Annotated in this window: 104 protein-coding genes, 2 tRNA genes, 1 pseudogene and 1 riboswitch (1 of these 108 only partly in view); of the genes and pseudogenes, 56 read left to right on the top strand and 51 right to left on the bottom strand. The window is 57.8% G+C overall.

What is annotated here, in order from left to right:
• On the bottom strand, nt 1-259 hold the 5' portion of the coding sequence (locus tag ACM6IR_RS18580; RefSeq protein WP_414909042.1) for a hypothetical protein. Its footprint begins 17 nt before the window's first position; the window shows 259 of its 276 coding nt (coding positions 1-259); the start codon lies at nt 257-259; its stop codon lies beyond the left edge, outside the window.
• 643 nt (nt 260-902) lie between these two features.
• On the opposite strand from ACM6IR_RS18580, the gene ACM6IR_RS18575 reads away from it, so the two are divergent.
• The 3 genes from ACM6IR_RS18575 (at nt 903) to ACM6IR_RS18565 (ending at nt 4880) form a co-directional block, all read left to right on the top strand.
• A complete protein-coding gene (locus ACM6IR_RS18575; protein WP_414909041.1) occupies nt 903-2855 on the top strand; it encodes an ATP-dependent DNA helicase RecQ in 1953 nt (650 codons plus the stop codon).
• A 204-nt stretch (nt 2856-3059) separates the two neighbouring features.
• Entirely contained in the window at nt 3060-4286 is a 1227-nt protein-coding gene (locus ACM6IR_RS18570; protein WP_414909040.1) for a 3-hydroxyacyl-CoA dehydrogenase NAD-binding domain-containing protein, read from the top strand.
• 162 nt (nt 4287-4448) lie between these two features.
• Nucleotides 4449-4880: an acyl-CoA thioesterase gene (locus tag ACM6IR_RS18565; protein ID WP_414909039.1), complete on the top strand. Its 432-nt coding sequence runs from the start codon at nt 4449-4451 to the stop codon at nt 4878-4880.
• A gap of 67 nt (nt 4881-4947) precedes the next feature.
• Here ACM6IR_RS18565 and ACM6IR_RS18560 read toward each other — a convergent pair whose 3' ends face one another.
• The 4 genes from ACM6IR_RS18560 to ACM6IR_RS18545 form a co-directional block, all read right to left on the bottom strand.
• Complete coding sequence (locus tag ACM6IR_RS18560; protein WP_414909038.1) at nt 4948-5439, bottom strand: glycine zipper domain-containing protein; 492 nt, start codon at nt 5437-5439, stop codon at nt 4948-4950.
• A 361-nt stretch (nt 5440-5800) separates the two neighbouring features.
• A complete protein-coding gene (locus tag ACM6IR_RS18555) occupies nt 5801-8149 on the bottom strand; it encodes an FdhF/YdeP family oxidoreductase (RefSeq protein ID WP_414909037.1) in 2349 nt (782 codons plus the stop codon).
• Nucleotides 8146-8985, bottom strand: a complete 840-nt coding sequence (gene fdhD / locus ACM6IR_RS18550) for a formate dehydrogenase accessory sulfurtransferase FdhD (protein ID WP_414909036.1) — start codon at nt 8983-8985, stop codon at nt 8146-8148. Before fdhD ends, ACM6IR_RS18555 begins: the two co-directional genes overlap by 4 nt.
• A gap of 94 nt (nt 8986-9079) precedes the next feature.
• On the bottom strand, nt 9080-9967 hold the full coding sequence (locus tag ACM6IR_RS18545) for a LysR family transcriptional regulator (protein WP_414909035.1): 888 nt from the start codon (nt 9965-9967) through the stop codon (nt 9080-9082).
• 60 nt (nt 9968-10027) lie between these two features.
• Between ACM6IR_RS18545 and lysM the strand changes: the two are divergent.
• Nucleotides 10028-10305: pseudogene (gene lysM, locus ACM6IR_RS18540) on the top strand (peptidoglycan-binding protein LysM); the annotation flags it as partial.
• A gap of 35 nt (nt 10306-10340) precedes the next feature.
• Here lysM and yrfG read toward each other — a convergent pair.
• Nucleotides 10341-11003: a GMP/IMP nucleotidase gene (yrfG, locus tag ACM6IR_RS18535; protein WP_414909034.1), complete on the bottom strand. Its 663-nt coding sequence runs from the start codon at nt 11001-11003 to the stop codon at nt 10341-10343.
• Nucleotides 11004-11091: 88 nt separating this feature from the next.
• Between yrfG and nudE the strand changes: the two genes are divergently transcribed.
• Nucleotides 11092-11658, top strand: coding sequence for an ADP compounds hydrolase NudE (gene nudE / locus ACM6IR_RS18530; RefSeq protein WP_414909033.1), 567 nt, complete (start codon nt 11092-11094; stop codon nt 11656-11658).
• Nucleotides 11655-12482, top strand: coding sequence for a 3'(2'),5'-bisphosphate nucleotidase CysQ (gene cysQ, locus ACM6IR_RS18525; RefSeq protein ID WP_414909032.1), 828 nt, complete (start codon nt 11655-11657; stop codon nt 12480-12482). Before nudE ends, cysQ begins: the two co-directional genes overlap by 4 nt.
• A 183-nt stretch (nt 12483-12665) precedes the next feature.
• Here the strand turns inward: cysQ and ACM6IR_RS18520 are convergent, their stop codons facing one another.
• The 4 genes from ACM6IR_RS18520 to rfbC all read right to left on the bottom strand — a co-directional run bounded on the left by ACM6IR_RS18520 (nt 12666) and on the right by rfbC (nt 16976).
• A complete protein-coding gene (locus tag ACM6IR_RS18520; protein WP_414909031.1) occupies nt 12666-13121 on the bottom strand; it encodes a YiiD C-terminal domain-containing protein in 456 nt (151 codons plus the stop codon).
• Between the two features lie 40 nt (nt 13122-13161).
• Nucleotides 13162-14556 carry a sigma-54-dependent transcriptional regulator gene (locus ACM6IR_RS18515; RefSeq protein WP_414909030.1) on the bottom strand — a complete coding sequence of 465 codons (1395 nt, stop codon included), beginning with the start codon at nt 14554-14556 and terminating at the stop codon, nt 13162-13164.
• Nucleotides 14553-16361, bottom strand: coding sequence for a sensor histidine kinase (locus tag ACM6IR_RS18510; RefSeq protein ID WP_414909029.1), 1809 nt, complete (start codon nt 16359-16361; stop codon nt 14553-14555). The genes ACM6IR_RS18515 and ACM6IR_RS18510 overlap by 4 nt, the downstream gene beginning before the upstream one ends.
• A gap of 69 nt (nt 16362-16430) precedes the next feature.
• The gene (rfbC, locus tag ACM6IR_RS18505) at nt 16431-16976 is read right to left on the bottom strand and encodes a dTDP-4-dehydrorhamnose 3,5-epimerase (protein WP_414909028.1); all 546 of its coding nucleotides are present in this window, start codon (nt 16974-16976) and stop codon (nt 16431-16433) included.
• Between the two features lie 179 nt (nt 16977-17155).
• Between rfbC and ACM6IR_RS18500 the strand changes: the two genes are divergently transcribed.
• The 11 genes from ACM6IR_RS18500 to fic all read left to right on the top strand — a co-directional run bounded on the left by ACM6IR_RS18500 (nt 17156) and on the right by fic (nt 29585).
• Nucleotides 17156-20068: an aminotransferase gene (locus tag ACM6IR_RS18500; protein WP_414909027.1), complete on the top strand. Its 2913-nt coding sequence runs from the start codon at nt 17156-17158 to the stop codon at nt 20066-20068.
• 302 nt (nt 20069-20370) lie between these two features.
• Nucleotides 20371-21249, top strand: coding sequence for an N-carbamoylputrescine amidase (gene aguB / locus ACM6IR_RS18495; RefSeq protein ID WP_414909026.1), 879 nt, complete (start codon nt 20371-20373; stop codon nt 21247-21249).
• Between the two features lie 5 nt (nt 21250-21254).
• Nucleotides 21255-22361 (top strand): agmatine deiminase, encoded by a 1107-nt coding sequence (gene aguA / locus ACM6IR_RS18490; RefSeq protein ID WP_414909025.1) that lies wholly within the window; start codon nt 21255-21257, stop codon nt 22359-22361.
• A 246-nt stretch (nt 22362-22607) separates the two neighbouring features.
• Nucleotides 22608-22820, top strand: coding sequence for a hypothetical protein (locus ACM6IR_RS18485; protein WP_414909024.1), 213 nt, complete (start codon nt 22608-22610; stop codon nt 22818-22820).
• 366 nt (nt 22821-23186) lie between these two features.
• Nucleotides 23187-23477, top strand: a complete 291-nt coding sequence (locus ACM6IR_RS18480; RefSeq protein ID WP_414909023.1) for a type II toxin-antitoxin system RelB/DinJ family antitoxin — start codon at nt 23187-23189, stop codon at nt 23475-23477.
• Nucleotides 23443-23757: a type II toxin-antitoxin system YafQ family toxin gene (locus ACM6IR_RS18475; protein ID WP_414909022.1), complete on the top strand. Its 315-nt coding sequence runs from the start codon at nt 23443-23445 to the stop codon at nt 23755-23757. Before ACM6IR_RS18480 ends, ACM6IR_RS18475 begins: the two co-directional genes overlap by 35 nt.
• Before the next feature lie 263 nt (nt 23758-24020).
• Nucleotides 24021-25034: a 2-keto-3-deoxygluconate permease gene (locus ACM6IR_RS18470; protein WP_414909021.1), complete on the top strand. Its 1014-nt coding sequence runs from the start codon at nt 24021-24023 to the stop codon at nt 25032-25034.
• The gene (locus ACM6IR_RS18465; RefSeq protein WP_414909020.1) at nt 25031-26311 is read left to right on the top strand and encodes a four-carbon acid sugar kinase family protein; all 1281 of its coding nucleotides are present in this window, start codon (nt 25031-25033) and stop codon (nt 26309-26311) included. The genes ACM6IR_RS18470 and ACM6IR_RS18465 overlap by 4 nt, the downstream gene beginning before the upstream one ends.
• Nucleotides 26312-26316: 5 nt before the next feature.
• Nucleotides 26317-27318 carry a 4-hydroxythreonine-4-phosphate dehydrogenase PdxA gene (pdxA, locus tag ACM6IR_RS18460; RefSeq protein ID WP_414909120.1) on the top strand — a complete coding sequence of 334 codons (1002 nt, stop codon included), beginning with the start codon at nt 26317-26319 and terminating at the stop codon, nt 27316-27318.
• 55 nt (nt 27319-27373) lie between these two features.
• The gene (locus tag ACM6IR_RS18455; protein WP_414909019.1) at nt 27374-28147 is read left to right on the top strand and encodes a DeoR/GlpR family DNA-binding transcription regulator; all 774 of its coding nucleotides are present in this window, start codon (nt 27374-27376) and stop codon (nt 28145-28147) included.
• A 313-nt stretch (nt 28148-28460) separates the two neighbouring features.
• On the top strand, nt 28461-29585 hold the full coding sequence (gene fic / locus ACM6IR_RS18450) for a protein adenylyltransferase Fic (RefSeq protein WP_414909018.1): 1125 nt from the start codon (nt 28461-28463) through the stop codon (nt 29583-29585).
• Nucleotides 29586-29816: 231 nt separating this feature from the next.
• On the opposite strand, the gene ACM6IR_RS18445 is transcribed toward fic, so the two are convergent.
• Together ACM6IR_RS18445 and ACM6IR_RS18440 are read right to left on the bottom strand one after the other, a co-directional pair.
• Nucleotides 29817-30110 (bottom strand): DUF3077 domain-containing protein, encoded by a 294-nt coding sequence (locus ACM6IR_RS18445; protein ID WP_414909017.1) that lies wholly within the window; start codon nt 30108-30110, stop codon nt 29817-29819.
• Between the two features lie 258 nt (nt 30111-30368).
• The gene (locus ACM6IR_RS18440; protein ID WP_414909016.1) at nt 30369-31526 is read right to left on the bottom strand and encodes an AAA family ATPase; all 1158 of its coding nucleotides are present in this window, start codon (nt 31524-31526) and stop codon (nt 30369-30371) included.
• 288 nt (nt 31527-31814) lie between these two features.
• Here ACM6IR_RS18440 and ACM6IR_RS18435 point away from each other — a divergent pair, with 288 nt between their 5' ends.
• The 7 genes from ACM6IR_RS18435 (at nt 31815) to ACM6IR_RS18405 (ending at nt 39562) form a co-directional block, all read left to right on the top strand.
• Nucleotides 31815-32036 (top strand): tautomerase family protein, encoded by a 222-nt coding sequence (locus ACM6IR_RS18435; RefSeq protein ID WP_008149366.1) that lies wholly within the window; start codon nt 31815-31817, stop codon nt 32034-32036.
• A complete protein-coding gene (locus ACM6IR_RS18430; RefSeq protein WP_414909015.1) occupies nt 32033-32689 on the top strand; it encodes a DsbA family oxidoreductase in 657 nt (218 codons plus the stop codon). Before ACM6IR_RS18435 ends, ACM6IR_RS18430 begins: the two co-directional genes overlap by 4 nt.
• Nucleotides 32690-32732: 43 nt before the next feature.
• On the top strand, nt 32733-33443 hold the full coding sequence (locus ACM6IR_RS18425) for an SDR family NAD(P)-dependent oxidoreductase (RefSeq protein WP_414909014.1): 711 nt from the start codon (nt 32733-32735) through the stop codon (nt 33441-33443).
• 67 nt (nt 33444-33510) lie between these two features.
• Nucleotides 33511-34353 (top strand): oxidoreductase, encoded by an 843-nt coding sequence (locus tag ACM6IR_RS18420; protein ID WP_414909013.1) that lies wholly within the window; start codon nt 33511-33513, stop codon nt 34351-34353.
• Between the two features lie 910 nt (nt 34354-35263).
• Nucleotides 35264-36544 carry an ABC-three component system protein gene (locus tag ACM6IR_RS18415; RefSeq protein WP_414909012.1) on the top strand — a complete coding sequence of 427 codons (1281 nt, stop codon included), beginning with the start codon at nt 35264-35266 and terminating at the stop codon, nt 36542-36544.
• Nucleotides 36541-37236 (top strand): ABC-three component system middle component 1, encoded by a 696-nt coding sequence (locus ACM6IR_RS18410; RefSeq protein WP_414909011.1) that lies wholly within the window; start codon nt 36541-36543, stop codon nt 37234-37236. The genes ACM6IR_RS18415 and ACM6IR_RS18410 overlap by 4 nt, the downstream gene beginning before the upstream one ends.
• Nucleotides 37220-39562, top strand: coding sequence for an AAA family ATPase (locus tag ACM6IR_RS18405; protein WP_414909010.1), 2343 nt, complete (start codon nt 37220-37222; stop codon nt 39560-39562). The genes ACM6IR_RS18410 and ACM6IR_RS18405 overlap by 17 nt, the downstream gene beginning before the upstream one ends.
• 129 nt (nt 39563-39691) lie before the next feature.
• Here ACM6IR_RS18405 and ACM6IR_RS18400 read toward each other — a convergent pair whose 3' ends face one another.
• From ACM6IR_RS18400 to ACM6IR_RS18355, 10 genes are all read right to left on the bottom strand, one after another.
• Complete coding sequence (locus tag ACM6IR_RS18400) at nt 39692-39961, bottom strand: hypothetical protein (protein WP_414909009.1); 270 nt, start codon at nt 39959-39961, stop codon at nt 39692-39694.
• A complete protein-coding gene (locus tag ACM6IR_RS18395; RefSeq protein ID WP_414909008.1) occupies nt 39958-40938 on the bottom strand; it encodes an integrase domain-containing protein in 981 nt (326 codons plus the stop codon). The genes ACM6IR_RS18400 and ACM6IR_RS18395 overlap by 4 nt, the downstream gene beginning before the upstream one ends.
• A gap of 910 nt (nt 40939-41848) precedes the next feature.
• Nucleotides 41849-43171 (bottom strand): tyrosine-type recombinase/integrase, encoded by a 1323-nt coding sequence (locus tag ACM6IR_RS18390; RefSeq protein ID WP_414909007.1) that lies wholly within the window; start codon nt 43169-43171, stop codon nt 41849-41851.
• A 172-nt stretch (nt 43172-43343) separates the two neighbouring features.
• Nucleotides 43344-43419: transfer RNA gene (locus ACM6IR_RS18385), tRNA-Thr, on the bottom strand.
• A gap of 128 nt (nt 43420-43547) precedes the next feature.
• Nucleotides 43548-44789, bottom strand: coding sequence for a nucleoside deaminase (locus tag ACM6IR_RS18380; RefSeq protein ID WP_414909006.1), 1242 nt, complete (start codon nt 44787-44789; stop codon nt 43548-43550).
• A 299-nt stretch (nt 44790-45088) separates the two neighbouring features.
• The gene (locus ACM6IR_RS18375) at nt 45089-46318 is read right to left on the bottom strand and encodes a methyltransferase (protein WP_414909005.1); all 1230 of its coding nucleotides are present in this window, start codon (nt 46316-46318) and stop codon (nt 45089-45091) included.
• Complete coding sequence (locus ACM6IR_RS18370) at nt 46299-46988, bottom strand: ABC transporter permease (RefSeq protein WP_414909004.1); 690 nt, start codon at nt 46986-46988, stop codon at nt 46299-46301. Before ACM6IR_RS18370 ends, ACM6IR_RS18375 begins: the two co-directional genes overlap by 20 nt.
• Nucleotides 46985-47680, bottom strand: coding sequence for an ABC transporter permease (locus ACM6IR_RS18365; RefSeq protein ID WP_414909003.1), 696 nt, complete (start codon nt 47678-47680; stop codon nt 46985-46987). The genes ACM6IR_RS18370 and ACM6IR_RS18365 overlap by 4 nt, the downstream gene beginning before the upstream one ends.
• Before the next feature lie 78 nt (nt 47681-47758).
• Nucleotides 47759-48505 carry an ABC transporter substrate-binding protein gene (locus ACM6IR_RS18360; protein ID WP_414909002.1) on the bottom strand — a complete coding sequence of 249 codons (747 nt, stop codon included), beginning with the start codon at nt 48503-48505 and terminating at the stop codon, nt 47759-47761.
• 13 nt (nt 48506-48518) lie between these two features.
• Complete coding sequence (locus ACM6IR_RS18355) at nt 48519-49292, bottom strand: ABC transporter ATP-binding protein (protein WP_201115358.1); 774 nt, start codon at nt 49290-49292, stop codon at nt 48519-48521.
• Nucleotides 49293-49858: 566 nt separating this feature from the next.
• Between ACM6IR_RS18355 and gabP the strand changes: the two genes are divergently transcribed.
• Complete coding sequence (gene gabP / locus ACM6IR_RS18350; RefSeq protein WP_414909001.1) at nt 49859-51250, top strand: GABA permease; 1392 nt, start codon at nt 49859-49861, stop codon at nt 51248-51250.
• Nucleotides 51251-51389: 139 nt separating this feature from the next.
• Here gabP and ACM6IR_RS18345 read toward each other — a convergent pair whose 3' ends face one another.
• From ACM6IR_RS18345 to ACM6IR_RS18335, 3 genes are read right to left on the bottom strand one after another with little or no spacing between them, the layout of a single operon-like run.
• Entirely contained in the window at nt 51390-51842 is a 453-nt protein-coding gene (locus tag ACM6IR_RS18345; RefSeq protein WP_414909000.1) for a hypothetical protein, read from the bottom strand.
• A 6-nt stretch (nt 51843-51848) separates the two neighbouring features.
• Nucleotides 51849-52265, bottom strand: a complete 417-nt coding sequence (locus ACM6IR_RS18340) for a hypothetical protein (protein ID WP_414908999.1) — start codon at nt 52263-52265, stop codon at nt 51849-51851.
• A gap of 37 nt (nt 52266-52302) precedes the next feature.
• Complete coding sequence (locus ACM6IR_RS18335) at nt 52303-53271, bottom strand: alpha/beta fold hydrolase (RefSeq protein ID WP_414908998.1); 969 nt, start codon at nt 53269-53271, stop codon at nt 52303-52305.
• Between the two features lie 186 nt (nt 53272-53457).
• Between ACM6IR_RS18335 and ACM6IR_RS18330 the strand changes: the two genes are divergently transcribed.
• Together ACM6IR_RS18330 and ACM6IR_RS18325 are read left to right on the top strand one after the other, a co-directional pair.
• The gene (locus ACM6IR_RS18330) at nt 53458-53922 is read left to right on the top strand and encodes a carboxypeptidase regulatory-like domain-containing protein (protein ID WP_414908997.1); all 465 of its coding nucleotides are present in this window, start codon (nt 53458-53460) and stop codon (nt 53920-53922) included.
• Between the two features lie 209 nt (nt 53923-54131).
• The gene (locus ACM6IR_RS18325) at nt 54132-54581 is read left to right on the top strand and encodes a carboxypeptidase regulatory-like domain-containing protein (protein ID WP_414908996.1); all 450 of its coding nucleotides are present in this window, start codon (nt 54132-54134) and stop codon (nt 54579-54581) included.
• 33 nt (nt 54582-54614) lie between these two features.
• On the opposite strand, the gene ACM6IR_RS18320 is transcribed toward ACM6IR_RS18325, so the two are convergent.
• From ACM6IR_RS18320 to ACM6IR_RS18310, 3 genes are all read right to left on the bottom strand, one after another.
• On the bottom strand, nt 54615-55406 hold the full coding sequence (locus ACM6IR_RS18320) for a TSUP family transporter (protein WP_414908995.1): 792 nt from the start codon (nt 55404-55406) through the stop codon (nt 54615-54617).
• 76 nt (nt 55407-55482) lie between these two features.
• Complete coding sequence (locus tag ACM6IR_RS18315) at nt 55483-56562, bottom strand: hypothetical protein (RefSeq protein ID WP_414908994.1); 1080 nt, start codon at nt 56560-56562, stop codon at nt 55483-55485.
• Nucleotides 56563-57329: 767 nt separating this feature from the next.
• Complete coding sequence (locus tag ACM6IR_RS18310) at nt 57330-57530, bottom strand: hypothetical protein (RefSeq protein WP_414908993.1); 201 nt, start codon at nt 57528-57530, stop codon at nt 57330-57332.
• A gap of 230 nt (nt 57531-57760) precedes the next feature.
• On the opposite strand from ACM6IR_RS18310, the gene ACM6IR_RS18305 reads away from it, so the two are divergent.
• Complete coding sequence (locus ACM6IR_RS18305; protein WP_414908992.1) at nt 57761-58126, top strand: HdeA/HdeB family chaperone; 366 nt, start codon at nt 57761-57763, stop codon at nt 58124-58126.
• 432 nt (nt 58127-58558) lie between these two features.
• Here ACM6IR_RS18305 and ACM6IR_RS18300 read toward each other — a convergent pair whose 3' ends face one another.
• Nucleotides 58559-59281 carry a hypothetical protein gene (locus ACM6IR_RS18300; RefSeq protein ID WP_414908991.1) on the bottom strand — a complete coding sequence of 241 codons (723 nt, stop codon included), beginning with the start codon at nt 59279-59281 and terminating at the stop codon, nt 58559-58561.
• Between the two features lie 601 nt (nt 59282-59882).
• On the opposite strand from ACM6IR_RS18300, the gene ACM6IR_RS18295 reads away from it, so the two are divergent.
• Nucleotides 59883-60344 (top strand): hypothetical protein, encoded by a 462-nt coding sequence (locus ACM6IR_RS18295; protein ID WP_414908990.1) that lies wholly within the window; start codon nt 59883-59885, stop codon nt 60342-60344.
• Nucleotides 60345-60732: 388 nt separating this feature from the next.
• Here the strand turns inward: ACM6IR_RS18295 and ACM6IR_RS18290 are convergent.
• The 5 genes from ACM6IR_RS18290 to ACM6IR_RS18270 all read right to left on the bottom strand — a co-directional run bounded on the left by ACM6IR_RS18290 (nt 60733) and on the right by ACM6IR_RS18270 (nt 64953).
• Nucleotides 60733-60808 (bottom strand) — tRNA-Phe (locus ACM6IR_RS18290).
• A gap of 103 nt (nt 60809-60911) precedes the next feature.
• On the bottom strand, nt 60912-61184 hold the full coding sequence (locus tag ACM6IR_RS18285; RefSeq protein WP_008149405.1) for an oxidative damage protection protein: 273 nt from the start codon (nt 61182-61184) through the stop codon (nt 60912-60914).
• Nucleotides 61181-62248 (bottom strand): A/G-specific adenine glycosylase, encoded by a 1068-nt coding sequence (gene mutY / locus ACM6IR_RS18280; protein WP_414908989.1) that lies wholly within the window; start codon nt 62246-62248, stop codon nt 61181-61183. The genes ACM6IR_RS18285 and mutY overlap by 4 nt, the downstream gene beginning before the upstream one ends.
• Nucleotides 62245-64470, bottom strand: a complete 2226-nt coding sequence (locus tag ACM6IR_RS18275) for an AsmA family protein (protein ID WP_414908988.1) — start codon at nt 64468-64470, stop codon at nt 62245-62247. The genes mutY and ACM6IR_RS18275 overlap by 4 nt, the downstream gene beginning before the upstream one ends.
• A 78-nt stretch (nt 64471-64548) precedes the next feature.
• Complete coding sequence (locus ACM6IR_RS18270; protein WP_414908987.1) at nt 64549-64953, bottom strand: acetyl-CoA sensor PanZ family protein; 405 nt, start codon at nt 64951-64953, stop codon at nt 64549-64551.
• Nucleotides 64954-65174: 221 nt separating this feature from the next.
• On the opposite strand from ACM6IR_RS18270, the gene ACM6IR_RS18265 reads away from it, so the two are divergent.
• From ACM6IR_RS18265 to ACM6IR_RS18235, 7 genes are all read left to right on the top strand, one after another.
• Nucleotides 65175-66839 carry an OFA family MFS transporter gene (locus tag ACM6IR_RS18265; RefSeq protein ID WP_414908986.1) on the top strand — a complete coding sequence of 555 codons (1665 nt, stop codon included), beginning with the start codon at nt 65175-65177 and terminating at the stop codon, nt 66837-66839.
• Nucleotides 66840-67108: 269 nt separating this feature from the next.
• A complete protein-coding gene (gene hisB, locus ACM6IR_RS18260) occupies nt 67109-67702 on the top strand; it encodes an imidazoleglycerol-phosphate dehydratase HisB (RefSeq protein ID WP_003218037.1) in 594 nt (197 codons plus the stop codon).
• Complete coding sequence (gene hisH, locus ACM6IR_RS18255; RefSeq protein ID WP_090176778.1) at nt 67702-68340, top strand: imidazole glycerol phosphate synthase subunit HisH; 639 nt, start codon at nt 67702-67704, stop codon at nt 68338-68340. The genes hisB and hisH overlap by 1 nt, the downstream gene beginning before the upstream one ends.
• Nucleotides 68341-68598 carry a DUF2164 domain-containing protein gene (locus ACM6IR_RS18250; RefSeq protein ID WP_008024930.1) on the top strand — a complete coding sequence of 86 codons (258 nt, stop codon included), beginning with the start codon at nt 68341-68343 and terminating at the stop codon, nt 68596-68598.
• Between the two features lie 42 nt (nt 68599-68640).
• Nucleotides 68641-69378, top strand: a complete 738-nt coding sequence (gene hisA, locus ACM6IR_RS18245) for a 1-(5-phosphoribosyl)-5-[(5-phosphoribosylamino)methylideneamino]imidazole-4-carboxamide isomerase (RefSeq protein WP_008149420.1) — start codon at nt 68641-68643, stop codon at nt 69376-69378.
• A 9-nt stretch (nt 69379-69387) separates the two neighbouring features.
• Nucleotides 69388-70158, top strand: coding sequence for an imidazole glycerol phosphate synthase subunit HisF (hisF, locus tag ACM6IR_RS18240; protein WP_007949037.1), 771 nt, complete (start codon nt 69388-69390; stop codon nt 70156-70158).
• Nucleotides 70159-70303: 145 nt separating this feature from the next.
• Entirely contained in the window at nt 70304-71056 is a 753-nt protein-coding gene (locus tag ACM6IR_RS18235; protein WP_414908985.1) for a substrate-binding periplasmic protein, read from the top strand.
• Between the two features lie 120 nt (nt 71057-71176).
• On the opposite strand, the gene ACM6IR_RS18230 is transcribed toward ACM6IR_RS18235, so the two are convergent.
• From ACM6IR_RS18230 to gpmI, 4 genes are all read right to left on the bottom strand, one after another.
• Complete coding sequence (locus ACM6IR_RS18230) at nt 71177-71953, bottom strand: divergent polysaccharide deacetylase family protein (protein ID WP_414908984.1); 777 nt, start codon at nt 71951-71953, stop codon at nt 71177-71179.
• A gap of 1 nt (nt 71954) precedes the next feature.
• Nucleotides 71955-73274 carry a S41 family peptidase gene (locus ACM6IR_RS18225; protein WP_414908983.1) on the bottom strand — a complete coding sequence of 440 codons (1320 nt, stop codon included), beginning with the start codon at nt 73272-73274 and terminating at the stop codon, nt 71955-71957.
• A 34-nt stretch (nt 73275-73308) separates the two neighbouring features.
• A complete protein-coding gene (locus tag ACM6IR_RS18220) occupies nt 73309-74604 on the bottom strand; it encodes a murein hydrolase activator EnvC family protein (RefSeq protein WP_414908982.1) in 1296 nt (431 codons plus the stop codon).
• 216 nt (nt 74605-74820) lie between these two features.
• Nucleotides 74821-76350, bottom strand: coding sequence for a 2,3-bisphosphoglycerate-independent phosphoglycerate mutase (gene gpmI, locus ACM6IR_RS18215; RefSeq protein WP_414908981.1), 1530 nt, complete (start codon nt 76348-76350; stop codon nt 74821-74823).
• 153 nt (nt 76351-76503) lie between these two features.
• On the opposite strand from gpmI, the gene ACM6IR_RS18210 reads away from it, so the two are divergent.
• Genes ACM6IR_RS18210 through secB form a run of 3 tightly spaced genes read left to right on the top strand, consistent with a single transcriptional unit; the run spans nt 76504 to nt 77700 of the window.
• Entirely contained in the window at nt 76504-76917 is a 414-nt protein-coding gene (locus tag ACM6IR_RS18210) for a rhodanese-like domain-containing protein (RefSeq protein ID WP_414908980.1), read from the top strand.
• Nucleotide 76918: 1 nt separating this feature from the next.
• Nucleotides 76919-77173, top strand: coding sequence for a glutaredoxin 3 (grxC, locus tag ACM6IR_RS18205; protein ID WP_414908979.1), 255 nt, complete (start codon nt 76919-76921; stop codon nt 77171-77173).
• Nucleotides 77174-77214: 41 nt separating this feature from the next.
• A complete protein-coding gene (gene secB / locus ACM6IR_RS18200) occupies nt 77215-77700 on the top strand; it encodes a protein-export chaperone SecB (protein ID WP_007949026.1) in 486 nt (161 codons plus the stop codon).
• 114 nt (nt 77701-77814) lie between these two features.
• Here secB and ACM6IR_RS18195 read toward each other — a convergent pair whose 3' ends face one another.
• Nucleotides 77815-78270 (bottom strand): tRNA (cytidine(34)-2'-O)-methyltransferase, encoded by a 456-nt coding sequence (locus ACM6IR_RS18195; RefSeq protein WP_007949025.1) that lies wholly within the window; start codon nt 78268-78270, stop codon nt 77815-77817.
• On the opposite strand from ACM6IR_RS18195, the gene ACM6IR_RS18190 reads away from it, so the two are divergent.
• On the top strand, nt 78269-78709 hold the full coding sequence (locus tag ACM6IR_RS18190; RefSeq protein WP_414908978.1) for a hypothetical protein: 441 nt from the start codon (nt 78269-78271) through the stop codon (nt 78707-78709). The two genes, ACM6IR_RS18195 and ACM6IR_RS18190, sit on opposite strands and share 2 nt — an antisense overlap.
• Nucleotides 78710-79266: 557 nt before the next feature.
• On the opposite strand, the gene ntrC is transcribed toward ACM6IR_RS18190, so the two are convergent.
• The 5 genes from ntrC to glnA form a co-directional block, all read right to left on the bottom strand.
• Complete coding sequence (ntrC, locus tag ACM6IR_RS18185; protein ID WP_414908977.1) at nt 79267-80703, bottom strand: nitrogen regulation protein NR(I); 1437 nt, start codon at nt 80701-80703, stop codon at nt 79267-79269.
• Complete coding sequence (gene glnL / locus ACM6IR_RS18180; protein WP_414908976.1) at nt 80700-81785, bottom strand: nitrogen regulation protein NR(II); 1086 nt, start codon at nt 81783-81785, stop codon at nt 80700-80702. Before glnL ends, ntrC begins: the two co-directional genes overlap by 4 nt.
• Nucleotides 81786-82038: 253 nt before the next feature.
• Entirely contained in the window at nt 82039-82632 is a 594-nt protein-coding gene (locus ACM6IR_RS18175) for a DUF4124 domain-containing protein (RefSeq protein WP_414908975.1), read from the bottom strand.
• Nucleotides 82629-83138: a DUF4124 domain-containing protein gene (locus ACM6IR_RS18170; protein ID WP_414908974.1), complete on the bottom strand. Its 510-nt coding sequence runs from the start codon at nt 83136-83138 to the stop codon at nt 82629-82631. The genes ACM6IR_RS18175 and ACM6IR_RS18170 overlap by 4 nt, the downstream gene beginning before the upstream one ends.
• 291 nt (nt 83139-83429) lie before the next feature.
• Nucleotides 83430-84836, bottom strand: coding sequence for a glutamate--ammonia ligase (gene glnA, locus ACM6IR_RS18165; RefSeq protein WP_414908973.1), 1407 nt, complete (start codon nt 84834-84836; stop codon nt 83430-83432).
• Nucleotides 84837-85166: 330 nt separating this feature from the next.
• Between glnA and thiI the strand changes: the two genes are divergently transcribed.
• Nucleotides 85167-86621, top strand: coding sequence for a tRNA uracil 4-sulfurtransferase ThiI (gene thiI, locus ACM6IR_RS18160; RefSeq protein WP_414908972.1), 1455 nt, complete (start codon nt 85167-85169; stop codon nt 86619-86621).
• A gap of 139 nt (nt 86622-86760) precedes the next feature.
• The gene (gene typA, locus ACM6IR_RS18155) at nt 86761-88581 is read left to right on the top strand and encodes a translational GTPase TypA (protein WP_162436958.1); all 1821 of its coding nucleotides are present in this window, start codon (nt 86761-86763) and stop codon (nt 88579-88581) included.
• Nucleotides 88582-88809: 228 nt separating this feature from the next.
• On the opposite strand, the gene ACM6IR_RS18150 is transcribed toward typA, so the two are convergent.
• The 4 genes from ACM6IR_RS18150 to ACM6IR_RS18135 all read right to left on the bottom strand — a co-directional run bounded on the left by ACM6IR_RS18150 (nt 88810) and on the right by ACM6IR_RS18135 (nt 92317).
• Complete coding sequence (locus tag ACM6IR_RS18150) at nt 88810-89778, bottom strand: metal ABC transporter ATPase (RefSeq protein WP_414908971.1); 969 nt, start codon at nt 89776-89778, stop codon at nt 88810-88812.
• Between the two features lie 32 nt (nt 89779-89810).
• A complete protein-coding gene (locus ACM6IR_RS18145) occupies nt 89811-90623 on the bottom strand; it encodes an aldo/keto reductase (RefSeq protein ID WP_414908970.1) in 813 nt (270 codons plus the stop codon).
• Complete coding sequence (locus tag ACM6IR_RS18140) at nt 90620-91795, bottom strand: NAD(P)/FAD-dependent oxidoreductase (protein WP_414908969.1); 1176 nt, start codon at nt 91793-91795, stop codon at nt 90620-90622. The genes ACM6IR_RS18145 and ACM6IR_RS18140 overlap by 4 nt, the downstream gene beginning before the upstream one ends.
• Before the next feature lie 189 nt (nt 91796-91984).
• A complete protein-coding gene (locus tag ACM6IR_RS18135; protein WP_414908968.1) occupies nt 91985-92317 on the bottom strand; it encodes a DMT family transporter in 333 nt (110 codons plus the stop codon).
• A gap of 103 nt (nt 92318-92420) precedes the next feature.
• Between ACM6IR_RS18135 and ACM6IR_RS18130 the strand changes: the two genes are divergently transcribed.
• Nucleotides 92421-93341 carry a LysR family transcriptional regulator gene (locus ACM6IR_RS18130; protein ID WP_414908967.1) on the top strand — a complete coding sequence of 307 codons (921 nt, stop codon included), beginning with the start codon at nt 92421-92423 and terminating at the stop codon, nt 93339-93341.
• Nucleotides 93334-94611 (top strand): lipid IV(A) 3-deoxy-D-manno-octulosonic acid transferase, encoded by a 1278-nt coding sequence (gene waaA / locus ACM6IR_RS18125; RefSeq protein WP_414908966.1) that lies wholly within the window; start codon nt 93334-93336, stop codon nt 94609-94611. The genes ACM6IR_RS18130 and waaA overlap by 8 nt, the downstream gene beginning before the upstream one ends.
• Nucleotides 94612-94710: 99 nt before the next feature.
• Here waaA and ACM6IR_RS18120 read toward each other — a convergent pair whose 3' ends face one another.
• On the bottom strand, nt 94711-96150 hold the full coding sequence (locus tag ACM6IR_RS18120; protein WP_414908965.1) for a TolC family outer membrane protein: 1440 nt from the start codon (nt 96148-96150) through the stop codon (nt 94711-94713).
• A 203-nt stretch (nt 96151-96353) separates the two neighbouring features.
• Nucleotides 96354-96459, top strand: a riboswitch (TPP riboswitch).
• A 164-nt stretch (nt 96460-96623) separates the two neighbouring features.
• On the opposite strand from ACM6IR_RS18120, the gene thiC reads away from it, so the two are divergent.
• The gene (thiC, locus tag ACM6IR_RS18115) at nt 96624-98513 is read left to right on the top strand and encodes a phosphomethylpyrimidine synthase ThiC (protein ID WP_414908964.1); all 1890 of its coding nucleotides are present in this window, start codon (nt 96624-96626) and stop codon (nt 98511-98513) included.
• Nucleotides 98514-98680: 167 nt separating this feature from the next.
• Entirely contained in the window at nt 98681-99973 is a 1293-nt protein-coding gene (gene cytX, locus ACM6IR_RS18110; protein WP_414908963.1) for a putative hydroxymethylpyrimidine transporter CytX, read from the top strand.
• Here cytX and ACM6IR_RS18105 read toward each other — a convergent pair.
• Complete coding sequence (locus ACM6IR_RS18105) at nt 99942-100688, bottom strand: RsiV family protein (RefSeq protein WP_414908962.1); 747 nt, start codon at nt 100686-100688, stop codon at nt 99942-99944. The two genes, cytX and ACM6IR_RS18105, sit on opposite strands and share 32 nt — an antisense overlap.
• Nucleotides 100689-100894: 206 nt before the next feature.
• On the opposite strand from ACM6IR_RS18105, the gene ACM6IR_RS18100 reads away from it, so the two are divergent.
• From ACM6IR_RS18100 to ACM6IR_RS18060, 9 genes are all read left to right on the top strand, one after another.
• On the top strand, nt 100895-101512 hold the full coding sequence (locus tag ACM6IR_RS18100) for an NUDIX domain-containing protein (RefSeq protein ID WP_414908961.1): 618 nt from the start codon (nt 100895-100897) through the stop codon (nt 101510-101512).
• Nucleotides 101503-101955 carry a DUF1249 domain-containing protein gene (locus ACM6IR_RS18095; RefSeq protein ID WP_046819863.1) on the top strand — a complete coding sequence of 151 codons (453 nt, stop codon included), beginning with the start codon at nt 101503-101505 and terminating at the stop codon, nt 101953-101955. Before ACM6IR_RS18100 ends, ACM6IR_RS18095 begins: the two co-directional genes overlap by 10 nt.
• 219 nt (nt 101956-102174) lie before the next feature.
• Nucleotides 102175-102990, top strand: a complete 816-nt coding sequence (cpdA, locus tag ACM6IR_RS18090; RefSeq protein WP_414908960.1) for a 3',5'-cyclic-AMP phosphodiesterase — start codon at nt 102175-102177, stop codon at nt 102988-102990.
• A gap of 185 nt (nt 102991-103175) precedes the next feature.
• Nucleotides 103176-103784: a YqiA/YcfP family alpha/beta fold hydrolase gene (locus ACM6IR_RS18085; RefSeq protein ID WP_414908959.1), complete on the top strand. Its 609-nt coding sequence runs from the start codon at nt 103176-103178 to the stop codon at nt 103782-103784.
• Between the two features lie 59 nt (nt 103785-103843).
• Nucleotides 103844-105748, top strand: a complete 1905-nt coding sequence (parE, locus tag ACM6IR_RS18080; protein WP_414908958.1) for a DNA topoisomerase IV subunit B — start codon at nt 103844-103846, stop codon at nt 105746-105748.
• A complete protein-coding gene (locus tag ACM6IR_RS18075) occupies nt 105748-106737 on the top strand; it encodes an esterase-like activity of phytase family protein (protein WP_414908957.1) in 990 nt (329 codons plus the stop codon). Before parE ends, ACM6IR_RS18075 begins: the two co-directional genes overlap by 1 nt.
• Entirely contained in the window at nt 106734-107258 is a 525-nt protein-coding gene (locus ACM6IR_RS18070; protein ID WP_414908956.1) for a TIGR02281 family clan AA aspartic protease, read from the top strand. Before ACM6IR_RS18075 ends, ACM6IR_RS18070 begins: the two co-directional genes overlap by 4 nt.
• Nucleotides 107259-107265: 7 nt before the next feature.
• A complete protein-coding gene (gene parC / locus ACM6IR_RS18065) occupies nt 107266-109533 on the top strand; it encodes a DNA topoisomerase IV subunit A (RefSeq protein ID WP_414908955.1) in 2268 nt (755 codons plus the stop codon).
• Between the two features lie 176 nt (nt 109534-109709).
• Complete coding sequence (locus ACM6IR_RS18060; protein WP_414908954.1) at nt 109710-110423, top strand: membrane integrity-associated transporter subunit PqiC; 714 nt, start codon at nt 109710-109712, stop codon at nt 110421-110423.
• 223 nt (nt 110424-110646) lie between these two features.
• Here the strand turns inward: ACM6IR_RS18060 and ACM6IR_RS18055 are convergent, their stop codons facing one another.
• Nucleotides 110647-112182, bottom strand: coding sequence for an AhpA/YtjB family protein (locus ACM6IR_RS18055; RefSeq protein ID WP_414908953.1), 1536 nt, complete (start codon nt 112180-112182; stop codon nt 110647-110649).
• A 135-nt stretch (nt 112183-112317) separates the two neighbouring features.
• Between ACM6IR_RS18055 and serB the strand changes: the two genes are divergently transcribed.
• Nucleotides 112318-113532: a phosphoserine phosphatase SerB gene (serB, locus tag ACM6IR_RS18050; RefSeq protein WP_414908952.1), complete on the top strand. Its 1215-nt coding sequence runs from the start codon at nt 112318-112320 to the stop codon at nt 113530-113532.
• The last annotated feature ends 132 nt before the right edge of the window (nt 113533-113664 follow it).

Below are 113664 nucleotides of genomic sequence, written 5' to 3'. Positions count from 1 at the left end.
TTGGTAGGCGTTGTCGGGCGATTTCGAGGAGTTCGTTGCCGTCCTGGGTCAGCAGGTAGAGCGCATTGACGATGTTGGGGATGTCGCTGGCGTCGGCTTGTTTGAAACACAGGCAGTAAAGCGTTTCGAGCAGGTCGCTGGCGGCGCGGATGCGTTGTCGGGCGGCGTCGAGGATTTCGTGAGGGTCTGCTTCGGTGTCGATGACCAATACCGGGGTGTCGCTGTAGCTGCTTTTGAGTGGGCGATAGCGGTCTTGCATCTAGGTCAGTCCTTTGGGAAGTCGGGCAGTCTCGCCTGGCAGGCCGACACACTGTTTCGGCCGCGCCGAAAACTATAGAAGGGCGAGAGGCTGCGCGGCAATACGGCTGCAATGGACGGGGTTCGTAGGGGGATTACCGGGCTTTGAGGAAGGGGCCTACGTATTTTCGAGGGTTTTGCCAGCGAAACTGCTGCAGGTGAAGTTTCCTACGGGATGGTCAGGCGTTGCGCAGCAAATCCCAGTATGGAGTGCGCCAGAAGTTGTAGGGCATTTCGAAAATGCTGGGTTAAGCACTAAAAGGGAATTAGGTCTGTAGTGGCTGCCGCGAGCGAGAGCCAGGCGCTGAGCCGCTGCGGGTGGCGGTGTTGGTGTCTGAGTAGGGTTATGATTTTTGTGGTGACTTGGCTGGCCTCTTCGCGAGCAGGCTCGCTCCCACAAGGGTATGTGCATCACCACAAATCCACTGTGGGAGCGAGCCTGCTCGCGAAGAGGCCAGCCAAGTCACCTCATCGCTCAAGCCTTACCGTGCCCTCGCGCCATCCGCTGTATCATCCCGTATCGTTTTTGCCCCCGACCTTTTCTCGACTCGCTGCGATCACCGGCTAGGCTTTGGGCTTCGCAGCGGTCAACGGAGTGACAGCTTATGCACAACACCCTGGAACAGGTTTTCGGTTATCCACAGTTTCGGCCCGGCCAGGAAGCGGCGATCAGCGCGGTGTTGGCGGGGCGCTCGGCGGCGGCGATTTTCCCCACGGGTTCGGGCAAGTCCCTTTGTTATCAATTATCGGCCTTATTGCTGCCGCACCTGACGCTGGTGGTCTCGCCGCTGTTGGCGTTGATGCAGGATCAGTTGGCGTTTTTGCAGCGCCACGGCATTGCGGCGGGCAGTATCGATTCGGCCCAGAACCGCGATGACGCCAACGAGGTGATGGCTCGCGCCAAGTCCGGCGAATTGAAGATTTTGATGATTTCCGTGGAGCGTTTGAAGAACGAGCGTTTTCGCAATTTCTTGCAGCAGGTACCAATCTCATTGCTGGTGGTGGACGAGGCGCACTGCATCTCGGAGTGGGGCCATAACTTCCGCCCCGACTACCTCAAGCTCCCCGACTATCAGCGCCAGTTCAACATCCCTCAGGCGCTGCTGCTGACCGCCACCGCGACGCCCAAAGTGATCGCCGACATGGAGGCCAAGTTCGCCATCGCACACGAAGACGTCGTGACCACCGGTTTCTACCGGCCGAACCTGCACTTGCTGGTGGAGCCGGTGCGCGGTCAGGATAAACGCCGACGCCTTGTCGAATGGATGAGCCTGCGTCCCAACCAGCCCAGCATCGTCTACGTCACCCTGCAGAAAACCGCCGAGCACATCGCCGAGCATCTGGTCCGCAACGGCATCCAGGCCGAGGCCTATCACGCCGGCCTGCCCCACGAACAACGCGAAGCGATCCAGAAACGGTTCATGGGCGGGCAGTCCAATTGCATCGTCGCCACCATCGCGTTCGGCATGGGCATCGACAAAAGTGACATCCGCAACGTGGTGCATTTCGACCTGCCCAAATCCATCGAAAACTACAGCCAGGAAATCGGCCGTGCCGGACGAGACGGGCAGCCGTCGGACTGCCTGGTCCTGGCCAACCGCGACAGCCTCAATGTGCTGGAAAACTTCGTCTACGGCGACACGCCGGAACTGGACGGCATCCGCTACGTGCTCGACGAGCTGCAAGCTGCCGCGCCCGAAGGGCAGTGGGAGTTTATGCTGGGGCCACTGGCGGACCAGAGCAACATCCGTCAGCTACCGCTCAAGACGCTGCTGGTGCAGTTGGAACTGCGCGGGATCATCGCGCCGCGTTACGCCTATTACGCGGAATATCGCTTCAAGTATGTGCAGGAACCGGAAGTATTGTTGGCCCGTTTCGAAGGTGAGCGCAGGGACTTTGTCGCGGCGATCATCCAGACCTCTAGCCGCGCGCGAACCTGGGCCACGGTAAATTTCGACGCGCTGTACGAGCAACACCAGGCCGGGCGCGATCGAGTGGTCAAGGCACTGGATTATTTTCAGGAGAAGGGCTGGGTCGAGCTGGAAAGCAAGCAGATGACCGAGGTCTACAGCCTGCTGCAAACGGACGTCGACAGTCAGGCGCTGAGTGCAGAACTGCATGCCTGTTTCACTCAGCATGAGCGCACGGAGATCGCCCGGATTCACGCCATGCTGAACCTGTTCGCCACTGATCGCTGCCTGGGGTATCGCCTGGCCGAGTATTTCGGCGACGACAATGCGCCGCAACAATGCGGGCATTGTTCGGTGTGTCACGGGGCGGTGGCGAGACTGCCAGCGCCACCTGTGTTGCCGGCGCTTGTGGATAAAAATTTCGAAGCGTTGTGCGGTGATTTTATCCACAGGCACGAACAGCACACCGGCCATGTTCCTTCGACTGAGCGCGTGACGCGATTCCTGTGCGGGATCAGCGTGCCGCTATTTACCAAGCTCAAAGCGCGGTCGATCCCGGGGTTTGCGGTGCTGGAGGATTATCCCTATGGCGAAGTCCGGGCGTGGGCCGAAACTCATCTGTCAGGCCGAACCGTGTCCCTTGTGTAGGAGCGAGCTTGCTCGCGAAAGAGTGTCAGCTGCAGAGATGTCGACTGAAACACCATCGCGAGCAAGCTCGCTCCTACAGGGGTTTCAGTGTTTTCGAGGCGCATCCATCCGCTGAATGTTGCTCATCACAGGAATAAATTTCAAAAGTGTGCGGTGGCTGACTATGGTGAGGACTGTCTTTGGATCGCCAACAAGAGAACAACCATGAGCCAGACACCGTTCAACATTCAGCGCGCTGCCGTCATCGGCGCGGGAACCATGGGCCGCGGCATTGTAATGTGCCTGGCCAACGCCGGCGTGCCGGTGCAATGGGTCGATAACAATCCGCAGATGCTTGAGCAAGCGCTCGCTGCCGTGGCTGAGACCTATGCCCACAACGTGCGACAGGGGCGTATCGATCAGGCTGAGGCAGACGCTCGCATTGCACGGGTCACGACGGCTGCCGATTATGCGGCGATCCGTGAGGTTGATCTGGTGATCGAAGCTGTTTATGAAAACCTCAAGCTCAAGCAGAAAATCTTCCGCGAACTGGATGGGCTGCTCAAACCCGAAGCGATTCTGGCCAGCAATACCTCGGCGCTGGACATCGACGCCATTGCTGCGGCGACTCGCCGCCCGCGCCAGGTGCTGGGCCTGCACTTCTTCAGCCCGGCGCACATCATGAAACTGCTGGAAATCGTTCGCGGCGCTCAAACCGCGCCGGCGGTGCTCGATGCGGCCCAGGCGCTGGGTAAGCGCATGGGCAAGGTCAGCGTGGTGGCGGGCAACTGCGACGGTTTCATCGGCAACCGCATGCTCAATACCTACGTGCTTGAAGCGCGCAAGATGCTGCTGGAGGGCGCCTACCCCTACCAGGTGGATGCGGCGCTGCAAGGTTTCGGTTTCGCCATGGGGCCGTTCCGCATGTTCGATGTGGTCGGCATCGACCTGCAGTGGCGCGCTCGGGAACTGGCAGGCAAAGGTCAGGATGCGGCAGAGGTTCAAGTGGATAACCGACTGTGCGAACGGGGGCGTTTTGGCCAGAAGAGTGGCAACGGCTATTACCACTATGAACCGGGCAGTCGTCAGGCTGAGCACGACGTAGCGGTCGATGCACTGGTATTGGAGGTCAGCGAAGAGTTGGGCTTCCAGCGTCGCGAGATTGACCCTGAGGAGGTTCTGGAGCGCTGCTTGCTGGCGTTGGTCAACGAAGGCGCGAAAATCCTTCAGGAAGGGATTGCCGCGTCTGCGCATGACATCGATTTGGTGTATCTCAATGGTTACGGCTTCCCGGCGGACAAGGGCGGGCCGATGGCCTGGGCGGATCAGCAAGGGTTGGGGGATATACATCAGCGGTTGATGCTGCTTGAGACCCATCAAGGCGATCACTGGAAGCCGGCGCGCTTGATTGGCGAATTGGCGGCAGTGGGTAAAGGGTTTGCTGATTTATAGCGTCTTTAATGACGCCATCGCGAGCAGGCTCGCTCCCACAATTGATCTTCAGTGAACACCGATTTTTAGTACAACCGAGATCCAATGTGGGAGCCTGCTCGCGAAGAACGATAACGCGGTTTTCGCCTTAAACTCGCAATCCAACTCCAGGAGTCGACGCTGATGTCCGACCCGATGCCCCAACGCAGTGACTACATCCAATTTCAGCCGATCACCACCCGCTGGCACGACAACGACGCCTACGGCCACGTTAACAACGTCACCTACTACAGCTTCTTCGACACCGCAGTGAACACTTACCTGATCGAAGTCGGCGGCCTGGATATTCACGACGGTGACGTCGTGGGTTTTGTGGTGAGTTCGGCCTGCGACTACTTTGCATCCATTGCTTTCCCGGATCGTATAGAGATTGGTCTGCGGGTGGGCAAGTTGGGCAACAGTTCGGTGCAGTACGAATTGGCCGTGTTCAAACAAGGGGAAGACGAAGCCTGTGCGGCCGGGCGTTTTGTGCATGTGTTCGTGGATCGGGCGTCGAATCAGCCCGTGGCGATTCCTGCCGGATTACGCGGGGCGCTGGAACGGTTGGTGGTTTGACGGGCAAAAAAAATCGCAGCCCTTGGCTGCGACTTTTAACTGACCGGCAAACGAGGCGATTCAATCCTCAGTCGCGATAGTACCGGTGATGCTTGCGATGACCATAGGCATGGCCGCGGCCGGGATGGTCGTCGTAGTCACGGTAGTAGCGACGATCACCATGGCCGTGACGATGACCATCATCGTCGTCGCCGCCATTACTTTGGTTACCCATGTAGTTACCCAGCGCGCCACCGGCGCCGCCGCCTGCTGCGGCGCCGATCAGGCTACCGCCAGTGCCGCCCATACTGCGGCCGACCACGTTACCGCCCGCTGCGCCCAACGCACCGCCAATGGCGGCTTCGCCACGGCTGTGTTTGTTTGCGCCGACGGCGCTACCACCCGCGCCGCCCAGGGCTGCGCCGATGGTGGAACCTGTATTGCCGCCCAGTGACTGACCGACGACCGAGCCCAAAACCCCGCCCAATGCGCCGCCCACACCTGCTTCAGCGGTGCCGCCGGCAGAAGCGATGCCACTAGCCAGGCTAAGGGACAACAAGAGAATCGAGGAGAACTTCATAGAGGAACCTCAAGGGGATGACGGCGCGATCCTGAGGCTGTGTCATAGTTGTGACAATCGAAATCCGACGAGTAACACGACTTCATCACATTTCTATAAGTTACTGTTTTTTAGGCGGAACTTAAGCGAATTTAGCCGGTCTTTAGCTACTTCGGATAGGCCGTTTTTGCAAAAAAGCGGCCTTTTTTGTGGGCGATTGGAACGTAATCGCAAGGTTGCGGATACATGTATTGCCAGATCCCACGTCATCGCGAGCAAGCTCGCTCCCACAATGGATTTTGGTCGATCACCAATGCTGTGTTCGCTATAGATCAACTGTGGGAGCGAGCTTGCTCGCGATGAGGCCGGATCAGGCGATACGTTAAGCCGACTTTGCCATGATGAGTCCGGTTGCACTCGCCGCTTCCAACCGAATCGCCACGAACTTCGACGTCGGCGTATGGCTGCCATCCCCGATGCTCTCCAGCGGCACCAGCGGGTTCACTTCCGGGTAATACGCGGCGGCCTGCCCTGCGGGAATATCAAACGCCAGCAGCGTGAAACCTTTCACTCGACGCTCACGGCCATCATCCCAAATCGAGACGATGTCGGCTTTCTGCCCCGGCTTGAACCCCAGGCGAATGATGTCGGCTTCGTTGACGAACAACACATCGCGCTGACCCTTCACGCCACGATAACGGTCATCGAGCCCGTAAATCGTGGTGTTGTACTGATCGTGGGAACGCATGGACTGCATGATCAAATCCGGCAACACGCCGGTGGCGCGAGTGCGTTCATGCACCAGGTCTTCAGGCAGGACGTTCGCCCGGAAATTGGCGCGACCCGATGCGGTGTTCCACTGGCGGGCGTTGGCACTGTTACCGAGGTAGAAACCGCCCGGGTTCTTGACCTTCTCGTTGAAATCCCGGAAGCCCGGAATGGTGTCGGCAATCAGGTCGCGAATGCGGTCGTAGTCGGCGACCAGATAGTTCCAGTCCACCGGGTTGCTGCCCAGGGTGGCGGCAGCGATGCCGGCGATGATCGACGGCTCCGAGCGCATCTGGTTCGACAGCGGCCGCAATTGACCGTTAGAGGCGTGAACCATGCTGAACGAGTCTTCGACGGTCACCGCTTGCGGGCCTTCGATCTGCATGTCGATGTCGGTACGGCCCAGGCACGGCAGGATCAGCGCCTCTTTACCGTGCGCCAAATGGCTGCGGTTGAGTTTGGTGCTGATTTGCACGGTCAGGTCACAGTTGCTCAGGGCCTGGAAGGTCCGTGAGCTGTCCGGGGTGGCTTGGGCGAAGTTGCCGCCCAGCCCGATAAAGACTTTCGCCTGGCCGTCGGCCATGGCATGAATTGCCTCGACCACGTTGTGGCCATTTTCACGCGGCGCCTTGAACTGGAAACGACGCTCCAGGGCATCAAGGAACGCCGCTGGCGGACGCTCGTTGATGCCCATGGTCCGGTCGCCCTGTACGTTACTGTGGCCACGCACCGGGCACAGGCCGGCACCGGGCCGGCCGATGTTGCCGCGCAGCAGCATCAGGTTGGCGATTTCCTGGATGGTCGGCACCGAATGGCGATGCTGGGTGATGCCCATCGCCCAGCACATGATCACGCTTTTGCTCTGGGCGTACATGCGCGCCGCTTGCTCGATTTCCACCAGGGTCAGGCCGGACTGCTCGACGATCTGCTCCCACGGGGTGTCGTCAATGACGCCAAGGTATTCCAGCACGTTGACGCTGTGTTCATTGAGGAAGTCGTGATCGAACACCGCCGGCTTGCCAGCCTTCTGGGCATCGCGCTCCCATTGCAGCAGGAATTTCGCCATGCCACGCAGGATCGCCATGTCACCCCCCAATGCCGGACGGAAGTACGCGGTATTGGTCGGCTTGTCGCCGTTGGTGAGCATCTCGATCGGGTGTTGCGGGTGCTGGAAGCGTTCCAGGCCGCGCTCTTTCAGCGGGTTGATGCACACCACCTGCGCCCCGCGTTTCACCGCTTCGCGCAGCGGTTCGAGCATCCGCGGGTGGTTGGTGCCAGGGTTCTGGCCCCAGACAAAAATCGCATCCGCGTGTTCGAAGTCGTCGAAGGTCACGGTGCCTTTGCCGACGCCAACGCTCTGCGCCAACGCAACGCCACTGGCTTCGTGGCACATGTTCGAGCAGTCGGGGAAATTGTTGGTGCCATAGGCGCGCACGAACAATTGATAGAGGAACGCCGCTTCGTTGCTGGCGCGGCCCGAAGTGTAGAACTCGGCCTGATTCGGGCTCGACAGGCCCCGCAAATGTTTGCCGATCAGCGCGAAGGCGGCTTCCCAACTAATGGGTTTGTAGCGGTCGGTTTCAGCGTCGTAGCTCATCGGCTCGGTCAAACGGCCCTGGTACTCGAGCCAATAATCGCTTTGCTCCAGCAACGAGCTAACGCTGTGTCTGGCGAAAAACGCGCCATCGACGCGCCGTTTGGTCGCTTCCCAGTTCACGGCTTTGGCGCCGTTTTCGCAGAACATCACCATGCCCTTTTCCGGAGAATCGCCCCATGCACAACCTGGGCAGTCGAAGCCGCCGTTCTGGTTGGTCTTGAGCATGATTCGCAGGTTTTTCAGCGCGTTGTCGCTGTTCAACCAGGCATGGGCAACGCTGATCAGCGCGCCCCAGCCACCGGCCGCGCCTTTATAGGGCTTGTAGCGGGGGACGGGATTCTGGTTGGGTTGTTGAAGTTGACTCACGCTTGGTTCTCCATCGCTGGGCTGTAGACCCGCGGTGCACTTTTCTGCGGCAGGTGGATGAGATTGAGGTTATGGCGACGGGCCCATTGCACGGCAAGGCCCGTGGGCGACGACAGGCTGACCAGGGTCTGGATACCTGCGCGCAATACTTTTTGGATCAATTCGAGACTGCAGCGGCTGGTGACAATGGCCAGGCCGCCGGTGATCGGAATCTTCTGACGGATCAGCCCGCCGATCAGCTTGTCGAGGGCGTTATGCCGGCCGATGTCTTCGCGGCCCAGCAGCAATTCTCCCTGGCCGTTCATGAACACCGCCGCATGCACCGCGCCGCAATGCTGGCCCAGCGGCTGAAAAGCGCCGATGCGCTGGCGCAGTCCGTCGAGCCATTCGGCAGGCGGCAGTGGTGCGCCGGGCAGCACTTTGAGGTCTGGCAACGCCTGTTCCACGGCCTCCACGCCACAGAGCCCGCAGCCGCTGGTGCCGGCGAGCTGCCGGCGCTGTTGCTTGAGGTTCCAGAACGCGCGGTTGGCGATGGTCACTTGCGCGTATTGCGCCGAGCCCGAGCCGCTGAGTTGCAGGTCATAGATGTCGGCGGCGTCTTCGATGATCCCGCTGCCGAGGCTGAAGCCGACGATGAAGTCTTCCAGATCCGTCGGCGTCACCAGCATCACAGCCTGGCTGATGCCGTTATAGGCGATCGCCAACGCGACCTCTTCAGCCAGCGCGGTGCTGGCCGATTCGGTGTATTGAAGGTCACAGTAACTGTAGGTCTGGCTTGCAGCGGGCGCGGGTGTTTCGAGGGCAGGCGCCGCGCAGGCAGGGCGCTTGGTGTTCATGAGGCATCACCGACGGTTTGGTCAGCTATAAGCCTAGGCGCGTCAACTTGTCGCGTCTAATCGCTATTACTGATCTGCTGATAGATGCCGTCGATCAAGAGCCCGTCGGCGATTGCTGATAGAGCGCGAAACAGGCTTCTGCCAGTGCCGAACGTGGCGCGCTGCGACGCATGATCAGCCCCAGCCGGGCGAGGGTCTGGGCGTTTTCGATCGGTTGCAGACGCAAATGGTCGGTGAGGTTTTCCAGGCCACCGTCCAAAGGCATTACCGCGCAGCAGAACCCGCCGTGCACTGCTTGTAACAATTGGTGGACGGCATCGGTCTGCAGCAACGGCTGCGGTGTCAGGCCACGACTGTGAAAGTTATGGTCAATGGACTGGCGAAAATGCATGCCGCTAGTGAGCATGCCCAGCGGCAGTTCGATCAGCGACTCCCAGCTCAATGGCGCCTCATCGAAGCTGAAGAAGCGCTGATCGTAGAGCAGGCCCATGCGGGTTTCGTTGAGCGCCAGGGAATCGAAGCGTTCGCTGTCCAGGCGTTCCAGGTACGACACGCCGAGGTCCAGGCGGTTGTTCGCCAACTGTTCGAGAATCTGCTCGGAACTGAGGGCCGAGAGCTCGAAGCGCAGATTCGGGTGCTGCGCGTGCAAGCGTTGCATCAGCGGCAGTGGATCGAAGCTCGACAGCGGCACCACGCCCAACCGCAACGTGCCCACGAGGTTGCCGCGACAGGCCGCCGCTTCGGCCTGCAAGCCGTCGCAGGCCGCCAGCACCGTTCGCGCCCATGCCAGCACCCGTTCGCCCGGGGCGGTGAACCCTTCGAAGCGTTGGCCACGGTTGACCAGTGGCAACTCAAGTTCTTCTTCGAGGCTGCGCAGGCGCATGGACAGGGTCGGCTGGGTGATGTGACAGCGTGCGGCGGCCAGGCCGAAATGTCGGGTCTCGTCGAGCGCGATGAGGAATTTCAGCTGCTTGATGTCCATCTTCGCTCCAAGGCGCGGGAAGGTGCGGATTCTAGCGCTTGGGGGTCAGCGGCGTCATTGACCGGTGATGTGGCGAGCCAGGAAGAAAAAGAAAAGATCCTGCTGGCTATGGGCAATATTGAAGGTGTCGGCAGCGTCGATGATCAGATCACCGTGACCGAGCCAGTGGTGGTGGCCGCGAAGTTTGTCACGGTGGTGAAGGGCGACACCCTCAGCGCCATTTCGCTGAGGTATATGGTGATGCCAACAAGTATCAAAAGTTCTTCGATGCCAACAAACCGATGCTCAAGGATGTGAACAAGATTTATCCGGGGCAGTCGTTGCGGATTCCTGAATAACTTTAAGTCCGCCATCGCGAGCAAGCGACTCGGTATTAGAGCCCTGCAATGAGCTCCCGATAATCCCCCACCGCCGCAAATTCCGCCGTGTCCTTCGGCCCTTTGCGGCTGTCCGGCTCGCTCACCGCCAACAAATGCGCCACACCAAAATTGCGCGCACTGCGCAGGATCGGCAACGTATCGTCGATAAACAGACTGCGTGCCGGGTCAAATCCGATATCCGCCTTCAAAGCATCCCAGAACTGCGGGTTTTCCTTGGCGAAGCCGTAATCGTGAGAGCTGATCAACCGCTCGAAGAACGGCGCCAGTTCGATTCTTTCCAGCTTCAATGACAGGGAATCACGGTGCGCATTGGTAATCATCACCACGCGCTTGCCGGCCTGTTTGAGTGCCGCCAGAAACGTGTCCGCATCCGGGCGCAGGGCAATGAGGTGCGCGGTTTCGAGCTTCAGTTCACGTACCGGCAGTTTCAGCTCGGCGCTCCAGAAATCCAGGCAATACCACTGCAGCTGGCCCGCATTGCGTTCGAACAGCGGCTGCAATTCCATCTCGGCCATGGCGCGGCTCACCCCGTGCAATTCGGCGTAACGCTGCGGCAGGTGTTCCATCCAGAAATGGTTGTCGTAGTGCAGGTCCAGCAGCGTGCCGTCCATGTCCAGCAAAACGGTGTCGATGTCGTGCCAGGGCAGCAAGGGCATAAAAACTCTCCAGCGGTAAAAAACAGATCCGAGGTAAACAATCAGGATAGGCCGGGTATAGTAACGCGTTCACGCCAAGGAGCTTTTCATGCGCCAAAAACCCACCATACTGGCCCGCGAGATCGTCGCCACCAGCCGCTTGTTCTGCGTCGAAGAGCTGAAATTGCGCTTTTCCAATGGCGTGGAGCGCACTTACGAGCGACTGGTCGGCAAGGGCGCCGGTTATGGCGCAGTGATGATTGTGGCGATGCTCGATGCGGACCACGCGGTGCTGGTCGAAGAGTATTGCGGCGGCACCGACGAATACGAGTTGTCCTTGCCCAAGGGGTTGATCGAGCCGGGCGAAGACGTGTTGGCGGCCGCAGAGCGGGAGCTCAAGGAAGAGGCTGGCTATGGGGCGCGTCAATTGGAGCATCTGACCGAGTTGTCGTTGTCACCCGGTTACATGAGCCAGAAGATTCAGGTGGTGCTGGCCACCGATCTGTATGAAGACCGTCTGGAGGGCGACGAACCCGAGCCGATGGGCGTGGACAAGGTCAACCTGCGTGAGCTGTCGGCGCTGGCCCAAAACCCGCAATTCACTGAAGGCCGTGCCTTGGCGGCGTTGTATCTGGCCCGTGATTTACTGACTCAGCGTGGGGTGTTTCTGCCATGAATTTTCCGCATCCATTGATGGCGCCGGTCGTTGAACTGGCATTGAAGGCTGGCGAAGTTATTTTGCCGTTCTGGCGCGCGAATGTAGCGGTCACGGCGAAGTCCGATGATTCGCCGGTCACCGCCGCCGACCTGGCGGCCCACCATTTGATCCTGGACGGCCTGACGGCGCTGGACCCGAGCATCCCGGTACTGTCCGAAGAGGACGCCAACATTCCTCAAAGCGTACGCGCCGGTTGGCAGCGTTGGTGGCTGGTGGACCCGTTGGACGGGACCAAGGAATTCATCTCGGGCAGCGAAGAATTCACCGTCAACATTGCGCTGATCGAGCAAGGACGGGTGGTGTTTGGTGTGGTCTCGATGCCGACCAACGGGCGTTTTTATGTCGGTGGCGCAGGGTTGGGTGCATGGCGTGGCGACCAGGGCGGTGAGCCGATGCCGATTCAGGTTCGCGACGTTCCTGCGGCGGGTGAAGCGTTTACCGTGGTCGCCAGTCGTCGGCATTCGAGCCCCGAGCAGGAGCGCTTGCTGGCCGGGTTGAGCGACAGCCTGGGTGAGCTTCAATTGGCCAATATCGGCAGTTCGCTGAAGTTTTGTTTGTTGGCGGAAGGGGCGGCGGATTGTTACCCGCGCCTGGCACCGACTTCGCAGTGGGACACGGCGGCGGCGCAGGGTGTGCTGGAAGGGGCGGGCGGCGAGGTGCTGGATCTGAGCGGTGCGCCGTTTTGTTATCCGGCGCGGGAATCGCTGTTGAATGAGTTTTTCCTGGCGCTGCCGGCGAAGGCGGCTTGGCGGGAGAAATTGCTGGCGTTGGCTCGGGCCTGAAGATCAAAAGATCGCAGCCTCGTTTCACTCGACAGCTCCTACAGAGAAACGCGCCCCCCCCTGTAGGAGCGAGCTAGCTCGCGATGAACCTGAGAACACCGCTGGCTGTCAGGATTGCTGCGTTATCGTTAACGCCCATCGTCGGAACGCCGCCCGGAGCAAGCTCGCTCCTACGCATAACGGCTAGCGGTGTAGAACGAATTGCCCGGTAAACGTCACCGCAGCGTCTTCACTCCCGGCATTGACGACTCGCGTATGCAGCGTCAAACGCGCCCGGCCATAGCGCTTATACATCGCCAGAAACTTCTTCCACACTGCAGCACTTGGCGCCTGGCATATCGCTGTCGCGTCGATGGTCACCGGCAACGGATAGCTGATCTGCCCTTCCTGAATCACGATGTGCCCGTCTTCAATCCCTTCTTCACGCAGGCGCAGATGCAACCAGCCCCAACCGGCCAGTACCGCGCCGCAATACAGGCTGCCGCCAAACATGGTGCTCTTGTGGTTGATGTTGGCGTCCAGCGGCAAGTACAGACGTAACTGCTGGTCGTGCCAGTCGAGCACTTTGATGCCCATTTCCCGCGTCAGGGGAATATCGCGATGGAGGACTGATTCCAGGTGACGACTGTCGCGGTTCATTCATAGGCCTCTTGTTTGAAAATGATGATTTGACGGCAGTTCACTCGAGATCATCGTGCTGGCTACTGGCGCCACCGTCGGCGAAGTTCAACCCATGCTTGCGCAGTTTGTCGTGCAAGGTCTTGCGCGGAATACCCAGCGCTTCGGCGAGACTGCGTACGGAGCTGTGAGACCGCGCCAGTTCGGCGGCGATCAGGCTCTTCTCGAAGTGTTCCACTTGCTCGCTGAGGCCGCCGCTGACCACCTCAACCATTGAGCCGCCAGCGCCTTGCGACGTGTGGTTGTCCAGTGCCAGTTCCAGGCCCAAGGCAAAGCGTTCGGCAGCGTTCTGCAGTTCGCGCACGTTGCCCGGCCAGGTGTGGCGCAGGAGCAGGGCGCGTTGCCCCGGTTGCAATTCATGAGGGGGCAACCCGTGGCGCGCGCTGGCTTCATCGGCAAAATGCTGGAACAGCATCAGCGCATCTTCGCCACGCTCGCGTAGCGCAGGAATGCGCAACGGCGCGACGTTCAGGCGGTAATACAAGTCGGCACGGAAGCGCCCCTGATCGGCGGACTGGCGCAGGTCTTCCTTGGTCGCCGCGATGATGCGGATATCCAGCGGGATCAGCTGATTACCGCCCAAGCGCTCGACCACCCGCTCTTGCAGCAAGCGCAGCAATTTCACCTGTACGTCCAGGCTCATGCTTTCGATTTCATCGAGAAACAGGGTGCCTCCATTGGCGAATTCGAACTTGCCGATGCGGCGTTTCTGCGCGCCGGTGAACGCGCCTGGCTCATGACCGAACAGCTCGCTCTCCACCACCGATTCGGCCAACGCGCCGGCGTTGATTGCCACGAACGGACCGTTACGACGGTTCGACAAATCGTGCAGTGCCCGGGCCACCACTTCTTTGCCCGCCCCGGTTTCACCGAGGATCAGCACGTCAGCCTTGGTCGCCGCCAAAGCGCCGATTTGCTCGCGCAAACGCAGCATTGGTGCCGATTGCCCGACGAGGCGGGTGCTCAATTCGTTGCGATCGCTCAGGGCCAGACGCAGGCTGCGGTTGTCCAGCACCAACCGGCGCAAGGCCAGGGCGCGGCGCACGCTGTCGAGCAGGGCGTCGCTGGCGAAAGGCTTCTCCAGAAAGTCATAGGCCCCGGCGCGCATGGCTTGCACCGCCAGCGGCACATCGCCGTGGCCGGTGATCAGCAGCACCGGCAGCTCCGGGTCCTGAGTGTGCAGTTCGGTCAACAATTCGAGACCATCCATGCCAGGCATCCGGATGTCACTGACCACCACGCCGGGCCAGTCGCGCTCCAGTTGCGCGGCGAGGCCTTTGGCTTCGGCCAGCGGCAGGATTTTCAACCCGGCCAGATCCAGTGTCTGGCTCAAGGCCTGACGCAGGTGGGGATCGTCGTCGATCAGCACGACCTGGATGCGGTTGTCGATGGTCATGCACTTCGGTCCTCGGAGGGTTGCAGGCTTACGCCCGGTGCGCCGGCGCGCAGCTTCAGGGTAATCAGCGCGCCGCCTTCCTTGTGGTTGGCGAACGACAGTTCACCACCGAAGGCACGCATCAGGGTTTCGCAAATCGCCAGTCCCAAACCAAGGCCCTGCGTGCGGGTTTTGGTGGTGTAGAAGGGTTCGCTGGCGCGGCCAAGGGCTTCCATGCAAAAGCCGGGGCCGTTGTCGCGAATGTACAGATTGACGCCCTCGGCAGTGGATTGGGTACTTAACCAGAGTTTACGCGGCGGACCTTTTTCAGTCAGCGCGTCCAGCGCGTTGGCCAGCAGATTGCCCAGCACCTGGCGCAGGCGGGTTTCCCCGGCCTCGACCCACAGGGTCGCGGCCGGCAGATCGCGGATCAACTCGACCTCCATGCTTCGCCGCCGTTTGGCCAGCAAGGCCAATGCATCGTCCAGCGCCGGTTGCAGGGCGACGCTTTCCGGGGCATGGCGATCGCGCCGGGCAAAGGCACGCAGGTGGGCGATGATCGAGGCCATGCGCCCGGTCAGCTCGCTGATCAACTTGAGGTTGCCACGCGCATCGTCGGTGCGCTGATGGTCGAGCAACACTTCGGCGTTTTCCGCGTAGCTGCGGATCGCCGCCAACGGTTGATTCAGTTCATGGCTGATGCTCGCAGACATGGTGCCCAGTGCTGAAAGCTTGCCGGCCTGAACCAGATCATCCTGGGCGCGAACCAACTCTTGCTGGGCCTGTTCGCGCTCCAGTACTTCCTGTTTCAGTCGGCGGTTAAGGCCTTCCAGATCGCTGGTCCGCTCGGCGACCCGACCTTCCAGTTCGCGACGGGCCTTGGCTTCGAAGGCGATCCGTTCCAGGTAATGGCGGCGACGCTGCATCATCAGACCGAGCAACAGCATGAGTACCAACAACGTTGCCCCACCAATGGCGACGACGGTGCGCACCGGACGATCGATCAGCGTACGGGGTGCAAGGATGTTGACACTCCAGCCGGTTTCTTCGATCGGACGAGTCTGGATCAGCCAGGCATTGGGGTTGAGCGTCAACGTCTTGGGATCGCGGGTCGGGTAGGGCTGGATCGTGGTAATGGCCTGGCTTTCTTCCACGCTCAATTCGCGGGTCGAGCGGAAACGCCACTCGGGCCGCGACGTGAGAATGACGACGCCGTTATGGTCAGTCACCAGCAGTTGTTCCGGGGTTTTTCCCCAGAGACTTTCGGTGTGGTCGAGGTCGACCTTGACCACCAGAACGCCGAGGATTTTCTCGCCATCACGCACCGCTGCGGCGAAGAAGTAGCCGCGCTTGGCGGACGTTGTACCCAAGCCGAAAAAGCGTCCCAGCCGTCCCGCCATGGCTTCGCTGAAGTACGGCCGGAAGGAAAAATTGCGCCCGACAAAACTGTCGTGCTTGTCCCAATTGGAAGCCGCGAGGGTCTTGCCGGTGGTGTCCAGCAGGTACATGACTTCGGCGCCGGTCTGGGCGCTGATGTTTTTCAGCAAACGGTTGGCGTTGCCTTGGGTGACACCGTCTTCCGGCGCACCAAGGACCGCACGCAGGGCCGGCAGGTCGCCGAGGATCTGCGGCAGCACTTCGTAACGGTGGAGGGTGCCCAGCAAGTTGGCGACGTAGAGGTCGAGGGTCTGACGGTTCTGCCCAGCCAGTTCATTGCGGTAATAACGCTCAGCCAAGTGCTCCAGCGGCCACAGCAACGGCGCCAGGCACAGCGCGAGCAGGGCCAGGCTGCGCCAGCGGGGTCTGCGGGGGAGGGTCGGAGTCATGAGCATCAAGCGCCTGTGGGGACAGACGCATTATGCCTAGGCTTGCAGGCGCAGTCTGCGCGCCATGATTCAGGAAAAGACTTCGGCGTCCTTGAAAAACGCGCCAACCTGATCCTTGCCGGACAGTTGCGGTGCTTCGTCCAGTTGCCAGTCGATGGCCAGGTCCGGGTCGTTCCACCGAATGCAGCGCTCGGCTGACGGCGTGTAGTAGTCGGTGGTTTTATACAGGAACTCGGCGAAATCGCTCAGCACCACGAAACCATGAGCAAAACCTTCCGGGATCCAGAGCTGGCGATTGTTCTCGGCTGACAAACGCACAGCTACCCATTTACCGAAATGCGGCGAGCTACGACGAATGTCGACGGCCACGTCGAGTACTTCGCCGGCCGTAACGCGAACCAGTTTGCCCTGGGTGTTTTCCATTTGGTAATGCAACCCGCGCAACACACCTTTTTGCGAGCGGGAATGGTTGTCCTGAACGAATTTCGTATCCAGGCCCGTCGCTTCTGCGAAAGCCTTGGCATTGAAGCTCTCGTAAAAGAAGCCACGCGCGTCACCAAACACCTTGGGTTCGATGATCAGAACACCGGGCAGATCGGTGGTGACTACATTCATGGTGTTTCTCCAGCGCTAGACGTTGATGGCGCACATTCTTACGTAAAGTAGCAGACAGTGCGACTGCTAGTTAAAGACAGGGGTTGCCTTGTTTCGTTCGTCAACCTTGGAAGGGGGGGTTGCGTATCGTTCGAAGCAGTGGCGATATAAGCGCCTAATAAAATTTCAGGGGTCGTTGTATGCCGCTCGCCACGTTGATTCATCGCGCCAGTTTGCCCAGCCCGCAAATGTCTGCGGAGCAAGCACTAGAGCTGCTGGAGGGACATTACGGGCTGAGCGGCAGGTTGCAGGCGCTCGGCAGCCAGCAGGATCTGAACTACCGCGTCGACAGTGACCAGGGGCGTTTTGTCCTGAAAATCTGCCGGGGTGACTACTCGGCGCTGGAGTTACACGCGCAGCACGCGGGGCTCAAGCATCTGGGCGCACATCCCCAGGTTCACGTGCCGCGAGTGATCCCTGCCAAAAACGGTGCGGACCTGCTCTCGCTGGACGTCGACGGCCAAGCGGTGCATGTGCGCCTGCTCGATTACATCGAAGGCCAATCGCTCACACACCTTGATCATCTGCCGGGCTCGGTAGTGGCTGGCTTCGGTCGGCTCTGTGGCGAAATGGACCTGGCGCTGGCCGGTTTCGACCACCCGGGCCTCGAGCGCACTCTGCAATGGGACGCGCGGCACGCCCACGCATTGATCGAGCATTTGCTGCCGGTCATCAAGGATGATCAGCAACGCAGGCAGATCGCCAAAGCGGCCGAGCAGGCCGAGCGCCATTTGCAGCCATGGGTGGATAAGTTGCCGGTGCAAGCCATTCACATGGACATCACTGACGATAACGTGGTCTGGCAGCGGGACTCGCAGCGGCAGTGGCAATTGCAGGGCGTGATTGATTTTGGCGACCTGATCCGGACCTGGCGCATCACCGATCTGTCGGTGACGTGCGCGGCCTTGTTGCATCACGCCGATGGCGATCCGTTCTGCATTTTGCCGGCGGTCCAGGCGTATCACGCGGTCAACCCGTTGCAGCATGCAGAGCTGCTGGCGCTCTGGCCGCTGATTGTCGCCCGTGCGGCGGTGTTGGTGCTCAGCGGCGAACAGCAGGTGAGTATCGATCCCGGCAACGAATACAGCCGCGACAACCTTACCCACGAGTGGGAAATTTTCCGGGTTGCGACGTCGGTGCCACTGGCGCTGATGGAGGCTGCGATCCTCACATCTGTCGGCCAGAGCCTGCCGAGCATTGACGGCGAAGGCTTTGCGCCGCTGCTGCCGAGCCTGGTGGGACGTGAGTTCGCGTTGATTGATTTGGGCGTGCTCAGCGCACATTTCGAGGCCGGTAACTGGGAGCAGGAGGGCATCGATCAGCGTCTGTTGAACGAAGCCGCCGCCGTCCATGAACTGGCGGCCAGTCGTTATGGGCAATACCGTTTGTCGCGCACACGCCCGGACACCGCCACGGAGCCCGACACCTGCCCATTGCACGTCGAGTTACGAGTGCCCCACGGTACGGCGGTGGAATCACCCTTTGCCGGGGTGGTCCACCAGCCAGTGGCAGGCGTGTTGCAACTGGATGGCCCACAATTGAGTGTGCGCCTGTGGGGCGTGACGCCGTCGCTGCATACCGGCGCAGCTTTGGTGAAGGGCCAAGTCCTGGGCTCGGTGAGCGGGCCGTTGATCGTGCAGTTGTGGCGCGGCGCTCAGCTTGATGCACCACTGTTTTGCATGCCTTCGCGCGCGGCGGCCTGGCAAGCGTTGTGCCCGTCGCCAGCGGCGCTGCTCGGGCTGGCCTGTGATGCTGAGGCAGAGCTTGATTCGCAGGCGTTGCTGACCCGCCGCGCCGCCAGTTTTGCGCGAACCCAGAAGCACTATTACGTCGACCCGCCGCGCATTGAACGCGGCTGGCGCAATCACTTGATCGACATGCAGGGCCGCTCCTACCTCGACATGCTCAACAACGTCGCGGTGCTCGGTCACGGTCATCCGCGCATGGCCGCTGTCGCCAGCCGCCAATGGTCGCTGCTCAACACCAACTCGCGGTTTAACTACGCAGCGGTAGCCGAATTTTCCGAACGCCTGCTGAAATTGTCACCGGACACCATGGACCGCGTGTTCCTGGTCAACAGTGGCAGCGAGGCCAACGACCTGGCCATTCGTCTGGCGTGGGCCTACAGCGGCGGCCGCGACATGCTCAGCGTGCTGGAGGCCTATCACGGCTGGACGGTGGGAGCGGACGCGGTCTCGACCTCGATCGCGGATAACCCCAAGGCCTTGAGCAGCCGTCCCGACTGGGTGCATCCGGTGACTGCGCCGAACACCTATCGCGGCCAATTCCGTGGCCCGGACAGTGCGCCGGATTACGTTCGCAGCGTCGAGCACAACCTGGCGAAAATCGCCGCGCAAGGACGCCAGCTGGCCGGTTTCATTTGCGAGCCGGTGTACGGCAACGCTGGCGGTATCTCGCTGCCACCGGGGTATTTGAACCAGGTCTATGCACTGGTTCGCGCCCAGGGCGGCGTGTGTATCGCCGACGAAGTGCAGGTCGGTTACGGCCGCATGGGCCATTTCTTCTGGGGCTTTGAAGAGCAGGGCGTGGTGCCGGACATCATCACTATGGCCAAGGGTATGGGCAACGGTCAGCCGCTGGGCGCGGTGATCACGCGCCGGGAAATCGCCGAAGCGCTGGAGGCGGAGGGCTATTTCTTTTCGTCGGCCGGCGGCAGTCCGGTCAGTTGCCAGATCGGCATGGCGGTGCTGGAGGTGATGGAAGAAGAAAAACTGTGGGAGAACGCCCAGGTCGTGGGCGGCTATTTCAAGGAGCGTCTTGAAGCGCTGATCGATATTCATCCACTGGTGGGCGCGGTGCATGGTTCGGGCTTCTATCTGGGTGTCGAGTTGATCCGCAACCGCGAAACCCTGGAGCCAGCGACTGAAGAAACTGCGGCGCTGTGCGATCGTCTGCGCGAATTGGGAATCTTCATGCAGCCAACCGGCGATTACCTGAACGTCCTCAAGATCAAACCGCCGATGGTCACCTCGCGCCGCAGCGTGGATTTCTTCGTCGACATGTTGGCGAAGGTGTTGGATGAAGGTTTGTAAAATTTGAAATCGCCTTCGCGGGCAAGCCTCGCTCCTACGGATTTGCGTCGTTCGCATCATTGCGTACACCCCCCGACCTGTAGGAGCGAGGCTTGCCCGCGAAAGCGTCATCACAAATGTCGATTATTATCTGGTTTAAGTGCATAAATTTAGACAAGTGGAATATTTGTCGCTTTAAAAGCCGATATTTATCGGTTATAAAGTCGTCATTGCCCACGGCGTGATCAACCACGCCCGGTGCTTCCCATTTCTGTCATCGGTCGATGCCACACTCGACCCTCAGCACTTCCCGGAGATGATTCATGAGCCGTATCGTTACCGTTGCCGCCACCCAGATGGCCTGTTCCTGGGACCTTGAAGCCAACATCGAGACCGCCGAAAAGCTGGTCCGTGAGGCTGCAGCCAAAGGCGCGCAGATCATCCTGATCCAGGAACTGTTCGAGGCCCCGTACTTCTGTCAGAAACCGAATCCGGATTACCTGCAGCTGGCCACGACGGTTGAAGACAACGTCGCCATCAAGCATTTCCAGAAAGTTGCCAAAGAACTGCAAGTCGTTCTGCCGATCAGCTTCTACGAACTGGCTGGCCGCGCGCGTTTCAACAGCATCGCGATCATCGATGCCGATGGCAGCAACCTCGGGATTTATCGTAAAAGCCATATCCCGGACGGCCCTGGCTACCACGAAAAGTATTACTTCAACCCGGGCGATACCGGCTTCAAGGTCTGGAACACCCGTTACGCGAAAATCGGTGTCGGCATCTGCTGGGACCAGTGGTTCCCGGAATGCGCCCGCAGCATGGCGTTGCAAGGGGCGGAAATTCTGTTCTACCCGACGGCGATCGGCAGCGAGCCTCACGACAAAACCATTTCGTCCCGTGACCACTGGCAGCGCGTACAACAAGGCCATGCCGGTGCCAACCTGATGCCGTTGATCGCCAGCAACCGTATCGGCAACGAAGAACAGGACGGCTACGACATTACCTTCTACGGCTCGTCATTCATCGCCAACCAGTTCGGCGAGAAGGTTCAGGAACTCGACAAAACCGAAGAAGGCGTTTTGGTACACAGCTTCGACCTCGATGAGCTGGAGCACATCCGTAGCGCCTGGGGCTCCTTCCGTGACCGCCGCCCGAACCTGTATGGTGCTATCAAAACCCTCGACGGTTCCCTGGAGTCCTGATCGTCATGACCACTTTAAACACCACGCCCCGCGCCGACGGCTTTTACATGCCGGCCGAATGGGCGCCACACACCCAAACCTGGATGATCTGGCCTGAGCGTCCGGACAACTGGCGCCTGGGCGGCAAACCGGCGCAAGCCGCACACGTGGTGGTGGCCAAGGCCATCGCGCGTTTCGAACCGGTGACGGTCGCGGTTTCCGCAGGCCAGTACGAAAACGCCCGTGCCCGTCTCGACGTGCCGAATATTCGCGTAGTGGAAATGTCCAGTGATGACGCCTGGGTTCGCGACACCGGCCCTACGTTCATCATCAATAACAGCGGTGAAGTCCGTGGTGTGAACTGGGCCTTCAACGCTTGGGGCGGCTTCGACGGTGGTCTGTATTCACCGTGGAATCGTGATTCGCAGGTGGGCGGCAAGATCCTCGAGATCGAGCGCAGCCAGCGCTACCGCACCGAGGGCTTCGTGCTCGAAGGCGGTTCGATCCACGTTGACGGCGAAGGCACCCTGATCACCACCGAAGAATGCCTGCTCAACCGCAATCGCAATCCGCACCTGAACCGTACGGAAATCGAAGCGATGCTCTGCGCGAATCTGGCTGTGGATAAAATCATCTGGCTGCCGGACGGTTTGTTCAACGACGAAACCGACGGCCATGTGGATAACTTCTGCTGCTACGTGCGTCCGGGTGAAGTGCTGTTGGCCTGGACCGACGACCCGCAAGACCCGAACTACCCGCGTTGCCAGGCAGCGATGAAAGTGCTGGAAAGCAGCACCGACGCCAAGGGTCGCCCTTTCACGGTGCACAAGATGCCGATCCCGGGGCCGCTGTATGCGACCGAAGAAGAATGTGCGGGCGTTGATCCGGTGGACGGCACCCAGGAACGTAATCCTACCGTTCGTCTGGCCGGCTCCTACGTGAACTTTCTGATCGTCAACGGCGGCATCATTGCGCCGAGCTTCGACGATCCGCTGGATGGTCCGGCAAAAGAGATTCTGCAGGCGTTGTTCCCGCAGCACGAAGTGGTGATGGTGCCGGGGCGCGAACTGTTACTGGGCGGCGGCAATATTCACTGCCTTACCCAACAGCAGCCCGCGCCGCACAAGCAGTGAGTGAGGTTGTAACAGCTTGAGTTGATTACATAATCGCTCGGCCACAGGTTTAACCCCGGCGTTTAGACAGCAAGCCCGCAGCCCTACAGGACTGCGGGCTTCTTTGTATCTGCTTATCGACAGATGAGAAACATTGGCACAGCTCTTGTATCTGTCATGGCGTGAAACAGGGAGGGGGAGAACTTCGATGTTCTGTCATAAACCTTGGATAAGTTAGCCGCTCACAAACCAGGAGAGAGCGCGGAAATGAACGCCGAAGTGAATGTAGTGAGCGAGCGGGCGTTGCATCCCCTGGCAGTAAACAGCGAATCGCTCCAGATCCTGGCGCACTGGTTGAAGTCCAAAGGAACGCGTCAGATCACAGAGAGTGATCCGCGCCGGACGATGATCGAGCGCTACCCCGCTGGTCTCTTCAGCGAGGCGGAGCTGGACGCGTTGTGGGATGTGATGGAAGGATAAGAAGAAAAAAACATCGGATTGATAAAAGCGCTGCCGGGATGGTGGCGCTTTTTTTATGGGCGATGGGTTTGTATTCATGGGGATTCAGTGTGTGCGAGCCTGCTCGCGAAAGCGGTCTGACAGTCAGCAAGGCCATCAGCTATTTCCTGCGTTCGACCGAGACATTTCTCCCGTACGAAAGAGATCAGGCTGATATTCATCGCGTTTTGAAACGATTGAAATATCAGACGTGCAATCCAGCTGCTGATTGTGAATTTCCCAAACGTTGGCGCCGTCCATCACGCTGAAGTTGACCCCACAAACCCGCTAAACCACAATGCTCGAGGTAGCGCTAATGTAGCTACAAAAATCGAAGAGGTTATAACCATGGGTGCATTGCTGAAAACTACAGACGTGCGTTGCCGCATTGACGAGGATTTGAAGGCGCGCGCTACTGAAGTCCTGAACGCATGCGGTCTGAGTATCAGTGATGCCATGCGTCTTTTTCTTCGTCAGGTCGTAGCGACTCAGGGCCTCCCGTTTGAAGTACGCGTCCCTTCGGAAAAAACGGCCCGCGCCATGATGCAAGCACGAGATATTCGCCAGCGGTTCGACTCGATAGACGACATGCTGAGGGGCTCTGATGGCGAAACAGGAGAAAAAACAAAAGCGCGCTGAGTTGCCCGCGCAGTGCGCACAAACGTCGGAATTCAAGAAGTCGTGGGAACGTTACAAGCGTGCCGGGCGCCGTGACATGAATGAAGTTCGGCAAGTAATGGTCATGTTGTTTCTGGGAGAGCAGTTGCCACCGGAGTATTTGGATCATGCGCTATCGGGTGATTGGACTGGTTTTCGAGAGTGTCATATAGGTGGTGACTTCTTGATGATTTATGAGCATACGCGTTCCGATCTGATCACATTTGTTGATCTCGGAAGTCATTCCGAACTGTTCAAGTAGCGCCTCTGAAACACAAGCCCCGACTGGTTCGGGGTTTTTTGTGGGCGCTGCAAGGCTCTAGCCTGCGCCACAGGGCAATTCGTGTCGAGCATCACAGCCCCGTTCTCCTCCAAAAAATGATCAAAACGATCATTTTAATGATTGGTTTGCGCAATTAACGACGATACCCTAAGATAAATTTGACTGAGTCAATCATCAGGTGATCGATTCAATCAATTTCGAGGTATACACGTCTTACCAAACAATTATAAAAGGAGACCCTCGTGGCCCAAATTCCTATCAAGCGCACCATTGAACGCATACCGGGCGGCATGATGATCGTGCCCCTGTTGATTGGTTCGCTGGTGGCAACCTTCCTGCCCGACACACCAAAGTTTTTCGGTTCATTCACCAATGCGCTGTTCACCGGGGCGTTACCCATTCTCGCGGTGTTCTACGTCTGCATGGGCGCGAGCATCAACATCAAGTCCACGCCGTATCTGCTCAAAAAGGGCGGAACGTTGCTGGCGACAAAGGTCGGCATCGCCGTTCTCATCGGGATTGTGCTCGGGCACTTCCTGGGTGAGCAGCCCGTTTCGTCAGGGCTCTTTGCCGGTATCTCGACACTGGCCATCGTCGCCGCTATGAACGACACCAACGGCGGCTTGTATATGGCGTTGATGGGGCAGTACGGTCGCTCCGAAGATGTGGGCGCGTATTCGGTCATGTCCCTGGAATCCGGCCCCTTTCTGACCATGGTCACCTTGGGTATCGCTGGCCTGTCGGCATTCCCTTGGCCAACGCTGGTAGGCAGCATCCTGCCGCTGGCACTCGGTATGCTGCTGGGCAATCTGGATCGTGACATGCGCGATTTTCTAGCCAAGGCAGTTCCGGTGATGATCCCGTTCTTCGCCCTTGCACTCGGTGCAAGCCTGGACCTGCACAATGTTTGGCAAGCCGGTTTGTTGGGTCTCGGCATGGGGGTTGCGGTTGTGGTGTTGACCGGCATTCCGCTGTTCTTCGCTGATCGTTTGACCGGTGGCACTGGCGTCGCCGGCGTTGCTGCAGCCACCACCGCGGGGAATGCTGCCGCTGTTCCTGCGCTGATCGCGGCGGCTAATCCGGTGTACGCAGAAGCGGCGAAGAGCGCGACCATTCTGGTGGCGGCTTGCGTCGTGGTCACAGCAATCCTCGCGCCGCTGCTTACCGCCGCCGTCGCCAAACGAGTGCAGCAGCGTAATCCCGTCGTCCTACCTGAGACTGCGCTCGAACCGCAAACGCAGGAGGCCTTGCGATGAGGATTCTGATCATCGCGGACGATCTATCCGGCGCGGCGGATTGCGCCATCGGCTTCGCGAGCGTGGGGCTGCAAACGGTGGTCACGCTTGATCCGTTGAACGACAAGGCAGACGCCCAGGTGATTGCCGCCGATACGGACACACGGCGCTTCTCATCGGCGCAGGCCGCCGAGCGCACCGTCGCTGCGTTCAAGGCGCTACGCCAACCCGGGCAGCGTCTGTACAAGAAAATCGATTCGACGTTGCGCGGTAACTGGGCAGCGGAAGTTGCTGCCCTGCAACCGTTGGCAGGCCTGGCCGTCGTCGCCCCGGCATTCCCCGCCACTGGGCGGACGTTGCGGGGTGGTCGGGTGTTCGTGGACGGTCAGCCGTTGGAATCCACTGATACCTGGAAACTTGAAAACATTGATCGTCCGGCCGACGTCGAAGCGATGCTGGTTGACGCTGGCCTTCGCACCGCGAAGCTGGAACTCGACACTTTACGTGGCAATGAAAAAGCGCTGTCGCTGCACATTGCCGAGGTTGCTCGCAGCGGCATACAGGCGCTGATCGTCGATGCGCAAACCGAAGACGATCTACTGACCCTCGCGCGCCTGACCGCGTCGATGGATCAACCGCTGTTCTGGGTCGGTTCGGGTGGCCTCGCTCGGGAAATTGCCCGTCTTCCTGATTTCTCCAAAGCACCGTTCGCTGTCGTTGAACCCGATGACATCGAAAAGAGTCAGGCGCCGATTTTGATCCTCGTGGGCAGTCTTTCCGGCGTCTGCGAGCGTCAGTGCGCGTTGCTCAAAGAGCGTGGCGGAGTCAGCGAATTGGTGGTCCCGCCCGAGGTCCTGCGCCAAGGCACAACCCATAGCGATTGGGCACTCTGGCAGGCGCGCATCGGCGAGCAACTGGATGGCTGGAGTGACCTTCTGCTGCGCATCGGCCGCGATGTAGCGTTCGATCCCCAGGAGGGCGCGCAACTTTCAAGCAGGCTGGCCATGCTGGTAGAACCGCACTTCGCCAAGGTCGGCGGCCTGATCGCCACGGGCGGCGAAACGGCGCGGGCGATCTTGACCACCGTCGGCATCGACAGTCTGCAATTGCTGACAGAAATCGAAGCCGGCGTCGCCTTCGCGCGCCCGAGCGTTTCCCGGCAAGGGCATCGTCCCGGCATTGTGACCAAGGCCGGCGCGTTCGGCACCGATCACGCCTTGTATGCGGCATGGCAACACCTGAGCGACAGCGCCGATCGCTCTTCGCCCCAACGCACACGAATCCAAGGACTCGAATGAACACTATGAGCAACTACCTCCCCATCATCGGCATCACCATGGGCGACGCCTCGGGTGTCGGGCCGGAAATCATCGTCAAGAGCCTGACTCACGATGTCGTCTATCAACAATGCCGGCCGCTGGTAATCGGCGACGCACGCCGTCTGGAGCAGGCCAATGTCATCATCGGCGGCAGCGCCAAAGTACGCCGTATCAAGGACGCCTCGGAGGCGCTGTACGAGGCCGGCATCATCGACTGCATCGACCTCGACCTGATCCCCGACGACCTGCCGTTTGGCGAGCTGTCGCCTATCGCCGGTGACGCCGCTTATCAATACATCGCCCGCGCTGTGCAACTCGCCGAGGCCAGCCAGATTGATGCCATTTGCACCGCGCCACTGAACAAGGAAGCGCTGCACGCCGGCGGCCACAAATACCCCGGCCATACCGAAATGCTCGCGCACCTGACCAACGTCGACGAAGTGTCGATGATGTTGGTGGCGCCGCAATTGCGGGTGATTCACGTCACGACCCACATCGGCATCATCGACGCGATCCGCAAGATCGAGCCGGGCCTGGTCCAGCGCACCATCGAGCGCGGCAACGCGACGCTGATCAAGGCCGGCATCGCCAAACCGCGAATCGGCGTATGCGGGATCAACCCGCATGCCGGCGAAAACGGTTTGTTTGGTTATGGCGAAGAGGAAGAAAAAATCATTCCTGCCGTGAAGCTGTTGCAGGAGCGTGGCCTCGACGTCACCGGGCCACTGCCCGCTGACACGCTGTTCTTCCGTGCCGGACGCGGCGACTTCGATCTGGTCGTGGCGATGTATCACGACCAGGGCCACGGCCCGGTCAAAGTGCTCGGTCTGGAAGCGGGCGTGAACGTCACCGTTGGCCTGGACGTGATTCGCACCTCGGTCGACCACGGCACCGCCTTCGATATCGCCGGCAAGGGCATTGCCGATGAGCGCAGCCTGCTCGAAGCTCTGCGCCAGGGTGCGGAGCTTGCCACGCGACGGGGATGAGGCGCACGGGCGCTGTCGTGTAAGATCGACCACCGTCCACACAACGAGACCCGCCATGAAAGCCTCCGAACGCCACCGCGCCATCCTCGATCTCGTACGCATTGGCGATGCCAACGTCGAGCAATTGAGCGCGGCGCTCGGGGTTTCGGAAGCCACGGTACGGCGCGACCTGACCATGCTCGCCAAACAGCGCCACCTGGTGCGCACCTATGGCGGCGCGACCGCCGTGGTGGGCGTCCATGAACCGGAAGCCTCCCTCGAAGAACGCAAGACCAGCCAGTGGGAACAGAAAGATGCCATCGCCCAGGCGGCAGCAGCTCACGTCCAGGACGGCGATACCGTGCTGCTCGACGGCGGCACCACGTGCGCCGCGCTGGCCCATCATCTGTGCTCGCGACAAGACGTGCATGTGGTGACCAATAACCTGCTGGCCGTGATGACCCTGGCCAATGCGCCAGGCATCCGCCTGACCTTGATCGGCGGCGACCTGCGCGGTTCGAGCATGAGCACATTGGGGCCGTTGGCTGAGCTGACATTGAGCCGATTAAGCGTCGACAAAGCCTTCCTCGGCGCGGATGGCGTGGTCGCGGAATTTGGCTTGTGCGAAGCGAGTGCGCAACAGGCGTATCTCAAGGAATGCATCATCAAACGGGCTGCACAAATCGTCGTCCTTGCCGACACCGACAAACTCGGCCGTGCGCGGCAACAGCATTGGACGCCGATTGAGCGGGAGTGGCGGTTGATTACGGGTGCCGCGGCGGATGAAGCAGTGCTTGCGCCGTTTTATGCGCTCAAGCAGATCACTGTGGAAACCGTGGACGTCGCCTGAGCGCATCCCCCTGTGGCGAGCGAGCTTGCTCGCGCTGGGCTGCGCAGCGGCCCCAAAAATCTCACGGCGATCCCCAATTTTTGTGCGTGTTATGCGCTCAAGCGAGAACAACCTCCCTCGCGACAAGGCTCATGTCGCTAAAATCCTATTTCAGCGACACGTGTCGCCATCATGTCGTCCGCTGCGACATGTACCCAAGACGTGTCGCAAAAAGTGAAAAATTGCGACACGTTAAGGCCTCATGTCTACACTGGCGACATGAGTAAAGCCTATCTCTGCTCAAAAAACATACAAAATGACCAGGATCGCATCCATGACCGAACCGCTGCTGCCATGGCAGGCTGACAGGCCATACAACCAACTGCCGCTGCTACCGCCAGGAATCGAGCTGGAAACGCGTGCAGTCCTCAAAAAATGCATTGAAGCACGTACCGCGTTGGCCGAGTTGAAGCAGGCCGCAGAGTTAATTCCGAATCAGACAGTCCTGATCAATACAATTCCCCTGCTGGAAGCGAAAGACAGTTCGGAAATAGAAAGTATCGTCACTACCACGGATTTGTTGTTCCAGCATGCCCAAGACACTGAAAACCATGCGGACCCGGCGACCAAGGAAGCGTTGCGTTATCGGACGGCGCTGAATCAAGGCTTCCAATCCCTGGCCCAACGACCGCTGTCGACCAACACGGCTGTAGAAATCTGCCGCACCCTAAAGGGCGTGAAGTTAGATATCCGCCGCACACCAGGCACACAGTTGGCAAATGACCGCACCGGTGAAGTCATCTACACCCCGCCCGAAGGGGAAGAGCACTTGCGTAACCTCCTCGCCAACTGGGAACGATTTCTGCACAACGAAACCGATCTCGATCCTCTCGTTCGTATGGCCGTCGGGCATTATCAATTTGAGGCGATCCATCCTTTTATCGATGGTAACGGCCGCACCGGACGGGTCATCAATACATTGTTTTTGATCCAGGAAGGCCTGTTGAACCTGCCTATCCTCTACCTCAGTCGCTACATCATTGCCTACCGAGCCGATTATTACCGACTCTTGCTGGAGGTCACGACTAAACAAGCCTGGGAGCCGTGGCTGTTGTTCATGCTAAGTGCTGTAGAAGAGACCGCTCGTTGGACGACAGAAAAGATTGCGGCCATTCGTGCATTGTCCGAACACACCACTCAGTTTGTGCGTGAACAACTTCCGAAAACCTACACGCGTGAACTGGTCGATGTCATTTTCGAGCAGCCCTACTGCCGTATCAGCAACGTCGTCGAGAAAAAAATTGCTCAGCGCCAGGCTGCGTCTCGTCACTTGAAAGAGCTCGTGGCTATTGGAGTTTTGGAGGAGATTCAGGTGGGCAAGGAGAAGCTTTTTATCCATCCGAAACTGATGCAGTTGCTCATCCGTGACAGCAATGAATTCAGGCATTACGCAGGCTAAGCCGTAGTAGCCGACACGCAAAAAGCCCCGATTGATTTGCAATGCCGTTCAGTTAAGCGAATGTCGCCCACTGTAGGAGCGAGCTTGCTCGCGATGGTCGTTAACGATAACGCGTGTTTATTGGCTAAACGCGGCGCTCTTAAGTCCATCGCGAGCAAGCTCGCTCCTACAATTCCCTAAACTGAACAGCATTGCGATTGATTTGGGGCTTTTTCATACGTGCTATTTAGGTCACGGAACGTCGTTACTGGCTCGGTTGTTACACGGTGCTTCGAGCACCGTCACCACATCATCAATGATCGCCTTACTCATATCCTGCAAATAATGAGACGCCCAGGCATGCCGGTCGGTGTCGCGAACCATGGCCGCATCTGATGCGAGCAGCTTGGCGACGTGGAGCAGGTCGGAGGCGTGAGAGAGGGCTTGGATCACCGGGACGCCGGCGTTGATGCGCAACAGAGGTTCGTTGGCGTGGAAGGAGAAGTGGGTGAGGCCGATGGTTTTGAGATCTTGAGGGTTGGTCATTGGGCACCTCCGGTTTTTGGGCGGTGGTGGGCGCGACCCGGTGTAGCAGCAGCGGAAATTTTGAGTGGATTGCGGGCATACATTAAGGAGAACTCCGATTGGTTCCTACATCGAATTCGAGTTCTCAGGCCCGGTCGCTGAATTGGCAGCGACAACTTGAAGGTAGCTTGAGGAGGGACGGATGCGCAATCGTGGCTAGGTGGTGGCGTCGGTGTGAAATTGATTGCTCGACAAGCAACGGCAACAGCGTTGAGATCGCTAGCTAGCTTCAATCAACGCTCGCTCCTCCAACCAAATCTCCTGAACAAACTGGTCCGTAATCGCATAAATTCCATGCCCCCGCCGCATGATGATGTTCTCGGCAACCAGCGCAATCACCACCGGCTGAATCTCTTCAACGCGAACCTCACGCCCCACGGTCTTCGAATACTCGGCTGCAGCATCGATGGAAAAAATACCTCGGGCATCGCCGTCCGTTGATGCGATTTTGTTGAAAATAGCTTGCGCCAGACTGCCTAACAGCTGCACTTTTTCTAGTTCGATGCTGGCCGCCGCCGAGCGCAAAGTGCTGGCAATAACAGGCAGGAAAAGATCGGGATCACCTTCTTGCAGCATAAGCTGTCGTAAGGCTTTGAGCATTTCCTCAGGCCGGTTCCCCAAGGTATTGAATGCTTCGATGGCGACTTCGAGTGAAGGTAGTTTTTCTTTCTTCACTGTCGCAGCGAGTCGGTTAAGCAAGTAGTCGACGTAATCCCCTTTCAGGACCGGATACGCTGTCGATGTTGCACCAGAAAACGCCTGGTTCCTCTTTGCCGTCAGTTCGCTTACTTGCGCCCTGTGCGATCCCGTTCCAATAAACAGAAAGTAACCCGGTGTATCTGGTCGAGGATTGATCGCATCACGAGCAGCTTTGAGTGCCAGAAGCAGCTGATTACCGTCGTCGGAAGAGATGGCGTGCTGCACTTCGTCGATGATCAGCACCAAGTCGGTTTTCGCCTGATCAACAACCTCTGTCAACGCCTGCGCCAGCGTTGGCCCACCTGAGTTTCCGATGCTGTCGAGTTTGAAACCAAACTTGAATCCTGCAGCGCCTACATCAGCACCGCTGACACGCTTTAGCGTTTTGAGCAAACCGGAGCCCGGTGTTTGGAGTTCCTGCAGGGTTTTACGGATGGCGTCATGCACCAGTGTCGCTGGATTGGCCAGCGTGTCACTCCATAGGTCGACGTAAATGACCAGCGCACCCGCTTCTTCCAGCGCAGGGATGAGGTCGCTCCTCAGGAATGTCGTTTTACCGGTCCTACGCAGGCCGGATAAAAATAGACCTGAGCGCAAACCTTCATCGAGAACACCCGGATTGAGAAGCTGGTTTGCCATTTCTTCGGCCAATTCAGGACGCTGAAAAATGCTGCTCATGCGATTACCTCTTTTTATGGATACGCCATAATTATTGGCCAGCCATAATTTAGCATAATGTCTTGAGTCCGGTCTGAAGCCAGGTTGATCGATGTTTTTGGGGGTTTTTGAGCGGGGAAGGAATGCTTTCTCACAGTCGTTTGATAACGAAAAGAGAGCACAGCACCCATTACACCAAGTAACTAATGATGTTCCCGCCCCCATCTTTATCCCCTCCAGCCAACCTCCTACATTGAGCTCCAACACCTACCCATCATCCCGATGAGCAGGTCACTGGAGATCTTCCTCATGCCCTTCGTCAGCGTTCGCATCACCCGCGATGGCGTTACCTCGGAGCAGAAAGCTCAGGTGATCGCCGAAATCACTGAAACCCTGCAGCGCGTCCTCAACAAGGATCCGCACCTGACCCACATCGTGATCGAAGAAGTCGACACCGATAACTGGGGCTACGCCGGCATCACCACCACCCAGTACCGCAAGCAACTGGCTGAGGCGGAGGGGAAGTCATGACCGCGTCCGTTTCAATCGATTTCATCTCCGACGTGGTGTGCCCGTGGTGCGCGTTGGGTGCGACCGCGCTGGAGCATGCGATCAAGAACGTGGCCGGTGAAGTCTCGGTCGAGCTGACCTACAAGCCTTTCGAATTGAACCCGGACATGCCGGCAGAAGGCGAGAAAGCGGTCGAGCATTTGATGCGCAAATATGGACGGACCGCCGAGGACGTCGCCGCCGGCAAGGCGATGCAGATCGCTCGCGGTAAGGCCATCGGCTTCACGTTCGATCTGGAAAAACGCAGCCACTTCTACAACACGTTTGATGCTCACCGCTTGCTGCTGTGGGCAGTGCAGGAAGGGCAGCAGATCGAGCTGAAGAAGATCCTGTTGCGCGGTTACTTCAGCGAAGGCCAGAACCCGAGTGATCGCCAGACGCTGGTTCGTTTGGCCGCTGAAGCGGGACTGGATGCGGCGGCGGCTCAAGAGGTGTTGGCGTCCGGAGCGTTCGCCAAGGAAGTGCGAGAGCTTGAAGAGTTTTACCGGCAGCGCGGCATCAATTCAGTCCCGGCGATGATCCTCAACGGTCGTCATCTGGTGTCCGGTTCGCAGTCGGTCGAGTACTACGAACAGATGCTGAGACAAATGGCGAGCGCCTCTGCCGAAGCCTGATTACTTACTTTTTCAAACCATTATTTATTAGTAGAGGTTCATCATGAGCAATTCGAAAAAAGTCATCGTTATTACTGGCGCTTCCCAAGGTCTCGGCGCAGGCATGGTCAAGGCTTTCCGTGATCTGGATTACAAGGTGGTTGCCACTTCACGTTCGATCAAACCGTCCACCGACCCGGACATCCTCACCGTGGCGGGCGACATCGGCGACCCGGCGGTCGCGCAACAAGTGATCCGTGAAGCCATCGCCCGTTTCGGCCGCATCGACACCCTGGTCAACAACGCAGGGATCTTCGTCGCCAAACCGTTCACCGCTTACACCCAGGAAGACTATGCCGCGGTGCTGTCGGTGAACCTGAATGGCTTCTTCTACATCACCCAACTCGCGATCACCGAGATGGAAAAACAAGGCAGCGGCCACGTCGTCAACATCACCACCAGCCTGACAGACCACGCCATCGACGGTGTGCCGTCGGTACTGGCGTCGCTGACCAAAGGCGGCCTGAACGCTGCGACCAAATCCCTGGCCATCGAGTACGCCAAGCGCGGGATTCGGGTGAACGCGGTTTCCCCAGGCATCATCAAAACCCCGATGCATGGCGAGGAAACTCATGAAGCGCTGGGGAATTTGCACCCGGTCGGGCACATGGGCGAGATCAGCGATATTGCGCAGGCGGTTGTGTATCTGGACAGCGCCAACTTTGTCACCGGCGAAATCCTGCACGTCGATGGTGGGCAGAGTGCGGGTCACTAAGACCTGAGCTGACCTGGCCGCAGCGCCGTCGATCAATGTCGACGGCGTTTTCATTGGAGAGCGCACCATGAACACCCACACTCACAAGGTTTTCCTGATTACCGGGGTCAGCTCAGGCTTCGGCCTGGCTTTTTCGCAAGCAGCGCTGGCGGCGGGGCACACGGTGGTGGGCACGGTGCGGCGCGAGTCCGAGCGTGCTGCGTTCGAAGCGCTGGACGCTCATCGCGCCAAAGCGTTCGTGCTCGACGTCACCGATTTTCCGGCGATTGAGCCGCTGGTTGCCAACATCCTCGGCGAGGTGGGTCGGATCGACGTGCTGGTGAACAACGCCGGTTATGGTCATGAAGGCATTCTCGAAGAGTCACCCCTGACTGAAATGCAGCGCCAGTTCGACGTCAATGTGTTTGGCGCGGTGGCAATGATCAAGGCGGTACTGCCGGGCATGCGTGAGCGGCGCAGCGGGCATATCGTCAACATCACCTCCATGGCCGGCTTCATCACCTTGCCGGGCATCGCCTACTACAGCGCCAGTAAATTCGCCCTCGAAGGCGTCAGTGAAGCGCTGGCCAAAGAAGTTGAAAGCCTGGGCATCCACGTGACTGCCATGGCGCCGGGCTCGTTTCGTACTGAATGGGCAGGGCGCTCGATGATCCGTTCGGGTCGCACGTTGGGTGAGTACGACGCGGTGTTCGATCCGGTCCGCAAGGCGCGGGAAGAAAAGAGTGGCAAGCAGGCTGGCGATCCGCATAAGGCGGCGCAGGCGTTGTTGACTGAGGTCGCGGCTGAAAAGCCGCCGGTTCATCTGTTGCTGGGTAAGGATGCGGTGAGGCTGGTGCGCGAAAAAATTGTGTACCTTCAGGCGGAAATTGATGCGTGGGAGCATCTTTCGGTGTCGACAGAGTTCGATTGATCGACCCTGCCGCGTCCTGAAAATTAAAACCCTGGAAACAACAAAGCCCTCGTATTTCTATGAGGGCTTTGTTTTGTATGGTGCGGCACCAGGAGTCGAACCAAGAAGTGACTTATTGATTTATCGGGGATTTTTTTTGAGTCTGTGGGGCTCTATCTCATGGAGTACCCTGAGTGTGGTCTGGGATCTGCACATCCTAGTCTCTCGCCTGTCCTTTTTTGGAGCTGACATAGAAATCTCTACCTGGCCTGCGCCCGTTCTGGTTTGGTATTAGCCCTCTGTAGTAGCCGCTAGCAGGGCCAGGTACCTATTGAATCGTTTGCTCATGTTCAACTGCCAACGTCGACACACGTCAAATCGATCCTTGTCCGCTCACAACTGATTTGTGCGCGTGGCATCTGAGATTCCCTTGCTTGGTACGCCAGATCCTATGCCCCCAGCGAGAAGGAAATCACCGTTCCCTTAGCATTTTTCAACACCAAAGTGCTTCTAGTCTTCCTAGGTCCTTTACGAATCACCAGCTACGCGTTAGCGTCAATAGTGGCATTGCGCTGTCAACGATTCGCCTAGGAGCCTGGCCATGGAAAGCCGTAGAAAAATAGTCCTATCCAACGCTCTAATTGATCGAGCTAACACGCAGACTTGGGTGGTTAGCTGATGTCAGTATCAAATACCAACACCCGCGCCAGCTTTGGACATCCCCTGGCCACTCAGATATCGCGCCTTATTTTACATGTAAGCCTCGCTATGCCGGTTATATATAAAATCTCCAGTATAAGCATGCGCAGTGATCTTTACGGTTTATGAAGTACTCCTTATTTCATTTTGGCCAGTCGCAAAGGTCAGAGTGTGATAGAAATGCCCATTTAGAGCGGAAGATATTTTAATCTTCAGCTAAAGGTTTGGAATCATGGCGAAAAATGAAATTGAAGAAAAGTTACCTCATACCGCAGTTGCTACTTGGGGTGGGTATATATATCAAGGAAAAATTGCGCTATATTATTGCCTTGCTCTAATGTTGGAAAATGCGGCCGATAGCAAAAAGTTCACACTGCAACTTGATAGTATCGATGATTTTGCCATTTTGCTAGATGGCGTATGTCAATCGATGCATCAAGTTAAAGCATATAAGAGTGATGATTTTTCCGCTTACGCTGGCGCAATAAAAGATCAATTAGAAAAGTCCAAAGGATACCCGGGAAGTAAGGTTCTATTCCACTCTTCCAAGAACGTAGTCGTCCCTGATGATTTTCTCGTTATTTACTCGCCAGTTGCTTTTTATAGTTACAATAAAGGAGCCGGTGCGGAAAACTATTGTGGGTTATCTGAAGTTGATTCGCTGCTAGAAAAGCTTATAGGGGATTTCTATAGTAAGTATGATCCAAGCTCTGGGTATAAAATTTCATCTGAGTATTTGCAGTGGTCTCGAAATCTGCTGGAAGATATTGTTGTAAGTAAAATAATTTCCATGCACGCTGAGATTCAACTTACTGACGGAGCAGTTCAGCGTCAGGTTGCAAGTAGAGAAAAAATTAGTTTCTCGATTTTTTTAGATGTGCTATCTACCGAACTAACCTCCGCCATACTGTGCGAAAGCTATTTCTTTTCCGTAATCCTTAAAGATATTGGTAATTACTATATCGAGTTTTGCGAGGAGAACGAACTGGAAGATGAAGATTTATATAAATTGGGTAGATGCGTTGCTCGAATTAATAAATTTGATATAGGGAGGCTCAAAATATTCATGCGTTCAACTCTCCCTAGTAAAAAAGGCAGGTTCAATTCTTTGGCAGAATATAAGGATGAGACGCTAAGCTCTGATGACTTTCAGTTTGGGTTATTTAAAATTTTTGACGATTTAATCGAGTCGGAGTTTGATGGTGGGGGACGGAGCGCTAGCTTTTATTGGGAGTTATCAGGTGGCAGCTTTTATCCAACAGCGATCCATCAGGGGAAGCAAAGTACTGGCGCTGTTTGTAAGAAAATTGTCGATAATGCAATAAAGCATGACGTGGAATTTCTCTACGAAAGTGGCACTTTAATAACTACCGATATAGATGCAGATTCTATATTTTCAGTCGTAAATGTTGGGGCTCGAGGTGGTGGGCTTCAAGATCATAAGAAGTTTAATAAGTTTAAAGATGTAGCGTTGGTATCTATTGCTAATTTGCCAAGCGGGATTAAGAAATGAAAGGTTTTTTGAGTGAACTGTTTTTTAGGCACCAATACTCGGAAAAGCTGGCTGATGGGTTTAGCCTCTTTGTACCCGACGATGCAAATAAAGAGGCCTATTGGCTGGTTGTGGAATCCTCTCCTCAAACTGTGATTGAGAGTCAGCATTTGTGGCTAGATACATGCCGGAAGTTGTATCGGAATCCAGCGGTTGAGAAAAATACGAATCTTATCTGTATTTGGTCTGTCCAGGAAATCAACGAGAAAGTTATTTCTGAGGTTCATGCCGCAGAAGAAGATTTGTTTTTCTTCAAGAAACACGTTCTCTATTATACCTCGGGTGAGATGCTTAGCCTCAGTGAAAAAGTTGGCGAGAGTAATATTGCAGATTTTATTTTTAACTCGGTAAATAATCCTGAAGTTTTTTCTAGCTATAAGACTCTTTTGAGGAGCGGGACTTGGGAAGAGTTGATTTATAGGATTGTCATTAAATTGGGCTTCGTAGATATTGGAGAAGGCGAGGCGGCGGATATTCAGGGGCTTTATGTTCGGCATAACGAGAAAATCAAGGGCACAAAACAACCTGAACTTTTGTCATTCATCGAGTCCAGTATCCTTAATATAAAATTTGATGGGTCCGTTAGCCCTGAATCTATATTGAATGACTTGGTTGAAAAAATTGCTGAGGCTAGTTATGAAGTTAAATATTAATAAGCTGGTTCTGAAAAACTTCAAAGCTTTCTCGGATTATCGATTTGAGATTTCTTCCTGTAATTTAGCGATTTTGGATGGTCCTAATGGATTCGGGAAGACCTCTTTTTTTGATGCTGTTGAGTTCCTTTTGACCGGAAATATTGGACGTTATAATGATCTAGAGAACTCCGCAGTTGATAAGCGTTCGATGGCCTTTGGAAGTCCAATAGTCCACGATCAAGCGGTTGCTGGAGCTGAAGTTTCAATTGTAGCTGAAATTGAGACAAGTAAAGGGTTGTTCTATTTAAAGAGAAGTGCGAATAAGGATAAACTGGATAAAGGCAAGGGGCTTGGATTAAATCTATTTAAACTTTATGAATTATCTAGTATGGATGGGGAGGGAAAGCTAATTGATCACGAAGAGTCCTTTTTGAATGGAGTGCTTGGAGTTGGATATCTAAGGGATTTCAAGCTTTTTCATTATATCGAGCAGGAAGATAATACGGCTATTCTAAAAAGCAAGGCATCGACTAAGCAACAGAGAATTGATCATCTGTTTGATGTGGGAGATTATAGAGTAAGAATCGATAAAATTGATCGCGCGAAGGAATTGATTGCTAGTCTTAAGACCCCTGCAAAAAAAGCTAATTTAGATTCCCGAAGAACGGAGTTGCAGCAGTTGCGGCAATCTCTTAACGGCGGGGCTGAAAGCCAAAATGAAGTTTATCAAAAATTAATTTTTGTTACTCAGCAACCATGGGACCTGGAAGATATAGTTGTCAATTCTTCAATTATAGCTGCTTGGTTAGGTGCGGAAGGGCCTTTGAATAGGCTCAGAAAATTTATTGAAGGCGTGGATAATTTCGTAAATTATAGATACAACTTAAAGGTCGATAAGGCGCTGAAACCTAAGCAGGAGGCGCTTGAGAGTCTGCTGAGGTTCGGTAGCCGCTTGGATTCAATAGCGGTGTATAAGAATGATGTGGCTCTCTATAATTTCGGTGTGGATTTTCTACGAAAATTTGAACATGGGCTTCCTTCATCGTTGAAGAAAGATCTGCAGTTTAACGCTGACCTGTTTGACAGGTTTGGCTTTGATTTGAGTTACAGTGATTTTTCGCTCGCCATTACTGAAATTAAGTTGATCCTAGATAGCTCTAACGCGGTCGAACTTGCCTATAATGAGTTGAAGGCAGCTCGAGATTTATTTGTTGAAAAGTACTCTTCTGAGCATATAGATCATAATGATGCTCACTGTCCTGCATGTGGCTACGATTGGAAGTCGCACGAAAAATTGCTGGGTCACTTTGAAACGCAAAGGCTAGCTCTAGAGATACTTGTTGAAGCTAATGGAAAAACTCTTAAACAAAAGATAGAGGTATTTGAGCGGCAAATTTTAGGGCCTATTCGCACAGCTATAAGCGAATATTCGACTACTCAGAAAGAGTCGATAGATTATAAGAAGAAGCTCACGGAGCTGCGCGAAGAGCAGGTTTCGTATTTGAATAAGCTTACACAGTCATACATATCTTATGGGATTGATGTAAGACCTTTTTGTTGTCTAAGCTTTGATTTGCAAGAGTCTTTGCAAATCAATAGGCTTGCTGCTGCTGTTAGTGAATTATATCGATTTGTCGATCATGATACTATTGGTGATGATTTTCAAGAGATTTTTGAGCAGGTATTTTTGGAAGATGATAGAGTCGCTTTAACTGTCGATGTGGAATCGATTGATAGAAAAATTTCTTATGTTAAGGCGGCCTATACTAGAAGTATCTATGGCGAGATCAAGGAGAAGGAAAAGTCATTGAGCGCGGCCGAGGATATCTACAAGAAGGCAGTCTATCTAGATAAGGCTCTAGGGAAGCTTAAAGACATTTATAGTGAAAATTTGAATTCTTATGTGGCGTCTATTGCCAAAGGGATTGAAGTTCTGTTTCATATATATTCTGGTCGGCTTTTGCAGAACTTTCAAAGTGGGCTTGGTATCTTTATTGAAACTGATGGTAAAAACCTATCATTTCGGGAGAATCCTAAAAAATTGCATGACGTAATATTTTCCATGAGTTCTGGTCAGCTGTCTTCGTTAGTGCTTTCATTTACGTTGGCGTTAAATAAGAGATACGCAAAAAATGCAATTATGTTAATTGACGATCCCGTTCAAACGCTGGATGATATTAATGTTGCTGGATTTGTTGACTTGTTGAGAAACGAGTTTTCCGATAGGCAGATAATCATTTCTACGCATGAAGATGAGATGTCGGCATACATGCAGTACAAGTTTAAAAAATATGGTTTGGATGCTGAGGGTATTGATTTTAAACAAGCCTTTGCTGTGGGCTGATAATTTTTGGCTTTCTATTAGTGCCTGCTTCTATTGTGAAGTAGGCCTCTTTTGGTGGTAGGCTTCATGATTTCAAAGTTATTGCGTATTCAGCTTGTGGTATTCATGTGATGTTTGATCGCTTAGGATTTAGAGCTGCCATGACTTTCCCAAGCGAAGAATCAGTAAGTTTACGGTCAACTGGTAGTAATAGCGTGTTGATTCAGAGCGCTGGTTCATCTGCTGATTTAAAAACCAGGCGAGATGCTTCCGCTGCCAAGTCCATGGATTGTCCCGTTGCCAGCGCTCAGCAATTGCTGTTTGGATGGTCTTTGCCTGATGAATATGGCGTTGGCGCGTGGTGTGCGACCCGGTCAGAACGCCCGCTAGGAATAGCTCCATATCGAATGATGTTCTCATGCTCGACCACCAATGTAAGCCGATACCACGTCGATTCGGCCGTGCCCCAGCTCGTAGCTGATTTGTAATCGTGCCTCTTGATCAAGGCGTGGATCGAGGCGCCTGCACCTGCCACCGTTGATGGGGGCTAGGTGCTCGGTGATCTGCTCGTAGCGTTCGCATGCGTAGGCGGCCCGTAATTCGTGGAAGCCTTTGAGGTTGTGCTTATGAAGCATCTCCCGTGCTGGGCGGATGATTCCCTGCTGAAAATCGAGGTAGTTTTCGTTTGGTGCAAGCAGGTTGCGGCTACCGTTGGGCGAGACCTGTTCGGCAAACCTCAGTGCGTCGCGAATATGATCATCCACCCAGATCCAGCGAGGTGCCGACGCACCGGAGCGGCCCCCTTTGGTGCCATCTTGGATGTTGACCTTGCCGAATTGTTCGGCTTCACGTTTTAGACGTGGAAGGTCGGCCAAAATGGTCTCGCGCAAGCGCATGCCGGTGGCTCGCGCCAACTGAGCGATGGCCGCGGCGCGAGGCATTTGGTGTTCGCAGAGCACGTCGACGATCCGCTTCACGTGTTCGCGGTCTTGGCCTTGTGGCACTGAAAGCCGAACACTGGTGCGCCGCATTCCCAACGCCTTGCTCGGACTCGGTACCTTCACATACTGATCACCGCGAAGCGCGGCCATGGTTCGGTTCACGCTGGACAATCGGTTTTGCGCGGTGGCGATGCCGATAGCTCCTTGTTCGACTTGCTGCCGCAGATGCCCGGCGTAGTCCAGCAAGGTCTGTCGATCAATTTTTCGTGCATCGTTAAACCCCGGCCCATCCTCCGACCAACACCAGCGTACAAACGCCTGCCACCGATCACTGTGTGCCTTGACGGTACCGTAATGCCCGCCGCCAAACAGATCTTTCAACGCCTGTGGCCCTGCATAACTCAGTTGCCGGCCATACCCAAAATTGCGCCCGTCTCGCCTTCCTACCAACGCCATGATCAAACTCCTTTCGAAGCCAAACCTTTAAAACCTTCCCCACGTCATCCCGCCACGAATGTTGAGTGTTATCAGGGATCAAGGCCCCTGCGACCTGTGAGGGTTGTCCACTAACGCGGGACTGACGGCTCCTTACGGCCGGGAGCTTGGGCATCTCATGATCTGGCCTCCTGAACACTTCCGAAGAAGCGGGCGGGTGGAGGCTGCACTGGCTGACGAGACCGGCGCCACGAGATCCTGAGTCGGGTGAAGGCAGTGATGCGATGACCGGGGCATGCCTGACTGTCAGTCAGGTGCAGTCCATTCCTTGGGCTGCGGCACCATCATCTGCATAGCTGTTGCTGGCGACTTCGGTGTTTGTCACGCCGATTGTCACGAGGGGGAATGCCGCAAAGCCTTGTACGAGTTGGGCTGCAGCAGCGGTAGGAGCGCCCGTCTCTTTCCGGGAGAAAGAGACGGGCGCAGGTTGGCGCACGGGAATGGCCAAGCGGATAGGTTGCTGCAGGGCAGCTATGAAAGAGGAGGAGTTGCCGCAGTGGGCACACTGGTAAAAGTAGGCATCCATCACATCGCTGTGACCGTGCGAGCCGCCGGACGCTAATCGCACTTTGGGAGAACCACCACCGTGTGGCGTAGCCTTAAAGGTTCTGGCTACCTGGGTTGCTGTCGGCGACAGCGCTTTGCCCGATCTTTTCTACGCCTGTGGATAATTCGGGTCAAGACTCCAATTTTCGGGAGTTCTGCGGCTGTGGATGAAATTATCCACCGGTGGAAATCAGTGGTTTTCCACAGACAGTTGTGTGGGCTTTAGATTTTTTAAGTGAGGTCCATCCAAGCAGGGCGGCTTTGCAGCCCTGTTTGGATGGACCCGCGTGGACAAGCGGATCACTGAGATATAAAGACCGAGCGCTTACTCAGTTGCGCCACGTTTTGCTTTTAAGCGAGTGACGTTCGGTCCGGTCTGGTTCGCGAATTCGTGTGGAGTGACATGCTCCTGCCGGTTGGCCTCCAGGTACCGGCTCCACCAGTTCATGATCAGCCTGCGCTCCTCGATGAACTCGGCCTTGTGGATGTAAGCGGCGCGGACGTTGTTGCGCTCCTTGTGGCTCATCTGCCGTTCAATGGCTGTCTCCGACCACAATCCTGACTCAATCAGTGCGCTGCAGGCCATCGAACGAAATCCATGCCCGCAGATCTCGGTTTTGGTGTCGTACCCCATCGTCCGAAGCGCGTTGTTCACCGTATTTTCGGACATGGGCTTCCAGGGTTTGGCATCCCCTGCGAAGACCAATGCGAATTTGCCTGTGAGTGCATGGATTTTTTCGAGTAGCGCCACTGCTTGCGGCGATAAGGGTACTAAATGGATATCCCCTGCCATCTTCGTACCCCTTGTGGAAAAGGGTACTCCCTCCAACGCGGGTCGAGTGTCCGGTATCTCCCAGGTGCCGCGCTTGAGGTCGAACTCGCTCCAGCGTGCGAAACGTAGCTCGCTGGATCGTACAAACACATGCAGCGACAGCATCACCGTCAGACGGGTAAGTGCCCGGCCTTTATAGGTGTCGATCCGCTCCTGCAGTTCCGGCAGTCGCGATAAAGGTAGAGCGGGGCGATGTACCACCCGCGGGGCTTTGATCGAGCCTTCGAGATCGTAAGCAGGGTTTATGGTGATAAGCCGGAGGCGCTTTGCCTCGCGCATGATGCTCTGCAGGTAGTTTTGTACCCTTAAAGCAACGTCAATCGTTCCGCGCTTCTTGATCGCTTCCAAGGGCTGCATGAGGTCATGGGTGTCGAGGTCGATAATGGCGCGGGCGCCGATCAGCGGGAACACGTGGGTTTTGAGGCGGCTCATCACAGTCTTTGAGTGGCCTGGTGCCCACTTGGCCGACATTTCCGTGTGCCAGTCCAGCGCAACGCTTTCAAAGGTTCTGCCTTTGATCACAGCTTCCGCCTTGGCTTGGTGCTTGGTCTCTATGGGATCAATGCCATCCGCCAGCATTCGCTTGACCTCCAAGCGCTTGCGGCGCGCGTCGGCGAGGCCAATGACGGGATAGTTGCCGAACGAGGTCAGTCCTTCCCGTCCGTCAGGTTTGACGTAACGGAGCCGCCAGCCTTTGCGGCCATTGGGTTGGACTAGGAGGTAGAGGCCATCGCCGTCGAAAAGCTTGTAGGCGCGGTCTGTAGGTTTTGCCAAGCGGCAAGCTGCGTCGGAGAGCGGAGCTGTGGTGCGCGACATAAGGGTACTCCCTTTTATCGAAGTGACCTGTATCCCAAACTCTACCCTTAAAACGGTTGGAATCCACCAGTTTCTGACGGAAACCGTTGGAACGCCAAAACGAAAAAACCCGCCAGAAGGCGGGTTTTTCGGGGGTTCCAGAGATTTTGAAAGCCTTCTCTGGAACCTTGTATGGTGCCGGCACCAGGAGTCGAACCCGGGACCTACTGATTACAAGTCAGTTGCTCTACCAACTGAGCTATACCGGCGTGTTGGGCGACGATTATAGCGATTGGATTGGTTCTGTAAACCCCTGAATTCAGACTATTTTTGCGCAGGGCTCAAGCCAGCCTCGCGGACCCATGCGCGGGGCTGGTTCCTGCGATTGTTTACCGCCCTACAGGCTGTTTTTGACGGCGTTGATCAAGTCCTGACTGAGCACCTGTGCGGGCGCTACTTGTACGCTTTGGGTGTAGAACGGCGGGAGGTTCTGGGCCAGTGTCGATAACGCTTGGGCGGTGGTGTTGCCCGGCAACAGCACGTATTGCAGGTTGGACGGATAGCTCTGTGGCACAGGGCCTTCCATGGTCGAGCCGTAGGCGCCGAAGGTCATCACGGCCTGTGGCGTGGTGGGGTCGGGTGCATAGAGGAAGACGAAGGTGCCGTACTTCGGATGTGTCAGGTATTGCTCGGCCTGTAGGCGAACTGCCGGGTCGGGGTCGTTCATCAGGGTCCAGCGCATGACCGCGTAGTTGCGGGTGGTTTCCATGAACGCTGTACGAATCGGCGACTGGTTCTCGACACCGCCCAGACACACCAGCAGGTTGCCGAACGGATCGATCAGCGCCACCGAATTGAATACCGTGCTTTGCTGCGCGGTTTTCAGCAGCGGCGGGGCGAGTTCTGCGCCGGGGTCACGCGGGTTGGCCGATTGTACGGTCAGGGCAAACGGGCTGAGCGCGGTCAGTGCCTGGCGCACTTTGCTGTTGGCTGGCAGGGTGGCCGGGTTTTTCAGTTGATCCGGTGGCAGACCGCTGTTGTTGCTGGCCTCGCGCACGGTGTTGACGCTGGCGGAGAAGATCGAGCTGCAGAGGAAGTACGCCGCGGAGTCGATGGTCTGACCGCCGAACACAGGACGGGTCGAGCCTTGATAAGCCCGGCTGACCGGCGCTGCAATCGCGTAATAACCCCACGTAGCTTGCGCCTGTTGGCGGATCAGCGGTGGCAGCGACGGAAAGTTGAACTGGCTGTTGTAGTTGATGCCCGCGTAGTCATCAATCGCACTGACGGCGACGTTAAATCCTGCGGTCAGCAGCGAACCGGCGCACATGGCGCAAGGGTCCAGCGTGGTGACGATGGTCAGTTGATTGGGTGGCGGCAGATTAAGTGACGCGGCCTTTTCGTAGTACCAGTCCACCAACTGTCGCTCGCCGTGGGCGGTCGGGTCATGGGGGAGAAAGTAAGTGGTTCCGCTGCCGGGGAAAGGCATCAGCACGTTGTTGTGTAGCGCGGCGATGACCTCGCCCGTTGCGTTGTTGATGATGGCGCCACCCACCGCGAAGGTTTGCTGCAGTGCAGCGTAAATGGCTTGGTTGGCGACGGTATCGACGGCTTCCTGCGCACTGTTCAATGTGCTCATGTTTTCCCTGCTCCTTGCTGTCCTGACATTAGAGAATTCTGACGCTTGGCAAAGATAGTTGAGGTTTACGAGGTCGTTTATGTTCTTTTGGCTTAATGCTTATGCACAACGCAAACCTGCGGCATCACAGTCAAGGGCGCAATTGTGACGCCGTTCTCAATTTGTTCGCAAATGCCTGTTTTTCGGGTTTTTTATGCGTGTGTACGAAAAATGAACACTGGTGTTTTAGCCCCGAAACAGGCGTAGTTATTGGATCCACGATAATTTCATCAACAGAGTTATCCACAGGCTGTGCCTGTTTAGGGACGCTCGGCCAGGAGTAGGAAATTACGTGGCGTGAGCGGGGTTTCGCAGAAGGTGCCAAGACGAACGACGTAACCTTGTTCGGCGAGGAAAAGTGCGCGGTCGAGTACCAGCCAAAGTTCCAGCGGGCGTCGGAAAAGGCCACGCAAAAGCTCCAGGTTTCGCACATCGGCCAGTCGCTGCCAGCCAGCGATTTCGAGGGCTGACCAGTCTTGCGGGCCGATTGTGGATAACTCTTTGAGTGCGGCCAAATGGTGGCAATAATCGGCGAAGGGTTTGTCCAGCCAGGCGCTGGGCAGGGAAGGGGTTGGCAGGTATTGATCCACGCCGCGAAGTTGTCGTTGCAGCAGGTCGAACGCCAGGCGCCGGGCCATCGAGGTGTCGCGCTGACGTCGGACGCGGGCGCCGGCAGTGACGGTTTCGCTCATCGGTAGTGCGAGATCGTCGAGTGACAGGCGTAGGTCGGAGCGACAGGCAACCGAGGAAATCGGTCGATACTCACTCAGACTGATCCGGTTATAGCAGCAGGGCGCGATGGCCAATTGTTTACAGCCTGCCGCGCTGGCGAGCTGGATTAATCGCACGTGCAGATCACCACAGGCGTGCAGCGCTACGGGCGTGTGATCGGCATTTAACAAAGAGGCCGCATTCGCCGCGAGCACATCTTGTTCGACATGCAGGGCATGCCTGTGATGACGCTGGCTGAGTGCCTGACCGCTGGCAACCAGCGCCGGGTCGTGTTCCAGGCAAGTGAGCCGCTGACCTGTTTGCAGCAAGCGTCGCCCCAGATGACCCTTTCCCGAGCACCAGTCCAGCCAATGTGTCGGCGTGTCGGCAAACTTTAAACGGCTGGAGAACGCTTCGATCTGCTGCCATTTACGCCCCGGTACATCGACATTCAGCCGATGGCCAGCGGCCTCCAAATCATCAGCCGGTAACTCTCCCACCGCTCCCAACTCAAGTGATAACGCCGCCAATGAAGCAAACGGCTCCGGCGCCTCCAGTAAACAAGGTTGGTTGTGGCTGTTTTCCGCGTCTTCCAGCGACCGCTCCCGTAGCCATAACGCCAGCTCCGGGTAGGACGCTTCCCAGGGAAGTCGCAGATGTGTAAACGGTCGAGGCTTCCACAGCGCTTGATGCTCGATCAGAAAAGCATCCAGCGCCGTGAAACGGGAGAGTAAGTCCTCGCCCGTCAGCACGTGAGGGTTAACGCCCTTGGCAAGCATCGACGCGCAGCCAGCGCTCCAGCAGCTTGAAGCCGCGTACCAGAACGTAAGCCATCAGCAGATAGAACATTCCCGCCGCGAAGAATATCTCTACTGGCAGGTAGGTCCGGGCAATGATGGTACGGGCCATGCCGGTCAGTTCCAGCAGGGTCACGGTGCTGGCCAGGGCGCTGGCCTTGAGCATCAGGATCACTTCGTTGCTGTAGGCCGGCAGGCCGATGCGCGCGGCACGCGGCAGGATGATGTAGAACATGGCTTTGGCGCGGGACATGCCCAGCGCTCGGGCGGCTTCGATTTCACCCTTTGGAATCGCCTGAATCGAACCGCGCAGGATCTCGGCAATGTACGCCGCAGTGTGCAAGGTCATGGTCGCAGTGGCGCACCAGAATGGATCGCGCAGGTACGGCCACATTGAGCTGTTACGGATTGCATCGAACTGCGCCAGGCCGTAATAGACCAGGAACAGCTGAACCAGCAACGGCGTGCCACGGAAAAAGAAAATGTAGCCGTAGGGCACTGCCCGCACGTACCAGAGTCGCGAAGAGCGCGCGATGCCTAGCGGAATCGCCAGCAGCAACCCGGCAACCACGGCGATGGCCACCAGTTCCAGGGTCAGCGTCGCGCCTTGTGCCAGTTTTGGCAGCCACTTGATGATGATTTCCCAGTTCATTGGGTGCTACTCGCGAAACCGCGACCGGCGCGTCTTTCCATAAAGTGCATGCCGGTCATGGCGAGAATTGTCAGGCCCAGGTACATGAACGCGGCCACCATATAGAAGGTGAACGGTTGCTTGGACACGGTCACGCCGATCTGCGCGTGACGCATGATTTCTTCCAGGCCGATGACCGACACCAGCGCGGTGTCTTTCATCAGGATCATGAACAGGTTACCCAGGCCCGGCAGGGCGATGCGCCACATCTGCGGCATGATCAACCGGGTGAATATGCGGAATTTCGACAGGCCAAGCGCCACGCCGGCTTCACGATGACCTTTGGGGATGGCCAGGATCGCGCCGCGGAATACTTCCGTGGCGTAGGCGCCGAAGCACAGGCCCAGAGCGATCACGCCGGCGGCAAAGGCATTGAGTTCAAGATCGGGGTTGCCGAAAAACTCACCCAAGGCGCGCATCAGGTTGACCGTGCCGAAGTAGATCAACAGCACCCAGAGCAATTCCGGGATGCCACGAACCAGTGTCGAATAAGTGCCGCCAAGCCATTGCAGCGGCTTGTACGGGGAAGTCTTGGCCAAGGCGCCGAGCAGACCGAGCACCAGCCCAAGGCACAGGGCCGAGAGTGCCAGTTTCACAGTCATCAGCGCGCCAGCGGCGAGCGCCGGGCCGAATCCGTAGAGATCGATAGTCATGGATTTCTTTTCAAATCGCGGCAGGCAATGCCAGGGACTGGCGCCGTCAGAGAACGGCGCTGGTCTGGCAGGTCAGAATCAATAGATGCTGAACGGGAAGTACTTGTCGTTGATCTTCTTGTAGGTGCCGTCAGAGACGATTTCTTTCAGTGCGGCGTTCAGCTTCTCGCGGATCGCGTCGCCTTTACGCACAGCGATACCGATCTTGTCGCTTTCTTCCACCGGATCGCCTTTGAACTCGTAAGGGCGGCCGGCGTCGCTTTTCAGCCATTCGTAGTTGACGTACTTGTCGGCCAGAATGCCGTCCAGACGCCCCGACGTCAGGTCGAGGTAGGCGTTTTCCTGGGTGTCGTAGAGTTTGACTTCAACGCCTTCCATGTGGTCTTCCATCCAGGTGCCGGCGAGGGTCGCACGTTGTGCGCCGATCACTTTGCCTTGCAGGGAGGCCTTGTCGGTTTTGAAGTCGACATCTTTCTTGGCGATGAATTGCAGTTTGTTGGAGTAGTACGGGTCGGTGAAGTCGACCGCTTGCTTGCGCTCGTCGGTGATCGACATCGAGGAGATCAGGAAGTCGAATTTCTTGGCGTTCAGGGCCGGGATGATGCCGTCCCAGTCGGACGTGACCACGGTGCACTCGACTTTCATCTTGGCGCACAGGGCGTCGCCGATTTCTTTGTCGAAGCCGACGACATTGCCACTGGCATCTTTGTTATTGAACGGCGGGTAGGCCGCTTCGATGCCCATCTTCAAGGTCTCGGCGGCGACACCAGCGCTGAACGCCAGGGTGATGGCAGCCGCCAGGAAGATTTTTTTGTAGTTCTGCATGCGGGTAGCTCCGTTAGCGGTTGCTGGACATGAATTGTTTGCAGCGTGCCGAAAGCGGGTTTTCGAACACCTGCTGTGGCGATCCTTGCTCTTCTACCAGGCCCTGGTGGAGGAACACCACTTCGCTGGACACCTGGCGGGCGAAGCCCATTTCATGGGTAACCAGCAGCATGGTGCGGCCTTCCTCGGCCAATGCGCGAATGACATTAAGTACTTCCTGGACCATTTCCGGGTCAAGGGCCGAGGTGGGTTCGTCGAACAGGATCACCTTGGGCTGCATCGCCAGCGTGCGGGCAATGGCCGCACGTTGTTGCTGGCCGCCGGACAGTTCTGCGGGGTAGGCGTGGCGTTTGTCGGCAATGCCAACCTTGGCCAGCAAGGCTTCCGCGACTTCGATGGCCTCGGCCTTGCTTTGGCCGAGCACGCGACGCGGGGCTTCGATGATGTTGTCGAGCACGCTCATGTGCGGCCACAGATTAAAGTTTTGAAACACAAAACCAATTTCGCTGCGCAGGCGATTGATCTGCTTTCCATCGGCAGCGACCAGTTCGCCGTTTTTGGAAGCCTTGAGCTTGAGTTCTTCGCCGGCCACCAGAATTTGACCCTGATGCGGGTTTTCCAGCAAGTTGATGCAGCGTAGAAACGTGGACTTGCCGGAACCCGAGGAACCCAGGATCGAGATCACATCGCCGTCGCGGGCGGTCAGCGAGATGCCTTTGAGCACCTCAAGCTGTCCGTAGCGTTTGTGCAAGTTGCGAATTTCAAGCGCGGGCGTGGCCTCAGCCATGTGCGTTCCTCATAGTGTGTTGCGCTCCTGCTGTTGGCGGGCCTTTCTGGCAAGGCGGCCAACCTAGCATGCGTCCCAATGGCAGCCAACAGCACCACGGGCAGTAAACCGGCAGTGCGTGGCAGGTTGTCGCATCGGTACAGAAGACTGTCGCGCTGCTATCAACCGAACAGCCGTTTGGAATCCTGCCTGTTAATAAAAAGCGCGGTGGCTGTCGCAAAAAAAGGCGCGATGTTGCCAGCTTTGGCGGGGTGTTGGAAGCACTAACCGGACAAACGTTGCTGAACCGCACCTTTATTGTGCGCCGAGCGTTTTTTAAGTGTGTTTCCGGTGCGCTATTTTGTTCCCGAAAGTGGGTCGCAGGGTAACGTTCTGGCGAATTGCCATTAATCTCAATGACTTGCGATGACCGTCCGGTCAGGACGAGAGCCCCGAGGTAGAAGGTTTTGCAACATTTTGGCGCAATTATTGCGTACAGAATCCAGAACGCCCCGTTGGTTTCTTTTTACGAGAAGGAACGCCAAGCGGGATGGACGTAATCGCTTTCCCTTACAAAGGTAGTTTCAATGAGCAGTACCCAAAGCTCTAATGGCCTCGAACAGGGGCTCAAACCGCGTCATGTGACGATGTTGTCGATTGCCGGTGTTATTGGCGCCGGCCTGTTCGTCGGCTCGGGTCACGCCATTGCCGCAGCCGGTCCAGCCGTGCTGTTGGCCTACGCCGCCGCCGGTGCTCTGGTAGTACTGGTTATGCGCATGCTCGGCGAGATGGCCGTCGCGTCGCCAGACACAGGCTCCTTCTCGACGTACGCCGATCGCGCGATCGGTCACTGGGCCGGTTTCACCATCGGTTGGTTGTACTGGTGGTTCTGGGTGCTGGTCATCCCGCTGGAAGCCAACGCCGCCGCGACCATCCTGCATGCCTGGTTCCCGAATGTGGCGATCTGGGCCTTCACGTTGATCATCACTTTGCTGCTGACAATAACCAACCTGTTCAGTGTGAAGAACTACGGTGAGTTCGAGTTCTGGTTCGCCCTGGTCAAAGTCGTGGCGATCATTGGTTTCATTGGTCTTGGCGTTTTGGCGATCTTCGGCTTCCTGCCGAGCAGCCAGGTCAGCGGTGTTTCGCACCTGTTTGACACGCAAGGCTTCCTGCCAAACGGCATGGGCGCTGTACTGGGCGCGATTCTGACCACCATGTTTTCCTTCATGGGCACCGAGATCGTGACCATCGCGGCCGCGGAATCGAAGAACCCTGGCCAGCAAATCTCCAAGGCGACCAACTCGGTCATCTGGCGGATTGGCTTGTTCTACCTCGTATCGATCTTCATCGTTGTGGCCTTGGTGCCATGGAATGACCCGATCCTGGCTAGCGTCGGTTCCTACCAGACTGTGCTGGAACGCATGGGCATCCCGAATGCCAAGCTGATCGTCGACATCGTTGTTCTGGTTGCGGTAACAAGCTGCCTGAACTCGGCGTTGTACACCGCTTCGCGCATGATGTTCTCCCTGGGCAAGCGCGGTGATGCGCCGGCCGTTTCCCAGCGCACCAACAGCAGCGGCACGCCGTATTGGGCCGTGATGCTGTCTACCGCAGCTGCCTTCCTCGCGGTATTCGCCAACTACGTGGCCCCGGCTGCGGTGTTCGAATTCCTGCTGGCCAGCTCTGGCGCCATCGCGTTGCTGGTGTACCTGGTGATCGCGATTTCGCAATTGCGCATGCGCAAACAGCGTATGGCTCGCGGTGAAAAAATCGCCTTCAGCATGTGGCTGTTCCCAGGCCTGACCTACGCGGTGATCATCTTCATCGTTGGCGCACTGACCATCATGCTGTTCCAGGAAGCCCATCGCGTGGAGATCCTCGCGACCGGTCTGCTGAGCGTGTTGGTGGTGGCTGCCGGCTTGTTTGTGGCTCGCCGTCGCCAGCTGGAAAAGCGTGGCGCAGTGGTACTGAACTGATTCATACCGCGTAACGCAAAACGGCCGCTGTCAGTGATGACAAGCGGCCGTTTTTGTTTCTTACTGGCTGATGCCGGTCAATTAAGCAACAGCGCACACCTTGTAGCTGCCGAAGCCTGCGTCCGCCTGTTATGGGTGTTTACTCGCCCTTTTCTTCCTGCGCGTCCAGCGACTGACGATAGCTGTCCAGTGCATCGCCGAAGTCGGTGATGAACTGCGGATCGGTCAGCCAGGCCTGAGCCGTGTCGCGGTCCATGCCGTCGGTCCACATGCGGTAGTCGATCAGCATGTCGGCGGCAAGGTGGGTGGCGGCCATGGCTTCGTTGTCGGCGTTTTCCATGTCCAGCAATTCTGGACGGTCGCTGATGATTGCGGCGAGGTCCGACAGCAGGGTCAGCAGCATGTCGTTGCGGCTGATGGCTTCCGCGTCGCGCATTTTGCTGAACATCGCCAGGGTGTATTCCGGGATCGGCTCGCCGATGTCGCCCAGGTCATCGTCCAGTGGGGCGGGCTTTCTGCCGTGGATGTTGATTTGTCTGGCTTTGATCTTGGCGCGTTTGGCGCGTTTCTGTTGCTTGTTCAGGGATGCCATGAGGACTCAGTTCGGTTTCTGTTGGTTTTGGGCCGCGATGGCTTCGGAGGCCGCCACGTAATCAACCTGAAAGGTTGGGGATTCGATCCAGGCCAAGGCGCCGGCTTCGTCCACTTCGGTGGACCATTGGCGATATTCGATCAGCGCGGCGATGATGAAGTCTGTCGCCGTCTCTGCGCCTTCCTGCTCCAGCACCAGCGCGATCAGCGGGTGTTCAAGAAAGGCCGTGCACATGGCTTGTTGGCTGATCTTTTGCGCGTCGATCATTTCTTTGAACATGTCGGTCAGGTCCACCGATTCAAAGTCTATGCGATCGTCGTTCGGATCCAGCTCGACCGGCGCGGCAGCCCGTTGGGTGCGGTTCTGCTTGGCTTTGGTTTTGGCGCGGGTGGCGCGTTTGTTCTGCTTGTTGGCGGAGGCCATGGGCGTCGTTCCATATCTCGTTGAGTGGGCAGGTCGATCAGTTGCGTGGCAGTCGCCGCCCGGGGGTGTCGGGGCCCAGGTCGCCGGTTTGCAGCCAGGACAATGCAATGGGCCATAGTGTGGCTTGGTATGCGCTACGAAAAAAGGCGAAATGTCCGACTTCTTCTTTGCCGATGTCTTCGGGGGCGATGCGCAGGTGAGTGTGGGTGCCGTCGGTGAAGTAGTCGAGCAGGCGCTCGATGGCGGCAATCGTGCCGTAGGGATCGTCGCTGATGCTGATGGCCAGGGTTTTCGCGGTGACGTTGGCGAAGGGCAGTCGGCCGTCTCTTGCGTGGATCAGACGACCGCTGGGGCGTTTCTCGTACCGTGCGGTGGACGTGCTCCAGTCGCGGACCACGCCGGCTGGCGTGTCTTCCAGCCAGCCCAGGCGCTTTCCGGGGAAGTATCCGCAAAGCATCGTCACCAAGGGCATCACCAGGTGCCATTTGCCAAACATCCGCCAGCGATGCGCGGGCGCGTAATCGCGCCAGTAAGCGAATTGCGCCCCAACGGTCACCAGACGCCGGATCAGATGCCCGGACGCTCCCAGCCCCGCTGCGCAGCCTCCAAAGCTATGGCCGACGACGTCGATAGGCTGACCCGGAAACTCACGCTGAGCGCGCTTGAGCATCGCCTCGAAATCCAGCGCGCCCCAGTCAGACCAAGAGGCGTCGAGTCCTTTCAACGAGGCGGGTCGCGATTCGCCGATGCCGCGGTAGTCATAGGTGATCACGTTGAAGCCGTTGGTGAACAGGTATTCGGCGAAGCGCGAGTAGTGACGGCAGCGCACGGAGGTGGCGGCGTTGATGATGACTACCGGGCGGGATGTGTCCTGATCGGCGTGCTGCCAGGTGTAACCGCCGATGAGAAAGCCGTCGGAAGCGGGTTCTCTGAAGGGACCACTGCAAGTAGGCGGCGTTAACTCAAATTGAGCCGGTGCCCGTATAGGCATGTCCTGCAAATTCATTGGTTTTGGACCTTTGCGGGTAGCTACCAACCATAGTTCTTCGCGCGGCTTATGAACAATTGAGGAATACAACCCCCAGTCCTATTCCCGGCTTTCTTGGGTTCGAATCAATCTAAAACTTGTGAACGCGGCCAGAAATCTAAAAAGTGTAACGATTGGATTCTTCGGAATCCGGGAGTCGTCATCATGAAATATATCCATTCATTCATGTTGCCCATCGCTGCTGTCGGTGTGTTGATGTTTCCTGCCATGGCTCACTCTGCGACGCCTGCGGGACCTGTCGACACTGCTGGTGTGCAGATTCAGCAAGAACAGCAGAATGGAATTAGCTACCTGTCAGGAGGCATCGGTCTGGATGAGTCGCGGTATATTCAACAGACCCATGGATACAACCTGCACATGAGCTTCTCTGTCGGCCAGGCAAATGAATACCTGCCCGATGCGAACGTGGTCATTCAGAGCCCGCAAGGCCATACCGTCTTTACTCTGGATCAGGCCGGTCCTCTGGTCTATGTACAGCTTCCCGCTGGTAAATATACGGTGGTCACCACGCGTAACGGGGAAGTGCGGCGCAGCACTGTTGAAGTCGGAAACGGTCATGCCCATGAGCTGAACATTCACTGGAGCAATGCTCAATACGCCTCTGATTAATAACTTCCAAAACGCACGACCAAAAAAACCGCAGGAAGCGGTTTTTTTGTGGGCGCCGGTCGCGATTTTTATTTTCGGCGGGGGATGCTTGTCGGGTGTAGTCCAATTCGAAGTGAACCCAAGGTCAAATCAATCTAAAACTGGTCGTACGCAGGGAAATCATAAATAGGGTAATCAGTGGGCTTTTTGGGAGCCCGGGAGTCACTCTTATGAAACACATTCGTGCATTCCTTCTGCCTATCGCGGCCATTGGCCTGTTGATGATCCCGGTCATGTCGCTGGCTGCCAGCCTTGAGCCCGTCGACAATGCCGGTGTGCAAGTCCAGCGACAAGAGCAAAACGGGATCAATTACCTGTCCGGCGGTATCGGTGAGGATGAGTCGAAAGCCATCCAGCAAACCACCGGCTACAACCTGCACATGACCTTCTCCATCGGAGCGGAGAACAAATACATTCCCGATGTGGATCTGCTCATTCAGAAAGCACCAGGGCAGACGGTACTGACGTTGAGTCAGGCTGGACCGTTGGTTTACGTTCAACTACCTCCCGGCAAGTATGTCGTTATCGCGACGCGCAATGGTCAGGAGCGGCGTGACACTACGGACGTCGGAAGCGGCACCCCTCGTAATCTGGTTTTTCACTGGAACAGTGATAACTGAGGGTTGCAGGCTACTTATTCAGGAGATCTGTGATCATAACGAAGCTAATGAATGCATGACCGCAACGCGTAAAGGATTGGTTTCTACGCTTAGCAGCTTGATGGCCAAGGCGCAGCAGACCACGATCAACATGGGTTTAATCAACCGTGGGCCGACCCGAACAGCGGCTCGTGCACCCAATTGAGCACCGATGAAGGCTGACAAAGCCATGGCTAGGGCAATCGGCCAGACAATCACACCTTTGGTCATGAAGACAGCCAGAGAGCCCAGGTTGCATGAAGCGTTGGCAAGTTTGGTAAAGCTCATGGCCCGCATCATGCCCAAACCGCAGAGAAGTACGAACCCGACAATGAAGAAAGAGCCCACACCGGGGCCAAATATACCGTCGTAAAAGCCCAGGATCGGCGCCACGGTAAACGAAAAAAGCAGAATGCCGATTCTCTTGCGTCGATCTTCATTGGCCAGCTTTGGCGAGAACGCAAAATAGATGGCCACCAGAATCAGCATGATAGGCACGCAAACTTCCAGATAGCGCTTATCAATAGAGCTGACCAGCAAGGCACCACTGGCGCCGCCAATAAATCCACAAATAACCAGGAAGCGGCCTTCGCGCCACTCGATCATGCCTTTGCAAGCAAAGGTTATCGTTGCGGAAATAGTGGCCGAAGCGGCCTGGAACTTGTTCGTTGCAATCGCACTGATGGGGTCTACTCCGGCCAAAAACAGTGCAGGCAAGGTTATCAGTCCGCCACCACCTGCAATCGCATCAAAAAATCCGGCGCAAAATGCGACGAGCGCTAACAGGCCAATTAGATCCCAAGACATCACATTCCCTCTTTTACGATTATTGGCCAGTCATCCACATGTCTGGCCATTCAACAGTCTGAACGTGTAACAAAAATCAGCCCTGCAGCTGCAACGGGTCCTCTGAAATCACAAGCGGAGAAGAGAATTTCGACAGGCCGAAAATGCGCACCAGAACACGTCTGTTGTCTTTTATGGCATCGCGACAGTGCAGGGCCCGGATGTTATTGATGAGCAGGGCCGACTCTTGCGTCAGTGTGTATTTGACAGGGGTGGCTTCGCCTACACTCTGGCAAAGGGCGGCGTAGGCCTGTTTGACAAAATTTGAGGCGTTGTCGTTGACCGAAAAACGGTATGAGTTGAAACGGGCGGCGATCCCGACTTTGTCATCGAACTCCAGAATCGAAACATTGCGACCATCCTCTCCCTTGCCACTGACGAAGGAGTCACTGCGGGTGAACTGAAAATTCCCTGTAGTTAGTGCAAGGCAGTTGGTTACGCCGATTTTTTCCAGTACGGGTAGCAGCGGCATGACTGAGGTCGGTTCTCCATTTGGATTCCACAGGGCCGAGAGTATGAGCGACGACGGCGACGGAGAGTGCCCGTCTTTCGCGTTTACGGCGCACCAGTAAGGCGCCTCGGTATGCGGGCCGAGCGCCAGGCCGGAGTGGGAGCTCAGTTCTTTGGTGTCCGGCTCGGCAGGGATTATGGTCAGTCCGCCGCCCTTGAAGTTGGCCACCAGTCGAACCAGTTTTCCTTCGTTGTCCATGTCGTAGGCAAAGGCGCTGTTATCCACCAACTTCAACAAGATCTGATTACGGGCGGCCAGGCAAAGGACGTCGTATCGATTTTCCAGGGAGGTCAGGTCTGGTAGTTCATTTGGAGGGCTGACATCGGTGATTTTCTGCAGCCCTTCAAAGATCAACACGCAAACAAGGCCATCGGCGTAGGCATCCAGCAGTTCGCATTGGTCTTTCGAAAATGAGAACTTCAATTCGGTGGCTGCCAGAGAGGCTTTGGACTTGGCTCCTGGTGCCTGCGGCCCGCCGATGGCGGCCAGTTCTTTGGCGAACTCATGAAGCAATGTTGACTGCCGAATATCAAAGCTGAACGTTCTGATTTCTTGTTCAGTAACAAACTCAGTGGTTTCGACGTCTTGTTTGATGGCGCCAGTCATTGTCTACATCCCTGTGGTGTCTCTGCTCCCGGTTATGCGGCAGCTCCTCATCCGATTCTGCCCAATCTGATGATCAGCGTATGTCATCCATTTCCGTTAAATCATACGGAGCGTTCCGACAGACCCAAGAGGCTGCCAAGAAGGGCTGATCACCTATGTCTGACGTTTCTCGGGACTCGGCGCCGGCAACCGTTACAGGCGCTTGCTGGCGTGGCGACAGGAGGTAGGGAATTGAGGCTTCGTCAGGCGCTTGGAGGGTGGCTGGAATAGCCCCTCATCAAATCCCGGGCATAAAAAAACCCTGAATCTTGCGATTCAGGGTTTTCGGTATTTGGTGCCAGAGACGGAATCGAACCGCCGACACGGGGATTTTCAAAACCTGTGAAAGCCCGGCCGCATGTGAAAAACGCCTGGATTTCCTGGCCCGATCTGAAATGCGGGGCGGTCAATTCCGGCCAGAAATGGACCAGATGGCTTCAAAAGCTTCCGGACGTACCGGAGGAGCACCGGAGCGTGGCAGGCGGATTACGGATGGTTTTTGATGCACCGCACGCACCGCGTGACATATGGTTAAGCGGATTTTTAGTTTCATAACCCGCATAGTAATGACCTCCGTGTACATTAAACTTGTCACTGTACGCGGAAGAAAACCAACGGTAGAGAAGTGCCAATATAGGATTGGGGACCGTATCCAAAAACCTGTCCGATCTCAGAAGTTGAGATAGATCCCTGGACTTGCCCCTACAAAACCGGACACCAACTCCCTGTTAAATTGATGCTGCGCCCCGGTGAAAATGATCTCCTTTAGTTATGCTCCCATCATCAACAACGGATTTAGCACTAAAGAATAGAGGTTGGCTTTGGGCTATCCGGCACGCTTCGTAAACCGCGAAAGCTTCCATTTCAAAAGCAGCAGATTTTCTGTGCTGCTCACCAATCATTTTAGAAACTTCCTCATCAGCAACCACCGCACTACCACTCGACGTTGGTGTAGGGAAGATGCTGAATTCTAGCTCTTCTTTTTTGGGGGAATCTCGCTTTCAGTGTCACCCTGATGCTACTTTTTTTGAAGGAAGGCTGTATGTCAATGCTGTCGGGTTGTTCTGAATGTGAATGTCATATATTGAAAACTGATATTGACACTGTGTGAAACCGTCTATACTTGTTTCGCTAAATATAAGTTTTTTAGCATAAATTAATGCCTTATTTTATCTCTGTATATACAGAGGTTTTATTCAAATTTGTGGAGATGCTTGATATGACTCATAAGGTTTTTTGCAATATGGCCCTGGCTAGCTTGATGCTTTCCTCCGTCAGCGGTGTTTATGCTGCGACGACTAATGCCGATGATATGACGTGTAAGGAGTTCCTTGTAGCGCCCCCGTCAGCCCAAGCCCCAGTCGTACTTTGGGTTTCAGTCGACGAGAATATTAATTCAAATGGGGGGTCTTTCACTAAAGAAAAAGTTAAAGCGGAGGTTCTCCCTGAATTTGTAAAGTTGTGCAAAAAGAACCCGGATAAAAAAGTATCTGGTTTTACAGAGGAACTGAAAAAGTTGTTCTGAATAATTTAATCACGAACTTTTGGCGCTTGTCGGTGTTTTAATGCCGGCGAGCGTTTGCCATTTTTTGAGTTCTATTGGTATGGCGGGAAAAGTTGGTTGGACTATTTCCTTCGTCTGATTCTCAAGATCCGATCGCTGGCTGGCGAATATCCCCACACAAGGTGTGCACACGGCGTAAACGTTCGCAATTTCATGCTTGCCAGCACTGGTTGTAGTTGGTCTCATGAGACCATTAGGCTTCGAGTTTGACTCAATATGTCGCCTGAATCGCCCCGGGTTTTCTAGACACTCTCCAAGCTCGCGGTATAACGCTTTGTACCAGGACCCAAACCAAAAACGGGATATCCCAGCACAGGTTCGTTTCGAACCTGTGCTGGATCGCATCCTGCACAAAGCCGTCAACAAATCCAGACGTCAACACGCGACGTATCTCTATGAAGTCATCGAATGGGCAGTCGCCAACGGTGCCATTGAAGAGCTCTGCAGGACCAAGAACAAGATATCGTGGGTTGAAGCCCCTCTGGAGGGCTGAATGCTTTTTGAAAGAGAGCGACTGTCACCCGAGGCCAATCGAAAGATTGATCGGTTGATGCGAGTAAACGGATGGAACCTAGAAAAGGCGTTGAACGAACTGGGAATTGTAGGCGTTGCGAACGGAGCGACAGCCTTCTTGCCGCTAAGTTGTGCCTTAGATTCGAAAGAAACCAAAACGTCTTTACGGGAGGGTTTTGAAGGACTTGCACCATGAAATTTGAACGCCAGCACATCCGTGCCTTTTGGTGACTCGTTACGAACAAGCTTATCGTCATAACGCGTTCTAGGAGCCCAGAATCCAAACTGACGTTCAAGAAGATCAGCAATGAGGATTTCGGCAAAATCTCCGGAGCGTGTCGCTGGTCCGAAATCGTGCGATTCATCTGGAAATACCATATCTGTTAGGTATTCAGCGCAAGACTTACCGGTGCCCCTTCGGAGACGGTCTATCTGCGCGTCAAGGCAGTAGTGCTGACGAAATGACTTCGCCCAAGCGCTGAGAATTGGAGCAGCACTAAGTTCTATTTGAAGCTCAAAAACGTCGACAGACACACCATCTGATGTTGTGACTTTGTGGTCAGCTTTTTTTAACCAAGCCGCATGTGGAAGGGTTGTGGACATCTAAGCTCACTTCGCTCGTTCTTGAGCAACTGTAACCATCCATAGTATGAGTATTGTGAAATTACGGCGCCATTGAAAAAATCAGCGTTTAGGAGACTAAACTCAATTCCTCTATTTCGACAAGAACAATGAGACGGCCTCATCCGAACGGCTGCTATTGGCCGATTCTGTTGAAAAGGTCGGTCTGCCCAAACTGCATGATCATTTAATGGTGAAACGCCTTTTTTCGCATGCTGCTACGTGAAATCCGAGTCCGGATGCCTTTGCCAAAAGTAAAGATTTCAATCTCGGACGCGTACTTTTCTGATGCGCAAACAATGGCCGACTTTTTCAACAGAATCGGCCGATCTCTGCCGGTCAGGGCCACGAAGGGTACTGGTCAAGGCCGATGCAAATGACTGATTAGTCGAATGCAAATGGGTGCGCAAGTCGGTGCAATTAACCAGTTGCATCGGAGGTCCAGTATTTTGTCCTATTTCGACTCAAGGGGCTGGTTTATGCGTGCCGCGCGTACTGGGTGACATTTGAGTCTATGAAAAATGAGCAAGCAGCATCATTAAAAAAAATCGTAAATGTTAGGGCGCGCTAAAGGCTGTTAGCTATGCGTACAAAAAAACGCAGCATATCAATTGGCCTTTTTCGTGATTTATGGGGATACCCGCATATGACTCTATCTGGATTTTTTGAAAGGCTTGGTGCTCCTCTCAACAACCCGCGCTGGTCGTGGGGCAGCGTCAGAGATTCTGATGGTGTGATTTTTTTGCGTGTTTGGCAGGATGGCTCCAAAAAAATCGGTAGTAAACGATACATCTGGATTTTTGACGAAGGCCTGCAATCGAGTAGCTTGGGAGCTGACGAGCGCCGGCGTCATACGCGGCAGCTACAGGCGGGATGTCCATGTTATTTAGTCATGTGTGAAGTGGTGGACACCAGTGCGGCTGTCCGAGCAGTTCGAGGCTTCAACAAAAATGAAGTCTTCGAGGCAGGGGAGTTATTGTTGTTGGATGGGGTCTATAGGCTTGAACTAAAAAGGAGGGTCAACGCTATTGGGCTTTTCATTTGAGATGGAGAGCCGCTCGGTTGCCTTGGTTCTCGGTTCTTGATGTGCACTGTAGCGTCCTGCCGCCGCGCATACCGAGTGACTTGTAAGCGTCTGGAGTGCGAGGCGGTAGAAAGTGCTCAGAGGCCCTGTGGCGTGCCAGGGGGAACGAAAGGGCTGCGCTGGGGCGGACTGTATTGCCGACGTCTCAGCTTGTCTGAGTGAGGCTCTCAGCCTGACAATTTAAATCAGATTAAAACTATTCAGTTTTGGGTCCGGTACCGAAAGTCCGTTGGACGCCTTTCAATCACACTGACGAAGCGCCTTGGTCCAGAAATGGTCCAGCAGCCATTAAATCGTAGGCAATAAAAAACCCCAAGGAATCATCTTCGCTTGGGGTTTTTCGGTATTTTGGTGCCCAGAGACGGAATCGAACCGCCGACACGGGGATTTTCAATCCCCTGCTCTACCGACTGAGCTATCTGGGCAACGGGGCGCATTAAACTGTTTTTTCAGGGGGTCGTCAACAAAGTTTTGAAAAAAATTTTAATTATTACCGTCGCTTACGATCCGACCCCCGAAAAACGGGGATTATTCAGCGGGTGGAACGTAGCCGTCAGCCTTGGCGTATTCCTCGCCGGAAAAGAACTTGTCCATCTCGCCCTGAAGATATTTGCGGTCTTCGGCATTCATCATGTTCAGGCGTTTTTCGTTGATCAGCAGGGTCTGGTGTTTCTGCCAGTCGGCCCAGGCCTTGGCCGAGACGTGGTCAAAAATGTCCTGGCCTTTTGCGCCCGGGAAGGGAGCGCGTTCCAGGGCGGGCAATTCTTCTTTGTACTTGCGGCACATGATGGTGCGGGTCATGACGACTCTCCTGCGTTCAATACGGCGGCCGCGCGTTCGAGCAAGGTTTTGACCGGGGCGGCAAGGCCCAGGCGCGGCGGGGTGGCGAGGTTATACCAGAGCCAGTCGGCCTCGGCCACGTGATGGCCGGCTTCCTGGACCTGAACCAGCCAGGGTTCGATGGATAACTGAAAATGACTGAAGGTGTGCACCAGGCTCGGCAGCGCTTGTTGCGTGCCCAGTTCCAGCGAGTGCTGCAACGCCAGATGTTGCAGGTCATCGAGGTCGTCGAGTTCCGGCAGGCTCCAGAGTCCGCCCCACAAACCCGTGGAAGGCCGCCGGTAAAGCAGAATGGCGCCGTCGCCGTTGGCGAGCATCGGCATCAGCGTGCGCTTCTGTGGCACGGCTTTGCGTGGCTTGGGGACGGGGTAGCGCGTTTCCAGGCCAAGCAGGTGTGCTTCGCATCCCTTTTCAAGCGGGCAGAGCAGGCAACTCGGTTTGCTGCGAGTACACAGCGTGGCGCCCAAATCCATCATCGCCTGGGTGTAGGCATTGACCCGGTCATGCGGCGTAAAGCGCTCAGCGTTCGCCCACAGCTGTTTGGCGACCTTGGGCTCGCCGGGGTAACCCTCTTGGGCTGTAAACCGCGCCAGCACCCGTTTAACGTTGCCGTCGAGGATCGGCGCCCGCAGTCCCATGCTCAGGCTGGCGATAGCACCGGCCGTGGACAGGCCGATGCCCGGCAGGTCCACAAGCTTCTCCACATCCTGTGGAAATTCGCCGCGATATTCGGCGACGACGATCTTCGCGGTCTTTTGCAGATTGCGCGCACGGGTGTAGTAGCCGAGGCCAGTCCACAGGTGCAGCACCTCATCTTCGGGTGCGGCAGCCAGGGCTTCAACCGTTGGCAGCGAGGCCATGAAACGGTCGAAGTAGTTCAGCACGGTGCTGACCTGGGTTTGCTGCAGCATGATTTCCGAGACCCACACCCGATACGGGGTGATGCCTTGTTGCCAGGGCAAATCGTGGCGGCCGTGGCGGTCGTACCAATCGAGCACTGCTGATGAAAACTGCTCGGCATTCATCGCTTGAACAGCCCCTTCAACGCGTTTTTCAGTTCCGGGCTGACCTTGTCGCCAAGTTTCTCGTCGATTTTCTCGCCGATTTTTTCACCCGCCAGTTTGTTCGCGACCTGGCCCATGCGTTCGTTGTCGAGACGGCAGGCTTTGGCGCCCAGCTCCAGTGGGCCACGGCAGCGCAGCGGCCACTCGATGCCCACGAACTTCTCGCCGACCTGGCAGGCCGGGTCCGGCATGTCGCTCTTGTCGCCTTCGACGATAACGCCCACGCGGTAATCCATGCCCAGCACCCGCAGGTCGACATCGCCGTCGCCTTTGACGCTCATGCCAGGGACACGGACTTTCAGGTCCGGGTTGCTGGCCACGCCGTTGCGCAAGATCAGGCTGCCCTTGAGTTCCTGGAACGGTGTGTCCTTGCCCCGTGGCTCGCCGCTCAGGGTTTTGCGGTTTAGCGTGGCGATGCCTTTGCACAGTTGCTGTTCGAGGTTGGCGTTGAGCAACACGCCGTTGTTGATGACGAAGCTGGCAGTACCGTTGAGGCTGTCGATCAGTGCGCTCTCGCTGTTGCCGCTACTGGTCAGGTTGCTGCTGAGCGTGACGAGACCTTTGACCGGTGGATTTTTACCCTGGCTCTCGAGAATCTTGTCCACAGGCACTTTGCTGATGTTGGTTTGCAGGTTCAGCGCGGGCACTTGCTGGCGTACGTCGAGGGTGCCCTTGGCGTCGAAGTTGCCGTCGTACAGATCACCGCGCAAGGTCTCCAGCGTCAGCAGGCCACCCTGGCCCGTGGCCTTGAGTGCCGCGTTCTGGATCGGCAGTTTGTCGAGGGTCAGCTGGCCGAAGGTCAAGTCAGCATCCACATCAAGTCGGCTGAGCCGTTCCACTGGTAACAGGCGCGTGGTGCTCCACGGGCCTTTGGTCGGTTTTTCGGGCAGTGGTGTGCTGCCGGTGCCGGCCAGGGCAGTGGCTTCGGTGCTGGCCACTTCGGCCTTACGGACCTGCGTCGCGCTGTTGGCTTCGGCAGATTTCGGCGGCAGGTAGCGGTCGACGTTGAACGTGTCGGCCTTGAGCACCGCGCGCAACGATTGCTTGGCGAAATCCTCGACGGCGATGCGGCCGCTGAAGCTGCTGTCATCGACTTTCAGGTTGATGTTGTCGAACGACACACTGGTCGGCGTACCGGCAATGCGGCTGACCAATTCGACTTTGCTCAGGCTGCCTTCCGCCATGGCCGGCAGTGTCTGCCCGATGCTGTCGACGAATTTCGCCAGGTCGAACTGGGCAATCGAAATGCCGCCGTTGATTTGCGGGGTCTTGTCGAGGTTGTTGACTTTCAACTCACCCAAGGCACGTAGTTGGTTGGCAGAGATCTTGATGCCGGTCCATTCGGCGACGTTCGCTGCTTTATCCAACAGCAACTGGCCCTGGGCGGCGAAGGTGATGGTTTTGCCTTGCAGCGGATCGCCAGCGACTTCGCCGGTCAGCTTCATGTCTTCGAGTTTGTAGCGCTGCAATGCACGCTCGAACCGCAGTTCGCCGTTGAACTCCGTACGTACTCGCAAAACCGGCTGGTTGGTGCCGAGGAACGCAGTAAGTTTGACCGGGATGTTGGTGGAGTCGTGAACCGGGCCTGTACTGAGCTGAATACTTTCGGCGCTGAACTGCTTGCCGGTTTTCTCGTCGTTGTATTCAACGCGGGCGTTGTTGACGGTCAGGCTGTCGATGTCCAGACGGATTGGCTGGGCCGGTTTTTCCGCTGGGGCAGGGGCCTGCGCCGTTGATTCGGGGGTGGTGGCGGGAGGTGTGGTCGGGCTGGCTGGCGCCGGGACCTTGCCAACGTCTTCCCAGTTGCCATGGCCGTCCTTGTCGCGGTTCAGGCGCAGGTTCAAGCCTTCGACGCGCACATCGCTCATTTGTACTTCACGGCGCAGCAGCGGCAGTACACGCACGGAGAGGCCGAGCATCTGCAAATCTGCGAACGGCTCGGTGGGTTTGACCAGGGTCGCGACACTGGCTTCGTGCAATTCCAGGCCCAGCCATGGGAACAGGCTCCAGCCGATATCGCCATTGAGCGTCAGCTCGATGTGGGCCTTGTCGCGGGCAATCTGGCGAATCTCGTCTTTATAGTCGTTGGGATCGAAGAAGTGCGTCAGGGCAAAGCCCAGCGCCACAATGATCAGCAACAGCCCGAGAAGTACCAGACCCAGGATTTTGCCGAACGCTTTCATGGGCGAGTCCTTGTAGTTAAACGAATTCGAAATATAGCCGGGGAGTATAGCGCTCCAAAACGAACGACCGGTCAGCGATCACGTCGGCAGTACATCCAGCGGCATTTTCAGTTTTGCCGCGAGTGCCTGAGCTTCAAGGTGTCCGGCAGGCGCCAGCAAGTGCAAGGTCGCACCCGATTGCAACGCCATCTTCTGCGCTTCGCTCACCAGGCGCTCGGCGACGCCACGGCGACGGGTGATTTTTCTTACACATAGTTGGGACAGATGCCATACGTCCTGGTGCCGCTGCAGGCGTGCCGCGCCCAACAGGCGATCGTTGAAACGACCGCCAATCAGCGAACCATCGCGCAAGCAGGCTTCGATCAACTGCACGTCTGCGGCGAATGGAGCGAACAACCAGTCCGGCGCATCGCGGTAGATCTTTTGCAGGTCCTGCTGATCCTGGTAAGTGGCTTCGTTCAGCGGCTCGACAATGATAGGCATGGTGGTTCCCGTGCGGGTTGTGTAAGAGATGACAGGGATAGGTGATGTCAGATTGATTTTTCTGTCACGTGCAAATGGTAACCTCTGCCGGTTCGTCCGTCCTTCTGCGACGAGATGTCGCATCAAAATGATGCTTCGTCGAGAAAACGGTCATGCCCGCGTGCATAAAGGCCGGGATGAGGAACGGCTGGCGAACCCTACTAATAATTGGGGGATACACAATGACCACGAGCATAACGGCGGACGGCCTTAAAACCGCCCCGCCCGCGTTCCTGTCCAAGGAGCGCATCATCGCCAAGCCCGGTTTTAACCGTTGGCTGGTACCGCCGGCCGCGCTGGCTATCCACCTGTGCATTGGCATGGCGTACGGCTTCTCGGTGTTCTGGCTGCCACTGTCCAAAGCCTTGGGTGTCACCAAATCTGTAACCTGTGCCCCTGACATGAGCTTCATTTCGCAAATCTTCTCGTCGCAATGCGACTGGCCGATCTCGATGCTCGGCTGGATCTACACCCTGTTCTTCATCTTCCTTGGCTGCTCGGCCGCGATCTGGGGTGGCTGGCTGGAACACGCCGGTCCGCGCAAGGCTGGCGTTGTTTCCGCACTGTGCTGGTGCGGCGGTCTGCTGATTTCGGCCTTGGGGATTTATACCCACCAGATTTGGCTGATGTGGGTCGGCTCCGGGGTCATTGGCGGTATCGGCCTGGGCCTGGGTTACATCTCGCCAGTCTCGACCCTGATCAAGTGGTTCCCGGACAAGCGTGGCATGGCGACCGGCATGGCGATCATGGGTTTCGGTGGTGGCGCGATGGTGGGTGCTCCACTGGCTGCAGCGCTGATGGGCCACTTCGCGTCGGCAGACAGCGTAGGCGTGTGGCAGAGCTTTCTGGTGATGGCCGCGATTTACTTTGTGTTCATGATCGGCGGCGCCTTGTCCTACCGCGTTCCGCCAACCGGCTGGAAGCCAGAAGGCTGGACCGCTCCGGCGAAAAAAGCGTCGAACGCGATGATCACGCACCGTCACGTCCATGTGAATGTGGCGTGGAAGACTCCACAATTCCGTCTGGTGTGGCTGGTGTTGTGCCTGAACGTGTCCGCCGGTATCGGCATCCTCGGCATGGCTTCGCCACTGTTGCAGGAAGTGTTCGCCGGTAAATTACTCGGTAACGACCTGACGTTCGGTCAACTTGATGCTTCACAGCTGGCCTCGATTGCGGCGATTGCGGCCGGTTTCACCGGTTTACTGAGTCTGTTCAACATCGGCGGCCGCTTTTTCTGGGCTTCGTTCTCGGACTACCTGGGCCGCAAAAATACTTATTTCGTGTTCTTCGCCCTGGGTTTTGCGCTGTATGCGCTGATCCCGAACCTCGGTCACCTGGGCAACGTTGCACTGTTCGTGGCAGCGTTCTGCATCATCCTGTCGATGTACGGCGGTGGTTTTGCGACCGTTCCGGCCTATCTTGCGGACCTGTTCGGTACACAAATGGTCGGCGCGATCCATGGCCGTCTGCTGACTGCCTGGGCAGCAGCGGGCGTGTTGGGTCCGGTGTTGGTGAACTACCTGCGCGAATATCAGTTGAGCATCGGCGTGGAGCGCGCAGCGGCTTACGACATCACGCTGTACATCCTGGCGGGCCTGCTGGTGTTGGGTTTCATCTGTAACCTGCTGGTACGTCCAGTGGCTGACAAGTACTTCATGACTGACGCTGAACTGGCCGCCGAACAGGCGCTGGGCCACGATAAGGGGGCTGACAACAGCACTGTGCTGGAGTGGAAAGCGGGGGCGGGCACCAAGCCGTTGGCGGTGGCTGCCTGGCTGGTGGTGGGTATTCCGTTGGCGTGGGGTGTTTGGGTGACCTTGCAGAAGACGGCGGTCCTGTTCCACTAAGTAAACGCATCACCCTCTGTGGGAGCGAGCCTGCTCGCGAAAGCGGTCTGACTGTAGACAGAGATGTTGAATGTGTTGGCCCCTTCGCGAGCAGGCTCGCTCCCACATTTGTTTTTGTGGTGATCCGGCGAATTCTGCTTGTACTGACATGTATATCGCTGACAGCGCCGGATTCACTCCGTCAGGGATATCACCTCTCGTGTTTCTGTTTCTCGCCCGCGCCCCTATAATGGCTGCCTTTTTCGCCCAATGATTTTGCGGAGCTGGTGATGGCCGAACGTAAGGCGTCTGTCGAGCGCGACACTCTGGAAACCCAGATCAAAGCCTCGATCAACCTGGATGGCACCGGAAAGGCCCGATTTGATATCGGTGTACCTTTTCTTGAGCACATGCTGGACCAGATCGCCCGTCACGGGCTGATCGACCTGGATATTGTCAGCAAGGGCGACCTGCATATCGACGACCACCACACCGTGGAAGACGTCGGTATCACTTTGGGTCAGGCCTTTGCCAAAGCCATCGGCGACAAGAAAGGCATCCGTCGCTACGGCCATGCCTATGTGCCGCTCGATGAAGCGCTGTCGCGTGTGGTGATCGACTTCTCCGGCCGTCCTGGCCTGCAGATGCATGTTCCCTATACCCGCGCCACCGTCGGCGGTTTCGACGTTGACCTGTTCCAGGAATTCTTCCAGGGCTTCGTCAACCATGCCCTTGTCAGCCTGCACATCGACAACCTGCGTGGCACCAACACCCACCACCAGATCGAAACCGTGTTCAAGGCGTTCGGCCGTGCCCTGCGCATGGCCGTAGAGCTCGATGACCGCATGGCGGGTCAGATGCCATCAACCAAAGGCGTTCTCTAATGCAGACGGTCGCGGTTATCGATTACGGCATGGGCAACCTGCACTCGGTGGCCAAGGCCCTTGAGCACGTCGGTGCCGGCAAGGTCTTGATCACCAGCGATGCCGACGTGATTCGCGAAGCCGACCGGGTGGTTTTCCCCGGCGTCGGCGCGATTCGCGACTGCATGGCGGAAATTCGTCGCCTGGGCTTCGATTCGCTGGTGCGTGAAGTCAGCCAGGACCGCCCGTTCCTCGGCATCTGCGTGGGCATGCAAGCCTTGCTCGACAGCAGTGAAGAGAACGATGGCGTTGACTGCATCGGCCTGTTTCCGGGCGCGGTGAAGTTCTTCGGCAAAGACCTGCATGAAGACGGCGAACACCTGAAAGTCCCGCACATGGGCTGGAACGAAGTGAAGCAGACGGTGAGTCACCCGCTGTGGCACAACATTCCGGACCTGGCACGTTTCTATTTCGTGCACAGCTACTACATCGCGGCCGGCAACGCCCGGCAGGTGGTGGGTGGCGGTCACTACGGTGTTGATTTTGCTGCGGCGCTGGCTGATGGCTCGCGTTTCGCCGTGCAGTTCCACCCGGAGAAGAGCCATACCCATGGCCTGCAATTGCTGCAGAACTTCGCGGCGTGGGATGGTCGCTGGTAAATGGCCGTCAAGAAGAAGCCGCCGATCCTGACCCTCACTCCCGAACAGGAGAACGAGGCCAATCACAAGATCAAACGCTTCATGGAAGACCGCTTCGAGCTGGACCTGGGTTCGTTCGAAGCGGCCGAAATCCTTGAGCTGTTTACCCGTGAAATTGCGCCGCACTATTACAACAGGGCGATTTTCGATGTGCAGACGCACCTTAAAGAAAGGTTCGAAAGCATCGAAAGCGACTTGTGGGCGCTCGAGAAAAACTGATTTCCGAGCGAAGCTGAATACTCGAATTTGAAGGTTTGCCAGATGCTGATTATTCCCGCTATCGATCTCAAAGACGGTGCCTGTGTTCGTCTGCGCCAGGGCCGCATGGAAGATTCCACAGTGTTCTCCGATGACCCGGTGAGCATGGCTGCCAAGTGGGTGGAGGGCGGTTGCCGTCGTCTGCATCTGGTCGATCTGAACGGCGCCTTCGAAGGCCAGCCAGTCAATGGCGAAGTCGTCACGGCCATTGCCAAGCGCTACCCGAACCTGCCGATCCAGATCGGTGGCGGTATTCGCTCGCTGGAAACCATCGAGCACTACGTGAAAGCGGGCGTGAGCTACGTGATCATCGGCACCAAAGCGGTGAAAGATCCGGCCTTCGTTGCTGAAGCCTGCCGCGCGTTCCCGGGCAAGGTTATTGTTGGCCTGGACGCCAAGGATGGATTCGTTGCTACCGACGGCTGGGCTGAAATCAGCACCATTCAGGTGATCGACCTGGCCAGGCAATTCGAAGCCGACGGCGTGTCCGCGATCGTTTATACCGACATCGCCAAAGACGGCATGATGCAGGGCTGCAACGTACCGTTCACCGCTGCGCTGGCCGCCGCGACGAAGATTCCGGTGATCGCTTCCGGCGGTATCCACAACCTCGGTGACATCAAGTCGCTGCTCGACGCCAAGGCGCCAGGCATCATCGGCGCAATCACCGGCCGGGCGATCTACGAAGGCACCCTCGATGTCGCTGAAGCGCAAGCTTTCTGCGATTCGTACAAAGGCTGAGGACTGACCATGGCGCTGGCCAAACGCATCATCCCTTGCCTGGACGTGGATAACGGCCGGGTCGTCAAAGGTGTGAAGTTCGAGAACATTCGTGACGCCGGTGACCCGGTGGAAATCGCCCGTCGTTACGACGAGCAGGGCGCCGACGAGATTACCTTTCTCGACATCACCGCCAGCGTCGACGGCCGCGACACCACGTTGCACACCGTCGAACGCATGGCCAGCCAGGTGTTCATCCCGCTGACCGTGGGCGGTGGCGTGCGGACCGTGCAGGACATTCGCAACTTGCTGAATGCCGGCGCGGACAAGGTTTCGATCAACACCGCAGCCGTGTTCAACCCGGAATTCGTTGGCGAAGCGGCGCAACATTTCGGTTCGCAGTGCATCGTCGTCGCTATCGACGCCAAGAAAGTTTCACTGCCGGGCGAAACCCCGCGCTGGGAAATTTTCACCCATGGGGGTCGCAAGCCAACGGGGCTCGACGCGGTTGAATGGGCGAAGAAGATGGAAGGCCTCGGTGCCGGTGAAATCCTGCTGACCAGCATGGACCAGGACGGCATGAAAAACGGCTTTGACCTGGGTGTCACCCGCGCCATCAGCGATGCTCTGGGCATTCCGGTGATCGCTTCCGGCGGGGTGGGCAATCTGCAGCACTTGGCCGATGGCATTCTCGAAGGCCACGCCAGCGCCGTATTGGCGGCGAGTATTTTCCACTTCGGCGAATACACCGTGCAGGAAGCCAAGGCCTACATGGCGCATCGCGGCATCGTGATGCGTTAGGCCCCTGCGAAAACTGCCTTCTCGACGATCTACTGTGTTGGAAGGTGGACTTTTCGTACAGCGCTTCAACAAGCGATACAGGCCAGTGGACATCATGGCGGGCTCAAGGCACTCTTGGGTACGCCATGGATTTCGGTAGCCAGACATGTTCAAACGCCTTCTTGTCCTCGCCAGCGCTTGTCTATTGCTCATCAATGGGGCGCATGCTGCAGAGAGCCCCCACACTGGCCTGGTGTTGCTGACGGAAAACTTCCCTCCGTACAACATGGCGAAGAACGGCAAAAACTTCGCTCAGGACGAGAACATCAACGGCATTGCCGTCGACATTGTCCGTGAGATGTTCAAACGCGCCGACATCACCTACAGCCTGACGCTGCGTTTTCCTTGGGAGCGAATCTACAAAATCGCCCTCGAGAAACCCGGTTATGGCGTATTTGTGATGGCGCGGCTGCCGGATCGCGAAAATCTGTTCAAGTGGGTCGGCCCTATCGGTCCGGACGACTGGATCATGCTGGCGAAGGCGGATAGCAAGATCAATCTGGAAACCCTGGACGATGCGCGCAAATACAAGATCGGCGCGTACAAGGGCGATGCGATTGCCGAGACATTGGCCAAGCAGGGGCTCAACCCTGTCGTTGTGCTCCGCGATCAAGATAACGCGAAGAAGCTGGTCAGCGGGCAGATCGATCTGTGGGCTACCGGCGATCCGGCCGGGCGCTATCTGGCGCGCCAGGAAGGGATCACCGGGCTCAAAACGGTGCTTCGCTTCAACAGCGCCGAGTTGTACCTGGCGTTGAATAAGGATGTCCCTGATGAGACCGTCGCCAAGCTGCAAGCGGCACTGGATCAATTGCGCAAGGAAGGCGTGGTCGACGAGATCATGGCGAAGTATCTCTGACACACAACATTCAAATGTGCGAGCCTGCTCGCGAAGAGGGCGTGTCAGTCGACATCAATGTTGCCTGGCATTCCCTCTTCGCGAGCAGGCTCGCACACAGTGGTTCTGTGGTGTGGCAGATTAGCGGTACACCCCATCTTTCCCATGGGCAGCCGTTGCGCGATTGCCGCGCACGCTGATCATCATTTTGATATCGATCCAGTCGATTCCCTGCGCTTTGAGCTTGGGCAGTTCCCGCTCGAGAACGGCCAGCGTCTGCGGATACGGATGCCCGATCATCACGGCTGAGCCCTGCTTTCGTGCCAGGCTGATCGCCGTCTGCAGTTGCGCGAAAATCGCCGCTTCCGTGCGCTCATCATCCAGAAACACATCCCTGGATACGCTCGCCAGGCCAATTTTCTGCGCCTCGGCGGCCGCGACTGTCTGCGCACTGGTGCGGCTGTCGACAAAGAACTTGTGCCGGCGCTGCAAGTCCGCCATCAGCCAGGCCATGGCGGCCGGCTGAGCAGTCATGCGGCTGCCCATGTGATTGTTGATGCCCGATGTATAAGGAACGGCCTTGAACGCCGCGTTCAGGCGATTTTCCAATTCATCGATGGGTGAGTCGGGATGCCAGGCGAATGGTCCGGTGGCCGGATCCATGGGCATGTGCAGGATGACAATCTTGCCCGCGCGATGGGCTTCGCGGGCGAATTCGCTGGCGTGGGGCGTGTCGGGCATGATCGCCGTGGTTACCGGGCCGGGCAAGGCCAGCACGCGGCGATCCCGGGGCAGGTCCTGCCCCAGATCATCGATGATCAGGCTTAGATAGGCCTTTGGCGGCGCCGTTACGACGGGTGCTGCATGAGCAACACCCGCCAGACAGCACAGCAGACCGAGGATGAACCGCAGAGGCATCTCAGCGGCCGGAGGTGATGCTCAGCCCTTTGAGCAGGCTCAGCGCCTGGGCCAACTGGTAATCATCATCCTGCGGCATCGGCTTGGCCTTGGCGCTGGAACCGGTCGGTTTTTCGGCGCCGCCGTTGCCATTGCCCAAGTGACCTTGCAGATCGGCTTCCTTGAAGTACTCGCCGTCCTGTTCGCTGGTGATCTTGGCCTTGCGCACTTCGATGTCCGGGACGATGCCCTGTGCCTGAATCGAGCGGCCGTTTGGCGTGTAGTACAGCGCCGTGGTGATCTTCAATGCACGGTCGTTGTTCAGCGGCAGCACGGTTTGCACCGAGCCTTTGCCGAAACTGGTAGTGCCCATGACCACTGCGCGTTTGTGATCCTGCAAGGCGCCCGCGACAATTTCCGAGGCCGAGGCACTGCCGCCGTTGATCAGGACGACCATTGGCACTGCCTCGCTTTCGTCTTTGCCGGTGGCCGAGAAGCGCAGTTCGGAGTTGGCGATGCGGCCCTTGGTGTAGACGATCAAGCCCTTGGTGATGAAGTGGTCAACCACTTCCACCGCCGCTTGCAGCACGCCACCCGGGTTGTTACGCAGGTCGAGGATGATGCCGTTGAGTTTCTTGCCGTTGTCCTTGCGCAGCTTGGCCAGGGCCTTGGAAACCTCGTCGCCGGTCTTGACCTGGAACTGGGTGATGCGGATATAGGCGTAGCCGGACTCCAGCAGTTGGCTCTTCACGCTCTTCACCTGAATGACGGCGCGGGCCAGTGTTACGTCGAACGGCGTGCCGCCATCGCGTACCAGGGTCAGGGTGATTTTCTGGCCGATCTTGCCGCGCATCTTGTCGACGGCCTCGGTCATGCTTTGGCCGCGAGTCGGTTGGCCATTGATTTTGACGATGAAGTCGCCCGCCTGGATGCCCGCTTTGGAGGCCGGGGTGTCATCGATCGGCGAAACCACCTTGATGAAACCGTCTTCGGCGCCCACTTCGATGCCCAGGCCGCCGAATTCGCCGCTGGTGCTTTCCTGCAACTCAGCGAAGTCTTCCGGGCCCAGGTAGGCGGAGTGCGGGTCGAGGTTGCTGAGCATGCCTTTGATGGCGTTTTCCAGCAGGGTCTTGTCATCTACCGGTTCGACATAGGCCGCCTTGATCCGGTCCATGACCTCGGCAAAGGTGCGCAGCTCTTCCAGAGGCAACGGCGCCTTGGTGGTCGCGGCGGTGCCCGCAGGCGCGACAGCCGGGGCCGGTTGAGCGGCAAACGCCAGTGGCGCGCCGATCACCAGGGCGATCGTCAGGGCCAGCGAGGTAAGGCGAGACAAATGCAGCATGTCGAACGAACTCCTAATGTAGGTGACTCAACGCCTATCCTTGCGCGTGGCACCATTGCGCTGGATCACTCGGGTGACCCTGCTGACGAATAGCGAAATACAGCGCTGGTGTGTCCTGCCCGCCACTGTTGCCGACAGTGGAGATGGACTCACCGGCTTTTACCACGTCACCCGCAGACTTGAGCAGCGTCTGGTTGTGACCATAAAGACTCAAAAAACCGTTGCCGTGGTCGAGAATCACCAGCAGCCCGGCGCCGCGCAACCAGTCGGCAAACACCACGCGACCGCCATGTACGGCATGCACCTGACTGCCTGCCGCCGCGCTGATCATTACGCCGTCCCACTTGGTGCGGGCGTCGTCGCCACGGGTTTCGCCAAAGCGTGCCAGCAGTCGACCATCAACGGGCCACGGAAGTTTTCCCCGGGTTGAAGCAAACGGGCCGCCAAAAGTCTCGCCTGAACTTGAAACCAGCGCGCCGGGTGTCGGTCTGGCGGGTTTGCGTGGGGCGTCAGTGGCAGCGTCTGCTTCCGCCTGAGCCTCACGTAAACGCTTTTTTTCGGCTTCCTGCTGGGCGATCAGCGCTTTTTGCCGCGCCTCTTCTGCCTCACGGGCCTGGCGGGCCAAGGTTTCTTCAATGGTTTTAAGGACTTTAGACAGGTCTGCCTGATCCTGCTCGCGGGCGGCCAGTTTCTGATCGCGAGCCTTCACGTCTTCATTGAGCTTGGCCAGAACTTGCTGGCGCTCCTGGCGGACTTTGTCGAGTTCGTCGCGCTGGCTGTCGAGGCTGCTTTTTTGCACCAGCAACTGGGCCTGCTGCAGGGCGATGTCTTTTTCGACATTGGCCAGCTGGCGCAGGGTTTCGTTGAAGTTCTTCAGCTGCTCCAGGCGGGCCTGGCTCAGGTAGTCGTAATAAGTGAGGGTGCGGGCGAATTTTTCCGGGTTTTGCTGGTTAAGCAGCAGCTTCAAATACTCCTGGCGGCCGTTCTGATAGGCCGCGCGGGCCTGAATGGCGATCAGTCGTTGCTGTTCAATGCGCGCGCTCTGGAGTTTTTTTTTCTCGGTATCGAGTCGCTGCAGCTCGGATTCGCTTTTCTTCAGCTCTTTTTGCAGGGCATCGACCTGCTTCTCGAGCTTGCCCATCTCGGTCTCGGTGCCTTTGAGGTCTTTCTGCACGCCGGACTTTTCTTGTTGCAGCTTGCCCAGCAATTTCTTCAGCTCGGCAATGTCCTGACGCGTGGCGTCCAGCTGTTGTTGGGTTTGCGTGCGCTCGTCAGCAAAGGCCGGTTGGAGCAGGCAAGTCAGAGCAAGGGCTATCAGGACGCGAAGCATAGAGGCGGGCGACACCAGGGAAAGGGACGGCCTAGTATGCCCGCCATGCGCCGCAAAAAAAACGCCCAATTGGGGTTGTGTGATAACTGGACAAAAAAACACCGCAAAACCAATGTGGGAGCGAGCTTGCTCGCGATGGCGCCTTAACATTCAACAGAGAAGTCGAATCTCAGATTGCTATCGCGAGCAAGCTCGCTCCCACAGGTTTTTCGGTGATTACACCAATATTGAAGTGCCTGTCATCTCGGCCGGTTTCTCAAGACCCAGCAGCTTCAACATGGTCGGTGCAACATCCGCCAGCACGCCGCCATCACGCACCTTGAGGTCACGCTTGCCGACATAAATGAACGGCACCGGCTCGGTAGTGTGGGCGGTGTGGGCTTGGCCGGTGGAGGCGTCGGACATCTGCTCGACGTTGCCATGGTCCGCCGTGATCAGGGCTTCGCCGCCGACTTTTTCCAGCGCATCGACGATGCGGCCGACACACAGGTCCAGGCATTCAACGGCTTTCACCGCCGCGTCGAACACGCCGCTGTGGCCGACCATGTCGCCGTTGGCGTAATTAACGACGATCACGTCGTAACGCTGGTGTTCGATAGCGTCGACGATGCGGTCAGTGACTTGCGGGGCGCTCATCTCGGGCTGCAAGTCATAGGTGGCGACGTGTGGCGACGGGATCAGGATGCGCTCTTCGCCCGGGAACGGTTCTTCACGACCGCCAGAGAAGAAGAAGGTGACGTGGGCGTATTTCTCGGTTTCGGCGATGCGTAGCTGGGTTTTGCCGTTTTTCGCCAGGTAGTCGCCCAGCACGTTTTCCAGGCTGCCGGCTGCGAAAGCCGAGGGCGCGGGAATGCTGGCGGCGTATTGGGTCAGCATGACGAACCCGGCCAGTTTCGGCTGGCGAGCGCGTTCGAACTCCTTGAAATCGTTTTCAACAAAGACGCGGGTCAGTTCACGCGCACGGTCGGCGCGGAAGTTCATGAACACCACGGCGTCGCCGTCTTCGACTTTCACCGGTTCGCCAATGGACGTGGCTTTGACGAACTCGTCGCTCTCGCCACGTTCGTAAGCGGCTTGCAGGCCTTCCTGCGCAGTGGCGGCGTTGAATTCGCCTTTGCCATCGACAATCAGGTTGTAGGCCTGGGACACGCGGTCCCAGCGGTTGTCACGGTCCATGGCGAAGTAACGGCCAATGATACTGGCGATCCGGCCTTTGCCGAGGGCCTGGAAGGTCGCGTCGAGCAATTCGATGGACGACTGCGCGCTTTTCGGCGGCGTGTCGCGGCCATCGAGGAAGGCGTGCAGGTAGATTTTTTCAGCGCCACGCTTGTAGGCCAGTTCGGCCATGGCGACCAAGTGGTCCTGGTGGCTGTGAACGCCGCCATCGGACAGCAGGCCCATGAAGTGCACGGCTTTGCCGGCAGCAACGGCTTTATCTACCGCGGCGCAAATGGTCGGGTTCTCGAAGAACTCGCCGTCGCGGATCGATTTGGTCACGCGTGTGAAGTCCTGATACACCACGCGGCCAGCGCCGAGGTTCATATGGCCGACTTCGGAGTTGCCCATTTGGCCGTCCGGCAAGCCGACGTCCATGCCGCTGCCCGAGATCAGGCCATTCGGCACGGTAGCCCACAGACGGTCCAGCACGGGCTTCTTCGCCGCAAAGATGGCGTTGGATTCAGGGCTGTCACTGTGACCGAAGCCGTCGAGAATAATCAGGACCAAAGGTTTAGGCGTGGTAGTCATGGATTCCACTCGTGGCTGAGTTAAAAGGGGGCGATGGAAAAGGGAGTGGCAGTTTAAAGCGAAGTTCCGGCCACGTCACCGCCAGACGGGGTTTGGCCCACCATAGTGGCTGTGTATACTGGCCGACATTTTAACGCCCTGGAACCTCCTTCGATGGCTGCTCACCTGATTGAATTTGCCACTAACCACTATCTGCTCGTCGGTATCTTCGTCGTACTGCTGGCGTTGCTGATCGCTTATCAGATGCAAGGCGGCGGCCGCAGCCTGAGCACCGGTGAACTGACCGGGATGGTCAACAAGGACGAGGGCGTAGTGGTCGACATTCGCTCGACCAAGGACTTCGCCGCCGGCCACATCGTTGGCGCGTTGAACATTCCTCACGACAAACTGACCGCTCGCGTCGGCGAACTGGAGAAGCACAAGGCCAAGACCATCATTCTGGTCGACGCGATGGGCCAGACGGCCGGCACTCATGCCCGCGAACTGATGAAATCCGGCTTCACCGCCGCGAAGCTTTCCGGCGGGATCTCCAGCTGGAAAGGCGACAACCTGCCGCTGGTGAAGTGATATGAGTAACGTCGTCGTCTATTCCAGCGATTACTGCCCTTATTGCTCGCGAGCCAAGTATTTGCTCGAGAACAAAGGCGTAGCCTTCGAAGAGATCAAGGTCGATGGCAAGCCGCAGGTGCGTGCCGCCATGGCTCAGAAAGCCGGACGTACGTCCGTGCCGCAGATCTGGATCGGCAGCACCCACGTGGGTGGTTGTGATGATTTGTTTGCCCTTGATCGCGCCGGCAAGCTCGACGCGTTGCTCAAGGCCTGAATGCCTTCCCTATAAGACCCCAAGATCAGAAAGGATCTGAGATGACTGACCAACAGAACACTGCAGCTAGCGAAGAAGAAACCGCACCGCAATTCTCCTTGCAGCGCATCTACGTACGTGACTTGTCCTTCGAAGCCCCGAAAAGCCCGGCGATCTTCCGCCAGCAATGGGAACCGAGCGTCGGTCTGGATCTGAATACTCGTCAAAAGGCGCTGGAAGGCGACTTCCACGAAGTCGTGCTGACCTTGTCCGTGACCGTGAAAAACGGTGACGAAGTGGCGTTCATCGCTGAAGTGCAACAGGCCGGGATCTTCCTGATCAAGAACCTGGACGACGCTTCGATGAGCCACACCCTCGGCGCGTTCTGTCCGAACATCCTGTTCCCGTACGCTCGCGAAACCCTGGACAGCCTGGTTACCCGTGGTTCGTTCCCGGCCCTGATGCTGGCCCCGGTGAACTTCGACGCGCTGTACGCACAAGAACTGCAACGCATGCAGGCGGCTGGCGAGACTCCGACCGTTCAATAAGCGGTCCAATGTGGGAGCGAGCTTGCTCGCGATGAGGTCATCAGCTTCAACATTAATGTTGACTGACACACCGCCATCGCGAGCAAGCTCGCTCCCACATTTTTTTATGGCGTGTTATTTGAAGCCGAGCTGACGCCAGCCTTCATATACCGCGACGGCGACGGTGTTCGACAGGTTCAGGCTACGGCAACCTTCGCGCATCGGCAGGCGCAGGCGTTGCTCGCCGGGCAAGGCATCGAGCACTTCCGCCGGCAGTCCTCGGCTTTCCGGGCCGAACAGGAACGCATCGCCCTCGGCGAAGCTGGCGTCGTGGAACGGTCGCGAACCCTTGGTGGTGAAGGCGAACAGCCGAGGATGCCCCAGGCTTTCCAGGCAGCTGGCGAGGTCGGCGTGGCGTTGCAAGGTGGCATACTCGTGATAATCGAGGCCGGCCCGGCGCAGACGCTTGTCGTCCATCTCGAAGCCCAGCGGCTCGATCAAATGCAGGTGGCAGCCACTGTTGGCGCACAGCCTGATAACGTTGCCGGTATTCGGCGGAATTTCTGGTTGAAAAAGGATGACGTGAAACATGCACGGCTCCGAAGGTAGAGATGACGGGCATTCTACGCCGCCAGTCGACCCGCGTTCGAAACTATTCCCGCGGGTGATCGGTTCGCTGGCGATTGTCGGCATGATGGTGGGGCTGATGATCGGTCGTCTGACCACGCCTGACCCCAGCGAATTGCAGCAGGTCGAAGTGACAAGCGATGGCCTGGTGGTGTGGTTCAACAACGAACCCAAGACCCACGGCGAGATCGTCGACGGCACGGTCGCGCTGCTGTTCGAGGCGCAGGGCAAGGCGCAGAAAGGTCAGCTCAAGCTCAACGACAAGAGCGTGAACTGGAGCGTACGTTTGAGTGATGGAGGGTTGTTATTGACGGTGGTTGCGGCCCGGCCACTGCAAGGCGAGTGGGCCGGTAGCGAGGTCGATGACCGCTGGCGGCTGGAGATCCATCTCCGAGAGCAATAAAAGAGGGAATCCCCGGCCTGCCTGTACCAAGGTCCCCAAAACGGGAGGGCTCGCGCATTGCGTCGTGAGCCCGGTGTAAAGAAGGAACCCCTGACCTGCCTGTATCAAGGGCCCCAAAACGGGGTGGGCTCGTCGCTTGTGCGGTGTGAGCCCGGTGTAAAGAGGGGAATCCCCGGCCTGCCTGTACCAAGGCCCCCGAAACTGGGTAGTGATCTGAATCACTGAATGGACTATTGCAGGGGGCGTGCCAGGTTTTTTAATAAGATGAAACAGAAAGTCGCTGGTAAGCGCTGAAAGCCCCGTATTCCGGGGCTTTCGTGTTTTTCCGATAAGGGTTCGATCGGGAACGATGGCGAGTTTTCGGATCAGTTGCCGTGCGCGATTGCGGTTCACGATGCATTCAGACGGTGCGTGATAGCCCTCAAAAGCATCGCGAGCAAGCTCGCTCCCACAGTGGATTTTCAGAGTGTTCACCATTGAGTGAACACCTTCAAATCCTGTAGGAGCGAGGCTTGCCCGCGAATGGATCTAACGGTCAGCGAAGAACTAAAGGCTGTTTAGCCCTCATCTCCCTCATCATCATCCCCACCATCAACCTTCATCCCCAATTCCTTGATCTTGCGGGTGAGGGTATTACGCCCCCAGCCCAGCAACACGGCGGCATCTCGGCGGCGACCGGCGGTATGTTTAAGGGCGGTTTCGATCATGATTCGCTCGAAGGCTGGCACGGCGCTGTCGAGCAGGCTCGATTGACCACGTGCCAGGGCCTGATCGGCCCACTGGCGCAGCGCTTGCTCCCAGTTGGTCACCGGAGCCGAATCCTGCGGCAGGCTCAGCAGCTCTGGCGGCAAGTCGCTGATGTGCACTTCGCGGCCCGAAGCCATCACCGTGATCCAGCGGCAGGTGTTCTCCAGCTGACGCACGTTGCCGCCCCAAGGCAGGTTCTTCAGGTATTCCTCGGTCTCGCTTTTCAGCAGTTTTGGCTCGACCGCCAGTTCCTGCGCGGCGCGGCTGAGGAAGTGCTTGGCCAGGGTCGGGATGTCTTCGCGACGGTCGGACAGGCGTGGAATGTGGATGCGGATGACGTTCAGGCGATGGAACAAGTCCTCACGGAATTTCCCGGCCTGTACCAGGGTTTCCAGGTTCTGGTGAGTCGCGGCGATGATGCGTACATCGACCTTCACCGGCACATGGCCGCCAACCCTGTAGAACTCGCTGTCCGCCAACACCCGCAGCAAACGGGTTTGAGTATCTGCTGGCATGTCGCCGATTTCGTCGAGGAACAGCGTGCCGCCGTCCGCCTGTTCAAAGCGACCGCGACGCAGGTTGGCGGCGCCGGTGAACGCACCTTTTTCATGGCCGAACAGCTCGGATTCCATCAGGTCTTTCGGAATCGCCGCCATGTTCAATGCAATGAACGGCGACGCCGCGCGAGGGCTGTGACGGTGCAGGGCATGAGCCACCAGCTCTTTACCGGTCCCGGATTCGCCGTTGATCAGCACGGTGATGTTGGAGTGGCTCAGGCGCCCGATGGCGCGAAACACTTCCTGCATCGCGGGCGCTTCACCGATGATTTCCGGGGTGCGGGTCAGTGCTGGGGCGACTTCCAGGCCTTGTTGTTCCTGAGCGTGCTGGTTGGCGCGCTTGACCAGCGACACCGCTTCATCGACATCGAACGGTTTGGGCAGGTATTCAAATGCGCCGCCCTGATAGGACGCGACAGCGCTGTCCAGATCGGAGTGAGCGGTCATGATGATGACCGGCAGCCGTGGGTGTTGTTCGCGAATCCGCGCCAGAAGGTCCAGGCCGCTGGCGCCCGGCATACGGATGTCGGAGATGATCACGTCTGGCTGCTGGCGCGCCAGGCGGCTCATCACACCATCGGCGCTGTCGAAGCTTTGTGTGGTCATGCCTTCTTGCTGCAAGGCTTTTTCCAGGACCCAACGGATAGAACGGTCGTCATCGACGATCCACACGGTTTCACTACGGCTCATGTCGATGTGGCTCCTTGTTCCAGTGGCAGAAAGATCGAGAAGGTGGTGTGGCCTGGGTGGCTGTCACATTCGATCAAACCCTGGTGCTGGCTGATGATGTTCTGGGTAATGGCCAGGCCCAGCCCGGTACCGTCCGGACGACCGCTGACCATGGGAAAGAAAATGGTTTCCTGCAGATCCGCAGGAATGCCCGGACCGTTGTCGATGATTTCGATCTTGGTCACCAGGCGATGGCGCACGTGGCCGATGGTGAACTGGCGCATGGCGCGGGTGCGCAAACTGATGCGGCCAAGACGCAGCTCGTTCTGGCTGCTGATCGCCTGCATCGCGTTACGCACGATGTTCAGGACCGCTTGAATCATCTGCTCGCGGTCGATCAATACATCGGGAATGCTCGGGTCGTAGTCGCGCACCAATGTGATGCAGCCCTGGCTTTCGGCCTCTACCAGATGGCAAACGCGCTCCAGCACTTCGTGAACATTGCACATGGCCAGCGACGGCAACTTGTTGGAGCCGAGCATGCGATCCACCAGATTGCGCAGGCGGTCGGCTTCTTCAATGATGACGTTGGTATAGTCGCGCAGGCTTTCTTCCGGCAGCTCGCGCGCCAGCAGTTGTGCGGCACCGCGAATCCCGCCGAGCGGATTCTTGATTTCATGAGCAAGGCCGCGGACCAGCATCTTGCTGGTTTCCTGCTTCGACAACTGCGCTTCTTCCTTGGTGATCCGCAGCAAGCGGTCCCGAGGGTGGACTTCCAACAGCAGCATGGTCGCGCCGTTAGCCAGGATGGGCGTTACCGCATAGTCGACGGTCAGTGTCTGGCCGGTGAGTGCGGTGAGCATGGCTTCGCGTTTGGTGAACGGATGGGCCTGCTCGACTGCCTGACGCAAGGAATTCAGCGCCTCGGCGGATTCGGTGAACAACTCACTGATGAACTGTCCATGGCTACGCTGACCGCTGATGGCCAGAAGCATCTCCGCCGCCGGGTTCATGTACTCGAGGCGCAGTTCGGCATCGAGCAAAATGGTTGCGGTGGTCAGGTTGTCGAGTAGCAAGCGGTGTAGTGCGTCGCTAATGGTCATCAGGACCTCTTTTGGAGCGGAGCGTGCGCAAGAAACACGCGCTGATACGAGGAAAATGCAAAAACCAAACCAAGGCTCCGAAAAGAAGCGTTTAAAGCCTGAAACGGGCGTTTGACGCTCGTTTGCGTGGCGTTCTGCCGGCTTTCACGGGTACTTTCGAACCAAAATGGGTTGGTATGTGAGTACGGTGCAGCTTATTGCACCAATATAGAGCGCAAACCTGAACGAGGTTAAAAAACCGCAGGAAGGGTTTTTAATCTTTGGGTTTGTCTTTGAGTGGGCATTCCGGCCGTTGGCCGTCATCGCCAAGGATGCAGGGTTTGACCTGGCGCTTCTGTGCAAGGGAGATGCGCAGCATGTGAAAAGGCTGATTGGCGGTGCGTTCGACGGTGCGGCCCTGCTCGTCGAGGATTTCCACGGACAGGTGATGGCTGCCTCGGTCGATATTGCTCAGGGCGAACACGGGGCTTGGGCCGGGATCGGTCGTCGGTTGGCTGTCGAGCAGCAAGCGGTAACGATGCCCGCGTTGCAGGCCTGGTTCGCTGGTGACGCTGACGATCAGCTCGCCGGCGTTACTGCGAATTGTGGCGTCGGGCTCTGGCACCAACACGCTCAGCAGGTCGTAGTGGAACAGTGGTTTGGCTTCAGTTTTCTTCCCGGCAATGACCGGCGCTGCACCGCTCGGGTTGGCGGGCATGCGATTGCTGGGGGGCGTCGGCACGCGCTTGGCGTTGCCGGCGCCGGGTTGGTCGGTAAAGACTCGGTTGCCCTGGGCATCGACGTAAGTGAAGACGTCGGCCATGGCGGGCAGGGTGATGAAGCACACGAGCAGCAGCCACAGCCTCATGGCTTATGCACCCGTTGTACGGTGAAGGTCACGGTCGGACTCTGCTGGACGATGTTTTCCCCGTCGATCACCTGTACCGCGAGGCTGTGTTCACCGCGATCAATGTTGACCAGCTGCAGGAACGGCACGTTACTCGGCTGGCCGTAAGGTTGATCGTCCAGCAATAGCCTGAACAAGTGCGGGCCTTGCAGGCGGGGTTTGATCAGCACATTGACGGTGAAAGTGCCGTTGTTGGCACGCAGGGCTTCGGTGGTGGGCAAGTTGCTCAGTTCCAGCACCTCGTAGGCTTTTGCAGGCTGTTCGCTGCTGCTGGCAGCGGTAGGTGGCGCAGGAGGAGCCTGGCGTTCAATGCTATTGAGCGGCGGCAACTCGACCGGTTGTGCCTTCACCCCGTCGGGGGGGTGATTGCTGTAGGCCGTGTTGCCGTCGGCGTCGGTGTACTTATAGATCTGCGCGGCGGCGGGCAGGGCGATGAACAGCCACATCAATAGAAAACCACGACCCATAAAATCGACCGGAAGCGAGAGCATTGGGTTGCAGCATAGGTCAGGGGTGGCGGCTGACCCAAGTTGTAAACATTTGGCCATGATTTACCGCGATCCCCCAAACACCACAAATCCCCCTGTGTGGGAGCGAGCCTGCTCGCGAAGGCGTCCTGTCAGTCAATATCAATGTTGAATGATAAATCGCCTTCGCGAGCAGGCTCGCTCCCACAGGATTGTTGAATCCAGGGCACAAAAAAGGCCTCCCGAAGGAGGCCTCTTTTTTGTCACGCCGCTTGCGCAGGCGCTACCGGATTAGCAGCTGTAGTACAGCTCGTATTCCAGTGGGTGTACGAAGGTGCGTACTTTGATTTCTTCTTCGCTTTTCAGGGCGATGTAAGCGTCGATGAAGTCGTCGCTGAAAACGCCGCCTTTGGTCAGGAACGCACGACCTTTGTCCAGCTCTTCCAGGGCTTCTTTCAGGCTGCCGCAAACTTGTGGGATCTCTTTCGCCTCTTCAGGCGGCAGGTCGTACAGGTTTTTGTCAGCTGCATCGCCAGGGTGGATCTTGTTCTGGATGCCGTCCAGGCCAGCCATCAACAGTGCAGCAAAGCCCAGGTACGGGTTGGCTGCTGGATCCGGGAAGCGGGCTTCGATACGGCGAGCGCGAGGGCTGGACACGTAAGGAATACGGATCGAAGCGGAACGGTTACGAGCCGAGTAGGCCAGCATGACCGGAGCTTCGAAACCTGGGACCAGACGCTTGTAGGAGTTGGTCGACGGGTTGGTGAAGCCGTTCAGGGCCTTACCGTGCTTGATGATGCCGCCGATGAAGAACAGGGCGGTGTCGGACAGGCCGGCATAGCCTTCGCCAGCGAAGGTGTTCTTGCCATCTTTAGCGATGGACAGGTGAACGTGCATACCCGAACCGTTGTCGCCGTACAGAGGCTTAGGCATGAAGGTCGCGGTGCGGCCGTATGCATCAGCAACGTTGTGTACGCAGTACTTCAGGGTCTGTACTTCGTCAGCCTTGGCCACCAGGGTGTTGAACTTCACACCGATTTCGTTCTGGCCGGCAGTGGCCACTTCGTGGTGGTGAACTTCGATGACCAGGCCCATTTCTTCCATGGCGTTGCACATGGAGGTACGGATTTCGTGGTCGTGGTCGAACGGCGGAACAGGGAAGTAGCCGCCTTTGACGCCTGGACGGTGGCCGCGGTTGCCGCCTTCCACGTCCTGGTCGGACATCCACGAACCTTGTTCGGAGTAGATTTTGAACATCGAGCCGGAGATGTCGGACTTGAACTTCACTTCGTCGAAGATGAAGAACTCTGGCTCTGGACCTACGAATACGGTGTCGCCGATACCGGTCGACTTCAGGTATTCCTCGGCACGCTTGGCGATCGCCCGTGGGTCACGGTCGTAGCCTTGCATGGTCGAAGGTTCGATCACGTCGCAAACCAGAATCAGGGTTGGCTCTTCGGTGAACGGGTCGAGGACGGCAGTGCTGTCGTCCGGCATCAGGATCATGTCGGAAGCTTCGATGCCTTTCCAGCCAGCGATGGAGGAACCGTCGAACATTTTGCCTTCTTCGAAGAAAGCGTCATCCAGCGCGTCGCGAGCCGGCATGGTCACGTGGTGCTGAGTGCCTTTGGTGTCAGTGAAGCGCAGATCAATCCACTTGACGTCATGATCTTTGATGAGTTGAACCGACTTCGACATAGTGTCCTCCGGGTGGCTTCGGGCTTAGTAGTGGATGCCCTTAGAATGTGGGTGATGCCGGCGCGAATACTCTGCCAAGGCAACCTGCCTCACAAGGGAGCAAATTGCATGCCAGTGCCCCACCATGGGTTTTTTGCCCCAATATCACGCTTATAAAGGCAGTCGGTGTCTTAAAGCGAGAAATATCGCCCTACAATGTTGCGTTAAATTTCAGAAATGACCTGTTTTGGTGCGCGCAAAACCTTCTGCACATTAACTGGTTAAACCTTGAGCAATTTCCGCTATAATCCGCGCCCCCCTTTTTCGGCTGGCCCAGCGCGCGCTGTTTTCATGAAACTAATCGTAAAAGTCTTTCCCGAGATCACCATCAAGAGCCGCCCGGTACGGATGCGTTTCATCCGCCAGTTGGCCAAAAACATTCGCACCGTGCTCCGCGACCTGGACCCGGCCGTGGTGGTGAACGGTGTGTGGGACAATCTCGAGCTGGAAACCCGCGTCAGCGAGCCCAAAGCCCTGAAGGAGATGACCGAGCGCCTGAGCTGCATGCCGGGCATCGCGCATTTTCTGCAGGTCGATGAATACCCGTTGGGTGACTTCGACGACATCGTCGCCAAGTGCAAGCAGCACTTCGGTGATTCGTTGGCCGGGAAGATTTTTTCGGTGCGCTGCAAGCGTGCCGGCAAGCATGAATTCACCTCGATGGACGTTGAGAAATACGTCGGCAGCCAACTGCGTCGTCAGTGCGGCGCCGCCGGAATCTCGCTCAAAACGCCGGAAATCGAAGTTCGCATCGAAATTCGCGACAAACGGTTGTTCGTGATCCACAGCCAGCACAACAGCATCGGTGGTTATCCGCTGGGCGCCCTGGAACAGACGCTTGTGCTGATGTCCGGCGGCTTCGATTCCACCGTGGCTGCCTACCAGATCATGCGCCGCGGCCTGATGAGCCATTTCTGCTTCTTTAATCTGGGCGGACGTGCCCATGAACTGGGCGTTATGGAAGTCGCGCATTTCATCTGGAAGAAGTACGGCAGCTCCCAACGCGTGTTATTTGTCAGTGTGCCGTTCGAGGAAGTACTGGGAGAAATTCTCGGGAAAGTCGATAACAGTCATATGGGTGTAGTTTTGAAGCGTATGATGTTGCGCGCTGCTTCCCGTATTGCTGATCGACTCGACATCGAGGCGCTGGTCACCGGTGAAGCGATTTCCCAGGTTTCCAGCCAAACGCTGCCGAACCTGTCCGTGATCGACTGCGTGACCGACAAGTTGGTTCTGCGTCCGCTGATCGCCAGTCACAAGCAGGACATCATCGACCTGGCTAACGAAATCGGCACTGCCGACTTCGCCAAGCACATGCCGGAGTACTGCGGGGTCATCTCGGTGAACCCCAAGACCCACGCCAAGCGTCCGCGCGTGGAGCATGAAGAGAAAGAATTCGATATGGCGGTACTCGAGCGTGCGCTCGAGAACGCCAAACTGGTACCGATCGATCGGGTCATCGACGAATTGGGCCAGGATGTGCAGATTGAAGAAGTCAGCGAAGCGCTGGCCGGTCAGATCATCATCGACATCCGTCACCCGGATGCCGCTGAAGACGACCCGCTGAGCCTGGCTGGTATCGAGGTACAAGCGATGCCCTTCTATGCATTGAACGCTCGTTTCAAGGAACTGGACCCTACTCGCCAGTACCTGCTGTATTGCGACAAAGGCGTGATGAGTCGCCTGCATGCCCACCATTTGCTCAGTGAGGGGCATGCCAATGTGCGCGTTTATCGACCGAGCTAAGTGCCCGGGGCTGTTTGCCTGTGGCCTGCGTCACCGGCCCCCCGACGCCGCCGTCAAGCTGTAACGGCTTTGCCGGACTCTACTGTTAATCGCTGCCAAGACTTGTCAGCACACCGAATCCTCTGATCGAGATACACAAGTGATCGAAAATCTACGCAACATCGCCATCATTGCTCACGTTGACCATGGTAAGACCACCCTGGTAGACAAACTCTTGCGTCAATCCGGCACCCTGGAGCGCAACGAGCTCAACGACGAGCGCGTGATGGACTCCAACGACCAGGAGAAAGAGCGCGGTATTACCATTTTGGCGAAAAACACCGCCATCAACTGGAACGGCTACCACATCAACATCGTGGACACCCCGGGCCACGCCGACTTCGGCGGCGAAGTTGAACGCGTAATGTCGATGGTTGACTCCGTTCTGCTGCTGGTTGACGCTCAAGACGGCCCTATGCCGCAAACCCGTTTCGTGACCAAGAAGGCTTTCGAAGCCGGCCTGCGTCCAATCGTGGTCATCAACAAGGTTGACCGTCCAGGCGCACGTCCGGACTGGGTTCTGGACCAGATCTTCGACCTGTTCGACAACCTCGGTGCTACCGAAGAACAGCTGGACTTCAAAGTCGTCTACGCTTCGGCCCTGAACGGCATTGCCGGTCTGGAACACACCGACATGGCTGAAGACATGACTCCGCTGTACCAGTCGATCGTCGACAACGTACCAGCACCGAAAGTTGACCGTGACGGTCCGTTCCAGATGCAAATCTCGGCACTGGACTACAACAGCTTCCTGGGCATCATCGGCGTTGGCCGTATCGCTCGTGGTCGCGTCAAGCCGAACACCCAGGTTGTGGCTATCGATGCCGACGGCAAGCGCCGTAACGGTCGTATCCTGAAGCTGATGGGTCACCACGGTCTGCACCGCATTGACGTTGAAGAAGCAGCTGCCGGCGACATCGTCTGCATCAGCGGCTTCGACCAGCTGTTCATCTCCGACACTCTGTGCGACCCACTGAACGTCGAAGCGATGAAGCCGCTGACCGTTGACGAACCAACCGTTTCGATGACCTTCCAGGTTAACGACTCGCCGTTCTGCGGCCGTGAAGGCAAGTTCGTCACCAGCCGTAACATCAAGGAACGTCTGGACAAAGAACTGCTCTACAACGTTGCCCTGCGCGTTGAAGAAGGCGACACCGCTGACAAGTTCAAAGTCTCCGGCCGTGGTGAGCTGCACCTCTCGGTACTGATCGAAACCATGCGTCGCGAAGGCTTCGAAATGGGTGTTGGTCGTCCGGAAGTGATCATCCGCATGGTTGATGGCGTCAAGCACGAACCGTACGAAAACGTGACCATCGACCTGCCAGAAGAATCGCAAGGTTCGATCATGGAACAGATCGGTATCCGTAAAGGCGACCTGACCAACATGGTTCCGGATGGCAAGGGCCGTGTGCGCCTTGAGTACAACATCCCGGCACGTGGCCTGATCGGTTTCCGTAACGAGTTCCTGACCCTGACCTCCGGTGCAGGCATCCTGACCTCGATCTTCGACCGTTACGACGTGATGAAGTCCGGCGACATGTCCGGCCGTCAGAACGGCGTGCTGGTTTCGGTGGCTACCGGTAAGGCACTGACTTACTCGCTGGAAACCCTGCAAGCTCGCGGCAAACTGTTCCTGGGTCACGGTGAAGACGTGTACGAAGGTCAAATCGTCGGCATCAACAGCCGCGACAACGACCTGGGCGTCAACCCAACCAAAGGCAAGAAGCTCGACAACATGCGTGCTTCGGGTAAAGACGAAACCATCGCTCTGGTTCCGCCTATCCGCTTCACCCTGGAGCAGGCTCTGGAATTCGTTCAAGAAGACGAATTGTGCGAAGTCACTCCTAAGTCCATCCGTCTTCGCAAGAAGATCCTGGGCGAAAGCGAGCGTACCCGCGCTGCCAAGAAGTCCGGTAACTAAGTCATTTAGTTAGCTGGCAAAAAAACGCCCCCGACCGCAAGGTCGGGGGCGTTTTTTTTTGTCTGGGGTTTGGGCGGTGTTTGTGCCGGCCCCTTCGCGGGCAAGCCTCGCTCCTACGGGTTTTGCATGACCTGTAGGAGCGAGGCTTGCCCGCGAAGGCGATATGGCATTCAACATCCATGTTGAAGGTAAGGGCCTCTTCGCGGGCAAGCCTCGCTCCTACAGGTTTCAAGAGCTGACTTTTTTTCGCGGCACGATCTTTTTCAGCAATTGCTTCGCTTTTCCGCGCAGCCGGGCTAACCCGGAAGCTTTCCCTGGCGGACTTAGCCCCTGCTGCCGCACCCAATCCTTCCAGCGAATCCGCTCATCGCGCACCAGCCAGCCTTCCTGCTGGGAAAAACTCTCCGCCAGATACAACCCGCGAGTGCTCGCCGGGTAAAGCTGATCCTTTTTCAAGGTGTACAACTCGGCCATCGGCTGGCCATCCTGCAGTGGCATCAGGTACAGGTCGGGACGCTTGCGATCGAGCCGGGCCACCAGTTGATCGCCTTCCAGGCGCTCATCGACATGAAACAGGCTCAGGGATTTGGCCTCCTTGGGGACTTCCAGGCGCAAGTCATAAATCAATTGAAGCGACGCTGTCGGCAAATGCACGTAAGCCCGTGGCCGTTCTATCAACTGCATGTTGGCGCAACGCACCGGTCGCGCCGAACCAGACAACGGCGTCAGGCGAAACGGCAGTGCTTCACGGTAATGCAGGGCGCTGGCATAGGGCGCCGGCAGCCAGGTGTCGTTGAAACGCCCGCCAAGCCAGCCTTCCGGGGTTTCCAGCAAGCATTCTTCGGCAATTTCCTGGATCGCCGTGTGCAGCGGCAAGTTCAGTTCATGGGCCGGCACATAACCGGAAATAAGCTTGAGCACCACATCGCCGCGGTCCTGCCGACGCTGACGCACCAACACCCAGTAATCGCGATTCTGCCAGTGCAGGGTCAGGCGCACCGAGACCCCGAGATTGGCAAGCTCCAGGGAGAACCGCTCGGGGTTGGCCACCGTCACCGGGCGGCGACGTTGCAGGGTCTGGGCGAAATTGAGCGGCATCCCGACGCTCTGGTAGCTCAAGCCTTCGGGGGTCGCTTCGACGTATAACGGCAGGGTCTTGAAGTTGCTCGGGTTCTTTCTAATGAGCGTACGCGGCATGTCGGCTCCTGCTTAAGGCCGCGTGGGCGGCATCAGTTTCTACGAAGGACCTGGGCAACGGTCGCGACGTTGTGGGCGAGGTGCAGCGGATTGATGGTCCCGACAATAGCACTGGCCACACCGGGATGTTCAAACAACAACTCGAAGCTGGCACGCACCGGGTCCACACCCGGGCTCAGGCAGGCGTGACCGCTGGCCAAGGCTTTTTTCACCAGGATGGCTTTGCCGTGAGCAGCAGCATAGTCAATGACCGCTTTCTCGCTCTGCTCGTTCAGATTGTAGGTGACCATTGCGCAATCACCTTGTTCCAGAGCCTTCAAACCGCCTTCGACGGTTTTACCGGAGAAGCCGTAGCCGCGAATCTTGCCTTCGCGCTTAAGCTCGGCGAGGGTGGTATAAACGTCGCTGTCGTTGAGGATCGCCAGGTCGTTACCGTCGGAATGCACCAGCACCAGGTCAATGAAATCCGTTTCCAGGCGTTGCAAGCTGCGCTCCACCGACAATCGCGTGTGGGCGGCGCTGAAATCGTGGCTCGACTGGCCGTCGGCAAACTCTTCGCCGACTTTGCTGACAATCACCCACTCCTGGCGCTGGCCACGCAACAACGGCCCGAGGCGCTCTTCGCTGCGCCCATACGCTGGCGCCGTGTCGATCAGGTTGATACCCATATCGCGCGCAAGTTTGAGCAGCATGCGTGCTTCGTCATCGCCGGGAATCTGGAAGCCGTTGGGGTATTTCACGCCTTGATCGCGACCCAGTTTCACGGTGCCCAGGCCCAGAGGCGAAACCGCCAGCCCGGTGCTGCCCAGAGGGCGGTGCAGGTCGTGCAGGGTCGGTTGGCTCATGGCAACAGTTGCTCCCAGGCTGGAACGCCCATCGGCGGTTTCGGCAGGTCGGGCAGGGGGGCCGTGTGGCTTGGCTGGATGCCGTCACGGGTAAAGCTTGCGATGACACGGTCGGCGAAGTCTGGCGCCAGTGCCAGTTTGGTTGGCCAGCCCACCAGCAACCGACCCTGCTCTGCAAGGAACGCGTTGTCGGGGCGGGTCAGGCCCGATTGCAGCGGCTCGGCGCGATCCACGCGCAAGGTTGCCCACTGCACGGTGCTCAGGTCGATCCATGGCAATAACTGGCCGAGTTCTTTCTGCGCCGTGGCGATTTGCTCGGCGGGTTCGCGGGCAACACCTTCGGCTTCGGCGATATCGCCGCCCAGATACCAGACCCACTGGCCATCGGCGGCCGGATGGGTGGTCACGGTAATGCGCGGTTTGGTTCCGCCACCCAGGCAATGAGCGTACAGCGGTTTCAGGCTTGGTCCTTTGGCGATGATCATGTGCAATGGCCGGCGCTGCATGGCCGGCTGGCTTAGCCCAAGTGTTTCGAGCAGCGCGGCTGTACCGGCACCGGCGCTCAAGACAATGCGTTGGGCACGGATCTCGCGGTCGTCGACCTTCAGGCCGACCAGGATTCCACCCTCCAGCAGCGGTTCGATCTTTTGACCCGCGAGCAAGCCATCACCCGCCAGGTCGGCCAGGCGCCGGATCAGGCTCGGGACGTCGATCACCAGTTCTGCCAAGCGGTAGACCTTGCCCTTGAAGCGCTTGTCTTGCAGGGCCGGCGGCAGTTGCTCGCCCTTGACCTGATCGACACGGCCGCGCACTGCTTTGCTGGCGAAGAAACTGGTGAGGTTGCCGGCGAGGGTGCCGGGGGACCAGAGGTAATGGGCCTCGGACAGCAGGCGCACGCCGGACAAGTCCAGCTCACCGTTACCGGCCAGTGCCTCGCGCCAGCGTCGCGGCATATCGGCGATGGCTTCCGAGGCGCCGGTCAGGGCGCCATGCAGCGCGTACTTGGCGCCGCCGTGGATGATGCCCTGGGACTTCACACTTTGCCCGCCGCCGAGGCTGGCGCTCTCCACCAGCACGGTCGAAAAACCCTGGCGGCGCAAGCGTGCATTCAGCCAGAGGCCGGCAACACCAGCGCCGACAATCAGAACGTCGGTGGAAATAACGGATGGCATGCGGCGACCTCAGTGTTCAAGACGAGGACGCAGTATACAGATTCATGCCGATCGCTATGTAGCAGCTGCCGAAGGCTGCGTCCGAGGACAAAGTCCTCGCCTTCGATCTACCTGCGAGATCGAGTCGTCAGGTTACGACTGCTTCGCAGCCGGACGCAGCCTTCGGCAGCTGCTACGAAAAAGCGTGTATCAATGTCCGGCGGTTTTGGAGAAGAGCTGGATCACGACGACACCCAATACGATGAGCGCCATCCCCATCATCGCCGGCACATCCAGCTTCTGCCCGTAAATAAACAGCGCCGCGACGCTGACCATCACGATCCCCATGCCGGCCCACACCGCGTACGCAACACCCACCGGAACGCTGCGAACCACCAGGGTCAGCATCCAGAAGGCGATGCCGTAACCCAAAATAACCAGAATCAGCGGCAGCGGGGTGCTGAGGCCTTTGACCGCTTTCATCGAAACAGTGGCGATCACTTCGGCGCAGATGGCGATGGCCAGGTAGTAGTAAGCGGTCATAGGTGCATCCTCGTGTGAAGTGTTGCTTTCTGAGGTCGGCATTCTAGAGACTATCCAGATGCGGTAAAGTCATTACCTATCTGTTCGGGAGATGGGTTGCCTTATGAATATGCAATGGAATCTGGAGCAGTTGCGGCTGTTTGTCAGCGTAGCGGAGCAGCGTTCGTTTTCCGCCGTCGCGCGGGACCAGCGCAAGGCGCAGTCGGCAGTCAGCAGTTCGATTGCGCTGCTGGAAGAGGACTTGGGGGTGAGCCTGTTCGATCGCAGCAGTGGCCGTCAGCCGAAACTCACCGAGGCCGGCAACGCGTTGCTGGAAGAGGCGCGGGAAGTGCTGCGCCAGTGCGAACGCCTCAATGGCCGGGCACTGGCAATGATGCGCGGCCAGGAGGCGCGTCTGCGTGTGGCCCAGGATGAGGCGATGCCCTATCAGCCGATCATCCAGAGCTTCGAAGCCCTGGCAGAAAAATTCCCCAGCATCGAAGTACAACTGACCAGCGCCGCCCAGGGCGATGTGGCGCGCAAACTGGTTGAGCGTCGGGCCGATCTGGGGTTGTTGTTTTATCACGACCAGATTCCCGAAGCCCTCGAGCGGCGGGTGTTGGGAAGCGTCGAAATGGTCACGGTGTGTGGCGTCGATCATGCGCTGGCGAATCAGGCTCACGTCGATTGTCAGCAACTGGCGCAGCATCGACAGTTGCTGATGTCCACCCAGTCCAGCGTCTATCCCGGCAGCGAGCCGGCCAGCCCGCAAGTCTGGCGGGCCGACAGTTTCTACGTGATGGCTGAGTGGTTGGTGCGGGGCCTCGGTTGGGCCTGGTTGCCACGACACGTGGTGCAGTACCCGGCATATCAGGGGCACATGGTCGAACTGGTCAGCGAATGGACGCCGCCGGCACTGGTGGTGGAGCTGGTCTGGCGCCGGGATGAGCCACTCGGCCCGGCGGCGCGTTGGCTGGCGGAACGTTTTGCCGTGCACTTGCAGGCGATCGGCGAAAAAACCGATAAACTCCGCCGCCATGAATAGAACTCTCTACACCGTGCTGTTTTACCTGGGGCTGCCACTGGTAGCGATTCGGCTGTGGCTGCGCTCGCGCAAGGCACCGGCGTATGCCAAACGCATTGGCGAGCGGTTCTCTTTCGGCTTGCCGGCAATGAAGCCGGGTGGCATTTGGGTGCACTCGGTATCCGTGGGCGAAAGCATTGCCGCGGCGCCGATGATTCGCGCGTTGCTGCAACGTTATCCACAGCTGCCCATCACCGTGACCTGCATGACCCCGACCGGGTCCGAGCGCATTCAGGCATTGTTTGCCAACGAGCCGCGCATCCAGCACTGCTATTTGCCGTACGACTTGCCGTGTGCCGCCGCGCGTTTTCTCGATCGGGTCCGGCCGAAACTGGCAGTGATCATGGAAACCGAACTCTGGCCCAACCATATTCACCAATGCGCCAAACGCGGGATTCCGGTGGCGCTGGCCAACGCGCGGTTGTCTGAACGTTCGGCCAAAGGGTATGGCCGTTTCAACAAACTGACCCGGCCGATGCTCGTCGAGATGAGCCTGTTCGCCGTGCAGACTGAAGCCGAGGCCCAGCGTTTCCGTGAGTTGGGCGCGCGCCCGGAAACCGTTGAAGTGACCGGCTCGATCAAGTTCGATCTGACCATCGACCCGCAACTGCTGCTGCGCGCCGCCCAATTGCGTGCGCAGTGGCAGGCAGAGAACCGTCCGGTGTGGATCGCCGCGAGTACTCACGAAGGTGAAGACGAAATTGTGCTGGCGGCTCATCGTCAGTTGCTCGCCAATCATCCCGATGCGTTGCTGATTCTGGTGCCGCGTCATCCTGAGCGTTTCAACTCGGTGTTCGAGTTGTGTCAGCGACAGGGTTTCGCCACGCTACGCCGGTCTACGGGCGAGCCAGTCACCGCCGCGACGTCGGTGCTGGTGGGCGACACCATGGGTGAGTTGCTGTTTCTTTATGCTCTGGCTGACAGCGCATTTGTCGGTGGCAGTATGGTGCCGAACGGTGGACACAATTTGCTGGAACCGGCTGCGCTGGCCAGGCCGGTATTGAGCGGGCCGCACCTGTTCAACTTCCTCGAAATCGCTACGCAGTTGCGCGGTGCCGGAGCGCTGCAGGAAGTGGAAGATGCCGAAGGTCTGTCGCTGGCTGTGCAGCGGCTGTTCGAATTGCCACGGGATGCGCAGCAGATGGCTGAGGCGGGATTGAAGGTGATGCGCTTGAATCAGGGCGCTTTGCAGCGATTGCTGGACGGGTTGGGTCGGTTGATCGAGCGTTAGACCGCGTCGCCTGCATTCGCGAGCAGGCTCGCTCCCACATGGACTGCATCGTTCGCAGAACCAATGTGGGAGCGAGCCTGCTCGCGAAGCTTTTGCTTTTTACTGACCCGGCCGGGCGTTGAGCTGTTCAGCCGCCGCCTTGGCCAGATCCGGTGGCAGGAAGTCCTTGTCCGGGTTGTAGTCGGCCTTCAGGTAACGCGCCAGATCCTGCAAATCTCCCGGATTCAATGTGCCGGCCGCCTGCTTCAGGCGCAGGTTGTCGAGGATGTAGTCGTAGCGTGTGTTGTTGTAGTCGCGCACCGAGGTGTACAGCTGACGCTGGGCATCCAGCACGTCGACGATGTTTCGCGTCCCCACCTGATAACCGATTTCGGTGGCTTCCACCGCGCTCTGGTTGGAAATGATCGATTGTTTGCGCGCCTGTACCTGCTCGACGTCGGTGTTGACCGCACGGTGCAGGTTGCGTGTGCTTTCCACGATTTGCCGACGCAGGGCTTCGCGTTGCTGCTCGCTCTGGTCCAGTTGTGCGTACGATTGGCGCACCTGAGAGCTGGTCAGTCCACCGGTGTAAATCGGGATGTTCAGTTGCAGGCCCACCGTCGTTTGCTCGACGTTGCCACCGTAAGGCTGGCTGAAGGCGTTCGGGTTGCTGAAGCCCAGTGCATCGTTGTCGCCTTTCTCGTATTTAGCCACGGCGTCGACAGTCGGTGCATAACCGGCCTTGCGCTGCTTGAGGGTTTCTTCGGCGGCGCTGACGGCGTAGTTGCTCGCGAGCAGGTTGAGGTTCTGTCTGGTCGCCGTATCGACCCAGGCCTTGGCGTCGTTCGGTGATGGCGGCAGGATCGGCAAGGTATGGGAAATGCCCCAGATCGAGTTGTACTGGCGGTTGGTCAGGGTGATCAGGGCTTCGAATGCATCATCCACCTGGCGCTGCGCGACGATTCGGTTGGCGCGTGCGGTGTCGTAGCTGGCTTGCGATTGCAGCACGTCAGTCTTGTCCGAGAGCCCGACATCAAAGCGTTCGTTGGACTGATCGAGCTGGCGTTTGAACGCGGCTTCCTCGGCTTTGGTCGAGGCCAGGTTGTCCTGGGTGCGCAAGACGTTGAAATAGCTGACGGCGGATTGCAGGATCAGGTTTTGCTCGGTTGCCGAGAGTTGCAGTGCGTCCTGCTCATTGACGCTCTTGGCGGCCTGGAACTGGAACCAGCGATCGGCACGGAACAGCGGTTGCGCCAGGGTCGCTTGATACGAATGGGCGTTGCGGTTGGCGGTGGTCGAAGGCTGATCGAGCGCGGTGCGCACGCTGGACATTTCGGCGCCGCCCGAGAGATTGGGCAGCAGGCCGGCGCGGGCCTGGGGCACGACTTCTTTCTGAGCGCCATATTGGGCGATGGCGGCGGCGAGGTCGGCGTTATTGTCCTTCGCTTCCTGGTACACGCTGACCAGATCGTTTTGGGTCGATAAGGGCGCTTCTGCTGCCCAAGCCATTCCATTGGACGCACAAGACACGGCTACGGCCAGTGAGAGTTTGCGCAGCATGAGGCCATCCCTAAAAATTACGCTGATAATTTGTGCCAAAGGTAAGGCGCGGCGTTGTATATCGTCAATGCGGAGCGTCAATGCGCAGCATGGCGTCGCGAGTGTAGTTGCGCACACCTTTGGCAACAATCGTCTAATTACGCCATTCATCATGGTGTTTACTGAGGTGTTGGCGTTCTTTGCCAGTTGTGTCTAGACTGGCCGGGTTCTTGTCGGGGTGCCTTGCTATGAGGCTGAGATCGAATAATTTCGGATCCCGTTGAACCTGATCAGGTTAGCGCCTGCGTAGGGAACAAGATTTCTCGTCACCCGGCGAGTCCTCTTGTGCTTCGTCCGGGATGTTGTTCGACAATCGAACACCCCTCGAGCACTGAGCACAGCACTGCTGGTTTCCCCAGCGCCCGTGCGTCCATTCGATTACAGGTTCGCTCCGACAAAAAATCCACTGCCTGGATGTGTTCGGAGAGCCCGTGATGACGATAAAACCAAAAAATACGACGAACCTGAGTGACTCGGCCCAAGTCGATCAACAATCGGTTCAGCCGTTTACCCGCTCGCAAAAAATCTATGTTCAGGGCTCCCGCCCGGACATCCTCGTGCCGATGCGCGAAATCAGCCTCGACGTGACCCCGACCGACTTCGGCGGTGAGGTCAATGCGCCGGTCGTTGTGTACGACACCTCCGGCCCTTACACCGACCCCAACGTCATCATCGATGTGCGCAAAGGCCTGGCCGATGTGCGTTCGTCGTGGATCGAGTCCCGGGGTGACACCGAGCGTCTGTCCGGCTTGAGCTCGAACTTCGGCCAGGAACGCCTCGCCGATGCCGAACTCACCAAGCTGCGTTTTGCCCACGTGAACAACCCGCGCCGCGCCAAGGCCGGAGCCAACGTCAGCCAGATGCACTACGCCCGCAAAGGCATTATCACCGCCGAGATGGAATACGTTGCCATCCGCGAGAACATGAAGCTCGAAGTGGCTCGCGCCGCTGGCCTTCTGGACCAGCAACACGCCGGCCACAGCTTCGGCGCCAGCGTGCCGAAAATCATCACCCCCGAATTTGTCCGTGACGAGATCGCCCGCGGTCGCGCGATCATCCCGGCCAACATCAACCACACCGAACTGGAACCGATGATCATCGGCCGTAACTTCCTGGTGAAGATCAACGGCAACATCGGTAACAGCGCTTTGGGTTCGTCCATTGAAGAAGAAGTGGCGAAACTGACCTGGGGCATTCGCTGGGGTTCGGACACCGTCATGGACTTGTCCACCGGCAAACACATTCACGAAACCCGCGAATGGATCATCCGTAATTCGCCAGTGCCGATCGGTACCGTGCCGATCTACCAGGCCCTGGAAAAAGTCGGCGGCGCAGCCGAAGACCTGACCTGGGAGCTGTTCCGCGACACACTGATCGAGCAAGCCGAGCAGGGCGTCGATTACTTCACCATCCACGCCGGCGTATTGCTGCGCTACGTGCCACTGACCGCCAAGCGCGTGACCGGCATCGTCTCTCGCGGTGGTTCGATCATGGCCAAGTGGTGCCTGGCGCACCACAAAGAGAACTTCCTCTACACCCATTTCGAAGACATCTGCGAAATCATGAAGGCCTACGACGTCAGCTTCTCGCTGGGCGATGGCCTGCGTCCGGGCTCGATTGCCGACGCCAACGACGCTGCGCAATTCGGTGAGCTGGAAACCCTCGGCGAGTTGACCAAAATCGCCTGGAAGCACGATGTGCAGTGCATGATCGAAGGCCCGGGCCACGTGCCGATGCAGTTGATCAAAGAGAACATGGACAAGCAGCTCGAGTGCTGCGACGAGGCGCCGTTCTATACCCTCGGCCCGCTGACCACCGACATCGCGCCGGGCTACGACCACATCACCTCCGGGATCGGTGCGGCAATGATCGGCTGGTTCGGTTGCGCCATGCTGTGCTACGTCACGCCGAAGGAGCACTTGGGCCTGCCGAACAAAGATGACGTGAAGACCGGGATCATCACCTACAAGATCGCCGCTCATGCCGCCGACCTTGCGAAAGGGCACCCGGGCGCGCAGATTCGTGACAATGCCTTGAGCAAGGCGCGTTTCGAATTCCGTTGGGAAGACCAGTTCAACCTGGGTCTGGATCCGGACACCGCGCGTTCGTACCACGATGAAACCCTGCCGAAGGATTCGGCCAAGGTCGCGCACTTCTGCTCCATGTGCGGGCCGAAATTCTGCTCGATGAAGATCACCCAGGAAGTCCGCGAGTACGCGGCCAACCAGCGGATCGAAACGATCGATGCCGAAGTCGCCCAGGGGTTGGCTGACCAGGCTGAGCGGTTCAAGCAGGAAGGCAGTCAGCTGTACAAGAAGGTTTGATCTGACCTGAGGTCGGCGGTGTCCGCACCGCCGCCATCGCGAGCAAGCTCGCTCCCACAGGGATTTGTGAGCGACGCAAATCCCTGTGGGAGCGAGCTTGCTCGCGATGGCGCCAGACCAGACAGCCAAGATCTCAATGACACACTTATCCCTCTGAGATAACACCCTTGAGCATTCAACCCAGCACTTACTCACCCGACATCGCGGTGCCGACCGACAAACGTGTCTTCGGCGGCCGCGATCTGTTTTCCCTATGGTTCTCCCTCGGCATAGGCCTGATGGTCCTGCAGACCGGCGCATTGCTCGCGCCAGGTCTGGGCCTGTCCGGTTCGTTGCTGGCGATTTTTCTTGGCACTCTGGTCGGCGTGCTGCTGCTGGCCGCCGTTGGCGTGATCGGCAGCGACACTGGCCTGTCGTCGATGGCCGCGCTCAAGCTCAGCCTCGGCAAACGTGGCGCGAGCCTGCCGGCCATGCTGAACCTGCTGCAACTGATCGGTTGGGGTTCGTTCGAAATCATCGTTATGCGCGACGCCGCCAGTCTGTTGGGCGCCCGTGCGTTCAGCGAAGGCAGCTGGCTGTCCAACCCGCTGCTGTGGACCTTGTTCTTCGGCGCATTGGCAACCTTGCTCGCCGTCAGTGGACCGTTGAACTTCGTGCGGAAAATTCTGCGCAAATGGGGCATCTGGCTGCTGTTGGCCGCGTGCATCTGGCTGACCTGGAACCTGTTTGCCAAAGCCGATCTGAGCGCATTGTGGGCGAAGTCCGGTGACGGTTCGATGCCGTTCGCCGTGGGGTTCGACATTGCCATTGCAATGCCGCTGTCGTGGTTACCGCTGATTGCCGACTACTCGCGTTTCGGCAAGCGTGCGAAAAACGTATTCGGCGGCACGGCGCTGGGTTTCTTTATCGGTAACTTCTGGCTGATGAGCCTCGGCGTGGCTTACACCCTGGCGTTCGCGCCGAGCGGTGAAGTGAATGCCTTGCTGTTGGCATTGGCCGGTGCCGGCCTGGGGATTCCGCTATTGCTGATCCTGCTGGATGAGTCCGAAAAAGCTTTCGCTGACATTCACTCGGCGGCCGTTTCCAGCGGGATTTTGTTGCGCTTGAAAGTCGAGCATCTGGCATTGGCCATCGGTGTAATCTGCATCCTGATCGCCTGTCTGGCACCATTAGTCCAGTACCAGAACTTCCTGCTGTTGATCGGTTCGGTATTTGCGCCGCTGTTCGGCGTGGTGCTGGTGGATCACTTCATCCTGCGTAAACGTTCCGCACAGGTGGCGTCAGCCGCGTTGCGCTGGCCGGCGCTGCTCGCCTGGTTGGGCGGGGTCAGCACTTATCACGTGTTGGCCAATCTCTATCCGGACATCGGCGCGACCCTGCCGTCGTTGATTCTGGCAGGGCTGCTGCAACTGGTGCTGGGTCGGGCATTCAGCTACGGCCGGGAAACAGCTCAGGCTTGAGAATGCCGTTCAGGCGCGGGTAGGGGATCTTCAGTTCGATGTGGCCCAGCGCGTAAGGCGCGATGGTGCTCACTTCGTACTTGAGGATCACGCCGCCATAGGTCAGCCCCACGTTCTGGGTTTTCTGGAACGGCCAGCGCTTCACGAACTCCGGTTCCTGATCGAGCTTGGTGCTGATCAGCCAGCTGTTGTGCGCCACCTGCGCGGCTTTCCAGAATGCTTCTTCTTGCCCCGGCAGCAACATATCCGACAGCGTCAGCACCTTATGCTGCTGGCGCGAATAGTTGATGAGGCTGCGCCCCGGGGTGCCTTGCTCATCCCCGGTGTCCAGGTAGCTGGACAATTCGAGGATCACCAATCCGTCATGCTGCTCACGTACTTTGGCTTGCAGGTAGCTGCTGTAGTGCGGGGCGGCAGTACGCAGAAACTCTTCGCGATAAGCCGCCAGCGTCGGTGCCACCGGGGCGTCGGGCGAGGTGCGGGTCAGTTGTAGCAGGCGTTTTTCGACAATCCCGTCAAGTTGCGGTTCGGCGGGAAAGTGCAGCGTATCGATGTTCACCAACGGGCAATCCGGTGTTTTGCAGCCTGGTTTCAGCTGTTCGGAAGCGTCGCGGGTAGTGTCCAGCGGTGCCCGGTAGTTGGGCTGGAACAGGCTCTGGCATGCGCCCAGAGTCAGGGCGATTACGGCCACGGAGGCGATTTTAAAAAGCGACATGGGCGTCCTTGATAAAACAGGGGAAGGCAAAAAGTTATCCGCTTCGACTCTCAACGAAGCAGTCAGTTCGCCACTAAGCTAATTAGAGTTGGTTTCGTCCTCACCGTCTATCCCGCTGACGGGAAAGGGGCTGCATCAAACGCCGCGAGCGCGTTAGGATGGCGCGAAGTCGAGGCTGGAGCCTCGGTGTCGATACGAGGATTGTCATGACTGATTTTGCCAACGCCATTCCGACCGCCGTTGATATCGTGCGGCGCGAAAAGTGCTACGAGGGCTTTTACAAACTCGACCGCGTGCACTTGCGCCATGAGTTATTCGCCGGTGGCATGAGTCGCGAAATCAATCGTGAAGTGTTCGTTCGCCACGATGCGGTCTGTGTACTGCCCTACGATCCGCAGCGCGACGAAGTGGTGATGATCGAGCAATTTCGCGTTGGCGTCCTGGGCAAGACCGACAACCCATGGTTGATTGAACTGGTCGCTGGTCTGATCGACAAGGAGGAAGTACCGGAAGAAGTTGCTCACCGCGAAGGGCAGGAGGAAGCTGGGCTTGTATTCGGGGCGCTCTGGCCGATGATCAAATATTTTCCATCGCCGGGCGGCAGTAATGAATTCGTGCATTTGTACCTGGGGCGTTGCGAGACAACCGGGGTCGGCGGCCTGCATGGGCTGGAGGAAGAAGCAGAAGATATTCGCGTCACAGTCTGGGCCTTCGAAGATGCCCTGCAAGCTGTACGCGATGGGCGTATTGCCAACGCGGCAAGCATCATTGCCCTGCAATGGTTAGCTTTGAACCGCGCTGAAGTGAGGGGGTTATGGTCGTAAACAAACTGCGCGATCGCTATCGGGTGGACCTCGTGGGGCTTCAAGCGTCCTGTGAGGCGAACTACGCGCGCCTCATGCGACTGCTCCCGGACATGCGCAACGAGCCGGCGGCGCGTCGTATTGCCGTGACCCATGGCGACCAGATGCTGGGTGTGCTGGCCCTCGAAGTGTTGCAGGTATGTCCGTACACCACGACACTGCAAGTGCGCCAGGAGCACAGCCTGCCGTGGCTGCCGGTGCCGCAACTGGAAGTTCAGGTCTATCACGACGCCTGCATGGCCGAAGTTGTCAGCGCCGAACATGCGCGACGCTTTCGCGGCATCTATCCTTACCCGAACGCCTCAATGCACCAGCCGGACGAAAAGGCCCAGCTGAATATGTTTCTGGGCGAATGGCTGAGCCATTGCCTGGCGTTGGGGCATGAATACGAAGTCGTACGTTGAGTACCCTGTCTCCCAAATATGCTCATTTTTGACGGTGCTAGCTATGAGTCGTCGCGGCGCCTTGCCTGACAACAATGACCACTCACCAAAAAAAGAGAATATTTGGGAGACAGGGCACTAGTTGTGAACTGCGTCAGGTTCGCAGGTTTCCCCTTTTGATCGTCCCCCAGCATAATTGCGGCACTTGTCCAAACCCGTAACATGCCTTGGGAGAACGCCTTGCCGAGCTTATCGACATTGACCACCGCCGATTCGGCGTTGCTGGTGCAACTCTCCGACAGCCATCTGTTTGCCGAAGCGGACGGCACGTTGCTGGGCATGAACACGCGCGACAGCCTGCAAAAGGTCGTCGAACTGGTGCGCCTTCAGCAGCCGCAGATTGACCTGATCATTGCCAGCGGTGATTTGTCACAGGACGGGACGCTGGAGTCGTATCAGCTGTTTCGTGATCTGACCCGGCCGCTCGACGCGCACGCGCGCTGGATTCCCGGCAATCACGATGAGCCGCAAATCATGGCCGAAGCCGCGGTGCAAAGCGCACTGCTGGAGCCGGTGGTGGATATCGGCAATTGGCGGGTGACGTTGCTCGATTCGGCGGTACCGGGGTCGGTGCCAGGGTATTTGCAGGACGAGCAATTGCAATTGCTGGCCCGTGCGTTGAGCGAGGCGCCGGAGCGACACCATCTGGTGTGCCTTCACCATCATCCGATGCCGATTGGCTGTGCGTGGATGGAGCCCATTGGGTTGCGCAATCCTGAGGCGCTGTTTGCGCTGCTGGATCGGTTTCCACAGGTGCGTGCGGTGCTTTGGGGGCATGTGCATCAAGAGATCGATGAATTACGTAACGGCGTGCGTATGATCGCTTCACCCTCGACGTGCATTCAATTCGAGCCGGGCAGCGATGATTTCAAGGTCAGCGACCAGGCGCCGGGGTATCGATGGTTGCGGCTGTTGCCGGATGGCCGGTTCGAAACCGGCGTGGAACGCGTCACCGGGTTCGACTTCCAGGTTGATTACGGCTCCAACGGTTACTAAGTCATACCGGGAGACCGCGTTGCGGCCTTCGCGAGCAGGCTCGCTCCCACAGGGATGTGGGCGCCTCAGGTCCAATGTGGGAGCGAGCCTGCTCGCGAAGGCGTCCACACAGGCGCCCTCATTTCTGCAGATATCCCCGACACCCTGTAAACTGCGCCTCTTTACCCGACGCGCAGGGAGTTCAAATGTCCGGATCGATCCTTTATATCCACGGTTTCAACAGCGCGCCTTCGTCGAAAAAGGCCACTCAGTTGAGCGAAGTGATGGAGCGTCTGGGCTTGAGCGATCAATTGCGCGTTCCGGCCTTGCACCATCATCCCCGTGAGGCCATCGGTCAGTTGGAACAGGCGATTTCGGAGCTGGGGCGACCGCTGCTGGTCGGCAGCTCCCTCGGCGGCTACTATGCGACTCACCTGGCCGAGCGCCTTGGCTTGAAAGCCTTGTTGATCAACCCGGCCGTCAGTCCACACCGGATGTTTGACGGATTCTTGGGAACGCAAAAAAACCTGTATACCGATGAAGCCTGGGAATTGACCCACGACCATGTGACGGCCCTGGCCGAGCTGGAAGTGCCGGCGCCCCAGGATCCGCAGCGGTATCAGGTGTGGTTGCAGACCGGCGACGAAACGCTGGATTATCGCCTCGCCCAGCAGTATTACCGGGCCTGTGCGTTGCGCATCCAGGCCGGCGGCGACCATGGTTTTCAAGGTTTTGCCGCGCAACTTCCGGCAATGCTGAGTTTTGCCGGCATCGGCGCAGATGTGTATCAGGCGATCGACTTCACTGCACTGTGATTCCTTGCCTCTATTTTCAATGAATACTTTTCTTCACAGAAGACGGACGACGAGACCCCATGGCCACTCCCAGCGCTAGCTCTTATAACGCCGACGCCATCGAAGTCCTCTCGGGCCTCGACCCGGTGCGCAAACGCCCCGGCATGTACACCGACACCAGTCGGCCGAACCACCTCGCCCAGGAAGTCATCGACAACAGCGTCGACGAAGCCTTGGCCGGGCACGCGACGTCGGTGCAGGTCATCCTGCACGCGGATCACTCCCTGGAAGTCAGCGATGACGGCCGTGGCATGCCGGTGGACATTCACCCGGAAGAGGGTGTGTCCGGCGTCGAGCTGATCCTCACCAAGCTCCATGCGGGCGGCAAGTTTTCCAACAAGAACTACCAGTTCTCCGGCGGTCTGCACGGGGTGGGTATCTCGGTGGTCAACGCCTTGTCGACCGAAGTCCGGGTGCGCGTGAAGCGTGACGGCAACGAATACCAGATGACCTTCGCCGATGGTTACAAGAAAACCGAGCTGGAAGTGATCGGCACCGTCGGCAAGCGCAACACCGGCACCAGTGTGTTCTTCGCCCCGGATCCGAAGTACTTCGATTCCCCGAAATTCTCCATCAGCCGCCTCAAGCATGTGCTCAAGGCCAAGGCCGTTCTGTGCCCGGGGCTGCTGGTCAGTTTTGAAGACAAGGCCACCGGCGAGAAAGTCGAATGGCATTACGAAGACGGCCTGCGCTCCTATCTGGTCGACGCGGTCAGCGGATTCGAACGCCTGCCGGACGAGCCGTTCTGCGGCAGCCTGGCCGGTAATAAAGAAGCGGTCGACTGGGCGCTGTTGTGGTTGCCCGAAGGTGGCGACAGCGTGCAGGAAAGCTACGTCAACCTGATCCCGACGGCGCAGGGCGGTACGCACGTCAACGGTTTGCGTCAGGGGTTGCTCGACGCGATGCGCGAGTTCTGCGAGTTCCGCAGCCTGCTGCCCCGTGGCGTGAAGCTGGCGCCGGAAGACGTCTGGGAACGCATCGCCTTCGTGCTGTCGATGAAGATGCAGGAGCCGCAATTCTCCGGCCAGACCAAGGAGCGCCTGTCATCCCGTGAAGCCGCCGCGTTCGTGTCCGGTGTGGTCAAGGATGCCTTCAGCCTGTGGCTCAACGCCAACCCGGAAACCGGCATGCTGCTGGCGGAACTGGCGATCAACAACGCCGGCCGTCGCCTGAAAGCCAGCAAAAAGGTCGAGCGTAAGCGCATTACCCAAGGTCCGGCACTGCCGGGCAAGCTTGCCGACTGCGCCGGGCAGGACCCGATGCGTTCCGAGCTGTTCCTGGTGGAAGGTGATTCCGCCGGTGGTTCAGCCAAGCAGGCGCGGGATAAAGAATTTCAGGCGATCCTGCCGTTGCGCGGCAAGATTCTGAACACCTGGGAAGTCGACGGCAGCGAAGTGCTGGCCAGCCAGGAAGTGCACAACATCGCCGTGGCCATCGGCGTCGATCCAGGCTCGGCAGACATCGCCCAGCTGCGTTACGGAAAAATCTGCATCCTCGCCGACGCCGACTCCGACGGTCTGCACATCGCCACGCTGCTGTGCGCGCTGTTCGTCCAGCATTTCCGCCCGTTGGTGGATGCCGGTCACGTCTATGTCGCGATGCCGCCGCTGTACCGCATCGACCTGGGCAAAGAGATTTACTACGCGCTGGACGAAGCCGAGCGTGATGGCATTCTCGATCGCCTGGTGGCCGAGAAGAAACGCGGCAAGCCGCAAGTCACCCGATTTAAAGGTCTGGGTGAGATGAACCCGCCACAGTTGCGAGAAACCACCATGGACCCGAACACTCGGCGTCTGGTGCAGCTGACGCTGGACGATTTTGAAGCGACTTCGGAAATGATGGACATGCTACTGGCGAAGAAACGCGCCGGTGATCGCAAGTCGTGGCTGGAATCAAAAGGCAACCTGGCCGAGGTTCTTGGCTGATGCGGGTTGGCTTTGCCTTGGCGTGTGCGTTACTTCTGACCTCGGTTTCGGCGTTTGCCGAACCGGCTCCGGAGTTGCGCCTGCTGTCCGAGCATGCCGTGGACGGTATGCGCGGCGGCAACCTGTCGGGGCTGGCGCAGTGCGGCAAGGATCTGTGGACCGTTTCTGATCGCGACGATGATCAAATCTACCGACTCGATATCAGCGAGAACACCTGGCAAGCCGAAACCGTGCACCTGCGAGTGCCTCCTGTACCGGACAGCGGTTTGCCCTGGAGTTTGCGTTCGCGGACCTGGGCGGCGTCTTTCGTGCGGGGCGGGGAGCTGGATTTCGAAGGCATCACCTGTGACAGCGCCGGCAATCGCTACATTGTCAGCGAGGCCCATGCTGCCGTGTTGCAAGTGCCGCTGGTGGGGCCTGCGTCGTGGCTGAAAATATCGCCGATACTGGTACGCGAAGCGCGGGCCAGCGGCATGCTGTTGCATTTCAATGCCTTGTTCGAAGGCCTGGCAATCAATCCGGCCGGAGACCAGCTTTGGCTGGCGGCCGAACGTGAGCGCCGGGGTTTATTGCTGATCAAGCGTAAGCAAATCGTCTGGGACTGCGACGGCGGCTGTGTACTGCTGAGCGAGGCCGGGATGGAAATGCAACCCGCGCTATTCCCCAAGGCCAAAGCGGTTTCCCGGGATTTTTCCGATCTTTCATTATTCAACGGCAAACTGTTCACCCTTGAGCGCAACGCGTTCGAAATCTGTCGCCGTGACGCGGTGACGGCCAAGGTCGAGCGTTGCTGGTCGTTTGCGAAGGAAGCGCTACAGAAAAATCGGCTTTATTCACAGCCTTATGGATTGGCGGAAGCGTTGGTCGTGGACGCCGATGGCGCCTGGATCGGCATCGATAACAACGACGAGGCCCGCGCCGATGGTGAGGTCCGCCCGATCGTCTGGCGCTTCGCCGCGCCTGACGGTGGCTGGAGCGCCAAGCCGTGAGCCGGCAAACGCCGGGCAAGCGCGCCGGTCGGGTGTTCATGGTGTTGGCCTGGTGTGCCGCGCTGTTTCTGGCGACGCGGTTTTTCGGTGAGTGGGAAGCGCGTCGGCACAATCCCAACGGCGTCGTCAGCTCGGAACAGGGCGAAGGTTTTATCGAAGTGAAACTGATCAGTAACAATCAGGGACACTTCGTCGCCAGTGGCCAGATCAACGGCCAACCGGTGGATTTCATGCTGGATACCGGGGCGACCGATGTGTCGATCCCGGCCAGTCTGGCCGAAAGGCTGAAGCTGGAAGAGGGCTTTGGGGTGACCCTGAGTACCGCCAACGGTCTTAGCCAGGGTTATCGAACCCGCATCGACCGGCTGCAAGTGGGCGACATTGTGTTGCGTGATGTTCGCGCGCTGGTCGCGCCAGGCCTGGATGGCAGTCAAGTGCTGCTCGGAATGAGCGCGCTGAACAAACTTGAATTTACCCAGCGCGGTGGCACCATGCTGCTGCGCCAGACAACGAACCAATGAGGCCCGCATGAGCGACTCCCTTGATCTCAGCCTGGACGGTGTAGAGCGCCGGTCACTGGCTGACTTCACCGAAAATGCCTACCTCAACTACTCCATGTACGTGATCATGGACCGTGCCTTGCCGCATATCGGCGACGGCCTGAAACCGGTACAGCGACGCATCATCTACGCGATGAGCGAGTTGGGGCTGGACGCCGATTCCAAGCACAAGAAGTCGGCGCGTACCGTCGGCGACGTGCTCGGTAAGTTTCACCCGCACGGCGACTCGGCCTGCTATGAAGCCATGGTCCTGATGGCCCAGCCGTTCAGTTACCGCTACACGCTGGTCGATGGCCAGGGTAACTGGGGGGCGCCGGATGATCCCAAGTCCTTCGCCGCCATGCGTTATACCGAAGCGCGACTGTCGCGTTATTCCGAAGTGCTGCTCAGCGAACTGGGCCAGGGCACTGCGGACTGGGGGCCGAACTTCGACGGCACGCTCGACGAGCCACTGGTGTTGCCTGCACGTTTGCCGAACATCTTGCTCAACGGCACCACCGGCATCGCCGTCGGCATGGCCACCGACGTTCCGCCGCACAACCTGCGCGAAGTGGCGACTGCCTGCGTGCGTTTGCTCGATGAGCCAAAAGCCACGGTCGAACAGCTCTGCGAACATATCCAGGGCCCGGACTATCCGACCGAAGCGGAAATCATCACCCCGCGCGCCGACCTGTTGAAAATCTACGAAACCGGTCGTGGTTCGGTGCGCATGCGCGCCGTGTACCACATCGAAGACGGCGACATCATCGTCACCGCGCTGCCGCATCAGGTCTCGGGTGCCAAGGTGCTGGAACAGATCGCGGCCATGATGCAGGCCAAACCGTCGAAAGCCCCGCAGATCGCCGACTTGCGTGACGAATCCGACCACGAAAACCCGTGCCGGATCGTGATCATTCCGGGCGCCCGGAAAAACTTCGATCACGATGCGCTGATGCAACACCTGTTCGCCAGCACCGAGCTGGAATCGAGCTACCGGGTCAACATCAACATCATCGGTCTTGATGGCAAGCCACAGTTGAAAAACCTGCGGGCGTTGCTGGTCGAGTGGCTGGAATTCCGGGTCCGGACCGTGCGTCGCCGCCTGCAATTCCGCCTCGACAAAGTTGAGCGTCGCCTGCACCTGTTGGACGGTTTGTTGATTGCGTACCTCAATCTGGATGAAGTGATTCACATCATCCGTACCGAGGAACACCCGAAAGCCGCGCTGATCGAGCGCTTTGCCCTGAGCGAAATCCAGGCCGACTACATTCTCGACACCCGCTTGCGTCAGTTGGCGCGACTGGAAGAAATGAAGCTGCGTGCCGAGCAGGATGAACTGCTCAAGGAACAGGCCAAGCTGCAAGCGTTGCTGGGCAGCGAAGCCAAGTTGAAAAAACTGGTCCGCACCGAACTGATCAAAGATGCAGAAACCTACGGCGACGACCGACGTTCGCCAATCGTCGAGCGCGCCGAAGCCAAGGCACTGACCGAACACGATCTGCTGCCGAACGAGAAAGTGAGCGTAGTGCTGTCGGAAAAAGGCTGGGTTCGTTCCGCCAAGGGCCACGAGATCGATGCCACCGGGCTTTCCTACAAGGCCGGGGATGGTTTCAAGGCCTTGGCCGCTGGGCGCTCCAACCAGTTTGCGGTGTTCATCGACTCCACCGGTCGCAGCTACTCGGTCGCCGCACACACCCTGCCATCGGCTCGTGGCCAGGGTGAACCGCTGACCGGTCGTCTGACACCGCCGCCAGGGGCGACCTTCGAATGCGTGTTGATGCCCGAAGATGATTCGTTGTACGTGATCGCGTCCGATGCCGGTTATGGTTTCGTGGTCAAGGGTGAAGACTTCCAGGCCAAGAACAAGGCGGGTAAAGCCCTGCTGAGTCTGCCGAACAACTCGAAGGTGATTCTTCCGCGTCCAGTGGCCGATCGCGAGAACAACTGGTTGGCGTCGGTGACGACCGAAGGTCGCCTGCTGATCTTCAAAATCAGCGACCTGCCACAATTAGGTAAGGGCAAAGGCAACAAGATCATCGGGATTTCCGGTGAGCGTGTGGCCAATCGTGAAGAATATGTGACGGACATCGCGGTACTGCCTGATGGCGCCACATTGGTGCTGCAGGCTGGAAAACGTACCTTGTCGCTGAAGGCGGACGACCTCGAGCACTACAAAGGTGAGCGTGGGCGTCGTGGAAACAAATTGCCACGTGGCTTCCAGAGGGTAGATGCGCTGCTCGTCGAAAACCTCAATTAAGCGTCCTAGAGCGCTCGATCTACGATTTAACGCGTAGATCGACGCATTGGCGCTGGAGTCGGAACGCATATTCACGGATGATATGGCCTTTCAAGCGCCGGCGTGGCCGAGCGTTCTTCATATTTATTGAGTATTTTCACTGTGGTTAGCCTTGTGGCAACCACCTGGATGGGACGATGACTGCTCTGCGCCTTCCTTTTATTTTGATGCTCGCTGGCGTTCTTGGCCTGGCGGGTTGCAGCGTTCACCAACCGGTGTCGCTGTATCAGCTGGACAGTGGTAATCCGGTTCAACCTGCGCAAAGCGCTGGCATGGCGGTATTGTTGGGCCCGGTAACGGTCGCTGATTACCTGCAACGCGAAACGCTGTTGCAGCGTCAGCCCGATGGCAGTCTGCAAGCCTCGACCGACGGTCGTTGGGCGGGCAGCCTGTCGTCCGATATCGATCAGCTGTTGTTGCGTCAGGTATCCGGTCATCTGGACAGCCAGCGTGTTGTCCTGGCACCTGCGACAGCCGGCTTCACGCCGGATGTTCAAGTATTGCTGACGATTACCCGCCTTGATTCGGGTGAATCGCAACCGGCAATCCTTGATGCGCAATGGCGTCTGATTGACCGTCGTGGCCAGGTTCGCGATAACCGTATCGTTCATTTTCAGGAACAGCACGCCAGCGGCACGGCGGCTCAGGTTCAGGCCCAGGGCGTATTGCTGCAGCGTCTGGCGGAGCAGTTGTCGGTGGCGCTCAAGCCGCTGGCCAATCAGCCGCCAATTGCTGATGCACCGCGTAAGCCGGCTGCCAAGCCTGCGGCACCCGCGGCAGAACAGGATAAGCAACCGAAGATCCCGATGGCTGCACCGATCCGCACGGATATGGAAGTGTTCAGGTTCTAAGCCTGGATTGAGTCAACACAAAGCCCGCATTGATGCGGGCTTTGTTGTTTCTGCAGTTGGATTTTCATCGCTGCTGATGGCCTCTTCGCGGGCAAGCCTCGCTCCTACAAGGACTGCGCAATACCCGTAGGAGCGAGGCTTGCCCGCGAAGAGGGCGGCACAGGCAACAAAAAGCCCGCAGACGATCACTCATCGGCGGGCTTCTTTACAGCAGGGCCAAGGCTTACGCCCGGCGTTCGTGCATACGCGCCAATTGCCGCTCCAGCATCGACGGGTAAGGCTCCATCAATCGCTCCACACAGCAAGCACCCTCAGGGCTGGCAATCGGACGGATCCGTGCACGCTGGCGAATCAACGCATCGTCACTGATCTTGCGCTCCACCAGCAGCAGGTTGCGGCTGTGTTGCGACAGCGCCAGAGCATCCTGAGCGGTTTCTGTCAGCAACAGATCGATCTGGCTCAGACCGAACAACCCATCGCCCAAGGTCAGGCCCAGCTGCAATTGCAGGGTGATGCCGCTGTCAGCGACTTCGATCTGCAACTGATGGCCCAGCGCACGCAACAACTCGCCGCAGCAGATAGCATTGGTCAGGTAGTCGTCACCGCTGTCTTCGGTGTGGAACAACATCAGCGTGCTGCCGTCGTTCAGGGTGTGCAGCTCACTCTGGTAGAGCGAGGCGGCCTGATCGAGGCAATCACGATAGCGTTTGAGCAGTTCTTCCAGGCGTGTGCGGGGCAGGCGACGGAGCTGATCCTGCGCCCCCAGTTGCACAGCCAGTACCGCGCTGTGCTGGGGCACATTGGATGCCAGCGGTTTTGGAGCCGGTTTCGGCGCGCTGTTGACCGACTCGTCGCGCAGGTCGGAGAACGGGTCTTCGTCGTCATCTTCGTCTTCGACGGTGCTGACAATGTGCCGTGGCGCTGGCTTCATGGCCGCCACCGGTCGGGTTTCGTCGAAACTCGGGTCCCGCAGGTTACGCACTTCGAAGGCCGGTTCGGCATCGTCGCTGTCGTCATAATCGCTGTCGTCGAACTCGGGTTCCGGAACCGGCTCCGGTTCGGCTGGCTCCGGCGCGAAATTGGCGTGCAGCTGGCGAGCCAGGTCACCAATCTCATCCTGACGTTCGGTGGCCGGGGTATATTCGTCGATATTGCGCAGCCACACCCGCAGTTGCAGCAGCGGCGTGGAGATGTGCCGACCCAGGCGCAGGCTCAAGGCCAGGGACAGGGCCAACAGAATCGCACTCAAAATGCCCATGCTTTGCAGGCTGATGGTCATCGGCTGCTGGAACTGATCCATGTCCAGGCTGATGCGCAGCTGCCCGGCCGTCACGTCCTGGAACGTGATCTTGCTCTGGTACATGCCCTCGGCTTCGCCCAGCAGGCTGTGCTTGGGGCGCTGACCGGCTTCGGCGAGGATGCGGTTATCCACGCTATAGATAGCAGCGTGAGCCACCAGCTTGTTTTTGGTCAGGTTGTTGAGCAGCACGTTGAGGCTGAGGATGTCATTGGACACCAACAGCTCCGTGGCGGACATGGCGGTCTGCGTGGTCAGGCTTTCACCCAGCGCATCTGCCTGCTCGTGCATGGCCTGCTTGAACTGCAAACCCATCACACAGGCGTAGATCACCAGGGCCAGAGCGACCAGGATCACGTTATGGCTGGCGATGCGCAATGCAATCGGTACACGGCGATGGCGCAGTGCCCGGAAGATCAGCAGAAAGAAGTTATCGGTTTTTACTGGCGTGGGCCGGTTCACTTGAGCTCGGCTCTTTTGTCCGTGAAGTTGACGCGCAGTATAGCGACAGGCCCTAGACCGGCAAAGCGCTCACGGTGCCCGATGGTCACTGAAAGTGGGTAGAATGCGGTTTTTTTCCACCTGCGGGGGTGCGCCTTGCGCGAAATCGTCCTGATAAACATCACGGGAGTCGACCGTCCGGGTCTGACTGCGGCCATTACCGGCGTTCTGGCCCAGGGTGGTGTGAACATTCTCGACATCGGTCAGGCGGTGATCCACGACACCCTGTCGTTCGGCATCCTGGTTGAGATTCCTGACACTGAGCAAGGCAAGTCGGTGCTCAAGGACATCCTGTTCACGGCTTACAAGCTCGATCAACAGGTGCGTTTCACGCCGGTGTCCGAAGAGGATTACCAGCAGTGGGTCGGCAATCAGGGCAAAAAACGCCACATTGTCACGCTGTTGACCCGCAAAGTGACCGCCGGGCAATTGCAGGCCGTGAGTTCGATCACCGCTAAATATGGCCTGAATATCGACCACATCGATCGCTTGTCCGGGCGCATGCCGCTGGACACCCCGGCCGATCAGGGCAAGGGTTGCATCGAGTTTTCAGTGCGTGGCGAAGCGGCTGACCCGCAGGCGCTGCGGGCCGAGTTCCTCAGCGTTGCTCAGGAATTGAACGTCGACATCGCTTTCCAGGAAGATTCGCTGTTCCGTCGTAACCGTCGCCTGGCGGTGTTCGACATGGACTCGACGCTGATCGAAGCCGAAGTCATCGACGAACTGGCCAAGGCGGCGGGCGTGGGCGATCAGGTTTCTGAAATTACCGAGCGGGCGATGGCCGGTGAACTGGACTTTCGCGCGAGCTTCAAGGAGCGCCTGGCCTTGCTTAAAGGGCTGGACGTCAGCGTGCTGGATTCGATTGGTGCTTCGTTGCGTCTGACCGAAGGCGCCGAAACGCTGTTCGCCGAACTCAAGCGCCTGGGCTACAAGACCGCGATTCTTTCCGGCGGTTTCACCTACTTTGCCAAGCAATTGCAGGCCAAGCTGGGCATCGACTACGTGTTCGCCAACGAACTGGAAGTGGTGGACGGCAAGGTCACCGGCGTAGCGGTCGAGCCGATTGTCGATGCGCAGCGCAAGGCCGATCTGCTGCGTGAGCTGGCCCATAAGGAAGGTTTGCGCCTGGAGCAGACCATCGCGGTCGGCGACGGAGCCAATGATCTGCCAATGCTGGCAATTGCGGGGTTGGGCGTGGCGTTCAGGGCCAAGCCGCTGGTGAAGCAGTCGGCGAAGCAGGCGATTTCCACCCTTGGGCTGGATGGCGTGTTGTATCTGCTGGGCTTCCGGGATCGTGACGGGCAGCTCTGAGTCTTGGATTGACTGACAGGGCCCCTTCGCGAGCAAGCTCGCTCCCACACTGGATCTGCGCCAAATAGAGATCAACTGTAGGAGCGAGCTTGCTCGCGATGAACCTGAGAACGCCGCGGGGTGTCAGACTTG

Source organism: Pseudomonas sp. IT-P253, assembly GCF_949768125.1.
Taxonomy (GTDB): domain Bacteria; phylum Pseudomonadota; class Gammaproteobacteria; order Pseudomonadales; family Pseudomonadaceae; genus Aquipseudomonas.
Note: the sequence above shows the minus strand (reverse complement) of the source record. Positions and strands in the feature narration are given on the sequence as shown.

Coding starts and splice junctions, on each gene's coding strand:
- ACM6IR_RS18575 (WP_414909041.1), top strand. CDS start 903: ATGCACAACACCCTGGAACAGGTTTTCGGTTATCCACAGTTTCGGCCC.
- ACM6IR_RS18570 (WP_414909040.1), top strand. CDS start 3,060: ATGAGCCAGACACCGTTCAACATTCAGCGCGCTGCCGTCATCGGCGCG.
- ACM6IR_RS18565 (WP_414909039.1), top strand. CDS start 4,449: ATGTCCGACCCGATGCCCCAACGCAGTGACTACATCCAATTTCAGCCG.
- ACM6IR_RS18560 (WP_414909038.1), bottom strand. CDS start 5,439: ATGAAGTTCTCCTCGATTCTCTTGTTGTCCCTTAGCCTGGCTAGTGGC.
- fdhD (WP_414909036.1), bottom strand. CDS start 8,985: ATGAACACCAAGCGCCCTGCCTGCGCGGCGCCTGCCCTCGAAACACCC.
- ACM6IR_RS18545 (WP_414909035.1), bottom strand. CDS start 9,967: ATGGACATCAAGCAGCTGAAATTCCTCATCGCGCTCGACGAGACCCGA.
- yrfG (WP_414909034.1), bottom strand. CDS start 11,003: ATGCCCTTGCTGCCCTGGCACGACATCGACACCGTTTTGCTGGACATG.
- nudE (WP_414909033.1), top strand. CDS start 11,092: ATGCGCCAAAAACCCACCATACTGGCCCGCGAGATCGTCGCCACCAGC.
- cysQ (WP_414909032.1), top strand. CDS start 11,655: ATGAATTTTCCGCATCCATTGATGGCGCCGGTCGTTGAACTGGCATTG.
- ACM6IR_RS18520 (WP_414909031.1), bottom strand. CDS start 13,121: ATGAACCGCGACAGTCGTCACCTGGAATCAGTCCTCCATCGCGATATT.
- ACM6IR_RS18515 (WP_414909030.1), bottom strand. CDS start 14,556: ATGACCATCGACAACCGCATCCAGGTCGTGCTGATCGACGACGATCCC.
- ACM6IR_RS18510 (WP_414909029.1), bottom strand. CDS start 16,361: ATGACTCCGACCCTCCCCCGCAGACCCCGCTGGCGCAGCCTGGCCCTG.
- rfbC (WP_414909028.1), bottom strand. CDS start 16,976: ATGAATGTAGTCACCACCGATCTGCCCGGTGTTCTGATCATCGAACCC.
- ACM6IR_RS18500 (WP_414909027.1), top strand. CDS start 17,156: ATGCCGCTCGCCACGTTGATTCATCGCGCCAGTTTGCCCAGCCCGCAA.
- aguB (WP_414909026.1), top strand. CDS start 20,371: ATGAGCCGTATCGTTACCGTTGCCGCCACCCAGATGGCCTGTTCCTGG.
- aguA (WP_414909025.1), top strand. CDS start 21,255: ATGACCACTTTAAACACCACGCCCCGCGCCGACGGCTTTTACATGCCG.
- ACM6IR_RS18485 (WP_414909024.1), top strand. CDS start 22,608: ATGAACGCCGAAGTGAATGTAGTGAGCGAGCGGGCGTTGCATCCCCTG.
- ACM6IR_RS18480 (WP_414909023.1), top strand. CDS start 23,187: ATGGGTGCATTGCTGAAAACTACAGACGTGCGTTGCCGCATTGACGAG.
- ACM6IR_RS18475 (WP_414909022.1), top strand. CDS start 23,443: ATGGCGAAACAGGAGAAAAAACAAAAGCGCGCTGAGTTGCCCGCGCAG.
- ACM6IR_RS18465 (WP_414909020.1), top strand. CDS start 25,031: ATGAGGATTCTGATCATCGCGGACGATCTATCCGGCGCGGCGGATTGC.
- pdxA (WP_414909120.1), top strand. CDS start 26,317: ATGAGCAACTACCTCCCCATCATCGGCATCACCATGGGCGACGCCTCG.
- ACM6IR_RS18455 (WP_414909019.1), top strand. CDS start 27,374: ATGAAAGCCTCCGAACGCCACCGCGCCATCCTCGATCTCGTACGCATT.
- fic (WP_414909018.1), top strand. CDS start 28,461: ATGACCGAACCGCTGCTGCCATGGCAGGCTGACAGGCCATACAACCAA.
- ACM6IR_RS18445 (WP_414909017.1), bottom strand. CDS start 30,110: ATGACCAACCCTCAAGATCTCAAAACCATCGGCCTCACCCACTTCTCC.
- ACM6IR_RS18440 (WP_414909016.1), bottom strand. CDS start 31,526: ATGAGCAGCATTTTTCAGCGTCCTGAATTGGCCGAAGAAATGGCAAAC.
- ACM6IR_RS18435 (WP_008149366.1), top strand. CDS start 31,815: ATGCCCTTCGTCAGCGTTCGCATCACCCGCGATGGCGTTACCTCGGAG.
- ACM6IR_RS18430 (WP_414909015.1), top strand. CDS start 32,033: ATGACCGCGTCCGTTTCAATCGATTTCATCTCCGACGTGGTGTGCCCG.
- ACM6IR_RS18425 (WP_414909014.1), top strand. CDS start 32,733: ATGAGCAATTCGAAAAAAGTCATCGTTATTACTGGCGCTTCCCAAGGT.
- ACM6IR_RS18420 (WP_414909013.1), top strand. CDS start 33,511: ATGAACACCCACACTCACAAGGTTTTCCTGATTACCGGGGTCAGCTCA.
- ACM6IR_RS18415 (WP_414909012.1), top strand. CDS start 35,264: ATGGCGAAAAATGAAATTGAAGAAAAGTTACCTCATACCGCAGTTGCT.
- ACM6IR_RS18410 (WP_414909011.1), top strand. CDS start 36,541: ATGAAAGGTTTTTTGAGTGAACTGTTTTTTAGGCACCAATACTCGGAA.
- ACM6IR_RS18405 (WP_414909010.1), top strand. CDS start 37,220: ATGAAGTTAAATATTAATAAGCTGGTTCTGAAAAACTTCAAAGCTTTC.
- ACM6IR_RS18400 (WP_414909009.1), bottom strand. CDS start 39,961: ATGAGAACATCATTCGATATGGAGCTATTCCTAGCGGGCGTTCTGACC.
- ACM6IR_RS18395 (WP_414909008.1), bottom strand. CDS start 40,938: ATGGCGTTGGTAGGAAGGCGAGACGGGCGCAATTTTGGGTATGGCCGG.
- ACM6IR_RS18390 (WP_414909007.1), bottom strand. CDS start 43,171: ATGTCGCGCACCACAGCTCCGCTCTCCGACGCAGCTTGCCGCTTGGCA.
- ACM6IR_RS18380 (WP_414909006.1), bottom strand. CDS start 44,789: ATGAGCACATTGAACAGTGCGCAGGAAGCCGTCGATACCGTCGCCAAC.
- ACM6IR_RS18375 (WP_414909005.1), bottom strand. CDS start 46,318: ATGCTTGCCAAGGGCGTTAACCCTCACGTGCTGACGGGCGAGGACTTA.
- ACM6IR_RS18370 (WP_414909004.1), bottom strand. CDS start 46,988: ATGAACTGGGAAATCATCATCAAGTGGCTGCCAAAACTGGCACAAGGC.
- ACM6IR_RS18365 (WP_414909003.1), bottom strand. CDS start 47,680: ATGACTATCGATCTCTACGGATTCGGCCCGGCGCTCGCCGCTGGCGCG.
- ACM6IR_RS18360 (WP_414909002.1), bottom strand. CDS start 48,505: ATGCAGAACTACAAAAAAATCTTCCTGGCGGCTGCCATCACCCTGGCG.
- ACM6IR_RS18355 (WP_201115358.1), bottom strand. CDS start 49,292: ATGGCTGAGGCCACGCCCGCGCTTGAAATTCGCAACTTGCACAAACGC.
- gabP (WP_414909001.1), top strand. CDS start 49,859: ATGAGCAGTACCCAAAGCTCTAATGGCCTCGAACAGGGGCTCAAACCG.
- ACM6IR_RS18345 (WP_414909000.1), bottom strand. CDS start 51,842: ATGGCATCCCTGAACAAGCAACAGAAACGCGCCAAACGCGCCAAGATC.
- ACM6IR_RS18340 (WP_414908999.1), bottom strand. CDS start 52,265: ATGGCCTCCGCCAACAAGCAGAACAAACGCGCCACCCGCGCCAAAACC.
- ACM6IR_RS18335 (WP_414908998.1), bottom strand. CDS start 53,271: ATGAATTTGCAGGACATGCCTATACGGGCACCGGCTCAATTTGAGTTA.
- ACM6IR_RS18330 (WP_414908997.1), top strand. CDS start 53,458: ATGAAATATATCCATTCATTCATGTTGCCCATCGCTGCTGTCGGTGTG.
- ACM6IR_RS18325 (WP_414908996.1), top strand. CDS start 54,132: ATGAAACACATTCGTGCATTCCTTCTGCCTATCGCGGCCATTGGCCTG.
- ACM6IR_RS18320 (WP_414908995.1), bottom strand. CDS start 55,406: ATGTCTTGGGATCTAATTGGCCTGTTAGCGCTCGTCGCATTTTGCGCC.
- ACM6IR_RS18315 (WP_414908994.1), bottom strand. CDS start 56,562: ATGACTGGCGCCATCAAACAAGACGTCGAAACCACTGAGTTTGTTACT.
- ACM6IR_RS18305 (WP_414908992.1), top strand. CDS start 57,761: ATGCCTTATTTTATCTCTGTATATACAGAGGTTTTATTCAAATTTGTG.
- ACM6IR_RS18300 (WP_414908991.1), bottom strand. CDS start 59,281: ATGTCCACAACCCTTCCACATGCGGCTTGGTTAAAAAAAGCTGACCAC.
- ACM6IR_RS18295 (WP_414908990.1), top strand. CDS start 59,883: ATGCGTACAAAAAAACGCAGCATATCAATTGGCCTTTTTCGTGATTTA.
- ACM6IR_RS18285 (WP_008149405.1), bottom strand. CDS start 61,184: ATGACCCGCACCATCATGTGCCGCAAGTACAAAGAAGAATTGCCCGCC.
- mutY (WP_414908989.1), bottom strand. CDS start 62,248: ATGAATGCCGAGCAGTTTTCATCAGCAGTGCTCGATTGGTACGACCGC.
- ACM6IR_RS18275 (WP_414908988.1), bottom strand. CDS start 64,470: ATGAAAGCGTTCGGCAAAATCCTGGGTCTGGTACTTCTCGGGCTGTTG.
- ACM6IR_RS18270 (WP_414908987.1), bottom strand. CDS start 64,953: ATGCCTATCATTGTCGAGCCGCTGAACGAAGCCACTTACCAGGATCAG.
- ACM6IR_RS18265 (WP_414908986.1), top strand. CDS start 65,175: ATGACCACGAGCATAACGGCGGACGGCCTTAAAACCGCCCCGCCCGCG.
- hisB (WP_003218037.1), top strand. CDS start 67,109: ATGGCCGAACGTAAGGCGTCTGTCGAGCGCGACACTCTGGAAACCCAG.
- hisH (WP_090176778.1), top strand. CDS start 67,702: ATGCAGACGGTCGCGGTTATCGATTACGGCATGGGCAACCTGCACTCG.
- ACM6IR_RS18250 (WP_008024930.1), top strand. CDS start 68,341: ATGGCCGTCAAGAAGAAGCCGCCGATCCTGACCCTCACTCCCGAACAG.
- hisA (WP_008149420.1), top strand. CDS start 68,641: ATGCTGATTATTCCCGCTATCGATCTCAAAGACGGTGCCTGTGTTCGT.
- hisF (WP_007949037.1), top strand. CDS start 69,388: ATGGCGCTGGCCAAACGCATCATCCCTTGCCTGGACGTGGATAACGGC.
- ACM6IR_RS18235 (WP_414908985.1), top strand. CDS start 70,304: ATGTTCAAACGCCTTCTTGTCCTCGCCAGCGCTTGTCTATTGCTCATC.
- ACM6IR_RS18230 (WP_414908984.1), bottom strand. CDS start 71,953: ATGCCTCTGCGGTTCATCCTCGGTCTGCTGTGCTGTCTGGCGGGTGTT.
- ACM6IR_RS18225 (WP_414908983.1), bottom strand. CDS start 73,274: ATGCTGCATTTGTCTCGCCTTACCTCGCTGGCCCTGACGATCGCCCTG.
- ACM6IR_RS18220 (WP_414908982.1), bottom strand. CDS start 74,604: ATGCTTCGCGTCCTGATAGCCCTTGCTCTGACTTGCCTGCTCCAACCG.
- gpmI (WP_414908981.1), bottom strand. CDS start 76,350: ATGACTACCACGCCTAAACCTTTGGTCCTGATTATTCTCGACGGCTTC.
- ACM6IR_RS18210 (WP_414908980.1), top strand. CDS start 76,504: ATGGCTGCTCACCTGATTGAATTTGCCACTAACCACTATCTGCTCGTC.
- grxC (WP_414908979.1), top strand. CDS start 76,919: ATGAGTAACGTCGTCGTCTATTCCAGCGATTACTGCCCTTATTGCTCG.
- secB (WP_007949026.1), top strand. CDS start 77,215: ATGACTGACCAACAGAACACTGCAGCTAGCGAAGAAGAAACCGCACCG.
- ACM6IR_RS18190 (WP_414908978.1), top strand. CDS start 78,269: ATGCACGGCTCCGAAGGTAGAGATGACGGGCATTCTACGCCGCCAGTC.
- ACM6IR_RS18195 (WP_007949025.1), bottom strand. CDS start 78,270: ATGTTTCACGTCATCCTTTTTCAACCAGAAATTCCGCCGAATACCGGC.
- ntrC (WP_414908977.1), bottom strand. CDS start 80,703: ATGAGCCGTAGTGAAACCGTGTGGATCGTCGATGACGACCGTTCTATC.
- glnL (WP_414908976.1), bottom strand. CDS start 81,785: ATGACCATTAGCGACGCACTACACCGCTTGCTACTCGACAACCTGACC.
- ACM6IR_RS18175 (WP_414908975.1), bottom strand. CDS start 82,632: ATGAGGCTGTGGCTGCTGCTCGTGTGCTTCATCACCCTGCCCGCCATG.
- ACM6IR_RS18170 (WP_414908974.1), bottom strand. CDS start 83,138: ATGGGTCGTGGTTTTCTATTGATGTGGCTGTTCATCGCCCTGCCCGCC.
- glnA (WP_414908973.1), bottom strand. CDS start 84,836: ATGTCGAAGTCGGTTCAACTCATCAAAGATCATGACGTCAAGTGGATT.
- thiI (WP_414908972.1), top strand. CDS start 85,167: ATGAAACTAATCGTAAAAGTCTTTCCCGAGATCACCATCAAGAGCCGC.
- ACM6IR_RS18150 (WP_414908971.1), bottom strand. CDS start 89,778: ATGCCGCGTACGCTCATTAGAAAGAACCCGAGCAACTTCAAGACCCTG.
- ACM6IR_RS18145 (WP_414908970.1), bottom strand. CDS start 90,623: ATGAGCCAACCGACCCTGCACGACCTGCACCGCCCTCTGGGCAGCACC.
- ACM6IR_RS18140 (WP_414908969.1), bottom strand. CDS start 91,795: ATGCCATCCGTTATTTCCACCGACGTTCTGATTGTCGGCGCTGGTGTT.
- ACM6IR_RS18135 (WP_414908968.1), bottom strand. CDS start 92,317: ATGACCGCTTACTACTACCTGGCCATCGCCATCTGCGCCGAAGTGATC.
- ACM6IR_RS18130 (WP_414908967.1), top strand. CDS start 92,421: ATGAATATGCAATGGAATCTGGAGCAGTTGCGGCTGTTTGTCAGCGTA.
- waaA (WP_414908966.1), top strand. CDS start 93,334: ATGAATAGAACTCTCTACACCGTGCTGTTTTACCTGGGGCTGCCACTG.
- ACM6IR_RS18120 (WP_414908965.1), bottom strand. CDS start 96,150: ATGCTGCGCAAACTCTCACTGGCCGTAGCCGTGTCTTGTGCGTCCAAT.
- thiC (WP_414908964.1), top strand. CDS start 96,624: ATGACGATAAAACCAAAAAATACGACGAACCTGAGTGACTCGGCCCAA.
- ACM6IR_RS18105 (WP_414908962.1), bottom strand. CDS start 100,688: ATGTCGCTTTTTAAAATCGCCTCCGTGGCCGTAATCGCCCTGACTCTG.
- ACM6IR_RS18100 (WP_414908961.1), top strand. CDS start 100,895: ATGACTGATTTTGCCAACGCCATTCCGACCGCCGTTGATATCGTGCGG.
- ACM6IR_RS18095 (WP_046819863.1), top strand. CDS start 101,503: ATGGTCGTAAACAAACTGCGCGATCGCTATCGGGTGGACCTCGTGGGG.
- ACM6IR_RS18085 (WP_414908959.1), top strand. CDS start 103,176: ATGTCCGGATCGATCCTTTATATCCACGGTTTCAACAGCGCGCCTTCG.
- parE (WP_414908958.1), top strand. CDS start 103,844: ATGGCCACTCCCAGCGCTAGCTCTTATAACGCCGACGCCATCGAAGTC.
- ACM6IR_RS18075 (WP_414908957.1), top strand. CDS start 105,748: ATGCGGGTTGGCTTTGCCTTGGCGTGTGCGTTACTTCTGACCTCGGTT.
- parC (WP_414908955.1), top strand. CDS start 107,266: ATGAGCGACTCCCTTGATCTCAGCCTGGACGGTGTAGAGCGCCGGTCA.
- ACM6IR_RS18060 (WP_414908954.1), top strand. CDS start 109,710: ATGACTGCTCTGCGCCTTCCTTTTATTTTGATGCTCGCTGGCGTTCTT.